The organism is Actinopolymorpha sp. B17G11 (genome assembly GCF_040196095.1).
Classification (GTDB): Bacteria; Actinomycetota; Actinomycetes; order Propionibacteriales; family Actinopolymorphaceae; genus Thermasporomyces.
On record NZ_JBEFTW010000001.1, the window covers coordinates 56988 to 172330 of the forward strand.

102 protein-coding genes and 2 pseudogenes (2 of these 104 cut by a window edge) are annotated in these 115343 nt (G+C 69.3%); 44 read left to right on the forward strand and 60 right to left on the reverse strand.

The features are described from left to right. The 3 genes from ABN028_RS00260 to ABN028_RS00270 form a co-directional block, all read left to right on the forward strand. A protein-coding gene (locus ABN028_RS00260; protein WP_349695146.1) for an alpha-amylase family protein crosses the window boundary here: on the forward strand, nucleotides 1-344 show its 3' end. The gene continues 1261 nt to the left of window position 1, outside the view; only the last 344 of its 1605 coding nucleotides appear in the window; the start codon falls outside the window, past its left edge; the stop codon is at nucleotides 342-344. Between the two features lie 547 nt (nucleotides 345-891). Continuing rightward, nucleotides 892-1092 carry a cold-shock protein gene (locus ABN028_RS00265; protein ID WP_349329684.1) on the forward strand — a complete coding sequence of 67 codons (201 nt, stop codon included), beginning with the start codon at nucleotides 892-894 and terminating at the stop codon, nucleotides 1090-1092. A 272-nt stretch (nucleotides 1093-1364) separates the two neighbouring features. Continuing rightward, a complete protein-coding gene (locus ABN028_RS00270) occupies nucleotides 1365-2099 on the forward strand; it encodes a hypothetical protein (protein ID WP_349695147.1) in 735 nt (244 codons plus the stop codon). Between the two features lie 158 nt (nucleotides 2100-2257). On the opposite strand, the gene ABN028_RS00275 is transcribed toward ABN028_RS00270, so the two are convergent. Beyond that, a complete protein-coding gene (locus ABN028_RS00275) occupies nucleotides 2258-2692 on the reverse strand; it encodes a nitroreductase family deazaflavin-dependent oxidoreductase (protein ID WP_349329682.1) in 435 nt (144 codons plus the stop codon). A gap of 254 nt (nucleotides 2693-2946) precedes the next feature. On the opposite strand from ABN028_RS00275, the gene groL reads away from it, so the two are divergent. Beyond that, nucleotides 2947-4581, forward strand: a complete 1635-nt coding sequence (groL, locus tag ABN028_RS00280; RefSeq protein WP_349329681.1) for a chaperonin GroEL — start codon at nucleotides 2947-2949, stop codon at nucleotides 4579-4581. Between the two features lie 71 nt (nucleotides 4582-4652). Then, nucleotides 4653-5930: a dipeptidase gene (locus tag ABN028_RS00285; RefSeq protein WP_349695148.1), complete on the forward strand. Its 1278-nt coding sequence runs from the start codon at nucleotides 4653-4655 to the stop codon at nucleotides 5928-5930. A 22-nt stretch (nucleotides 5931-5952) separates the two neighbouring features. On the opposite strand, the gene ABN028_RS00290 is transcribed toward ABN028_RS00285, so the two are convergent. The 7 genes from ABN028_RS00290 to ABN028_RS00320 all read right to left on the reverse strand — a co-directional run bounded on the left by ABN028_RS00290 (nucleotide 5953) and on the right by ABN028_RS00320 (nucleotide 9965). Next, on the reverse strand, nucleotides 5953-6369 hold the full coding sequence (locus ABN028_RS00290) for a VOC family protein (protein WP_349695149.1): 417 nt from the start codon (nucleotides 6367-6369) through the stop codon (nucleotides 5953-5955). Nucleotides 6370-6480: 111 nt separating this feature from the next. Continuing rightward, nucleotides 6481-7371, reverse strand: coding sequence for an amidohydrolase family protein (locus tag ABN028_RS00295; protein WP_349695150.1), 891 nt, complete (start codon nucleotides 7369-7371; stop codon nucleotides 6481-6483). A 13-nt stretch (nucleotides 7372-7384) separates the two neighbouring features. After that, on the reverse strand, nucleotides 7385-8149 hold the full coding sequence (locus ABN028_RS00300; RefSeq protein ID WP_349695151.1) for an RraA family protein: 765 nt from the start codon (nucleotides 8147-8149) through the stop codon (nucleotides 7385-7387). Between the two features lie 174 nt (nucleotides 8150-8323). Then, complete coding sequence (locus ABN028_RS00305; RefSeq protein WP_349695152.1) at nucleotides 8324-8809, reverse strand: helix-turn-helix transcriptional regulator; 486 nt, start codon at nucleotides 8807-8809, stop codon at nucleotides 8324-8326. Between the two features lie 52 nt (nucleotides 8810-8861). Continuing rightward, nucleotides 8862-9269 carry a type II toxin-antitoxin system VapC family toxin gene (locus ABN028_RS00310; RefSeq protein WP_349695153.1) on the reverse strand — a complete coding sequence of 136 codons (408 nt, stop codon included), beginning with the start codon at nucleotides 9267-9269 and terminating at the stop codon, nucleotides 8862-8864. Beyond that, nucleotides 9266-9520, reverse strand: a complete 255-nt coding sequence (locus tag ABN028_RS00315; protein ID WP_349329673.1) for a type II toxin-antitoxin system VapB family antitoxin — start codon at nucleotides 9518-9520, stop codon at nucleotides 9266-9268. Before ABN028_RS00315 ends, ABN028_RS00310 begins: the two co-directional genes overlap by 4 nt. A gap of 103 nt (nucleotides 9521-9623) precedes the next feature. Next, nucleotides 9624-9965, reverse strand: a complete 342-nt coding sequence (locus ABN028_RS00320; RefSeq protein ID WP_349329672.1) for a DUF8819 family protein — start codon at nucleotides 9963-9965, stop codon at nucleotides 9624-9626. 27 nt (nucleotides 9966-9992) lie between these two features. Between ABN028_RS00320 and ABN028_RS00325 the strand changes: the two genes are divergently transcribed. Next, nucleotides 9993-10778 (forward strand): copper homeostasis protein CutC, encoded by a 786-nt coding sequence (locus tag ABN028_RS00325; protein WP_349329671.1) that lies wholly within the window; start codon nucleotides 9993-9995, stop codon nucleotides 10776-10778. 31 nt (nucleotides 10779-10809) lie between these two features. Next, nucleotides 10810-11070: a DUF4031 domain-containing protein gene (locus ABN028_RS00330; protein ID WP_349695154.1), complete on the forward strand. Its 261-nt coding sequence runs from the start codon at nucleotides 10810-10812 to the stop codon at nucleotides 11068-11070. A 234-nt stretch (nucleotides 11071-11304) separates the two neighbouring features. On the opposite strand, the gene ABN028_RS00335 is transcribed toward ABN028_RS00330, so the two are convergent. Next, a complete protein-coding gene (locus tag ABN028_RS00335) occupies nucleotides 11305-12897 on the reverse strand; it encodes a beta-N-acetylhexosaminidase (protein WP_349695155.1) in 1593 nt (530 codons plus the stop codon). A gap of 159 nt (nucleotides 12898-13056) precedes the next feature. Here ABN028_RS00335 and ABN028_RS00340 point away from each other — a divergent pair, with 159 nt between their 5' ends. Beyond that, on the forward strand, nucleotides 13057-13398 hold the full coding sequence (locus tag ABN028_RS00340) for a hypothetical protein (protein ID WP_349329668.1): 342 nt from the start codon (nucleotides 13057-13059) through the stop codon (nucleotides 13396-13398). A 38-nt stretch (nucleotides 13399-13436) separates the two neighbouring features. On the opposite strand, the gene ABN028_RS00345 is transcribed toward ABN028_RS00340, so the two are convergent. From ABN028_RS00345 to ABN028_RS00355, 3 genes are read right to left on the reverse strand one after another with little or no spacing between them, the layout of a single operon-like run. Then, the gene (locus tag ABN028_RS00345; RefSeq protein WP_349329667.1) at nucleotides 13437-14066 is read right to left on the reverse strand and encodes an HD domain-containing protein; all 630 of its coding nucleotides are present in this window, start codon (nucleotides 14064-14066) and stop codon (nucleotides 13437-13439) included. A gap of 31 nt (nucleotides 14067-14097) precedes the next feature. Next, nucleotides 14098-14787 carry a maleylpyruvate isomerase N-terminal domain-containing protein gene (locus ABN028_RS00350; RefSeq protein ID WP_349695156.1) on the reverse strand — a complete coding sequence of 230 codons (690 nt, stop codon included), beginning with the start codon at nucleotides 14785-14787 and terminating at the stop codon, nucleotides 14098-14100. Between the two features lie 57 nt (nucleotides 14788-14844). Further along, the gene (locus tag ABN028_RS00355; RefSeq protein ID WP_349695157.1) at nucleotides 14845-16989 is read right to left on the reverse strand and encodes a HelD family protein; all 2145 of its coding nucleotides are present in this window, start codon (nucleotides 16987-16989) and stop codon (nucleotides 14845-14847) included. Between the two features lie 566 nt (nucleotides 16990-17555). On the opposite strand from ABN028_RS00355, the gene ABN028_RS00360 reads away from it, so the two are divergent. Further along, nucleotides 17556-19154, forward strand: a complete 1599-nt coding sequence (locus tag ABN028_RS00360) for a glycoside hydrolase domain-containing protein (protein ID WP_349695158.1) — start codon at nucleotides 17556-17558, stop codon at nucleotides 19152-19154. Nucleotides 19155-19243: 89 nt separating this feature from the next. Here the strand turns inward: ABN028_RS00360 and ABN028_RS00365 are convergent, their stop codons facing one another. The 4 genes from ABN028_RS00365 to ABN028_RS00380 form a co-directional block, all read right to left on the reverse strand. After that, nucleotides 19244-20899 carry a DNA repair helicase XPB gene (locus ABN028_RS00365; RefSeq protein ID WP_349694499.1) on the reverse strand — a complete coding sequence of 552 codons (1656 nt, stop codon included), beginning with the start codon at nucleotides 20897-20899 and terminating at the stop codon, nucleotides 19244-19246. A 326-nt stretch (nucleotides 20900-21225) separates the two neighbouring features. Continuing rightward, nucleotides 21226-21798, reverse strand: a complete 573-nt coding sequence (locus ABN028_RS00370; protein ID WP_349695159.1) for a CGNR zinc finger domain-containing protein — start codon at nucleotides 21796-21798, stop codon at nucleotides 21226-21228. 295 nt (nucleotides 21799-22093) lie between these two features. Further along, the gene (locus tag ABN028_RS00375) at nucleotides 22094-23110 is read right to left on the reverse strand and encodes a hydroxyacid dehydrogenase (RefSeq protein WP_349695160.1); all 1017 of its coding nucleotides are present in this window, start codon (nucleotides 23108-23110) and stop codon (nucleotides 22094-22096) included. A 192-nt stretch (nucleotides 23111-23302) separates the two neighbouring features. Continuing rightward, nucleotides 23303-24340, reverse strand: a complete 1038-nt coding sequence (locus ABN028_RS00380) for a LacI family DNA-binding transcriptional regulator (protein WP_349329660.1) — start codon at nucleotides 24338-24340, stop codon at nucleotides 23303-23305. Nucleotides 24341-24633: 293 nt separating this feature from the next. Here ABN028_RS00380 and ngcE point away from each other — a divergent pair, with 293 nt between their 5' ends. The 6 genes from ngcE (at nucleotide 24634) to ABN028_RS00410 (ending at nucleotide 31607) form a co-directional block, all read left to right on the forward strand. Further along, nucleotides 24634-26073 (forward strand): N-acetylglucosamine/diacetylchitobiose ABC transporter substrate-binding protein, encoded by a 1440-nt coding sequence (ngcE, locus tag ABN028_RS00385; protein WP_349695161.1) that lies wholly within the window; start codon nucleotides 24634-24636, stop codon nucleotides 26071-26073. A gap of 70 nt (nucleotides 26074-26143) precedes the next feature. Further along, nucleotides 26144-27049, forward strand: coding sequence for a carbohydrate ABC transporter permease (locus ABN028_RS00390; RefSeq protein ID WP_349695162.1), 906 nt, complete (start codon nucleotides 26144-26146; stop codon nucleotides 27047-27049). A 35-nt stretch (nucleotides 27050-27084) separates the two neighbouring features. Beyond that, nucleotides 27085-28029, forward strand: a complete 945-nt coding sequence (locus tag ABN028_RS00395) for a carbohydrate ABC transporter permease (RefSeq protein ID WP_349695163.1) — start codon at nucleotides 27085-27087, stop codon at nucleotides 28027-28029. Nucleotides 28030-28339: 310 nt separating this feature from the next. Further along, nucleotides 28340-29575, forward strand: coding sequence for a Gfo/Idh/MocA family protein (locus ABN028_RS00400; RefSeq protein WP_349329656.1), 1236 nt, complete (start codon nucleotides 28340-28342; stop codon nucleotides 29573-29575). Further along, on the forward strand, nucleotides 29572-30750 hold the full coding sequence (locus ABN028_RS00405; protein WP_349695164.1) for a dihydrodipicolinate synthase family protein: 1179 nt from the start codon (nucleotides 29572-29574) through the stop codon (nucleotides 30748-30750). Before ABN028_RS00400 ends, ABN028_RS00405 begins: the two co-directional genes overlap by 4 nt. After that, nucleotides 30747-31607, forward strand: coding sequence for a sugar phosphate isomerase/epimerase family protein (locus ABN028_RS00410; protein WP_349695165.1), 861 nt, complete (start codon nucleotides 30747-30749; stop codon nucleotides 31605-31607). Before ABN028_RS00405 ends, ABN028_RS00410 begins: the two co-directional genes overlap by 4 nt. A 23-nt stretch (nucleotides 31608-31630) precedes the next feature. Here ABN028_RS00410 and ABN028_RS00415 read toward each other — a convergent pair whose 3' ends face one another. From ABN028_RS00415 to ABN028_RS00430, 4 genes are read right to left on the reverse strand one after another with little or no spacing between them, the layout of a single operon-like run. Continuing rightward, nucleotides 31631-32467, reverse strand: a complete 837-nt coding sequence (locus ABN028_RS00415) for a class II fructose-bisphosphate aldolase (RefSeq protein WP_349329653.1) — start codon at nucleotides 32465-32467, stop codon at nucleotides 31631-31633. 37 nt (nucleotides 32468-32504) lie between these two features. Beyond that, nucleotides 32505-33653, reverse strand: a complete 1149-nt coding sequence (nagA, locus tag ABN028_RS00420; protein WP_349695166.1) for an N-acetylglucosamine-6-phosphate deacetylase — start codon at nucleotides 33651-33653, stop codon at nucleotides 32505-32507. Beyond that, nucleotides 33650-34636: an ROK family protein gene (locus tag ABN028_RS00425; RefSeq protein WP_349695167.1), complete on the reverse strand. Its 987-nt coding sequence runs from the start codon at nucleotides 34634-34636 to the stop codon at nucleotides 33650-33652. Before ABN028_RS00425 ends, nagA begins: the two co-directional genes overlap by 4 nt. After that, nucleotides 34633-35538, reverse strand: a complete 906-nt coding sequence (locus ABN028_RS00430; RefSeq protein ID WP_349329650.1) for an SIS domain-containing protein — start codon at nucleotides 35536-35538, stop codon at nucleotides 34633-34635. The genes ABN028_RS00425 and ABN028_RS00430 overlap by 4 nt, the downstream gene beginning before the upstream one ends. Nucleotides 35539-35915: 377 nt before the next feature. On the opposite strand from ABN028_RS00430, the gene ABN028_RS00435 reads away from it, so the two are divergent. Beyond that, the gene (locus tag ABN028_RS00435) at nucleotides 35916-36704 is read left to right on the forward strand and encodes a DeoR/GlpR family DNA-binding transcription regulator (protein WP_349329741.1); all 789 of its coding nucleotides are present in this window, start codon (nucleotides 35916-35918) and stop codon (nucleotides 36702-36704) included. A gap of 559 nt (nucleotides 36705-37263) precedes the next feature. Here ABN028_RS00435 and pdxH read toward each other — a convergent pair. Beyond that, nucleotides 37264-37932, reverse strand: coding sequence for a pyridoxamine 5'-phosphate oxidase (gene pdxH, locus ABN028_RS00440; RefSeq protein ID WP_349329649.1), 669 nt, complete (start codon nucleotides 37930-37932; stop codon nucleotides 37264-37266). A gap of 163 nt (nucleotides 37933-38095) precedes the next feature. Between pdxH and serC the strand changes: the two genes are divergently transcribed. Further along, the gene (gene serC / locus ABN028_RS00445; protein WP_349329648.1) at nucleotides 38096-39229 is read left to right on the forward strand and encodes a phosphoserine transaminase; all 1134 of its coding nucleotides are present in this window, start codon (nucleotides 38096-38098) and stop codon (nucleotides 39227-39229) included. A gap of 532 nt (nucleotides 39230-39761) precedes the next feature. On the opposite strand, the gene ABN028_RS00450 is transcribed toward serC, so the two are convergent. The 5 genes and pseudogenes from ABN028_RS00450 to ABN028_RS00470 form a co-directional block, all read right to left on the reverse strand. Next, entirely contained in the window at nucleotides 39762-40712 is a 951-nt protein-coding gene (locus ABN028_RS00450) for an anti-sigma factor RsbA family regulatory protein (RefSeq protein ID WP_349695168.1), read from the reverse strand. Further along, nucleotides 40712-41530 carry an MEDS domain-containing protein gene (locus ABN028_RS00455; protein ID WP_349695169.1) on the reverse strand — a complete coding sequence of 273 codons (819 nt, stop codon included), beginning with the start codon at nucleotides 41528-41530 and terminating at the stop codon, nucleotides 40712-40714. Before ABN028_RS00455 ends, ABN028_RS00450 begins: the two co-directional genes overlap by 1 nt. A 150-nt stretch (nucleotides 41531-41680) precedes the next feature. Beyond that, nucleotides 41681-44152, reverse strand: coding sequence for a YncE family protein (locus ABN028_RS00460; protein WP_349695170.1), 2472 nt, complete (start codon nucleotides 44150-44152; stop codon nucleotides 41681-41683). Continuing rightward, entirely contained in the window at nucleotides 44149-44325 is a 177-nt protein-coding gene (locus ABN028_RS00465; RefSeq protein WP_349329643.1) for a hypothetical protein, read from the reverse strand. The genes ABN028_RS00460 and ABN028_RS00465 overlap by 4 nt, the downstream gene beginning before the upstream one ends. 331 nt (nucleotides 44326-44656) lie before the next feature. Next, nucleotides 44657-44938: pseudogene (locus tag ABN028_RS00470) on the reverse strand (RNHCP domain-containing protein); the annotation flags it as partial. Nucleotides 44939-45559: 621 nt separating this feature from the next. Between ABN028_RS00470 and ABN028_RS00475 the strand changes: the two are divergent. The 3 genes from ABN028_RS00475 (at nucleotide 45560) to ABN028_RS00485 (ending at nucleotide 48181) form a co-directional block, all read left to right on the forward strand. Beyond that, entirely contained in the window at nucleotides 45560-46213 is a 654-nt protein-coding gene (locus ABN028_RS00475; protein WP_349694479.1) for a YesL family protein, read from the forward strand. A 35-nt stretch (nucleotides 46214-46248) separates the two neighbouring features. Further along, nucleotides 46249-47310 (forward strand): DMT family transporter, encoded by a 1062-nt coding sequence (locus tag ABN028_RS00480; protein WP_349695171.1) that lies wholly within the window; start codon nucleotides 46249-46251, stop codon nucleotides 47308-47310. Nucleotides 47311-47467: 157 nt separating this feature from the next. Beyond that, the gene (locus ABN028_RS00485) at nucleotides 47468-48181 is read left to right on the forward strand and encodes a 3-keto-5-aminohexanoate cleavage protein (RefSeq protein WP_349695172.1); all 714 of its coding nucleotides are present in this window, start codon (nucleotides 47468-47470) and stop codon (nucleotides 48179-48181) included. 144 nt (nucleotides 48182-48325) lie between these two features. On the opposite strand, the gene ABN028_RS00490 is transcribed toward ABN028_RS00485, so the two are convergent. Beyond that, nucleotides 48326-48613: a helix-turn-helix domain-containing protein gene (locus tag ABN028_RS00490; RefSeq protein ID WP_349695173.1), complete on the reverse strand. Its 288-nt coding sequence runs from the start codon at nucleotides 48611-48613 to the stop codon at nucleotides 48326-48328. Between the two features lie 105 nt (nucleotides 48614-48718). Here ABN028_RS00490 and map point away from each other — a divergent pair, with 105 nt between their 5' ends. Beyond that, a complete protein-coding gene (gene map, locus ABN028_RS00495) occupies nucleotides 48719-49507 on the forward strand; it encodes a type I methionyl aminopeptidase (RefSeq protein ID WP_349695174.1) in 789 nt (262 codons plus the stop codon). A gap of 15 nt (nucleotides 49508-49522) precedes the next feature. Here the strand turns inward: map and ABN028_RS00500 are convergent, their stop codons facing one another. From ABN028_RS00500 to ABN028_RS00525, 6 genes are all read right to left on the reverse strand, one after another. Next, entirely contained in the window at nucleotides 49523-51178 is a 1656-nt protein-coding gene (locus ABN028_RS00500; RefSeq protein WP_349695175.1) for a molybdopterin-dependent oxidoreductase, read from the reverse strand. Between the two features lie 237 nt (nucleotides 51179-51415). Further along, on the reverse strand, nucleotides 51416-52003 hold the full coding sequence (thpR, locus tag ABN028_RS00505; protein WP_349695176.1) for an RNA 2',3'-cyclic phosphodiesterase: 588 nt from the start codon (nucleotides 52001-52003) through the stop codon (nucleotides 51416-51418). Nucleotides 52004-52014: 11 nt separating this feature from the next. Continuing rightward, complete coding sequence (locus tag ABN028_RS00510; protein ID WP_349695177.1) at nucleotides 52015-52260, reverse strand: maleylpyruvate isomerase N-terminal domain-containing protein; 246 nt, start codon at nucleotides 52258-52260, stop codon at nucleotides 52015-52017. Further along, complete coding sequence (locus ABN028_RS00515; protein WP_349695462.1) at nucleotides 52194-53927, reverse strand: MFS transporter; 1734 nt, start codon at nucleotides 53925-53927, stop codon at nucleotides 52194-52196. Before ABN028_RS00515 ends, ABN028_RS00510 begins: the two co-directional genes overlap by 67 nt. 5 nt (nucleotides 53928-53932) lie before the next feature. Then, nucleotides 53933-54955 (reverse strand): MarR family winged helix-turn-helix transcriptional regulator, encoded by a 1023-nt coding sequence (locus ABN028_RS00520; protein WP_349695178.1) that lies wholly within the window; start codon nucleotides 54953-54955, stop codon nucleotides 53933-53935. A gap of 205 nt (nucleotides 54956-55160) precedes the next feature. Further along, nucleotides 55161-56645, reverse strand: coding sequence for an NCS2 family permease (locus ABN028_RS00525; protein ID WP_349695179.1), 1485 nt, complete (start codon nucleotides 56643-56645; stop codon nucleotides 55161-55163). Between the two features lie 223 nt (nucleotides 56646-56868). On the opposite strand from ABN028_RS00525, the gene ABN028_RS00530 reads away from it, so the two are divergent. Continuing rightward, a complete protein-coding gene (locus tag ABN028_RS00530; RefSeq protein WP_502877596.1) occupies nucleotides 56869-57201 on the forward strand; it encodes a DUF2530 domain-containing protein in 333 nt (110 codons plus the stop codon). Here ABN028_RS00530 and ABN028_RS00535 read toward each other — a convergent pair. Next, entirely contained in the window at nucleotides 57165-57968 is an 804-nt protein-coding gene (locus ABN028_RS00535) for a DUF3027 domain-containing protein (protein ID WP_349695180.1), read from the reverse strand. The two genes, ABN028_RS00530 and ABN028_RS00535, sit on opposite strands and share 37 nt — an antisense overlap. A gap of 177 nt (nucleotides 57969-58145) precedes the next feature. Between ABN028_RS00535 and ABN028_RS00540 the strand changes: the two genes are divergently transcribed. After that, nucleotides 58146-59927 carry an MFS transporter gene (locus ABN028_RS00540; protein WP_349329630.1) on the forward strand — a complete coding sequence of 594 codons (1782 nt, stop codon included), beginning with the start codon at nucleotides 58146-58148 and terminating at the stop codon, nucleotides 59925-59927. Nucleotides 59928-60040: 113 nt separating this feature from the next. Here the strand turns inward: ABN028_RS00540 and ABN028_RS00545 are convergent, their stop codons facing one another. Genes ABN028_RS00545 through ABN028_RS00555 form a run of 3 tightly spaced genes read right to left on the reverse strand, consistent with a single transcriptional unit; the run spans nucleotide 60041 to nucleotide 63839 of the window. Beyond that, nucleotides 60041-61117, reverse strand: coding sequence for a substrate-binding domain-containing protein (locus ABN028_RS00545; protein WP_349695181.1), 1077 nt, complete (start codon nucleotides 61115-61117; stop codon nucleotides 60041-60043). After that, nucleotides 61114-62277: an ABC transporter permease gene (locus ABN028_RS00550; RefSeq protein ID WP_349695182.1), complete on the reverse strand. Its 1164-nt coding sequence runs from the start codon at nucleotides 62275-62277 to the stop codon at nucleotides 61114-61116. Before ABN028_RS00550 ends, ABN028_RS00545 begins: the two co-directional genes overlap by 4 nt. Beyond that, nucleotides 62274-63839, reverse strand: a complete 1566-nt coding sequence (locus ABN028_RS00555) for a sugar ABC transporter ATP-binding protein (protein WP_349695183.1) — start codon at nucleotides 63837-63839, stop codon at nucleotides 62274-62276. Before ABN028_RS00555 ends, ABN028_RS00550 begins: the two co-directional genes overlap by 4 nt. 193 nt (nucleotides 63840-64032) lie before the next feature. Here ABN028_RS00555 and ABN028_RS00560 point away from each other — a divergent pair, with 193 nt between their 5' ends. Beyond that, on the forward strand, nucleotides 64033-67890 hold the full coding sequence (locus ABN028_RS00560) for a S8 family serine peptidase (protein WP_349695184.1): 3858 nt from the start codon (nucleotides 64033-64035) through the stop codon (nucleotides 67888-67890). Between the two features lie 70 nt (nucleotides 67891-67960). Here the strand turns inward: ABN028_RS00560 and ABN028_RS00565 are convergent, their stop codons facing one another. From ABN028_RS00565 to ABN028_RS00595, 7 genes are all read right to left on the reverse strand, one after another. Then, entirely contained in the window at nucleotides 67961-68833 is an 873-nt protein-coding gene (locus ABN028_RS00565; RefSeq protein ID WP_349695185.1) for a hypothetical protein, read from the reverse strand. Between the two features lie 284 nt (nucleotides 68834-69117). Then, nucleotides 69118-69501: a cold-shock protein gene (locus ABN028_RS00570; RefSeq protein ID WP_349329738.1), complete on the reverse strand. Its 384-nt coding sequence runs from the start codon at nucleotides 69499-69501 to the stop codon at nucleotides 69118-69120. Nucleotides 69502-69740: 239 nt separating this feature from the next. Next, nucleotides 69741-71183 (reverse strand): ATP-dependent sacrificial sulfur transferase LarE, encoded by a 1443-nt coding sequence (larE, locus tag ABN028_RS00575; protein WP_349695186.1) that lies wholly within the window; start codon nucleotides 71181-71183, stop codon nucleotides 69741-69743. A 186-nt stretch (nucleotides 71184-71369) separates the two neighbouring features. Beyond that, complete coding sequence (locus ABN028_RS00580; RefSeq protein WP_349329623.1) at nucleotides 71370-72116, reverse strand: META domain-containing protein; 747 nt, start codon at nucleotides 72114-72116, stop codon at nucleotides 71370-71372. A gap of 211 nt (nucleotides 72117-72327) precedes the next feature. After that, nucleotides 72328-72837: a type 1 glutamine amidotransferase domain-containing protein gene (locus ABN028_RS00585; protein WP_349695187.1), complete on the reverse strand. Its 510-nt coding sequence runs from the start codon at nucleotides 72835-72837 to the stop codon at nucleotides 72328-72330. Between the two features lie 84 nt (nucleotides 72838-72921). Next, the gene (locus ABN028_RS00590; RefSeq protein WP_349695188.1) at nucleotides 72922-73944 is read right to left on the reverse strand and encodes a lysylphosphatidylglycerol synthase transmembrane domain-containing protein; all 1023 of its coding nucleotides are present in this window, start codon (nucleotides 73942-73944) and stop codon (nucleotides 72922-72924) included. Between the two features lie 111 nt (nucleotides 73945-74055). Continuing rightward, the gene (locus ABN028_RS00595; RefSeq protein ID WP_349695189.1) at nucleotides 74056-74808 is read right to left on the reverse strand and encodes a DedA family protein; all 753 of its coding nucleotides are present in this window, start codon (nucleotides 74806-74808) and stop codon (nucleotides 74056-74058) included. Between the two features lie 265 nt (nucleotides 74809-75073). Here ABN028_RS00595 and ABN028_RS00600 point away from each other — a divergent pair, with 265 nt between their 5' ends. Beyond that, nucleotides 75074-77320: a helicase-associated domain-containing protein gene (locus ABN028_RS00600; RefSeq protein WP_349695190.1), complete on the forward strand. Its 2247-nt coding sequence runs from the start codon at nucleotides 75074-75076 to the stop codon at nucleotides 77318-77320. Between the two features lie 18 nt (nucleotides 77321-77338). Here ABN028_RS00600 and ABN028_RS00605 read toward each other — a convergent pair whose 3' ends face one another. Next, complete coding sequence (locus tag ABN028_RS00605; protein ID WP_349695191.1) at nucleotides 77339-77491, reverse strand: hypothetical protein; 153 nt, start codon at nucleotides 77489-77491, stop codon at nucleotides 77339-77341. Nucleotides 77492-77537: 46 nt separating this feature from the next. On the opposite strand from ABN028_RS00605, the gene ABN028_RS00610 reads away from it, so the two are divergent. Next, entirely contained in the window at nucleotides 77538-78356 is an 819-nt protein-coding gene (locus ABN028_RS00610) for a DUF3152 domain-containing protein (RefSeq protein WP_349695192.1), read from the forward strand. Nucleotides 78357-78401: 45 nt separating this feature from the next. Here ABN028_RS00610 and ABN028_RS00615 read toward each other — a convergent pair whose 3' ends face one another. From ABN028_RS00615 to ABN028_RS00635, 5 genes are all read right to left on the reverse strand, one after another. Next, nucleotides 78402-79220, reverse strand: coding sequence for an HAD-IIA family hydrolase (locus ABN028_RS00615; protein ID WP_349695193.1), 819 nt, complete (start codon nucleotides 79218-79220; stop codon nucleotides 78402-78404). Then, nucleotides 79220-80503: an ArsB/NhaD family transporter gene (locus ABN028_RS00620; RefSeq protein WP_349695194.1), complete on the reverse strand. Its 1284-nt coding sequence runs from the start codon at nucleotides 80501-80503 to the stop codon at nucleotides 79220-79222. The genes ABN028_RS00615 and ABN028_RS00620 overlap by 1 nt, the downstream gene beginning before the upstream one ends. Nucleotides 80504-80558: 55 nt before the next feature. Continuing rightward, nucleotides 80559-81005 (reverse strand): CBS domain-containing protein, encoded by a 447-nt coding sequence (locus tag ABN028_RS00625; protein ID WP_349329615.1) that lies wholly within the window; start codon nucleotides 81003-81005, stop codon nucleotides 80559-80561. A 64-nt stretch (nucleotides 81006-81069) separates the two neighbouring features. Further along, complete coding sequence (locus ABN028_RS00630; RefSeq protein ID WP_349695195.1) at nucleotides 81070-81897, reverse strand: phytanoyl-CoA dioxygenase family protein; 828 nt, start codon at nucleotides 81895-81897, stop codon at nucleotides 81070-81072. 171 nt (nucleotides 81898-82068) lie between these two features. Continuing rightward, nucleotides 82069-82524 (reverse strand): nitroreductase/quinone reductase family protein, encoded by a 456-nt coding sequence (locus ABN028_RS00635; RefSeq protein WP_349329613.1) that lies wholly within the window; start codon nucleotides 82522-82524, stop codon nucleotides 82069-82071. A gap of 138 nt (nucleotides 82525-82662) precedes the next feature. On the opposite strand from ABN028_RS00635, the gene ABN028_RS00640 reads away from it, so the two are divergent. The 4 genes from ABN028_RS00640 to ABN028_RS00655 all read left to right on the forward strand — a co-directional run bounded on the left by ABN028_RS00640 (nucleotide 82663) and on the right by ABN028_RS00655 (nucleotide 86155). Then, the gene (locus ABN028_RS00640) at nucleotides 82663-83382 is read left to right on the forward strand and encodes a TetR/AcrR family transcriptional regulator (RefSeq protein ID WP_349695196.1); all 720 of its coding nucleotides are present in this window, start codon (nucleotides 82663-82665) and stop codon (nucleotides 83380-83382) included. A gap of 232 nt (nucleotides 83383-83614) precedes the next feature. After that, the gene (locus tag ABN028_RS00645) at nucleotides 83615-84385 is read left to right on the forward strand and encodes a cupin domain-containing protein (RefSeq protein WP_349329611.1); all 771 of its coding nucleotides are present in this window, start codon (nucleotides 83615-83617) and stop codon (nucleotides 84383-84385) included. A gap of 236 nt (nucleotides 84386-84621) precedes the next feature. Beyond that, entirely contained in the window at nucleotides 84622-85344 is a 723-nt protein-coding gene (locus ABN028_RS00650) for an iron-dependent transcriptional repressor DtxR (RefSeq protein WP_349695197.1), read from the forward strand. A 13-nt stretch (nucleotides 85345-85357) separates the two neighbouring features. Further along, entirely contained in the window at nucleotides 85358-86155 is a 798-nt protein-coding gene (locus ABN028_RS00655) for a class I SAM-dependent methyltransferase (protein WP_349695198.1), read from the forward strand. 64 nt (nucleotides 86156-86219) lie between these two features. Here the strand turns inward: ABN028_RS00655 and ABN028_RS00660 are convergent, their stop codons facing one another. Together ABN028_RS00660 and ABN028_RS00665 are read right to left on the reverse strand one after the other, a co-directional pair. Next, nucleotides 86220-86738 carry a DUF6790 family protein gene (locus ABN028_RS00660; RefSeq protein WP_349695199.1) on the reverse strand — a complete coding sequence of 173 codons (519 nt, stop codon included), beginning with the start codon at nucleotides 86736-86738 and terminating at the stop codon, nucleotides 86220-86222. A gap of 77 nt (nucleotides 86739-86815) precedes the next feature. After that, entirely contained in the window at nucleotides 86816-87889 is a 1074-nt protein-coding gene (locus ABN028_RS00665) for a LacI family DNA-binding transcriptional regulator (protein ID WP_349329607.1), read from the reverse strand. 178 nt (nucleotides 87890-88067) lie between these two features. Here ABN028_RS00665 and ABN028_RS35230 point away from each other — a divergent pair. Continuing rightward, nucleotides 88068-88397, forward strand: a pseudogene (locus ABN028_RS35230) (glycoside hydrolase family 78 protein); the annotation flags it as partial. A gap of 9 nt (nucleotides 88398-88406) precedes the next feature. Continuing rightward, entirely contained in the window at nucleotides 88407-91337 is a 2931-nt protein-coding gene (locus ABN028_RS00670; protein WP_349695200.1) for a family 78 glycoside hydrolase catalytic domain, read from the forward strand. Here ABN028_RS00670 and ABN028_RS00675 read toward each other — a convergent pair. From ABN028_RS00675 to ABN028_RS00685, 3 genes are all read right to left on the reverse strand, one after another. Then, nucleotides 91302-92855 carry a sensor histidine kinase gene (locus ABN028_RS00675; RefSeq protein ID WP_349695201.1) on the reverse strand — a complete coding sequence of 518 codons (1554 nt, stop codon included), beginning with the start codon at nucleotides 92853-92855 and terminating at the stop codon, nucleotides 91302-91304. The two genes, ABN028_RS00670 and ABN028_RS00675, sit on opposite strands and share 36 nt — an antisense overlap. After that, nucleotides 92852-93577: a response regulator transcription factor gene (locus ABN028_RS00680; protein ID WP_349695202.1), complete on the reverse strand. Its 726-nt coding sequence runs from the start codon at nucleotides 93575-93577 to the stop codon at nucleotides 92852-92854. The genes ABN028_RS00675 and ABN028_RS00680 overlap by 4 nt, the downstream gene beginning before the upstream one ends. 67 nt (nucleotides 93578-93644) lie before the next feature. Next, entirely contained in the window at nucleotides 93645-94448 is an 804-nt protein-coding gene (locus tag ABN028_RS00685; protein WP_349695203.1) for a methylenetetrahydrofolate reductase, read from the reverse strand. Nucleotides 94449-94743: 295 nt separating this feature from the next. Here ABN028_RS00685 and ABN028_RS00690 point away from each other — a divergent pair, with 295 nt between their 5' ends. The 6 genes from ABN028_RS00690 (at nucleotide 94744) to ABN028_RS00715 (ending at nucleotide 100491) form a co-directional block, all read left to right on the forward strand. Continuing rightward, nucleotides 94744-95880 (forward strand): sugar ABC transporter substrate-binding protein, encoded by a 1137-nt coding sequence (locus tag ABN028_RS00690; protein WP_349695204.1) that lies wholly within the window; start codon nucleotides 94744-94746, stop codon nucleotides 95878-95880. Nucleotides 95881-95886: 6 nt separating this feature from the next. Then, on the forward strand, nucleotides 95887-96936 hold the full coding sequence (locus ABN028_RS00695) for an ABC transporter permease (RefSeq protein WP_349695205.1): 1050 nt from the start codon (nucleotides 95887-95889) through the stop codon (nucleotides 96934-96936). Beyond that, nucleotides 96936-97715: an ATP-binding cassette domain-containing protein gene (locus ABN028_RS00700; protein WP_349329597.1), complete on the forward strand. Its 780-nt coding sequence runs from the start codon at nucleotides 96936-96938 to the stop codon at nucleotides 97713-97715. The genes ABN028_RS00695 and ABN028_RS00700 overlap by 1 nt, the downstream gene beginning before the upstream one ends. A 271-nt stretch (nucleotides 97716-97986) precedes the next feature. Next, the gene (locus tag ABN028_RS00705; protein WP_349695206.1) at nucleotides 97987-98673 is read left to right on the forward strand and encodes a ThuA domain-containing protein; all 687 of its coding nucleotides are present in this window, start codon (nucleotides 97987-97989) and stop codon (nucleotides 98671-98673) included. Next, entirely contained in the window at nucleotides 98658-99758 is a 1101-nt protein-coding gene (locus tag ABN028_RS00710; RefSeq protein ID WP_349692438.1) for a Gfo/Idh/MocA family protein, read from the forward strand. Before ABN028_RS00705 ends, ABN028_RS00710 begins: the two co-directional genes overlap by 16 nt. 466 nt (nucleotides 99759-100224) lie before the next feature. Further along, nucleotides 100225-100491, forward strand: coding sequence for a LuxR C-terminal-related transcriptional regulator (locus ABN028_RS00715; protein ID WP_349695207.1), 267 nt, complete (start codon nucleotides 100225-100227; stop codon nucleotides 100489-100491). On the opposite strand, the gene ABN028_RS00720 is transcribed toward ABN028_RS00715, so the two are convergent. After that, a complete protein-coding gene (locus ABN028_RS00720) occupies nucleotides 100452-100583 on the reverse strand; it encodes a hypothetical protein (protein ID WP_349695470.1) in 132 nt (43 codons plus the stop codon). The two genes, ABN028_RS00715 and ABN028_RS00720, sit on opposite strands and share 40 nt — an antisense overlap. A 293-nt stretch (nucleotides 100584-100876) precedes the next feature. On the opposite strand from ABN028_RS00720, the gene ABN028_RS00725 reads away from it, so the two are divergent. Continuing rightward, complete coding sequence (locus tag ABN028_RS00725) at nucleotides 100877-102886, forward strand: aldo/keto reductase (RefSeq protein WP_349695208.1); 2010 nt, start codon at nucleotides 100877-100879, stop codon at nucleotides 102884-102886. Nucleotides 102887-102947: 61 nt separating this feature from the next. Here the strand turns inward: ABN028_RS00725 and ABN028_RS00730 are convergent, their stop codons facing one another. From ABN028_RS00730 to ABN028_RS00740, 3 genes are all read right to left on the reverse strand, one after another. Then, nucleotides 102948-104753 (reverse strand): hypothetical protein, encoded by a 1806-nt coding sequence (locus ABN028_RS00730; protein WP_349695209.1) that lies wholly within the window; start codon nucleotides 104751-104753, stop codon nucleotides 102948-102950. A 133-nt stretch (nucleotides 104754-104886) separates the two neighbouring features. After that, the gene (locus tag ABN028_RS00735) at nucleotides 104887-106731 is read right to left on the reverse strand and encodes a glycoside hydrolase family 2 protein (RefSeq protein ID WP_349695210.1); all 1845 of its coding nucleotides are present in this window, start codon (nucleotides 106729-106731) and stop codon (nucleotides 104887-104889) included. A gap of 275 nt (nucleotides 106732-107006) precedes the next feature. After that, on the reverse strand, nucleotides 107007-108284 hold the full coding sequence (locus tag ABN028_RS00740) for a Gfo/Idh/MocA family protein (RefSeq protein ID WP_349695211.1): 1278 nt from the start codon (nucleotides 108282-108284) through the stop codon (nucleotides 107007-107009). A gap of 289 nt (nucleotides 108285-108573) precedes the next feature. On the opposite strand from ABN028_RS00740, the gene ABN028_RS00745 reads away from it, so the two are divergent. The 5 genes from ABN028_RS00745 to ABN028_RS00765 all read left to right on the forward strand — a co-directional run bounded on the left by ABN028_RS00745 (nucleotide 108574) and on the right by ABN028_RS00765 (nucleotide 114948). Further along, entirely contained in the window at nucleotides 108574-108894 is a 321-nt protein-coding gene (locus ABN028_RS00745; protein ID WP_349329589.1) for an L-rhamnose mutarotase, read from the forward strand. A gap of 40 nt (nucleotides 108895-108934) precedes the next feature. Continuing rightward, nucleotides 108935-110116 (forward strand): L-rhamnose isomerase, encoded by a 1182-nt coding sequence (gene rhaI / locus ABN028_RS00750; RefSeq protein ID WP_349329588.1) that lies wholly within the window; start codon nucleotides 108935-108937, stop codon nucleotides 110114-110116. 1 nt (nucleotide 110117) lies between these two features. Next, nucleotides 110118-112214 (forward strand): bifunctional aldolase/short-chain dehydrogenase, encoded by a 2097-nt coding sequence (locus ABN028_RS00755; RefSeq protein WP_349695212.1) that lies wholly within the window; start codon nucleotides 110118-110120, stop codon nucleotides 112212-112214. 6 nt (nucleotides 112215-112220) lie between these two features. After that, complete coding sequence (locus ABN028_RS00760) at nucleotides 112221-113741, forward strand: rhamnulokinase (protein WP_349695213.1); 1521 nt, start codon at nucleotides 112221-112223, stop codon at nucleotides 113739-113741. Nucleotides 113742-113907: 166 nt separating this feature from the next. After that, nucleotides 113908-114948: a zinc-dependent alcohol dehydrogenase gene (locus ABN028_RS00765; RefSeq protein ID WP_349329585.1), complete on the forward strand. Its 1041-nt coding sequence runs from the start codon at nucleotides 113908-113910 to the stop codon at nucleotides 114946-114948. 11 nt (nucleotides 114949-114959) lie between these two features. On the opposite strand, the gene ABN028_RS00770 is transcribed toward ABN028_RS00765, so the two are convergent. Next, nucleotides 114960-115343: the end of an NAD(P)/FAD-dependent oxidoreductase gene (locus ABN028_RS00770; protein ID WP_349695214.1), read on the reverse strand. The gene runs 831 nt beyond the window's last position; the window shows 384 of its 1215 coding nt (coding positions 832-1215); its start codon lies off the right edge, out of view — the gene reads right to left on this strand; the stop codon is at nucleotides 114960-114962.

Sequence of the window (115343 nt, forward strand, 5' to 3'; positions counted from 1 at the left end):
CCTTGGCGTTCCGGCTCGCCCAGCACGAGAGGTTCTTCGTCGCCGACGCCGACTGCGTACCCTGCACACCGGACACGCCGTGGGACAGGAACCGCCAGTTCCTCGACCTGGTGGCACGTTCGGGCACGGCGTTGTTCGTGTCGGTCGACCCGGCGGCACGCACTCCGTCGGCCGACGCGGACCTGCGCTCCGCGGTGCGCCTGGCACTCGACGGTGGAACCCCGGGCGGCGTCGAACCGCTCGACTGGTTGCGGGCAACGGACCCCCGACGCTGGCGTACGAACGAGGGACTGCACGTCTACGACTGGACCGAGCCCTGGGGCGCCAACCTGTTGGCCACCTGAGGCGTGCCCGCCGGGGAGAGGCAGCGTCCTCGTACCGCGGCGCTGACCGCGGGTCTGTCCGGCGTGCGGTCGATGTCCTCCGAATCCGTGCACACACACGATTTCTGCTGTGCCGATGAACAGTTCGTCCCAGCGAGCGCATCGATGCAACCGCGACTGCGGAGCGCTACGAAACTGTCGATTCATTCACGATGCGTGGTCGCATCGTCCCGCTGCACAGTTCGGCTGCACACTTCGGCTGTCCGATCATCTGTCAAAGCCCTGTGTGTCATAGCTGTTTCGTCAGGCGGGAAACTCCCCGCTGTTCAAGGGCCTGGACCGGTCTCGGACTCAATGAGATCGACTTTCCATCTCCCCAATGGCCTGGGGGTTGGGCTATGGTCGGGCGTGGTCGGCATGATCGTGCGTAAGTCGCTCGACCGATTAGCGGTGGGAAACGGAAACGCGCGGATCGATCGCAACGCCTCCTCATGGGGACGGGTGCGGTATGGACGACCCAGGCCCGCGCCGGGCGGGTCTGCACCCGAACGGCCTTGAGGAGAAGGTCATGACGCAGGGCACCGTGAAGTGGTTCAACGCCGAGAAGGGCTATGGCTTCATCGCCGTAGACGGCGGGAATGACGTGTTCGTTCACTGGTCGAAGATCGAGATGGACGGTTACAAGTCACTCGCTGATGGCCAGTCGGTCGAGTTCGAAGCCGTCGAGGGTCCGAAAGGACTCGAGGCGCACGGAGTTCGACCCCTCTGAAACCGGCTCGAAACCGAGCCCTCGCGGCCCGGTCGCATAACCTGATTGGGGTCCGGACGGGCTAACCGTCCGGGCCTCAACTCTTCTTCGGGATTCCGCAACTTTTCGGCGGCTACCCGGTGAGCTGTCCGGCCCGGTGAGCTGTCCGGAAGTTTTCAGGGCTGTGGACAACCAAAGCCGGACGCCGCTTTCGCGCCCTACTCTTGCGAGCGTCACGTCGACTCCACTTTGGGCCTTGCAGGCTCCGGAGCCTTGAAGAGAAGGGCCTGACAATGGCCGATTCAGCCGAGGAACGGCTCGCCGAACTGCGCGGTGAGAAAGCCCCGAAGGAGCCGCCTGCCACCATGGCGCAGGGTGCCGCCAACGATCCGGCGATGCCCACGTCCCTGCCCGCCGAGCAGATCCCGCTCGACGCCCGGGCGGTGGTGGGCGGGCAGCAGCTCGGGTTCGGATGTCTTCTTGCCCTCGGCTTCATGCTCGTGTTCTTCATCGGACTGATCAGCATCCTCGTGCTGGTGTTCTCCGCGGTGGAGAGGGACATCGTCGCGGTCGTCGTAGGGCTGTTCTTCCTGGGCATGTCGGTGGGCGTGGCGGTGGCGCTGGCGAAGTGGATTCGGCGCTGCCGGACCTGGTTGCGGGGAACGGTGCTCGTGGCCCGGGGGCCGTTCGGCACAAGCAGGTGTGACCTGGCCACCTCTGCGGTGAGCGTCGACTCGGCGGCGGAGACCAGGACCGTGTCGACCCACGGCCCCCACGGCACGTCGTCCACGACGGTCAGGACCGGCCGCCGCATTCCCTTCCTCGTCCTTCGTGAGGTCACGACCGGAAAGGTCGTACGCCTGATGCTCCGCGGCAGAGGTGGCAGGCTGCTTCCTCCCGACCAGCTGCGCCTGGTGGCGGCCGCGATCTCGACTGGTCCGCGGCCACAGCCGTACGACCAGCAGGCCCAGCAGATCGCCGCCGGCCTGCGGGCGCTCGCCGACGACCCGTTCAGCGGCCACCTCTAGATGAGGGTTTTGTCTGGCAGTGCCGGGTCGGCACACGACATCCCGCATCCCGACTGGCGGGGTCTCGCCCCACCAAATCGCCCCGTATGCTCGGACGAAGACCGCAATGAACCGGCATCAGGCCGGTGTCAAGCCAGCCCGACTCCAATCGCTGAAGATCATGTCCGCTGCAGGATCACGACCGGAAAGTCACGGCCGCTCATCGATCGATACGTCTCGTAGTCCGGGAGCATCGACACCATCGTGGCCCACAGTGGCGGTTGCTCCTCGGCCGTCGCAAGGCGGGCGCAGGCGGTAAAGACTGGTTCCAAGCCGATCTGTATGCGTACCTCGGGATGCTCGAGCAGGTTGAGATACCACGCGGGGTACTCAGGAAGCCCACTGTTCGACGGCACCAGGAGATAGCGATCGCTGTCCTCGCCGTAGTACAAGACCGTACGCCGCCACTTGCCCGACCTGCGACCGCGAGTCGTCAACAGCAATGCCGGCAGGCCCAGCTGGTCTCCAGTACGCCCAGTGTCGAGGTAGTGGCGGGTGTGCTGAGCTACCCAGTCCACCGGGCTGTCCTGAGCCTCCTCCGCCTCGGACACCACGTTCCACCCCTCCCCAGCCGATCACCGCAAGCCATGAGCACCCGATGCTAGCTCCCGTGTTCGACCCCACCGGCAGGCCAGCCGCTTGCACTCTCCCCGGTCGAGTGCTAAACACGTGCTTAGCACTCGAAGGTCGCGAGTGACAATCCGCTGCAGGGCGGTTCGGCGAGGCCCCTGGCATGGTGAGGGGCCGTCCGTCGCGGGCGTCGGGCCGGCCACACGACATCCACCCGACTGGGGGAGGATCCAGCTAGATGCCCAAGATCATCGCGTTCAACGAGGACGCGCGACGCGGTCTCGAGCGGGGAATGAACTCGCTTGCCGATGCCGTCAAGGTGACCCTTGGTCCCAAGGGTCGCAACGTCGTCCTCGAGAAGAAGTGGGGCGCGCCGACGATCACCAACGACGGCGTCTCCATTGCCAAGGAGATCGAGCTCGAAGACCCGTGGGAGAAGATCGGGGCCGAGCTCGTCAAGGAAGTTGCCAAGAAGACCGATGACGTGGCCGGCGACGGCACGACCACCGCGACCGTCCTGGCGCAGGCGCTGGTCCGCGAGGGCCTGCGCAACGTCGCTGCCGGTGCCAACCCGATGGGCCTCAAGCGTGGTATCGAGGCAGCCGTCGAGCGGGTGACCGAGCAGCTCGCGCAGGCCGCGAAGGACGTCGAGACCAAGGAGCAGATCGCGTCCGTCGCGGCTGTTTCCGCCGGTGGCGACACCAGCGTCGGCGAGATCATCGCCGAGGCGATGGACAAGGTCGGCAAGGAAGGCGTCATCACCGTCGAGGAGAGCAACACCTTCGGCCTCGAGCTCGAGCTCACCGAGGGTATGCGCTTCGACAAGGGTTACATCTCGGCCTACTTCGCCACCGACATGGAGCGGATGGAGGCGACGCTGGACGACCCGTACGTCCTGATCGCCAACTCCAAGATCTCCGCCGTCAAGGACCTGCTCCCGGTCCTGGAGAAGGTCATGCAGTCGGGCAAGCCGCTGCTGATCATCGCCGAGGACGTCGAGGGCGAGGCCCTGGCCACGCTCGTCGTCAACAAGATGCGCGGCACGTTCAAGTCGGTTGCCGTCAAGGCACCCGGCTTCGGGGACCGGCGCAAGGCCATGCTCGGTGACATCGCCATCCTCACCGGTGGCCAGGTCATCTCCGAGGAGGTCGGTCTCAAGCTCGAGAACGCCAGCCTCGACCTGCTCGGCCGGGCCCGCAAGGTCACGGTCACCAAGGACGAGACGACCATCGTCGAGGGCGCAGGCGACTCCGACCAGATCGCCGGCCGGGTCAACCAGATCCGTGCCGAGATCGAGAACAGTGACTCCGACTACGACCGCGAGAAGCTGCAGGAGCGGCTGGCGAAGCTCGCCGGCGGCGTTGCGGTGATCAAGGTCGGCGCCGCCACCGAGGTGGAGCTGAAGGAGCGCAAGCACCGGATCGAGGACGCCGTTCGCGCGGCGAAGGCCTCGGTGGAGGAGGGCATCGTCGCCGGTGGCGGCGTGGCGCTCGTCCAGGCCGGAATCAAGGCGTTCGACAAGCTCGACCTCGAGGGTGACGAGCTCACCGGAGCCAACATCGTCAAGGTGGCGCTGGAGGCTCCGCTCAAGCAGATCGCGATCAACGCGGGCCTCGAAGGCGGTGTGGTCGCGGAGAAGGTGCGCGGCCTGCCTGCCGGTCACGGCCTGAACGCCGCGACCGGTGAGTACGTCGACATGCTCAAGGCCGGCGTCCCCGACCCGGCCAAGGTCGTTCGTTCCGCGCTGCAGAACGCTTCGTCCATCGCGGCCCTCTTCCTCACCACGGAAGCGGTCATCGCGGACAAGCCGGAGAAGGAGAAGGCACCGGCGGGCGGCGACCCGTCTGGTGGCATGGGTGGCATGGACTTCTGAGTCCCACGCCTACCCTTCGTACCGCACGACCAAGAAGGGGCGGTCCCGGAGCCATCCGGGACCGCCCCTTCGTGGCTGTCCAGCCGTCGCGGTGTGCGCTCGCGACGGTGCCGTACGGAATGATGGGCGGCATGGACACCAGCCTCGATCGGGCCAAGGCGTTGCTGGCCGCGAATCCGCTCGTGGACGGGCACAACGACCTTCCGATCGCGATGCGCCTGCATGCGGCGTACGACTTCGACCGGCTCGACATCGGCCAACTGGCTCCCGCGTTGCACACCGACATCCCACGGCTGCGCGAGGGCCGTGTCGGGGCGCAGTTCTGGTCGGTCTATGTGCCGAGCCGGCTTCAGGGCGACCGCGCGGTCTCGGCGACGCTCGAACAGATCGACGCGGTGTACGCGATGATCCACCGGTACGCCGACACGTTCGGGCTCGCGACCACCGCCGACGAGGTGGCGAAGGTCTTCGCGTCGGGCCGGATCGCCTCGCTGATGGGCATGGAGGGCGGGCATTCGATCGACTGTTCGCTCGGGACGCTCCGGGCGATGTACGCGCTCGGCGTGCGCTACCTGACCCTCACCCACAACGACAACGTGCCGTGGGCCGACGCAGCGACCGACGAGCCGAGCCAGGGCGGGCGCGGGCTCTCTCCCTTCGGCGAGGAGGTCGTCCGCGAGATGAACCGGCTCGGCATGCTCGTCGACCTCTCCCACGTCTCGGCAGACACGATGCGCGCGGCGCTCCGGGTGAGCGAGGCGCCGGTGATCTTCTCGCACTCGTCGACCCGCGCCGTCTGCGACGTCCCGCGCAACGTGCCCGACGACGTGCTCGCGGCGTTGCCCGGCAACGGCGGCGTGTGCATGGTGACGTTCGTGCCCGACTTCGTGGCGCCGGCCTGTGCGCAGTGGCGCGCCGAGGCCGCCGAGGCAGCCCGCGCACAAGGGGTGAATCCGCGCGACCTGCAGGCCTTCTTCCCCTTCGCGGACGAGTGGAAGAAGGCCCACCCCAAGCCGGATGCGACGCTGGCCGACGTGGTGGCGCACGTCGAGCACGCCCGCGAGGTCGCCGGCATCGACCACATCGGGGTCGGCGGCGACTACGACGGGACCGACACGTTGCCCCTCGGGTTGGAGGACGTGTCCGGCTATCCGCGCCTGTTCGCCGCGCTGCTCGACCGTGGTTGGTCCGAAGCGGACCTGGTGAAACTCGCCGGTGCCAACGCGCTCCGGGTGCTGCGCGATGCCGAGGAGGTCGCCGCCGACCTGCAGCAGCGCCGCGGCCCCTCCCTCGCGACCTACGCCGACCTCGACGGCGACGCGAACGCCGTGGCCGGACGGACGGTGTAGCCGCTCTGCGCCGCGCCAGGAGTCAGGTCGTCGTGCGCTGGGTGAGGCTGAACCAGTTGCCCGAGTCGTCGCGGAACAGCGCCTCGATGCCGTAGAACTGCTCCTCCGGCGGGCGGACGAACTCCACACCCTTGGCCGAGAGTTCCTCGTACTCCTTCTGCACGTCGTCGGTCTCGAGAACGCCGGCACCGAACGTGTTCGAGGTGATCAGTTCGCGGAGGACCTCGACCTTCTCGGCCGTCAGGTGCGGACCTTCCGTCAGCGGCATGAGAACGATCTCGAGGTCCGGCTGGCCCTTGGGCCCGACCGTGAGCCAGCGCATGTTGTCGCCGAACGCCGCGTCCGTGCGGACCTCGAAGCCGAGCTTGTCGACGTAGAAGTCGTACGCCGAGTCCTGGTCGAGAACGAAGATGCTGGCGTGCGAAAGTCGCTTGATCATGCTGGCTGGTCCCTTCGGAAACGCGGTGCCGTTCGTCCATCGACACTAGGCCGCCGCCAGGGCGGGTCGCATCTCCGATCTTGCGCGCCGCATCCCCGCCTCAGGCGAGCTTCACCTGGGAAGCCGGTACCAGCGGCGGGCGGTGCCCGCACGGACCTCGGCGAAATCATCCGGCGCAACGCCGGTGCCCAGCGCGGCGAGGAGATCCGCCATCGTCTCGGCGTACGTACGCCGCACCGTGATCACCGGCCAGTTGCTCGCCACCATCAGCCGCCGAGGGCCGAACTGTTCGAGGGCCCGGCCCACGTAGCGGCCCAACCGCTCCGGCTGCCAGGCCGGCCAGCGGGTGAGGACGTCGATCCCGACCGAGAGTTTGAGCGCGACGTTGGGGTGCGACGCGAGGCGCGCGATCCCGGACGCCCACGGCTCCCATCCGCCGGTGTCGAGCGGTGGCCGGGCGAGGTGGTCGGCGACGATCCGCAGGTCGGGCACGGCCTCCGCGATCGTGCACACATGGTCGACGTGGCCGGACGTGACCGGCACGATGTCCCAGGCGAGACCGCGACGGGCCAGCTCCCGCAGGACCTCGATGGTTCGAGGTTCGACCAGCCAGTCGGCCGGGTCCCGCCCGATCAGGTAGCGGATCCCGCGTACGACCGGATGGCCGGCGAGCTCGTCCAGGGTCTTCACGGCCGCTGCCGGATCCCGCAGGGGCAGCCAGCCGACCACCCCCAGGACGGTGGGCGTCTGGGCGGCGTACTCCAGCAGGTAACGGTTCTCCGCCGGCACGTCGAGTGACTCCACGAGGACCGTCCCGGCCACCCCGGTCCGCTCGAGTTCGACCGCGAGGTCCGCGGGCTCGAAGTCGCGGGCGAGGGTGGGCAGTCCGGTGTCGCGCCAGTGTTGATGGTGTTCGGGCGTACGCCAGAAATGGTGGTGCGCGTCGATGCTCCCCGCCGCGCTGGGCGGCGACTCCGGACTCGGCGCGTTTTCCGTCGTCATCGGCCCAGCCGGCTCAGGAGAGGCCGGCGTAGTAGGCCTCGACCGCCTCGACATCGGTGGTCGCGTCAGGCTTTCTTCCCAGCTTGTCGTAGATCTTCCGCCGGGCGTGCATGTCGGCAATCAGTACCGCGCGCGCATGGACCGCGACCTCCTCGGCGATCTCCACGGGTACGACGATCACGCCGTCGTCGTCCGCGCCCACGATGTCGCCCGGGCGGACCTGTACGCCGCCGCACGCGATCGTGGTCTGGACCTCGACGACCTCGATCCGACCCGGGATGATCGGCCGGCCACGCGCCGCCGCGCACACCGGCGTCTGCTGGAGGGCGATCTCGGCAGTGTCCCGGCAGTAGCCGTCGGTCACGATGCCCACGGCTCCGTTTGCCTGCGCGGAGAACGCGTTCGCCGAACCCCAGAAGCCCACCTCACGCGCGCCGCCGCCATCGGTGACGAGGACGTGGCCGGGCGCCAGACCCGAGGGCGAGGCGGGCGGACCCACCTCGTTGAACCAGACGCTGTGCGCGGCCACGATGTCCTCGGTGGAGTTGAGCTTCCACATGGGACGGTTCGCGGGTACGCAGCGGATGGTCGCCGCCTCGCCCCAGAACTTCATGCCGAGCCAGAGCGGACGGACGTCGCGGTCCATCAGGCCGATGTCGAAGTAGCCGACGCCGTCCATGGCGTCGCAGACGTCGACGACCCGGAGATGCTTGTAGAGCTTGGCGAGTTCGGACGCTTGAGTGTCGGCGGTCGGAGTGTCTGCTGTGCCCCTGGACATTGCGAATCCTTTCGGCGCGGCGGCGGTACTCCAGGTCCCTCAGCAGGTTAGGTCGGACCGCATATTGTCTACAAGAGTCAATAGTCGAAATACGCCGTCCTCATGGGGACAACGCATGGCGGCGCCCGGCATCTCGGTATCTCGGCGGTATCTCGGCGCCCGGTATCCCGGTGGTCAGGCGGCGTGAGTGCCGGTCCAACCGGCGGTGAAGCAGAGGGGTACGAACCGCGGGGTCTGCGGCGTCCAGAGCGCCCTGCCGTCGCGGAGGTCGCCGGGCGTACGCCGAGACGAGACGGGCGCCGGCACCGCGACCAGCATGGGGCGCACACCGTGGCGGTATGCGGACGGACTACGACCCACCAGCGCGGTGAAACGGCGCGAGAACGTCCCCGCGCTCTGGTAGCCCACCGCAAGGCAGACCTCCAGGACGCTCAGGTCCGTACCGGCGAGCAGGGCCTTCGCCCGGTCGACGCGTAGCCGGGTCACAAACTGGTGCGGCGTCTCGCCGAACGTCCGTGCGAAGCTGCGGTGGAAGTGGAAGGGCGACATGCAGGCGACCGCCGCCGCGTCCTCGAGCCGCACGCTGGTGAGCGCGGACGTACGAAGGAACTCCCGGGCCAGGTCGAGCCAGCCGGACCGGTCGCCGGGCCGTGCAGCCATGGCTGGACGCTAGCAGCAGAAAGGGACGCAGGGCCGGAGTCGACCGTGCCGGTCAGTCGCGATCACCTGCGAGCGCGTCCTTGACGTCGGTCTTGCTGAAGTCGTCACCGACGAAGAGCAGAGGCTCGTTCAGGTCTGTGGCAAGGGCGTAGGACATGCAGTCGCCGAAGTTCAGCCGGGCAGAGTTTCCGCGTCCCTTGCCGAAGTCGCGATACGCGGCCCGCGCGATCTGAGCCTGCCGCTCGGTGAGGGGCTCGATCCCGATGTCGAAGTCGGCGAGCAAGGTGTCCAACTGTCTGCTGGCAACCGGATCTCCCGAGCCGTCGATCACGATCGCCGCCTCGAGGTATCCAGCTACTGAAAGCCGTCGATGGGAGGCGCCCAGGATCGCACGGGCGCATTCCCGGGCGGCTGGTTCGTCCCGAAGGATGGCGACCAGCGCGGACGTCTCAATAATCAACGTGGCAAGCCCTTCTCGTCGTAGAGGAGCTCGCCATGGTCGACACTTCTCCAGTAGGGATCGAGACGTTCGCCGATCGCGCGGCCCATCGCCAGGAGGCGTTCGACCTCGGGTGAGTCCTCGCGCTGGCGGACGCGCGCGAGACGTTCGCGGAGTGCCTCGGTCACGGCTTGGGTCATGGATTCGCCAGTGGCCTCGGCCAGCTCGCGAGCCAGCCGGTGGGCTTCTTCGTTCTTGATGTTGAGACTCACGGGTGGCCGCTCCCCTTTCCCTCGGCCCAGGCGGCACCGTTCTACCTAGAACGAGGTAGCAGTCTACCATGCGGAGACCCGTCGAGATCGAACGGACCGATGATCACAGCTCGCCGAGGGGGGCGACGTCGATCCCGGAGCGCTCGCAGACCCAGTGCGGGTCGGGCCCCAGCTCGGGGTTGATCCGCAGCTCGTGCGGCGCCACCTCGTCGCACGCCTTGCACAGCGGCCACCGGCCTACCTCGTCGAGCAGTGCGTCCTGGATGTCCTGGGCGAGCTGGCCGGCAACGTAGTCGGCGCCCTCGGGCCACTCGGACACCCACCAGCGACGCTCGGACAGCGCCTGTTCCAGGATCGAAACCCCACGCGGGTCGGCGACGCCACGGGCTTCCAGATCATGGAGTACCCGGGCGCGGGCTTTGATCAGCGGGTCGTCGTCGGTCACACAGATGATCCTGGCAGGCTTTGCGCCATGACGGTTCGAGGAGCTGGCGACGACGCGGGGGCGGGTCGAGACACGAGGACGCGTCCCCTGCTCGAAGTCATCGCTCTCGGACCCGCCGACGCGGTGGCCGCCGAGGCAGGCGGAGCCGATCGGATCGAGGTGGTCGCGGCGATCGAAGCCGACGGACTCTCGCCCGAGCCTTCGCTGGTGGAGAAGATTCGCCGTCGTAGCTCGATTCCGATGCGGGTGATGCTGCGGTTGAGCGACGGCTTCACGACGACGCCCGCCGAGCTCGCGCGGTTGCGTAACCTCGTGACGGACTACACGCGTGCCGGGGCCGACGGATTCGTTCTCGGGTTCCTGACCCCCACGCTCGACGTCGACGTGGCCGCCACCATGGTGGTGGTCGACGAACTGGCCGGGAGGCCGTGGACCTTCCACCGGGCCGTCGACCATGCTCTTGACGTCGAGCAGGCCTGGCGGGCGATTCGCGAGCTCCCTGGGCTGACCGAGGTCCTCACGGCCGGATCGGCACGTGGCGCGGACCACGGCGTCGAGGACCTGATCTGGCTGGCCCGTGCGGATGTCTTCGCGGCTCGCCACCTCATGGCCGGCGGAGGGTTGCGCGCCGAGCATGTGCCGTGGCTGGCGCAGGCGGGCGTCCGGGCGTTCCATGTCGGAAGTGCCGTACGCCCGGACCGGTCGTGGAAGGCGTATGTCGATGCGGGCTACGTACGCGCCTGGCGCACCCTGGTGGACGACGAGGTGAGTCGGGCGGTCGACGTCTCGAACCCCGACTCGGGGACCGCGTGAGAGCGGACCGTCGTTCGGGCCGGGAGCGGGCGTGACGCTACTCATCGACCCGCCGGTCTGGCCCGCGCGGGGGCGGAGCTGGTCGCATCTGGTGAGTGACGTGTCGTTCGAGGAGCTGCACGAGTTCGCCCGGCGGATGGGCGTGCCGGAGCGGGGTTTCCACCGCGACCACTACGACATCCCCGAGGAACGCTACGACGAGATCGTGGCCGCGGGCGCGCACCCGGTCACGAGCCGCGAGCTGGTGGCCCGGATCGTGGCCGCGGGACTGCGCCGCCGCAAGCACCCCTGATCCGGTCGCTGTGTGAGGGACGCTTTGCTCCAACGGGGCGTGTGTGAGGGCGCCCTGAACGGCCCGCTCCACCGGCAAATGACCACGCTGAGCACGCCTGCGGTAGCCGGGACAGGTCTCGACACCCGTTCCAGGTTCCGAACGCATGGGCAGCGTGGTCATTTGCACGTCGCTCAGGCGGGATCGGCCCAGCTCAACGGACCGCATCCGCTGTGCAGCTCCAAGAGAGGTGCGTCAGTCGAGAGCGCGGTAGTTGACGCCCAGCGCGTCGAGCCGCTCGAGGTGTGGGCGAAGCCGCTCGGCGACGAAGACGTCGTACGCATCGATCTCGCCGGAGCCGTCCCGCCACACCGCCTCCGCGAACGCACACAGCCGGGGAAAGAGCATGTACTCCGCATGCTCGGTCGTCGGCACGTACTCCGTCCAGAGCTGGGCCTGGGCGCCCAACACGTGCGCGGCCGCCTCCGCGTCGAGCTCGCCGGGGATCGGCCGGTAGGCGTACACCTTCGCGAGGGGTATGTGGCCGCCGATCGCGAGCGGCTCGGCGTCGTGGTCCTCGCTCTGGTAGTAGTCGAAGTAGACGTGCTGGCACGGCGCCATCACGACGTCCAACCCGCCACGAGCCGCCTCGATGCCGCCGGCCTCGCTGCGCCATGACATGACGACCACATCGTCGGGCAGTCGCGCCGGGCCGCCCCCTTCGAGCACCTCGTCCCAACCGACGAACCGGCGCCCCTGGGCTGCCAGGTAGTCGGCCATCTGGCCGGTGAACCAGGCCTGCAACGCGTCCTCGGGGGTCCGGGTGTCGCCCCCAGGGTCGGCACTGTCGTCGGCGAGGCCCAGCTCGGCGATGCGTCGTTGCGCGGACTCGCTCGCCTTCCACTCCGTCTTCGGGCACTCGTCGCCGCCGCAGTGGACGTACGGACTGGGAAACAGTCGCAGCACCTCCGCGAGGACGTCGCGGCAGAAGTCCAGCGTCGAGTCCTCGAGGTTGATCACCTGCTCGCTGATGCCCCAGCGCTTCCACACCTCCGCCGGCTTGAAGCCGTTCCCCAGCTCCGGATAGGCGGCGATGGCGGCGAGCATGTGGCCGGGCATGTCGATCTCGGGGACGACGGTGATGAAGCGTTCCGCTGCGTACGCCACGATCTCGCGAACGTCCTCGGCGGTGTAGAAACCGCCGTGCGGTGTGCCGTCGAAGGTGTACTCGCTCTCCGGCCGGTGCGCGTGTCCGACGAGGGTCTCGGGACGCCACGCGCCGACCTCGGTGAGCCTGGGGTACTTCTCGACCGCGAGTCGCCAGCCCTGGTCCTCGGTGAGGTGCAGGTGCAGGACGTTGAGCTTGTGAAGGGCGAGCAGGTCGATCAGCTCGAGGACGAACGCCTTCGGCATGAAGTGCCGGGCGACGTCGAGCATGGTGCCGCGCCAGCCGAACCGCGGCCGGTCGGTGATGCTGACGGCGGGGACCTCCCACGTGCGGTCGACGCGGGACGACGAGAAGGCGTCGGCCGGCAGCAGCTGCCGCAGCGACTGGACGCCGTAGAACACGCCGGCCGCGTCGCCGCCGATGATCTCGATCCCGTCGGAGGTGACAGTGAGGGAGTACGCCTCGGGGCCGTGGCGCGCGGCGTCAACCGTCAGGGTGATTCCGGCTGCGGAGGCCGGGTCGCTCGGCGGGCCCCACGTGAATCCGGTGGCGGGTCCGAGAGCGCTGCGGAGCGCGTCCGCCGCCGGTCCCGACGCGTCGTCGGCCCGAAGGGTGGTGGCGTTGGTCAGGGCGTAGGCGCCGTCGCGGCGCTCGAGGTGCTGAGGCTGAGGCAGGATCACGGGCCGTCAGCCTAGTGCCCGAATCTGCGCACCAACAGCTCGTTCAGGTCAATTCTGAGCAACCGGGATCCCATGGGTGCTGATCCTCGACGCCTGGCCGATGATCACCCCGCCTAGCATGGTCGCCGGGGAGTGCGCCGTGGTGAACGGAGGGTCGCGATGCCGGCAGTGACACGGCGGGGCGGCCGGCGACGCGGGTGTCTCGCCCTTCTCGGGTTCATGATCGGTTTTCCGGTCACGATTGTCGCCTTGATCGGCCTCTACGTCGGCGTGGAGCAACGGCTGGCGGTCGACGATCCCGTCACCTGCGGCGACGATCCGATGCCTCGGGCGGGATACGTCTGTCTGAACGGTGGTGACACCTACGACAACATCGTCAAGGAGCGGCACGAGGACTACGAGCGAAGCCCGTACATGATCGCGATCTCGGCCGGCGTTGTCCTGGTCGCCGTCCCCCTTGCCGTGTGGTCCCTGCGCGTCCTCAGGTCCACCGACTTCTGAACGCCACTCCACGGCGGGCACCGTTCGTTCGCTGCCGCTCAGCTCCGGAGCAGGAGGAGCTCGGCGCGGAGGTTGTGACGGGCTCGCACCTCCCAGGTCGTACGCCCGAACGGCGTGTGGAACAGCTCGTCGTACGCCAGCAACCGCTCGAGCACCTCCGCCCGACCGCGCCGGAACGCCTCGTCATCGACGTGGGCGTACTCGGCCCGGACATCCGCGACGTACTCCGCGTACCGCTCCGGGCTCTCCGCCAACACGCCCAGGTCCGCGTCCGACAGGACGGCACCGTCGGCGTCGCCCGCGCCCGGGTCGTGGCTCGCGGTCAGCCGGACCAGCCGGGCCGCCGCCGCGACGCGGGACGAGGGCACACCGCCCACGGGCAGCAGGTCCTCGGCGAGGCGGGCAGACTGCTCCTCGTTGTCGGCCCGGTGCGGGTCGTAGATCGCGTCGTGGAACCACGCGGCCAGGCGGACGGCGTCGGCATCGTGGGCGTACGCGGCGAGCCGGTCGATCCGGTCCAGCACCTCCGCCAGATGGCGCAGGTCGTGGTAGCGCCGGTGCGGTTCGGCGTACCTCCCCACCAGCCCGCGCCCCACCTCCGGTGCGTCGGGCACCAGGACGGTCCACCGGGCGAGCAGCGCCTCTGCCGTCGGGTCGTGCTCGCTCATCACGTCATCCCTACCCGTGGGCGCGAACCGCTCACCCCACGAGGGGAAAACGGGTGGCGGTGGCGCCGAGCGCGCGGCGTTCGGAGGTGGTGAGCGGTGTGCGGCCGGTGCCCTTGAGCACCCAGGTCAGGTCGTCCCACGGCGGCCGTTGCGCGGTGTCGCCGAGGAGCTGGTCGAGGACGCGGACGGTGAGGTCCAACGCTCCTGGCCGAGGCTCGGGCTTGCCGGGAAGCTCCATCAGCAGGTCGAAATGGTGCACGGTCGCCTCGACCGCGAGCGTGCCCAGGAAGTCGGTCACCGTGAACGCACGACCCTGGCTGGCGACGACCTCCGAGCCGGGCAACGCCGAGGCGGTGGTGAGCACGGCGGCCGCGGTCTGCTGCCACTGGCCGGCCAGCTGCTGCGGGTCTGTGTAGGCAGCTGTCGCCACGCGGACGAACCGCGCGTGCGCCCCGGCCACTCTCTCGTCGCGGTGGGTGGACCAGTCGCGCCAGTACGTCACGTAGTCGGTGGTCGCTGCTTTCCTTGTCGGCGTACCGAACGCCACCAGGGCCCGCTGCGCGTCGAGCAGGAGATGGAAGAGCACATCGCCCACCGCCCAGCCGGCACAACGACTCGGGCGCACATAGTCGGTGTCCTCCAGTGAGCCGACCAGACGCGAGAGCTCGGAGTAGGCGTCGGTGAGCGCGGCCGTCGCGACGCGGTGATGCAGCTTGTCCATGGCGGCAACGCTAACGAGATCACGGGACCACCAGCGCGGCGGACCTGCGCGAAACGATCAGCCCGACAGTGGAGCGGGGAGCGGTTCGGCGTGGACGATCTGGAGGGAGGTGACCGCCCGGGTGAGGCAGACGTAGAGCCGGCGTAGGCCCGTCACCTCGTCGTGTTCGGCGGCGACGATCGCGGCTGGTTCGAGGACCACCACGTGGTCGAACTCGAGCCCCTTGACCAGCGACGCCGGTACGACGTCGAGGTGGGCGTCGACGTCGTCCGTGTCGCCCAGCACGGCGTAGGAGATGCCGGCGGCGTCGAGGGCGGAACGAACGGCAGGGATGCGGGCGTCAGGCACCACGAGGCCGACGGAGCCGGGCCGGTCGAGTGCCGTCCGCACGCCGTCGAGCGCGGCCGGCAGCACGTTCGCGGCCTGGTTGATGACGAGATCGCCGCGGGTACGCCGGACCGACGACGGTGGCGCAAGGGTCGGAGCGATGTGCGGAAGAAGCCGGGCGGCGAACTCGATCACCGACGCCGGCACTCGGAAGCCTTTCGTCAGTTCCTCGACGTGGGCGCCGGACTTGCCGAGATGGGTGAGCGCGTCGGTCCAGTCGCGGGTCGCCCACGGCGTCGTTGCCTGCGCGAGATCGCCCAGCACGGTCGCCGAGCCGGTGCTGCACCGCCGCCCGACCGCCCGCAGCTGCATCGGCGACAGGTCCTGCGCCTCGTCGAGGACGACGTGTCCCAGGCTCGGCGTGCGTTCGATCAGGTCGGTCGTCTCGTCGACGAGCACGGCGTCGGCGAGTGACCAACGGGCGGACCCGGCCGAGCGCGGCGGGGCCGGCCAGCGGAGGAGCACCTGCTCGGCCACGTCGAGCTGGCCGTCGGCGTGCTCGGCGAGGAAGTCCGGTTCCGCCAGCAGCCGGAACACCAGCTTGGCCGGGTCGACGGCCGGCCAGAGTTCGTCGGCGTACGCCTTGACCGGTCGGCTGCGGGCCACCGACGCCTGCACCCGATCGTCGGGCGAGTCGCCGTCGGCCTCCATGCGGAGGAGGATCGCGTGGGCCAGCCGTTGCGGCAGGATCGCGCGGCCGGCGCCGTAGCGGACACCACGGGCGCGGATGCCGGCGAGGATCTCGCTCACTTCGTACGCCGGAACGCGGAATCGGCGGGCGCCCCTCGGCACGACGAGGCCCTCGCTGGGTTCCTTCACATGGGACCACACGGCGCGGCGGAGGACCTCCGCCATCCGGGCGTCGCCCTTGAGGGTCGCGATGTCGGGCGGGTCGGTGCCGCGGATCTTCGTCCGGCCGACCAGCTCGGCCAGCGTGCTCTGCCGGGCGTCGATCTCGCCGAGGGCGGGCAGGACGTCGCCGATGTAGCGCAGGAACGAGTCGTTGGGCCCCACGACGAGGACGCCCTGCCGGCGCAGCTGGTCGCGGTGGGCGTAGAGCAGGAACGCGGCGCGGTGCAGGCCGACCGCCGTCTTGCCGGTGCCGGGTGCGCCCTGGACGCAGACCGTGCCGGAGAGGTCGGCCCGGACGATGTCGTCCTGCTCGGGCTGGATCGTCGCCACGATGTCGCGCATCGGGCCGACGCGGGGTCGTTCGATCTCGGCCTCGAGGATCCGGCTGCCGAGAGCCGTGCCGGCGCCATCGGCGACATCCGTGGCGGGCGGGTCGGTGAGGTGCTCGTCCTCGTACGCCGTCAACGAGCCGTGCGCGAACCCGAACCGCCGGCGCAGCTCGACCCCCAGTGGATCCCGGCGGGTGGCGCGGTAGAAGGGTCGCGACACGCTCGCGCGCCAGTCGACCACCATCGGGTCGCCGTCCTCGTCGCTCACGTGCCGGCGACCGATGTAGAAGCGCTCGGCCCGGCCGGCCGTCGGTTCCTCGTCCACGGGACGGGCGTCGACGCCGTAGTCGAGACGGCCGAAGAAGAGCGGCGTGTTCGGGTCGTCGGCAAGGGCCTTCGCCCGGTGATAGAGGGTCGCCTTGAGGTACTCGGTGGAGACGGCGTTGCCGCCCTGCGCCTCGAGAGACTCGGTGCGCTCTCGCATCTGGCGTAGCGCGGAGCGGGACTCGGCAAGGTGGCGGCGTTCGGCGGCGAGCGCGGGATCCGCGGACTCGTGGATGGGCGTGGGGTCGGAGGGTGGGCCGGCGGGTGCGACCGTCGTATCCGGTGGCTGGGTCGCCTCGTGCGTGGGCATGGCGGGTCTCCGCTTCGATGACGTCCGAGGGTGTCGGTGTCCGGGCGCGACGCGACGGCCCAGCCGGACCTAGGGGTGTCGGTCGACGGAGCCGAAAGGGGTGATGGGCGGAAAGGGCCAGATACGTTAACACGCCGTTCCGGAGTTCTCGACCGATTTATGTGGTGCCCGGCGAGAGCCCGTCGACACCTGTCGACAATCCGATCGACAGCCGTGATCAATCTTCCGGAACGGATGAGCATCCAGCCACGAGGTTGGTATTCCCGTTTGGACCAGAATTGCTCGATTCCGTGCGCCTGAATAGTGCCTGGCGAATTTATACGGGATGAGGAAATAACACACCTGTGCTTAGCGGAATGCCGGCCATGCGTAAAGGATGCCGAGGTGATGCTTGTGTGACGTTCGATGGCGTTCACCGCCGCTCTGCCTGGTGAGAAAGCGCGGTTGGTGACGCGATGGATTTCACAGGAGAGGCGCATCCAAACGTGTTCGGATCACGTGCCGGCCGCCGGCCGAAATGGCGGAGCCGAAGACTGTCAGTCGTTGTCGCGGGAAGTGCGTGTGCGATGGTCGCGTCACCGATATTCATGCTCGGGCCAGGGACAGCTGACGCTCTCCCCGCTGTTTCCGGTGAAGACCTGGGAGGCACCAAGGCGGTGACCTATCGCGGGCTCCGGCTCGACGTGCCGTCCAGCTGGGCCGTCCACGACCTGGAGGCCCGCCCGCGAACCTGCGTACGGTTCGACGTTCCGGCGCTCTATCTCGGCACTCCTGGTGCGGACCAGGACTGCCCACATCGCGCGGTCGGCCGGTCCGACGGGCTGCTCGTCGCGCCTGCCACGGGCGGCGAGCCCGACGGAACGCTGGCGGTCGGCGCCGCCCCGGCACCGACTGGCACCGCGCCCGCCGCGGGGAATGCACCGGCCGGTCCGGGCGCCGCATCAGTCGACACCACGCCGGCGTCGACCGCGAGCGAGGAGACCACCCACGCACTCGCGGGCACCGGGCTGGCCGTGACCGCGGCGTACGGCGAGAGCCCGGACGTGGTGACCGCGATCCTCGAGCGGGTCCAGTACACGGGGCCCGAACGGACGACACCCATCGGCGAGCCGGCGGACCTGTCGGCGACGTCCGGGCCCGCCGGGTCGTCACCGGAGCCGATGTTCTCCGACCCTTCCCGCACCGCGTCAGGCGGCAACACCCCGCGCCACCTCGGTCGCGGCTTCGACACCTGCACCGCACCCTCTCTCACGACCATGAGGGCCTGGCTGGCGTCGCCGTACCGCACGGTCGGCATCTACATCGGCGGCGTCAACCGGGCATGCCCGGACGGCAACCTGTCGGCCTCCTGGGTGCGGTCGAGTGCCCGGCTCGGGTGGCAGATGCTGCCCATCTACGTCGGGCGCCAGGCGCCGTGTGCCTTCCAGGACGACCTCGGCCCGATCAGGCCCACCAACGTCGCCCAGCAGGGCGCCACCGCCGCGGTGGACGCCACACGCCGGGCGCAACGGTTCGGGCTGTACGGCGGAAGCACGATCTACTTCGACCTGGAGGCCTACGACACCGGCAACACCGGTTGCCGCCGGACCGTCATGCAGTTCCTCCACGCCTGGACGACGCAGTTGCACGACAGCGGCTACCTGTCCGGTGTCTACTCCAGCGCGGCGTCGGGGATCCGGGACCTCTCCGATGCGTACGGGTCGTCGTCGTTCGCGCGTCCGGACGCCATCTGGACCGCGCGCTGGGACGGTCGGGCGTCGGTGTGGGGCGAGCCGCACGTCCCTGACAGCCAGTGGGGTACGCACCAGCGGCTCAAGCAGTACCGCGGCGAGCACAACGAGACCTGGGGTGGTCGCCGGCTCAACATCGACAGCAACATGGTCGACGGGCCGCTCGGCTCGGTGAAGTACCAGTACGCGGTCACGTCCCGGATCGGGTTGCGGGCACGGTCCGGCCCTGGGACCTCGTACCCGGCGGTCGGGCTGATCCGGACCGGTGGTCTGGCGTACATCACCTGCCAACAGGCCGGGAGCCAGGTGGGACCCAGCGCGGTGTGGAACCAGCTGGACTCCGGCGGTTGGGTGGCGGATGCGTACGTCCTCACGCCCGGGCGGCCCGGTTACAGCCAACCCATCCCGCGCTGCGCCGCTCCGGACCCTCGCTGACTGCTCGGCTTTGGATGAGGGCGCCCCTGCGCCAATAGATTCGCTGCAGGGGTCCCCTCATCCAACACGCCTCGACTACAGGCGCTGACCTAGCTCGGTAGGTCGCCCGACAGTACGTCGTCGGCGTCGATGATGCGGTATGCATAACCCTGCTCTGCGAGGAACCGCTGCCGGTGCGCCGCGAAGTCCTGGTCCACCGTGTCGCGTGACACGACCGCGTAGAACCGCGCCGCTCGCTTGTCGTGCTTGGGCCGCAGCAGCCGGCCGAGCCGCTGGGCCTCCTCCTGCCGCGATCCGAACGTCCCCGACACCTGGATCGCGACCGCCGCCTCCGGCAGGTCGACCGAGAAGTTCGCCACCTTGGACACGACGAGAAGCGAGATCTCGCCGGTACGGAAGGACTCGAACAGCCGCTGCCTCTCGCGTACCGTCGTCTCGCCCTTGATGATCGGCGCGTCCAGCCGGGCGGCGAGGTCGTCGAGCTGGTCGATGTACTGCCCGATGACCAGCGTGGGCTCACCCCGGTGCTGCGCGGCGAGGCGTTCGACGACCCGCGCCTTGGTGTCCGTCGTGGACGCGAGCCGGTAGCGCTCGTCGACCTCGGCCGTCGCGTAGGTGAGGCGTTCGGCGTCGGTGAGGGTGACGCGTACCTCCACGCAGTCGGCCGGCGCGATCCAGCCCTGCGACTCGATGTCCTTCCACGGAGCGTCGTACCGCTTGGGTCCGATGAGACTGAACACGTCGCCCTCGCGGCCGTCCTCGCGGACCAGCGTCGCCGTCAACCCGAGCCTGCGCCGGGCCTGCAGGTCGGCCGTCATCCGGAAGATGGGTGCGGGCAGCAGGTGAACCTCGTCGTAGACGATGAGCCCCCAGTCGCGGGCGCCGAAGAGTTCGAGATGGGTGTAGGCGCCCTTGCGGCGGGTCGTGACCACCTGGTACGTCGCGATGGTGACGGGCCGGATCTCCTTGCGGGAGCCGGAGTACTCGCCGATCTCGTCCTCGGTGAGGGTGGTACGGCGGACCAGCTCGTCCTTCCACTGCCGGGCGGCGACCGTGTTGGTGACGAGGATCAGCGTCGTCGCCTTCGCGTGCGCCATCGCGGCCGCTCCGACGAGCGTCTTGCCCGCGCCGCACGGGAGGACGACGACGCCGGAACCGCCGTGCCAGAACGCTTCGGCGGCGTGGGTTTGGTACGGACGGAGTGCCCATTCGTCCTCGGCCAGGTCGATGTCGTGCGCCTCGCCGTCGACGTAGCCGGCGAGGTCCTCGGCCGGCCAGCCGAGCTTGAGCAGGGCCTGCTTGACGTGCCCGCGCTCGGAGGGATGGACCGCCACCGTGTCGAGGTCGATCCGCTTGCCCAGCATGGGCTTGAGCTTCGCGCTGCGAAGGACCTCCTCGAGTACCGGCCGGTCGGTGGTGACGAGGACAAGGCCGTGGGTCGGATCGTTGTCGAGGCGCAGCCGACCGTAGCGCGCCATCGTGTCGGCGACGTCGACGAGGAGAGCGTGGGGTACGGCGTACCTGCTGAAGCGGAGCAGCGTGTCGACCACCTGCTCGGCGTCGTGGCCGGCGGCGCGGGCGTTCCAGAGGCCGAGGGGTGTGAGGCGGTAGGTGTGGACGTGTTCCGGGGCGCGCTCGAGCTCGGCGAATGGCGCGATCGCCTTGCGGGCGTCGTCGGCTGCGGGATGCCCCACCTCGAGCAGCAGGGTCTTGTCGGACTGGACGATGAGCGGGCCGTCGTTCACGCGATCTCCGGGATCTCGTCGGGAACCTCCAGTGTCCAACCCCGGGCAACCCCGGTGTTGTTCCGCCTCGCCAGTGGGGGCGGACGGCCGCGCTCCGCTCTGTCCGTGTTGCCTGTGTCCGTGTTGCCTGTGTCCGGTTGCCTGTGTCCGGGTTGGCTGTGTCCGGGTTGGCTGGGTCCAAACTCGCCCAGACCTGCGATCGAGGAGCGGATCGAAGAGCCCGGCCGGGACCCACCTGTGATCATGATCGTGATCAGGAACCGACACGGGGTCAGGTAAGGCGACGGGGCCATAGCCCCACATAGCCTTCATGATCACGATCATGATCACGGGCCAGCGGAGGCGTCTGGCCCTGCGGCGTCAGCTATGGAGCCGTCAGCTCCTGCGGCGGACCTGCGGCGGGCGCGGAACGCGGCGACGTTGGCGCGGGACGAGCAGCGTTCGGAGCAGTAGCGCCGCGACCGGTTGGGCGAGGTGTCGACGAAGACGTTCTGACAGCCCTTCGCCTGGCAGCGCCCGAACCGGTCCGCGCCCAGGTCGCAGACCACGACGGCCATCCCCATCAACCCCTCTGCCGCCAGCGTTTCGGCCACGGACGACTCCCGCTCGGCCACGTGCAGGTGCCAGCTCTGCGCGTCGTGACCGGAGACAAACGGCGAGACGGGGTGCCGGGCGAGAAGTTCGTTGAGTAGGCGTACGACGTCTTCCGGGTGGTTCGAGTCTGCTTCGAACGCGGGCCGGAGCTGGCGCTGGAGCCGGCGGAGAGCGCGGACGTCGGCGCCGGTCACCCGGTCGGCCAACCAGGGTCGTTCGCCGAGGTGGGCACGCAGGTCGTCCTCGTCGTCAAGCGGGGAATTGACGAGATCGGCCGCCTGCTCGGCGTAACGGAGAAAGTCCACTTGTGTACCTTACCGCCCAAACCCCGAAATGTAAGCAGCACAACTGCCCGATGCCTATTACATCTCACATCGGGTCCAAGCGGCGTAGTAGAGGAGGCGCACGCGCCGCACGCGCGGCAGGCCGAGACATCAGAGGCAGCTAAGACACCCGCGACAGCCAAGCCATCGGAGGCACCGGTGGACTGGAACTCGTGGGAACGCACCTGGGGCCTTCCGCAGGAGGCGCCACGTAGCCACTGATCGCGCAGCACGCATCAGCCCACGGCGGCAGGAGACCGCCGTGGGGCGGAGCCTTCTACGCGAGGATCGGCAGGCGTTCTGCGAGTACGGGAAAGGCGAAGCCCTCACCGCGGGCGTAGCGTTCCAACTCGTCGAGCGCCAATGCGCCCATCCGGTTGATCTCCCGGCCGAGCGACCCGGCGATGTGGGGTGTGAGTACGACGTTGGGCATCGCGAACAGCGGCGAGTCAGGCGGTAGCGGTTCCGGGTCGGTGACATCCAGCACGGCGTAGATCCGGCCGGTCGCGAGCTCAGCCGTGAGCGCCTCCGTGTCGACCAACCGGCCACGTGCGGTGTTGATGAGCGTCGCGCCCGAACGCATCATCGCCAGCCGTCGCGCGTCGAACATGGCCCGCGTCGCCGGGATGTCCGGCGCGTGGATGGTCACGACGTCGGAGCTGCGGACCAGTTCGTCCAGCCCGACCAGTCGGACGTCGAGCCGCTCGGCCGTGGCGACGTCGATCGTCGGGTCGGCGAGGAGCACGCGAATGTCGAAGGGACGGAGCAGCTCGAGCACCCGGCGTCCGACATGGGAGGCGCCGACGATGCCGACCGTCGTCCGGTAGTTGCCGAGGCCGGGATGGACCGCCGCCCAGTCCCGACGGGTCGCATCGGCCCGGTACGCCGCCTGGATCGGCAACGCCCGCTTGCCGGCCAGCAGGATCATGGCCAACGTGTACTCCGCCACGGGCACGGCGTTGGCGGAGACGGCGGACGACACCGCGATGCCCCGCTGCCAACAGGCGGGGGTGATCAGCGACTTGACCGATCCGGCGGAGTGGATGACCGCCTCGAGCGCGGGGGTCGCGGCCATGACGTCGGCGTCGAGCGGTGGGCATCCCCAGCAGGTGAGGAGCACCTCTGCGGTGCGGAGTGCCTCGCGGGCCTCGTCGGTCGTGAAGTCGTCGATGATCTGGTCGACGTCGACCTCGGCGAGGTCGCGGAGTCGCTCCCGGAGCCGGTCGTCGAACAGTCGCGGTGGGTGGGCGGGCGACATCGCGAGCACGACGGAGGGACGGCGGACGGCAGGCATGCCTCGCAGGGTAGCGGACAGGCCCTGCAAGCGCTTTCCCACCCTGATGAAGATGATCAACGGCGATGGAATCGGACATCACCGAGGCGATGCGCGACGTGGGTGAGGGTGCCCTTCATCCAATGGCACCTTGGATGAGTGCGCCCCTGTGGCGAACCTCTCGGCGCGGGGGCGCCCTCATCAAGAGCCAGATCAGGACGTACGCAGATCGCGGGTGCTCTCGCGAATGACGACCTCACCGCGTACGCGCACGAGCCGGTCCTTCGTCGGCGCCTCGAGCTCGAGGGCCAGCTCTCCCGCGCGTACTCCCATCTCTTCCAGCGGCAGCCGGACAGTCGTCAACGGCGGCACCAGATCACGCAGGGTCTCGATGTCGTCGAATCCGGCGATCGACAGGTCGCGTGGAACGTCGACCCCCAGCTCGCGGCACGCGGCCATGGCGCCCACCGCCATCACGTCGTTGACGCCGAAGACGCAGGTGATGTCGAGCCCCCGGGACAGGAGTTCCCGTCCGGCCTCGTAGCCGCCGTCGCGGGTGAAAGGCCCCTCGACCAGCGCCTCGGGCGCCAGCTCGATGCCCTTCTCGGCCAGGCCGGCCCGAAAGCCCGCGAGCCGGTCGCGGGCGGTGAGGATCGCCCGCGGCCCGGCGAGGACGCCGAACCGCCGGTGCCCGAGTTCTGCGAGCCGGACGGCCAGCTCCCTCGCGCCCGCGCGGTTCTCAGGGAGCACGGTGTCGGCCGGCAGCCGGTGCTGGCTGACGCAGGCGATCCGCCCGCCGGTACGCCGGAACGCGGTGACCTCCTTCGCCAGCCGATCAGTCTGCTCCTTGTCGGCCATCCGGGATCCCGCCAGGATCACCGCCCGGGCGCGCTGGGCACGCAGCATCGCGACGTACTGCACCTCACGGTTCGGGTTGCGGGAGGTCGTGCCGAGGGTGACGATCAGCCCACGCTCGTCGGCGACCCTCATGACGCCGGAGGCGATGGCGGAGAAGTACGGATCGGCGATGTCGTGGACGACGAGGCCCACGGTCGAGCTCGTGCCCCGAGCCACGGCCTGTGCGTGCAGGTTGGGGGTGTAACCGAGTTCGTCGGCAGCCTGGAGCACGACGGTACGCAGGTCCTCGTTGACCCGGCGGGTACTGCCGTTGAGGACCCGTGACGCCGTGGCGAGCGAGACTCCGGCACGCCGCGCGACGTCGCCGAGGGTGACGACGGTGGGAATGCTCATCAGGTTCTCCGCCCCGGCACTCGACGCGATGGGTTCTGAGCACCAGCATGCCGGATCGCGGGCAACGATGGACGCCGAGCCGCCTGATGGCCGCCGTTCGCCATGGCGCGTGCTTCGAAACGTTCGAATGAAAGTTACGACTCTGCGAACCACCGCCGTAAACCCTTGTTGCGGCGTGGTCCCGCCACTAGTGTGCTCGGCACTCCACGGTCGAACGGGGTCTGTGGAGCTTCCGGCGCGGACGCCACGCGCTCACACCTCGAAGCCGCCGGTATGGCTCACCAGGAGGCAGGATGACCCAGCACCGCAGGTACGCAGGGTTCGACCGTCGCGAGCTGCTTCGCCGCGCCGCGTTCCTCGCCGCAGCCGCTGGAGGCGGCACGGTGTTCGGCGCCTGCGCGACCGGCGGCGGTGGTGGCACGACCGGACCCACGAAGAAGCCGGGTGGCAAGGTCGACGCCAACAACCCGTTCGGTGTCGACCCCAAGGCACCTCTCGACGTCGTGATCTTCAAGGGTGGCTTCAGCGACGAGTACGCGAAGTACCACGAGGCGATGTACAAGAAGCGCTACCCCGAGTCCGAGGTCAAACACCTCGGCACCCAGGACATCACCCCGCAGCTGCAGCCGCGGTTTGTCAACGGCACCCCGCCCGACGTCTTCGACAACTCCGGCGCGCAGGACCTCGACACCGCCACCCTCGTCAACCAGGGCCAGCTGCTCGACATCACCCCGCTCCTCGACGCCCCCTCGTGGGACATCCCCGGCAAGAAGGTCGGCGAGACCCTCATCGAAGGCGCGCTCGACCCGCTGCTCTTCGAGGACAAGCCGTACGGAGTTCCGTACGCCCTCAACATCAACGGGCTCTGGCACGACGGCAAGCTGTTCGAGGAGAACGGCTGGGAGACGCCGGAGACCTGGGACGACCTGATGGCGCTCGGCGAGAAGACCAAGGCCGAGGGCATACCGCTGTGGACCTATCAGGGGCAGTACCCCGGCTACATGGTGTCGGTCTTCAACCCGATGGTGCAGAAGCACGGCGGCAACGAGGTGATGAAGAACATCGACAACCTCGAGGACGGTGCATGGCAGCAGGACGCGGTGGTGGCGGTCGCCGAGGCGTTCTTCGAGCTGAAGTCCAAGGGCTACATCATGCCGGGCACGGCTGGGCTCAGCCACATCCAGAGCCAGGCCGCGTGGGCGCAGCACAAGGCCGCGATCATTCCCTGCGGCTCATGGCTGAAGAGCGAGCTGGGCTCCCAGCTGCCGGGCGACTTCGAGATGACGATCGCGCCGACGCCGTCGCTGGACTCCAGCGACAAGCTGCCGTTCGACGCGGTGCCGTACAGCCCGGGTGAGAGCTTCCTGGTGCCGTCGAAGGCGAAGAACACCGCCGGCGGCCTGGAGTTCCTCCGCATCATGTTGTCGGCGGAGGGTGCGCAGAAGTTCGCCGAGCTGACCTACACCCTCACCATCGTCGACGGCGCGCACGACAGCCAGGACCTCGACAGCACGCTCGAGTCCTCGCTCGAACTCGTCAAGGCCGCCCAGGCAGTCGAACGCATCGAGCCGCCGAAGTACGGCACGTGGTATCGCCCGCTGCAGGAGGAGATCGAGGCCGCCATGGGCGTACTCCTCACCGGCAAGCTCGATGCCAGAGGATTCCTGGAGCGGGTGCAGAAGAAGGCCGACGCGGTGAAGAAGGACCCGAAGATCAAGAAGTTCACGCGCTGACGACACCGAGCGCGCCGAGAGCGCCGAGAGCGCCGAGAGCTGGAGCGACGCAACGATGCGAAAAGGTCGCGTGCCTTTCATCCTCGCCTTCCTCACGCCGCCCCTCGCCCTCTACGTGGTCTTCGTCCTGTCGCCGTTCGTGCAGGGCATCCAGATCTCGTTCACGAACTGGACCGGGTTCACACCGACGTTCGACTACATCGGCTTCGCGAACTACATCGCACTGCTGCAGGACGCCGCCTGGTGGCATGCGGTGGGCAACAACCTGAAGTTGCTCGTCGTCATCCCGATCGCGACCCTCGCACCCGCTCTGATCTTCGCGTCCCTGCTCACCCGCGGCGGCGGAGGCGGAACTCGGGAGGGTCTGTTCGGCGCGAAGATCTACCGCGTCGTCTACTTCTTCCCGCAGGTTCTGCCGGTCGTCATCGTGGCGATCATGTTCCAGTTCATCTACAGCACCGATGGCGGACTGCTGCAGAAGGCGCTGGAAGCCGTTCGAGTCAACATGCTGGACGTGATCCCCAACGGCCCGCTGGGCAACCCCGGTGTCATCCTGTGGGCCATCGCCTTCGTGGCGGTCTGGGCGTCCATCGGGTTCTACATGGTGTTGTTCATCGCGGGAATGCAGCAGATCCCGCGGGAACTCTTCGAGGCGGCGGCGATCGACGGCGCCGGCCGCGTCCGCCTCTTCACCCAGGTCACGCTTCCACTCCTGTGGGGGCACGTGCAGGTCGCACTCGTCTACATCTGCATCAACACCCTCGACATGTTCGCTCTGCTGTCGGTGCTTGCCCGCAACGGCCGGGTCGCCGACTACGGCGCGGACGTCATGGCCACCCAGCTCTACCGCACGGCGTTCGAGTTGAACTCGCAGTTCGGGTACGCCTCGGCGATGGCGACGATGCTGCTCGTCTTCTCGCTTCTCCTTGCGGTGTTGACGTTCCGGGTGACCAGGCGCGAACGCCTCGAGTACTGACCTGTCTTCCCCCAGCTCCAGGAAGGAGAGTCGCGATGGGCTTCATGCCTCCGGCAGCGCCGGGTACGACCCAGACCGGCGAGGTCGAGCAACGCCTGGCCCCGCCACCGGCACCGCGCCAGCGATTCACCGGCGCGGCGGTCCTGGGCGAGGCGATTCCGCAGATCTTCGTGATCAGCTGGGCCCTGATGGTCATCCTGCCGATGGTGTGGGTGCTGCTGTCGTCGTTCAAGAACAACCGGGAGATCTTCGCGAGCCCCTTCGCGCTGCCGCGTGAGTGGCAGTTCTCGACGTACGCCGACGCCTGGGCGACCGCCAACATCGGAACGTTCTTCATCAACACGATCATCGTCGTGTCGTGCGGTGTATTGCTGACGCTGCTGTTGTCGTCGATGGCCGCGTACGTCCTTGCCCGCTATGAGTTTCCAGGGAGCCGGCTGGTCTACTACCTCTTCCTGGTGGGCATGACGTTTCCGTTGTTCCTGGCGATCGTGCCGCTCGTGAAGGTCACCCAGAACCTCGGTCTCCAGCAGAGCTTTCTCGGCCTGATCATCGTGTACGTCGCGTTCTCGCTGCCGTTCTCGATCTTCTTCCTCACCGCGTTCTTCGCCTCGTTGCCGAAGGAACTGGCGGAGTCGGCGTTCATCGACGGTGCCGGGCATTTCCGGACGTTCTTCCAGATCATGCTCCCCATGGCGAAGCCGGGGCTGATCAGCATCGGGGTCTTCAACTTCCTCGGGCAGTGGAACCAGTACCTCCTGCCCCTGGTGCTGAACCCGTCCAAGGACGAGCAGAACAGCAACTTCCTCCTGACGCAGGGGCTTGCCGATCTCGCACTGCGTACCCGCTATGAATCAAGTGCCACGTCGGTGGCGGAGATGTTCGCCGGTCTGGTGATCGCCATGATCCCGGTCCTCGCGGTCTACATCGTCTTCCAGCGCCGGGTCGAGGAAGGCCTGACCGCCGGAGCCCTGAAGTAACGCCGGAGCCCTGAAGTAACGCCGGAGCCCTGAAGTAACGCCGGAGCCCTGAAGTAGCCCCGACCCGGGAGGTAGGACGGGTCGAGGCCCTGGCCTGCCCGCGCGCGCTCTGTCCCGTGATCATGATCGTGATCAGGAAGGATCTGTGTACGTATAGACCGCTTTTCCTTCATGATCATGGAAGCGGGGCAGCCGCCGATGTCCGAGGCTGGACTTGCCCGGAACTGTCGCTCTCAGCTACGCTGGAAAGCGTTTTCCCTGGGAGATTCCGGGGTTTCCTGCCGGGCACCTGGCGCAAGGAGTCGGCCCGATGGGAGCTGCGGGTTACGCGTTCCCCGCGGAGACGCGAGTTCGGAGTGTTCGCGGGGGTGGGGACCGGAGGGCGGAGGAACGCATGGCCGTACGCGAGATCGGCATCGTCATGAATGGCGTTACCGGCCGGATGGGCTACAACCAGCACCTGGTGCGGTCGATCCTGGCGATTCGCGCACAGGGCGGCGTGGTGATGGCCGATGGCACCCGGGTCGTCCCGGATCCCATCCTGGTCGGGCGTTCGGAGCAGAAGCTGCGTGACATCGCCGACCGGCACGACCTCACCCGCTGGACGACCGATCTCGACACCGCGCTCAGCGACTCGTCGGCGTTGATCTACTTCGACGCCCAGGCCACCCGGCTGCGCGAGAAGTCCGTTCTGGCGGCGATCGCGGCCGGCAAGCACATCTACTGTGAGAAGCCGATCGCGGACTCACTCCTCGGCTCCCTCGAACTCGCCCGCGCCGCCCGGGATGCCGGCGCCCGCAACGGTGTCGTGATGGACAAGGTGTTCCTTCCCGGTCTGCGCAAACTCCGCCGGCTCGTCGACAGCGGTTTCTTCGGCCGGATCCTCTCGATCCGCGGCGAGTTCGGCTACTGGGTGTTCGAGGGCGACTGGCAGCCGGCGCAGCGGCCGAGCTGGAACTACCGCGCCGAAGAGGGCGGCGGCATCACCCTCGACATGTTCTGCCACTGGAACTACGTCCTCGAAGACATCGCCGGCCCGGTCAAGGCGGTCACGGCCCGTTCGGTGACCCACATTCCCCGCCGTTGGGACGAGCAGGGCAAGCCGTACGACGGAACAGCCGACGATGCCGCCTACGCGATCTTCGAGCTGGAGGGCGGGGTCATCGCGCAGCTCAACTCGTCGTGGTGCGTACGTGTCTACCGCGACGAACTCGTGGAGTTCCAGGTCGACGGCACCGAGGGCAGCGCGGTCGCCGGGTTGCGCAACTGCCGGATCCAGCACCGTGCCACGACTCCGAAGGCGGTGTGGAACCCGGACCTGCCGGCCACGGAGCAGTTCCGGGACCAGTGGCAGATCGTTCCCGACAACGCCGAGTTCGACAACGGCTTCAAGTCCGAATGGGAACAGTTCCTCCGGCACTGCTTCGACGACACGCCGTTCGCCTATGACTTCCTGGCCGCCGCGCGCGGCGTGCAACTAGCCGAGCTCGGCCGCCGGTCCTCCGACGAGGGTCGCCGGATCGAGCTACCAGAGGTGGGCCTGTGACCTCGGCAGCCGCCGGAGCAGTGTCGGTCGCCCTGCCCCGGGCGGACGGATCGCTCGAGACCTATCGCCTCGCCGAGCCGCGTAACTGGCAGCGTCCGGAGCGTCCCTTCTCCAGCCGGATCGCGTACGCCGCCGCTCACGTCGTCGCTGATCCGCTGGCCGACAACGCACCCGGCGCGCCGGCCCGACTCGACTGGGAGGCGACGCTTGCGTACCGCCGGCACCTGTGGTCCTACGGTCTCGGCGTCGCGGACGCGATGGACACCGCCCAGCGGGGCATGGGTCTCACCTGGGACACCGCCGCCGAGCTGATCCGGCGCAGTGCCGGCGAGGCCACCGCCCAGGGCGGCCTGCTCGCGTGCGGCGTCGGAACCGACCAGCTGCCGTGGCCGGCACCTGCCGAGGTCAGCCTCGACACCGTGATCGGTGCGTACGAAGAACAACTCGCGGTGGTCGAGGGCGCCGGTGCCCAGCCGATCCTGATGGCCAGCCGGCACCTCGCGGCGACGGCGCGGGGCGTTGAGGACTACGCGAAGGTCTATGCACGACTGCTCGGCCAGACGACGACGCCGGCGATCCTGCACTGGCTGGGGCCGATGTTCGATCCGGCGCTCGAGGGTTACTGGGGCGCGGTCGACGTCGACGAGGCCACCGACGCGTTCGTCGCGATCGTGCGTGAGCACGCCGCCCGAATCGATGGTGTCAAGGTCTCCTTGCTGGATGAGAATCACGAAGTACGGCTGCGATCCGCGCTGCCCGGGGGCGTACATCTCTACACCGGCGACGACTTCAACTATCCGGCGTTGATCAGGTCCGGATCCGATGCCCTGTTGGGGATCTTCGACGCCATCGCGCCTGCCGCGGCCACGGCGCTGGCGGCTCTGGACCGCGGTGATGCCGAAGCCTATGACGAGGCGTTCGCGGGGACGGTGCCCCTGTCGCGGCACCTGTTCAGTGCGCCGACGTACTACTACAAGACCGGAATCTGCTTCCTGGCCTGGCTTTCCGGGCATCAGAGGGGGTTCTCGATGGTCGGCGGGATGCAGAGTGCGCGCAGCGTTCTCCATCTGGTGAAGGCGTTCCGGCTCGCGGACCAGGCCGGTCTGCTGCCGGATCCGGACCTGGCGTGCGTGCGGATGCGGGAGTTCCTCACGGTGCAGGGAGTCGGCTCGTGAGTGCCACGCCGACGCCGGCAGAACGCACCGCCGATCCGCGACTCGCGCGGCTCTCGCTCAACCAGAAGACCACGAACCGTTGGAGTGTGGCCGAAGCGGTCGACGGTTGCGTACGCGCCGGGATCCCGGCGATCGGCCTGTGGCGCGAGCCGGTGCAGGACACGGGGCTCGACCACGCCGCCAAGCTCGTTCGGGATGCCGGCCTGCGGGTGTCGTCGCTGTGCCGTGGCGGTTTCCTCACCGCCGCCGACCCGGTGGAACGTCAACGTGCTCTTGACGACAACCGGCAGGCGATCGACGAGGCGGCGACGCTCGGCGCACCGTGTGTGGTCCTGGTCGTCGGCGGGTTGCCGGAGGGCTCGCGGGACCTGCCGGGCGCCCGGGCGCGGGTGGCCGATGCCGTTGCGGAGTTGGCGCCGTACGCCGGTGAGCATGGCGTACGCCTGGCACTGGAGCCGCTGCATCCGATGTACTGCGCGGACCGTGCCGTGCTGTCGACGCTCGGACAGGCGCTCGACCTCGCCGAGAAGTTCCCGCTCGACCGGGTGGGCGTGGTCGTCGACACGTTCCACGTCTGGTGGGATCCGACCGTCTGGGCGCAGATCAGCCGGGCGCGGCTGCGGATCGCGTCGTTCCAGGTCTGCGACTTCAACCTGCCGATCCCGTCCGACGCGTTGCTGGCGCGCGGCATGATGGGCGACGGCGTGATCGAACACCGGCCGTTCCGGGTCGCGGTCGACGAGGCGGGCTACACCGGCGACATCGAGGTGGAGATCTTCAACGCCGACATCTGGGCGGCCGATCCCGATGAGGTGGTCGCGACGATGGTCCAGCGCTACATCGACCTCGTTCTCTGAGCGACCCGCGGTACCGGGCCCCCTCAGGTGGCTTTGAGGACGCCGAGCAGCCGGGTCACCTCGCGGGCGACGGCCGCGCGCCCGGGTGCGAGGTACTTCCGGGTGTCGACGACGCTCGGGTTCGCCGCGAGGTAGTCCCGTACCGCCGCCGTGAACGCCTGGTTCAGCGCCGTCGCGATGTTCACCTTCGTCATCCCGGCCTCGACGGCGTGGGTGAGGTCGGCCTCGGGTACCCCGGACGAGCCGTGGAGCACGAGCGGCACAGGTACGACCCGGCGGTGCGCGGTGATCAGGTCGAAGTCGAGTGAGGCGGTCTTCTCCAGCATCGCGTGGGACGTGCCGACGGCGATCGCCAGCGCGTCGACGCCCGTCGCCTCGACGTAGGCGGCGGCCTCGTCCGGATCGGTCCGGGCCCCGGGCGCGTGCACGCCGTCCTTGCCGCCGACCTCACCCAGCTCCGCCTCCACGAAGACCTCCCGCTCGTGGCAACGCGCCGTGACCTCGCGGGTTGCGGCCACATTGTCGTCGTAGGAAAGGACCGACGCGTCGAACATCACCGAACCGAAGCCCAGCGTCACCGCCTCCCGCACCAGCTCCGGATCGGTCGCGTGGTCGAGGTGGACGGCGACCGGGACGGAGGCCTCCCTGGCCACCGCGAGCGTCGCGAGGGCGAGGGGTTCGAGTCCGCGGTGGTACTTCACGGCGTTCTCGCTGATCTGCAGGATCACCGGAGCGCCCGCGTGTTCGGCGCCGGCGACGAGGGCCTCGGCGTGTTCGAGCTGGATGACGTTGAACGCACCGACGCCGCGGCCGGTCTCGGCGGCATTGCGGACGATCTCACCGGTGGGTGTCAGCGGCATGTGCGGCTTCTCCTTCGCAAAGTCCGTGCCAGGCTCTTCAGCGGGCAGCGCCCGGTTCGCCGGTCACCCAGCAACCGCGCCGCATCACGGCGACGACCGCGAGGTCCGCGTCGAGGACGACCAGATCCGCCAGCAGTCCCGCCTCGAGGGCGCCCCGGTCGGCGAGCCCGAACACTCGCGCCGGAGTCGTCGCCGCGACCCGCGCGGCCTGTTCCAGCGACAGCCCGACGTCGTGGACGGCGAAGCGGAACGCCCCGCCCATCGTCAGCGTGCTTCCCGCGATCGAGTCGCCGCCGGCCAAGCGTGCCACGCCCGCCTTGACCTCGACGGACTGCTCACCGAGGCCGTAAACGCCGTCGCCCATCCCGGCGGCCGACATCGCGTCGGTGACGAGAGACACCCGGTCGACGCCCGCGGACCGCACGGCGAGTCCGATGGCGGCCGGGTGCAGATGGATGCCGTCGGCGATGAGCTCGACCGTCACCCGGGAGTCCTCGAGCAGGGCGCCGACCGGCCCGGGCGTGCGGTGGTGCAGCGGTGGCATGCCGTTGAACAGGTGCGTACCGACCGTCGCCCCGCGGTCGACGGCCGCGAGGACGGTGGCGTAGTCGGCGTCGCTGTGTCCGACGGCGGCGACCGCGCCCGCGTCGACGATCTGGCGTACGGCATCGAGCCCGCCGGGGAGCTCCGGCGCCACCGTCACCATGGTCACGCCCCCGCGGCCTAGCCGCAGCAGGTGGGCGACCTCCTCGCGCGCGGGTGGACGGAGGACCGCCGGATTGTGCGCACCCCGGCGGGCGGTGCTGAGCCACGGCCCTTCGAGGTGGATGCCGGCGAGGAGGTCGTCGCTCACGAGGTCCGCCAGCGCGGCGACCTGGCGGTGAAGCTCGTCCGCGGTCGTGGAGATGAGACTCGCGAACGTCGTTGTCGTGCCGTGCGCGCGGTGGAAGCCGACGACCGTCGCCGTGTCCTCCGGGGTCGCCGAGAGGTACGACGCACCTCCGCCGCCGTGGACGTGGGTGTCGACGAAGCCGGGTACGACGATCCGGCCGGACAGGTCCAGGTCCACCGCCGTCGGCGCGACCCCGGAGCCCACTGACGTCAGACGGTCACCTGTCACCTCGAACCAACCGGGATCGAGGACACCGGCGGGAGTCACGACCCGCGCGTTGGCCAGCACCGTCACGGCGTCGCATCCTTTCCCACGTCTCCCACGTCTCCCACGTCTCCCGCGTCGCTGTCGGGACCTGCATTGTCCCCGGTGAGCCGCCAGGCGAGCAGCGCGGCTCCCAGGCACCCGGCCTGGTCCCCGAGCGCCGCCCGGGCGATCCGGGGCCGGCGCTGGAACGTCAACCGCTTGTCGAGTTGCGCCTCCAGCGGCGCGAGGAGAAGGTCCTCCGCCTCGGCGAGTCCGCCACCCACGACGACGACCTCCGGTCCCAGCAGGGTGACGGCCGTGTGCAGGACCGTGACAAGCGCCGACACCGCCTCGTCCCAGACCACGCGGGCCACCGGGTCTCCACTGCGTACGGCCGCTGCCACCCCGGCGGCGCCCGCCACCTCGACTCCGGCGCGGGCGGTGTACCGGCGGGCGACCGCCGCCGCGGAGGCCACCCGTTCCAGGCAGCCACGGCCGCCGCAGCCGCAGGGATCGCCGTCGGGTTCGACGACGATGTGCCCGATCTCGCCGGCATACCCACCCGCGACGATCGGTCGGCCGTCGACGATGCAGCTGGCGGCGATGCCCGTCCCGAGCGCGACGAAGAGGACGTCGCGCGAGCCGGCCCCGGCTCCGAGAACGCTCTCGGCGAGCCCACCGGCGCGTACGTCATGACCCAGTGCCACCGGCAACCCCAGGCGCTCCCGCAGCAACGTCGCCAGCGGGGCGTCACGCCAGCCGACGTTGGCCGCGACCACGGCGACACCGGCGGCTTCGTCGACGATCCCGGGAACGACGAGTCCGGCCGCGGACGGAGCCGCGAGCCCCGCTCCGTGGGCTTGCCCCGACAGTGTTTCGAACGCCGTACCGATCTGGTCGACGACCGCGTCCGGACCCGCTTCGACCGGCGTCGGAAACGACCGGCGGAACCGGACGGTACGCCGGGAGTCGACCAGCGCGCCCTTCATCGTCGTACCCCCGACGTCGAGGGCGACCACGCACCTGGTCACGAAATGCCGGCTCCGCTGGCAGGGGACAGGACGACGGAGAAGCTGAGGTTGCGAGGGCGGTCGGGGTCGAGCGACTTGGCGGCGCCGATCTCGACCGCGAGCCGCTGGATCCGGATCAGCTCGGCAACCGGGTCGCTCTGTGGTTCGGACACGACGAGCGCGCCGAGTTTGCGGATCTCCTCCACGAGGCCAGCCGGAGGAGCGCCGAGGAACCACACGACCGACGACGTGTCGGTGATGCTGATCGGCCCGTGCCGGTACTCCATGGCGGGGTAGGCCTCGGTCCACGACAGCGACGCCTCGCGCATCTTCAGCGCCGCCTCGTTGGCGAGGCCGATGGTCCAACCGGTGCCGAGGAAGGTGAACTGCCGGCGTTCGACGGCGCCGGCCGGGAGCGGGGCGGCGACGGTGGTCTCCGCGTCGGCGATCGCCCCCTCGAGGTCGATGCCGAGGTGCGCGCGCAGCAGGGTCAGCGCCGACGTCGCGAAGCGGGTCTGCACGACGGCGTGTTCCTCGGCGAAGTTCAGGACGACGGTCTCGTCGGCGAGATCCACCATCGGCGCCACTGGATCAGCGGTGAGGGCGACGGTGGGGACGTTCCCGCGGAGCCTCGTCAACTGGCTCAGGACCTCGGTCGTGGTGCCCGAGCGGGAGAGCGCGACCACCCGGTCGTAGCGGCGTCCCTGCGGGAACTCGGTGGCGGCGTACGCATCGGTCTCGCCGTGGCCGGCGGCCTCACGCAGGGCGGCGTACGACTGACCGATGAACAACGAGGTGCCGCACCCGAGAATCGCGACCCGCTCGCCGGGACGGGGGAGCATGGTCCCGGTTTTGTCGGCGAGCATGACGGCCTGTCGCCAGCAGTCGGGCTGGCTGGCGATCTCGTCAGTCACAAACGGCATGAGCACCCCAAAGCTCGAGTTTTTTGGCTCGCCCGAGCATAGGGCATCAGCTCGCTCGTTTGTGCATGTTAGGGACGATAAGCGATCAGTGTTGTGCAGATTTGTCGCGGAGTGTAGATGATCCCGCGTCGGTGACACTGTCAGTGGCGATCAACTGCCAGTATTTGCTGGACGAAAGAATCGACACGAGATTCGAAACGGGGGCCTGACGTGTCGACGCCTGGGCGCCGGGGATGTGCCGCTTCGTGGGGAAACCCACGCGTTTGTGTCGTGGTTCCGAAACTATCTGCAGCTTCCTGCGCGCCTCCGGGCGCGTCTACGCACCTTATGATCGGTTGCCCGGAAATACGCGCAGTTTCAGGCATGGGGCGGTGACCATGAACCGTTACGAACGGTTGAATGCGATTCTTGAACTGGTCGCCGAACGCAGCCAGATCGACGTCGAAACTCTCGCGGAGGAACTCGACGTCTCGACGGCGACCATTCGCCGCGACCTCGATCATCTGGCGCAGCAACAGTTCCTCACCCGCACCCGTGGCGGTGCGGTCGCGCACAGCGTCGCCTACGACCTGCCGCTGCGCTACAAGACCGCGCGCCTCGCCAGCGAGAAACAACGCATCGGCAAGGCCGCCGCAGACCTCGTGACCGCCGGGATGGTGATCGGGATCAACGGTGGTACGACCGCGACCGAGGTGGCCCGCGCCATCGCCACCCGCAGCGACCTGCGCTCGCCCAACGGCGGCCGCCGCGCCGTCACGATCGTCACCAACGCCGTCAACATCGCCAACGAGCTCACCGTCCGGCCGCACGTCAAGATCGTCGTGACCGGAGGAGTCGCCCGCCCGCAGTCCTACGAACTCGCCGGGCCACTCGCGACCCACATCCTCGAAGGCGTCAGCCTCGACATGGCGATCCTCGGCGCGGACGGGATCAGCCCGGAGCACGGCGCGAGCGCCCATCACGAGGGCGAGGCCATGATCAACCAGTTGATGGCGGCCCGCTCCCGCCAGGTCGTGGTCGTCGCCGACAGCTCCAAGATCGGTGCGCAGGCGTTCGCCAGGATCCGGCGTACGGAGGAGATCGATCTGCTGATCACCGACTTCGGCGGACCCGAGGAGTCGATCCGGCTGTTCGAGGAAGCCGGCGTCAAGGTGATGCGGGTCTGACGGAACGCCGGTCTGACGGATGCCGGTCTGACGGTCCTGCCAGGCTTGCCCCAAGACCGCGGCTGGCTCCTCGGTGACCGGCAACCCCGCTTGTGCGAATGTGACGCGGATGTGAACGGCACTCTTCGCACTTGTCACGTCCGCCGGACATGCCGCCAATGGTTCGGCCGACACAGGAATCCGCCGCAATACCTCGTTGTCAGATGGGCGGCTCCCGCGTACGGTCGGGCGTACACGGGAAAGGAGGTGGTCCAGCGCATGCATAGCTCTGGGACTCGTGAGGTGGCTGTCCGCTAGCCGCCGTTCCATTTGAGGACCGACTGCCGACTACCGGCGCGTCCCGATGGCACCGTGTTCATACCCGCACCCTGGTGGGCGGGTTCCCTTATGTCAGGGGACCCGGAACAACGAGTGCCGGACGGCGGCCGGCGAAACCAAGGCAGCCACCCGACCCGCGGGCGCTGGAACTAGTCCCCCCAGCACACAAAGCCCGCGGGTCGCCTCATGCCCGGATTCTTCTTACCCGCATGGGGTTCCGAGATCCGGTCGTACGCAGATCTCACGGGGCCAGGCGCTCGATCCGCCAGCCGCCGCCGGAACTCTCCCGCCGGTACCGCACCCGATCATGAAGCCGGCCCTGGCGTCCCTGCCAGAACTCGTAGGACTCGGGTCGGATGCGGTGGCCGCCCCAGAAGTCCGGCAGGGGGATCTCTGTTCCTTCCGGCCAGCGCGCCTCGAGGTTGGCGTACTCCCGGTCGAGGGTCGCCCGATCAGGGACCACGCTGGACTGCCGGCTCGCCCACGCTCCGAGCTGGCTGTCGCGCGGCCGGGACGCGAAGTAGCGGGCGGACTCGTCCCGGCTCACGATGCTGGTCGTACCGCTGACCCGGACCTGCCGCTGAATGGCGTGCCACGGGAAGACGAGCGCGGCGCGCGGGTTGGTCGTGAGGTCGGCGGCCTTGGCCGACTCGAGGTTGGTGTAGAAGGCGAAGCCGCGTTCGTCGAGACCCTTGAGCAGGACGGTCCGCGCGGACGGGATGCCGTCGGCGGTCGCGGTCGCGAGCACCATGGCGTTGGGTTCGGCGATGTCGGCTTCGACCGCGTCGGCGAGCCACTGCTGGAACTGCACGAGCGGGTCGGACGCCAGGTCGGCTTCGTTCAGTGGCCGGTCGGCGTACCGGCGGCGCATCGCGGCCAGTGGCGACTCACTGCCTGATCCCTGTTCCACGAGCCACGACCCTAGCGCGACCCGCCCAGGTGATCATGAAACGTCGCCGAGCGCCATGTCCGGACCCCTTGGTGATCAGGCACCGGACGGGGGCGGGGCACCTGGAGCGATGGAACCGCCTGAGACAATGAACGCTCGTTTCTTCCGTTCCGAGAGGTGGCTCGTGACCGACGCAGTTGATCGCATCGTGATCCCCGCTGACCTGAAGCCGGCTGATGGCCGGTTCGGCTCGGGACCGTCGAAGGTCCGTCCCGAGGCGGTGGACGCCCTGTCCGCGGCGGCGACCTCCCTGCTCGGCACGTCCCACCGCCAGGCACCGGTCAAGCAGCTCGTCCGCCGGATCCGCGAAGGGGTCGGCGCGCTGTTCGGGCTGCCCGACGGCTACGAGGTCGTGCTCGGCAACGGCGGGACGACCGCGTTCTGGGACATCGCGGCGCACAACCTGCTGCGCTCGCGAACCCAGCTGCTCTCCCATGGCGAGTTCGGGTCGAAGTTCGCGGCCGTGGTGTCGGGCGCACCGTTCCTCGACACCCCCACGATCGTCAGGACCGAGCCGGGGACACTGCCGACGCCCTACGCCGAAGAGGGTGTCGACGCGTACGCCTGGCCGCACAACGAGACGTCGACGGGCGTGATGTCACCCGTCCACCGGGTCGATGGCGCCGCCGATGACGCCTTGCTGCTCATCGACGCGACGTCGGGGGCGGGGGGCCTGCCGGTCGACATCGCCGCGACGGACGCGTACTACTTCGCGCCGCAGAAGTGCTTCGCCGCCGACGGCGGACTCTGGGTCGCCGTCCTGTCGCCGCGGGCGCTGGCCAGGGTCGACGAGATCGCCGCCTCCGGCCGCTACGTCCCGACGTTCCTGGACCTGCCGACGGCGATCGACAACTCCCGCAAGGACCAGACGTACAACACGCCTGCCGTGGCGACGCTGATCCTGTTCGCCGAGCAGCTGGACTGGTTGCTGGCGCTCGGCGGGCTGGAGGGCGCGGTCGATCGTACGTCCGACTCGTCGAGCCGGCTCTACACCTGGGCGGAGAAGTCGGAGTATGCGACGCCGTTCGTCGCCGACCCCGATGCCCGCTCGCTCGTGGTGGGGACCGTCGACTTCGAGGCGGCAGTCGACGCGGCGGCGATCGCGAAGGTCCTCCGCGCCAACGGCATCGTCGACGTCGAGCCCTACCGCAAGCTCGGCCGCAACCAGCTGCGGGTGGGGATGTTCCCGGCGGTGGACCCGGCCGATGTGGAGGCGTTGACGGTCTGCATCGACCACGTGGTCGAACGCCTCGGCTGAGCTCAACGGGCGGAGGCCTACCGGCTCAACCGGGCGCTCACCGAGTGAACGTCGGTGCTGGGGCAGGTGCTCCCCATGTGCCGCCCGCGCCGGCGTCGAGTTCGCCTCGGTGGTTGTCACCCAGGCGACGATCTGGTTGTCCGGCAACCTGGGCGGCGGCGGTCTCGGGTGTCCCGGCCACGAGGCCGGCAGTGACCACGACGATGGCGGCGGCAAGGGAGAAGCGGCGACGAGGGTGCCGGTTCGTGCTGATCCGCCGCGCCCGGCTCCGTCGATGCTTGGGGGACCCTGTCTGGTGGCGACGCATTGTTACCCTCCCCGCCCCCGGCAAGCGCCGGAATGCACACCACCGCGCAAGGCGAGAGGTGTTGCTGATGCCGATCTGTTCCCTATGTCAGGTATGACCAAGAGTAGTTAATCACGTACGAAACGTAAAACGATCGCCCGATCCCCCTCGGGGCTTTCCCCCGTCAGGAACCGCGTCGTCCGGCGACAACCGTGAACGCACCAGATCCGGGTCCTGCTGTCGCCTTCAGCGTGAGGTCAGGAGTCGGACGGTGAAGGCGTCGCCTGTCGGCGCGGTCTCGATGTGGTCGCACATCCGCCGGGCGAGCCACAGTCCGTGGCCGGGAGCCATCCGCCGGTCCTCGAGAGGCACATAGCCCGCGAGCGGATCGTCGAATCCGCCACCGTGGTCGACGACCGTGCTGAGGAGTTGGTCATGGGCGGCCCAGAGGCGCACCTCGACCGGTGGTCGGCCGTGCACGAGGGCGTTGCTCGCGACCTCGCTGAGGGCGTGGACGAAACCCTCGACCTGTCGCTCCGGGAACGTCGTACTCGCCAGGGCGGTCCCGTAGGCGACGCGGCGTAGCTCGGCCAGGTCGGTGAGGTCGTCCGTGGAGAAGCTGGGAGTGGTCTGTTCCAGCACATGTGGACCGATCGACGGCAGCTGCCGGAGGAACTCCGCTGGTTCGACGTAGTGCGGGTTGGCGGTGCGTTCCCGATCGGGCGTGACGACATGGGGATGGGTGAGCCTCGCGAGCTGGAGTACCCCTTCGGGTTGGCGTTCGATGTGGTAGAGGCACACGTTCCACAGCGGATAGTTCGCGAGTGCCAGGTTGGCGACCGCCTCCCAGGTGCTCCACCAGGCCCACTCCCTCGGTGTCGCGCCGAAGTTGATCTCGCCCATCAGCCGGATCCGCCGGGCACCGGACCGGAGTTCGCGGCGGAACACGGCCGCCGACTGGGCGATCGCCTCGGCTGGACGGCCGGCAGTGCCGACGCGGGGGACGACCTGGAGGCGTGGGTGGTCGCCGAGCGCCCCGGTCAGCAGCCTGTTGTGGTGCGTACGGCAGGCAAGGATGACGGACTCGTCGTGGTCAAGAGCCTCGGACAGGAAGGGCAACGCCACCGGCAGCAGTTCGTCGTCGGAGCTGTAGAAGAGGATGTCGTGGACATATCCTCCCGATCCTGGCTCCACCATCACGCCGCTCCGCTCAGCTCGAAATGTTCGATCTCGTCGATACCGAGCACGCGCAGGAACCACTCGGTGTCACCGGTCGGTGCCCTGAGCATGACCCGCCCGCCCGCGTCCCGAAAATCGGCGGTGCCCTCCACCAAGGCGCGGGCGGCCGCGACTCCCATGAAGTTCACCGAACTCAGGTTGACCACCAGGCGCTCTGATGCGCTGGCGGAAACGACCTTCAGCAGGAGTGTCAGCAACGTGTCGTTGGTGACGTCGAGTTCGCCGGCGACGACCATTCGGCCGGCATCCATCCCGGTGATCAGATGCGCTGTTCGGATCTCACCGGCGTGCAGTTTGACGGCAATCTCCAAGACGGACGCATCCAGAATGTTCGCGCGATATTGACACAACGCCGAGAACGGATAATGGCGACAATGATCGTCGAGCATCTTCTCGAGATCTGCTTGGGCGCCGTCGAGGACATCGCCGACCGGGGGAGAGTCGACGGATATTCGGGCGGCGCGATAACCCTCTGCCAATGCCTTTTCGATGATCTCCCGCGTTCGACCGGGACGACCGAGATCCTGCGGTGACTCAATGCTCAGCTGGCCGTCGTCGAGCGCGGCGGACACGTCGATCCCCTGCTCTGTCAGGGTTTCGGCGATGTCCGGCGGAAGGGACATCTCGACCTGGCCGTAGATGACCTTCTCGCCCTGGACGAGACCATGGCGGATCCAGGCGACCAGGAAGGTCTTCCGCTCTGGCTCTGTCCTGTGCAGGAGCAGGAGATGGCCATCCCAGCCGAGAGCGCCCTGCGGTTCGTCATCCAGCACCACGGCGACCACGCAAGTGGAAAGCGAGTGCCTGTTATTGCTCAGGCGACGTACTCACTCTACCCGCGGCGATCGTCAGGTGTTCCGAGTGAGTTGTACCCTCGCGGCTTTGTGCGGTCGGGGCGGGCTTGGTACCGGTGGCGCCCAAACGGGTCACTCGGCGGGATCGTCGTCGCGGAAGAGCCGCCTCGGCGTCGGTGGTTTCCGGTAGTCGTCTCGCCAACTCGGCCGGCGTGACGCCGCCTCGGCCGGATCCTCCCCCCACGGGGTATCGGGGCGCTGCGGTTCGGCCCAGGGAGGTGGGCCGGCGTCCGATGGCCCGTCGTCGCGGGGCCGTCCACCCTGCGGCGGTCCCTGCTCCCAGGGCAGGGCGCTGGACTGCCGCCACGGCAGGCTCGGCTCGGGCGCGGGATCCCAACCGGGAGGTGAGGCCTGAGAGCCGGGCTGTCCGGAGGGGGCCGGGCCGTTGTCCCAGCTCATGTCGTTGTCCGGCCGCGGCGGACTGTGCCAGCCACCGTCCTCCCACGCCGGGGGCGCGGGGATGCTGTCACGCGCGTATGCCGCAGTCGGCTGGTCGACGTAGGCCGGTTGCTGGTCCTGTTGGCCCGGGGACCCGTCCTGGTAGCGCGACGGGTCCTGAAAGGGCGAAGCGTCCTGGTAGCGCGATGGGTCCTGATAGGGCGAAGCGTCCTGGTATCCGGGGGAGTCGCTCTGGAACGGCGGCGGGTCCGCGTACGCCGGCGGCGTGTCCTGGTAACCCGGTGGCGGGTCGTTGTAGGCCGGTGACTGTCCGCCGTAGGGCGTCGGCGGGTCCGCGTAGGCCGGCGGTTGGTCCTGGTAGCCCGGGACCGGGGGCGAATCGGCGTAGGCGGGTTGGTCGCGGAAGCCGCCCGGCGGGTCGGAGTACGCGGGTGCGTTGTCGCCATGGGCCGGGGGTTCGCCGTAGGGAGGGCGATCGCCGTAGGCGGGGGGTTCGCTGTACGCCGGCACGTCGCGGTAGCCGGGAGGCTGGTCGTGGCGACCGGCGGGTTGGTCGGCGTATGCCGGTGGCGCGTCCTGGAAGCCGGGCGGCGGGTCGTTGTACGCCGGCGGCTGGTCGGAGTAGTCCGCGTACGCCGGCATGTCGCGAAAGCCGGGAGGCTGATCCGGATAGTCCTGCAGATCGTTGCCCTGCTGCCCTCCCGCGGACCAGGACGGGTCCGGCTCGGGACCGGCAACAGCGCCGGCAACGGCGCCAGCCCCCGCCTGGTCCGGCGGCCAGGGTGCCGCGGCCGGCGGACCGTCACCGTGATCGCCCCAGCGGCCGGGTCTGTCGTCAGGCGCCTCCCATGACGGGACCGGCTCCCGGTCGTCGTCGCGCCACGGCGGGCCGTCAGCCTCGTCGCGCCACGCGGGTGCGCGGTCGTCGTCGGGCCAGCGCCCGGGCACGCCGTCGTCCTCAGCCGCCCACGGTGCCTCCCGCGGGTCGTCGGCGTAGCGGAGCCGGTCCGCTCGAGCGACGTCGTCGAATTCGTCGAGGTCGTGGCTCACCGGGGCCTGGCGATCCCGCACGCCACCCGGGGCGACGGGCCGCCGCCGCGCACGCGGGAAAGCCACGATGCCGGCCAGGAGCGCGGCCCCGAGCACAAGTGCGGGGATCCACCACGGGATCCCTCCCAGCAAACCCTTCACACCGGACCCACTACCCGCCTCGGTGCCTTCGCCCGCACCTTCGTCGCCAGCATTTTCGCCGGCGGGGTCCTTGGTCGCCGTGGCGCTCGGCTTCGGGGGCGGCGGCGCCGTCGACGACACCGTGTAGACGGCCGATCCCGCGCCTTCGCTGCCGGCGAAGAACTGCTTTCCGTCGGGGCTGACCGCGATCGACTCGCCCTGCTTCTGCCGCGGGAGCCCGACCGTGCGGGTGACCTTGCCGCTGGGGAGTTCGATCACGTACGCCTTGTCGTACGTACGAAGGACCGCACCGGAGCCGTCCGGCAGAAAGGCACCGTCGGTCACCACCGGTGGCGCGTCGCCGACCTTGGTGAGGGTGCCGGTCTCGCCGGGGACGGGTTCTTCCGGCGCGGCGTAGATGCCGCCGCCGTCGGGTGACTTGGTGACGACGTAGATCTGTCCGGTCTCTGGATGGACGAGGATGGCCTCGGCGTCATGCGGACCGTCTTCGTAGGCGAAGGGGTACCTGCTCCACTGTTCGCTCGTGTCACCGAGCTCCTCCGGTTCGCGGAAGCGGTAGAGCGTGATGGTCTCCCGCGCGCTGTCGTTGTCGCCGATGTCCCCCACCCAGATGCGTCCCTCCGGCCCGGTGGAGATCGCCTCCCAGTCCTCGGGTGTCACCTCGCCGAGGGAGACCGTGGCGACGACGGCGCCGGAGCCGTCGAGGCCGAAGACCATCGCTTCGCCGCCGGAGTCGTTCATCGTGTAGAAGAGGTCGGGGTGCTTCGTACCGACCGTGAGGCCGCTCGACTCCGTGATCCGCTCATCGCCGATGGTGAACGCTTCCTTCGGTGCCGGCGGATCCTCGGCGAGTGCCGGAGTGCCGAGGAGTACCGACGCTCCGACCAGCCCCGCCACGAGGGCGGCAGCTGCCGTTGGACGATGTTGACGCTGGCCTGTCAGCTTCGAGATCACGACCGCAGCACCTCCGCGGGGTCGGGCTCCAGGGACCGCGCAAGCGCGGGTGACACCCCCCACGCGGAGCCGATGCGCCGGTGGTCGCTGACCATCTCGGCGGAGGCGTCCGCGCCGGTAGCGAACCCGCGGAGCAGGTTGCGCGGCATGTGCTCCGAATCGACGAACTCCATCACATCGACCCCGCAACCCACAAGCCGTGGCTTCGCTACGTGAAGACCCTCGGTGAGCACATCGGTCAGCTTCTCACGAAGAATGCGCTTTCGGGCGGGAGGGGACAGGCCGGAGGCGGCGACCGTCCCAGCATGCGGGTCCCGCGAAGCGGGATCTCCCGTCCTCGGGCGTCTCCTGCCGGCGTGGGATCGGCCGACGTTCCGGCTGCTGGCGGTCCACCGACAGCGCTGTCGGTGGCCCCCCGACCGCTACCGGGGGGCCACCGAGTGGGGATCGCCGCGTCCCGTGCATCTGGACGCCCAGCCGGTCGTCGCCCGGCTGGACCGCCGTCTAACCCGGTGGCAGGCGTACGACCGCGTCGATGTCGTCCGGCGCGACCGTGTCGAGAGCGAGGCGGTTGGTCCGCCGCTCCCCACAGACCACGCAGCGATGCACCAGCGCCCAGCCCTTGCCGCGTGGTCTGGTCAGCCCGACCGGCTCCATCGGGCCACCGCACCGACTGGCCCGGTCGCCCGGGTGGACGTCGACATGACACGACCACAGGCAGTACGGGCAGTGGTTGCGGAAGCTTCCGTTGGTGCAGGCGGGTACCGGAGCGGCGCAGAACAGGCAGGTGAACGCGGAGTTTCTGGACGCGCGCTGATTCGGCGTACCTGCCTCCTCGAGTCCGTCCCGCGAATGGCGGGGAGTGGATGACTCGAGGGCGCAGGGTTCCGTTCGTTCTCACCCTGGCGGCGGTGCGCGCCAGGGCTCCCGGGCTGGACCGGTCAGGGACCTGTTCACCGCCTCGCGCTTCCGCGAGCGGCGGTTACTTCCGGTTCCGGCGTCACCGTCGGCCGTTCTGGTCGACGGATCAGGACCACGACCGGGTTTGCCCCGCGGCGGACCGGGTGCTCGGTATCGCACCTGGCGGCTGGCCGCGGGGATTGTCAGCCAGGCGAGTTCCAGTTTCGAGTGCCCAACTGCCACCGGTCGGTGTGGGTCCGGTCGCACCGGCGTCGGCGTCGTCCCCTGTCAGGCGAGTGCGACGAGCGCGCGGACGTGCGAGTTTGTCATCAGGCGGATCACCCCCTTCGGTGCTTCCGTGGAGTTGCTCCCTCTGCCGGAACCGTAGAGGTCGGGTTCCGTCGAGCGCGTCCGGTTTTCGCCGTGGGACGGGCCCGTGGAGGAGGGCGGGCGGGAGATTACGCTGAGGTCCGTTCGACGGGGCTCCGCCGCACAGAAAGCTGGACGATGACCGCTCTGACCCGGGTCATGGACGCTGTTCTCGCGGTTGGCTTCGCAGGACTACTGTGGGTGCTCGCAAGCTTCCCGATCGTGACGCTCGGCCCGGCGACGGCGGGTCTCTGCAGCGTCATGAACGAATGGGACGAACACGGCCCGCCCCCGGTCTGGTCGACGTACTGGGGAGGATTCCGGCGGCACCTCCGGCAGAGCCTGTGGCTGGGTTTCCTCGCGACGGTGGTCGGCACGTTGCTGTCGATCGACCTGCTCTACGGCCTGCGCGCCGAGGACGCACCCTTGCGCGCCGTGGTGCTGGGTGCGGCGGTGCTCGGCATCCTGGCGCTTGGCGGCACGTTGGTCTTCGCGTTCCCCGTGATGGTCCGCTACCCCGCACCATGGCGCCGGGTCGTCCGCAACAGTGCGCTGTTCGCGGCCGCGTACCCCCTCTCGACTCTCCTCTGCATCGGTTCCGTCGTGCTCGGCGCTCTGGCCGTGACGGTCATACCCGCTCTGCTGCCGGTCGTGGCGGGAGTCTGCGGATGGCTCGTCACCCGGCTTGCCCGGCGGGTCTTCGACCGGTTCCTCGCCCGGCAGCAGGCTCGCGCCGAAGCAGTGGCTCCGGGACAACACGCTGGTACCCACGCACCTAGCGGTGAGGGGTGAAGGGACGCATCCCGCAGTCATCCGATGATGTGTCGGTGACCGACACGCGGAAGCCCTCGCTCGCCGGACTGGTTCCTGCCCACCCGCGCGAGGTCGCCTTCGGTATCGCCGCCGCGTTCGGCATGGGTGTCATCCTCGCCTGCCAGTCCCGGATCAACGGCGAGCTCGGGCAGCGGTTGGACGACGGCGTACTCGCCGCGTTGTGGTCGTTCGGCTCCGGCTGGGTCGTCCTGCTGATCCTGATGGCCCTGCTCCCGGGGGTCCGGCGCGGCGTGCGTCAGCTCCTGTCGACCGTCCGGCTACCGAGCCTCCGCGGCGACTCGGCGCTCGACCGCGACGCCGGTACTGCGTCGCGCCCCGCGTACCGGCTCCGGTGGTGGCAGTGCCTCGGCGGCGTCTGCGGTGCGTACCTCGTCGTCGTCCAGTCGACGACGGTCGGGCTCGTCGGTGTCGCGGTCTTCACGGTGGCCGTCGTGGCCGGGCAGGCCGCGACCAGCCTCGTCGTCGACCGGCTCGGCCTGGGTCCTGCGGGTCGTACTCTGGTGACCCGCAACCGGGTCCTCGGTGCTTCTCTCGCCCTGGGCGCTGTCGCCCTCGCGGTGTCGGACGAGGTGCGGACGCCCGCCCTGCTCCTCCTCGCCGTCGCGCCCGCGCTCGCCGGCGTCGGCACCGCCTGGCAGCAGGCCGTCAACGGCCGCGTCAGTGCAACCGCCACGGTCGACGGGAACGGCGTGACCGGCGCACTCGTCGCCGCCTTGATCAACTTCACGGTGGGTACGGCGGCACTGGGGATCGCGGCCGGGGTCGACATCATCCTGCGCGGGCTTCCGTCCGAATGGCCGGCCGCACCGCAGCTCTACCTCGGCGGACTGTGCGGGGTCGCGTTCATCACCGGGGCCGCCTTCATCGTGCGCTTCACGGGGGTGCTGCTCCTCGGCCTCGGAGCGGTCGCCGGGCAGTTGGTTGGCGCGCTCGTCCTCGACGGTCTGATTCCCGCAGGCGACGCACACCTCACCACCGTCACCCTCATCGGCACGTTGCTCACCCTCGTCGCCGTGATGATCGCCGCCCTACCGACCCGCTCCGTCCGCCCATGACGTGGGAGGGCGCTGTCGGCGCGCCTTCCACCACGTACGATCCGAAGGGATCATGGCCTTGCCGCAGCGGTGGCAGGCCTCCTGCCCGGCATGGATGGAACTGACGAGCGGTCACCGGGAGGTCAGGGCTCGTGAGTGACGGGGATCGGTGACGCTGGTGAAACGCCTCCTGGTCGCCGCGTTGAACGGCGGACGCAACGCCTACGTCGGTGTTCCGCAGGCGCCTGACGAGCTGGCGGCCGACGCCGCGAGCGTGGTCGCGGCCGGCGCGACCGAGGTGCACATCCACCCGCGCCGATCCAGCGGGTGCGAGTCGCTCGATCCGGACGACGTCGCCGCCGCGGTGGAGGCCGTCACGGCCGCGGTGCCGGGGATACCGGTGAGCGTCACGACGGGCGCCTGGATCGAGGCCGATCCCCGCCGCCGGTTGGCGCTGGTCTCCTACTGGCGGGTCTTTCCTACGTACGCCTCGGTCAATGCCCACGAGGACGGCGCCCTCGAGGTCGCGCAGCTGCTGAGGGAACGCGGGGTCGGCGTGGAGGTCGGCCTGATGACACCCACCGCCGCCGAGCTTTTCATCCGGAGTCCCCTGGCCAAGCTCGCGACCAGGGTGCTGATCGAGCCGGTCGACCGGCCGACCGACCTCGCGGTGGACGACGCGGGGAAGATCCTGCGGCTGCTCGACCGGTACAGCGTCGACCTGCCTCGAATCCTGCACGGCGACGGCGTGAACACGTGGCCGGTACTCCGCCGGGCCCGTCAGCTCGGACTCGGGATGCGGATCGGGTTCGAGGACACCCTCGACCTCCCCGACGGCTCGGCCGCTCCCCACAACGTGGCCCTGCTCCAGGCTGCGCTCGCCGTCCGCTGACCATCGATCTTCATGGCCCCGTCACGCCTCGTGCCGTCACGCCTCGTGCCGTCACGTCTCGTGCCGTCACGTCTCGTGCCGTCACGTCTCGTGCCGGCAGGCATCGTCACGCCCGGCAGGCACCGTCGCGCCCGGCAGGCATGGTCAGCTGGCGGCCCTGGTGTCGTCGGGAGCGGCGGCGATCTGCGTACCGTCCGCGACGTTCTGGCACAGGTCGGCGAGGGAGAGGCCGACCGCCTCGGCGAGCGCGACGACGGTGAAGAACGCGGGTGTGGGGACGCGGCCACGTTCGATCTTGCGGACGGTCTCGACCGACACACCGGCCAGCGCGGCGACCTCGACCATGCTCCGGTGGCCCCGGGCGGCGCGCAGGGCGGTGCCGAGGGCCAGGCCGCGCTGGCGGTCGATCGGCCCCAATGGTGGTCGTACCATGCCCGTGATACTAATACCGGTATAACTATTGGAGGAAATGTCCGCGGGTGAGGCCAGTCGGGAGATCCGGCGTCTCGCCGCGACACGAGTACGTACGAAACAGCGATGCCAAGGAGCACGACGACTGTGGTCGAGATCAAGACCGCGACCGAGATCGCGACGATGCGCGAGGCCGGCAGAGTGGTGGCCCGCGCCCTCGCCGCCTGCCGCGAGGCCGCGCAGGTGGGCACCTCCCTGCTCGAGCTCGATGAGGTGGCTCGCACTGTCCTCGAGGAGGCCGGTGCCCGGTCGTCATTCCTCAACTACCGGCCGCGGTTCGCGCCGACGCCGTTCCCTGGGGTGATCTGTGCGTCGGTCAACGATGTCGTGGTCCACGGCATCCCCGACAACTACCGCCTCCGCGACGGCGACCTGCTCAGCGTGGACTTTGGCGCCGAACTCGACGGCTTCCACGGCGATGCGGCGATCAGCCTCGTCGTCGGCACCGGCACGTCCGCCGACGAGACACTGATCGCGACCGCCCAGGAAGCCCTCGCCGCCGGCATCGCGGCCGCCCTCCCGGGCAACCGGCTCGGCGACATCGGCCATGCGATCGGCACGATCGGCCGCAGAGCGGGCTACGGGATGCCGCGCGACTTCGGGGGACACGGCATCGGCCGTCGCATGCACGAGGACCCGTCCGTGCCGAACGACGGAAAACCCGGACGTGGCTTCCGGCTCAACCCGGGGCTCGTGCTCGCGCTGGAGCCGATGTTCATGGCCGGGGGTCAGGACGAGTACCGGATCGGCCCCGACGGGTGGGCCCTGTCCACCATCGACGGTAGCCAGGCCGCACATGTCGAACACAGTGTCGCCATCACCGAGGACGGGCCGCTGGTGCTCACCGAGCTCTGACCCCGGTGGCCCACCTCAGCTGACGTCCACGTCGACCGTGTGCCAACCGGTCGCGCCGTCGGGCGCGGGCGGGGCGACCTGTGCGGTCTGCGTCTCGCCGGCCGCGTCCGTCGCGCGGACCTGCAGCCGATGCCGGCCAGGCGCGGCGTCCCAGGTCCAGGTCCACTGTCGCCAGGAGTCGTTCGTCGGCTCGCCCGCCAGCCGCGCCCGCTCCCAGCGGCCCTCGTCGACCCGGACCTCGACCTTCGAGATCCCGCGGTGCTGTGCCCACGCCACACCGGCGACGACGACGTCGCCCGCCTGGGCCGTGGCGCCAGGACGTGGCACGTCGATCCGTGAGGCCGTCTTGATCGGGGCCTGCGCGGACCAGCCACGGTCGGTCCAGTACGCACGGAACTCGTCGAACCGGGTCACCTCGATGTCGACGACCCACTTCGTCGCCGACACGAAGCCGTAGAGGCCGGGCACCACCATGCGTACCGGGAAGCCATGCTCGAACGGCAGCGCGGCGCCATTCATCGCGAACGCCAGCAGCGAGTCGCGGCCGTCGGTGAGTGCCTCCAGCGGTGTGCCGCAGGTCCAGCCGTCCTCCGAGGTCGACTTCACCGCGTCCGCGCGTGGACTGACGCCCACTTCGGCGAGGATGTCGGCCAGCGGTACGCCGGTCCACATGGCGTTGCCCGCCAGGTCGCCCCCGACCTCGTTGCTGACACAGGTCAGGGTGACGTACCTGTGCACGATCCGGCGCCGCAGGAGGTCGCGGAAGGTGAGGTCGAGCGGGCGGTCGACCATGCCGTGGATGCGCAGCCGCCAGTTCGCCGGCTCGATGACGGGAACGCTCAGGGCGGTGTCGATCCGGTAGAAGGTGTCGTTGGCCGTCTGCCACGGCGTGAGGCCGCTCACTCGCAGGTCGGCACCGGCTGGTGTCGTCGCTGGCGGGATCTTCGGCAGCGGCAGGGCCGTCCGCGCGTCCTCGGCAGCCACCCGGTTGCTGGCGACGCCGCCGACCCCGCGTCCGATGGCCGTGGCGGCCACTGATCCCAGGACGACGAGACCGCCGGTACGCAACAGATCGCGCCGAGCCTGGCGTGCGTACTCGGGTGTCTTCCCGCTTGCCGACGTCGTGACGGTGCCCTCAGCGGGTGCGCCCGTCGGAGGCGCTGTGGAGTCTGGCGGGGGTGAGGCTGCGCTGTCTGGTGGTGGGGCGGTGGTCGCCGGGGCGAAGCGGTTGGCTGTCCGGGCGTACACCTTCAACAACCAGCCCAGGACGGCGACCGCGACCAGTCCGGCGACGACGGACGGGATCAGCGTCGCTGGTGAGAACCCCGGCCGGGTCGCACTGGCCAGGATGCCCAGCAGTGCAAGGGCGCCGAGCAGCGCGACTCCCTTTGCCCGCGAGCGCGTGGCGAGGCTCCCTGCCCAGGCGGCCAGACCGGCGAGTACGGCGACGATGCCGGCGATCAGGACCGGCTTGTCCGCCGTGCCGAGAAGCTCGATGCCGAACTCCCGGACCGGCGTGGGGATCACGTCGATGAACGTCGCACCGACGGCGACCACAGGTGTGTCGGGGATGCCGAGGGCGCCGGAGGCCAACTCGGCGGCTGCGAGTCCGGCCATCGCCGCGAGGACGCCCGCGAGCGCGCCACGGGAGCGAGGTGTCGGCGTCTGCACGTCTGCATCATCGCTCGCGCGTCACAAGAAGCGGTACGCCTGGACGCCAGTCGTCACAGATCCGTCATGACCACGCGGCCGTTCTGCCCCTTTGCGGCCGGTGGGGTAGGTCAAGCGATGCTGGGAGCGTGAGGGTCTCATCGGTTGCTCAACGCCGCGATGACGACGATCACGATCAGCAGAACCAGCACCCCGGGAATGATGAGCCGCCGGTACTTGGGATGCACGCGAAGGAGGCTACTCCGCGGCCCCACCGGGCCGTCCGAGTGGCCATGCCCGCAGGGATTCGTACCGCGGTCGCTCTCCCGCGCCGACCTCGGGGTGGGAGCGGACGAGATCGATCCGGGTGGCCAGCCAGGGCGGACCCGCATAGGTCGACCACCATCGCACCTGGTCGCCGACGTCGATGGGCTCACGCAGCCTCGCCAGCGTGACGTGCGGGCGGAACCTGCCCTCCGCGACGTCGATGCCGGCGCGCCGCGCGGCCGCCGAGACCGACCCGGCGAGCTGTCGCAGGCGTTCGACGTCACCGTTGATGCCAGCCCACAGCACCCGTGCCTTTCGCACCGAGCCGAACGCGCCGCCCCCCTCGACCGCGAGGCGCATCGGTTCGTACCGAGCCGACGCGCGGGCGAGCCGACGCTCCAACTCCGGTAGGACGCCGGCATCGACCTCCCCCAGGAACGCGAGGGTCAGATGCCACTGGGCGCGGATCGTCCATCGCAGTCTCGTGTCCGCACCTGCCAGGGCACGGGCATGGTCCATGGCGACGCCGAGATCGTCGAGGACGGGCTCGGGCAGGACCACGGCGACGAACAGTCTCATGCCGACACTGCCTACGGGGTGGCCAGGGCGAGCCGCCTCCGCGAGGCCGCCACCGCCCCCTGATCCCCGGCGAGCGTGAGCACCTCGTCCACGCCATCGGTGGCGAGCACGGGGTCGGCCGGTGTGGCGACGTCATGAGCCGACTCCGCGTTGTACTCCACCTTGTGCGGGTAGCCGTCGGCCAGGTGGTTTACGACGTCTTCGACCGTCCAGGCCGGGCACGACGGAACCGGCGCGGCAAGTCCCTTGTCCGCCACGTCGAGGAGTCGTGTGGCGTCGGCTTCGAGTGCCGCGAGATAGCGGGCTGGTTGCATGTCGACACCTTCTCACCAGGCGTCGACACGTCGCCTGGTTTCGGGTCGTGGTCCCGGGTGCTGCCGTCCAGTCGCATCCGACCCTCGGCTGCGGCCGGTGGCTGGTGCGGGACCGGCCGGGGAGCCGACCGGACGACTGTGTCCCGGTCGGTCCCTTCGCGAGTCGGCGGGAGAGAGACCGACCAGGTGGTCGCCCCGGCATCTGCTGCCCGGACCTGCGCGGGGATCTCCGGCGTCGTGACGTTCGGTGTGGGAACGTCTGGCGCTGAGACGTCCGGGACCCCGGTCTCCGTTGACGCGGTCTCCGTTGACGCATCGGCGGCGTCCGGCGTAGGGATGCGTGCCGGCTCACTCGCCGACGGTCGCGCGGCAGTCACCACCTCGATGTACGGGCGGGGCCGCAGGTGCGGCCGGAGCTTCATCCGCTGCCAGCGGAGTACGACGTAGCCGGCGAGCAGTGTGCCGAGCAGGCTTGCGACCCCGCCACCGATCAGCGTCCACCGGGCACCCAGGACCTCACCGAGCCATCCGAGGACGGGTGACCCGAGCGGCTTGCTGCCGATGAAGACCATGCCGTAGAGCGCGAGCACCCGGCCCCGCATCTCCGGCGCCACGGTCAGCTGCATCATCGCGTTGGTCGCGGTGATCAGGGTGAGTTGGACGAAGCCGAGCAGGGGCATGGACACCGCGAAACTGGTGTACGTCGGAAGCAGGCCGGCGATGATCTCCATCGCTCCGAAGATCACCGCCGAGTAGATGACGAGCCGCATCCGCGGGCTTCCCCGCCGGGCAGCGCCCAGCGCTCCGATGACGGCGCCGATGGCCATCGCCGAGCCGAGGATGCCGTACTCGCCCGCACCCTTGCCGAAGGTCTCGGTCGCCATCAGGGCACTGGTCAGCTGGAAGTTGAGCCCGAAGCAGCCGACGAAGAAGACGACCGCGAGGACGAGAACGAGGTCCGGACGGTTTCGTACGTACCGCAGGCCGTCGACCAGCATCCCCGGCTTCCGGGGTACCGGTGTGGGACTGTGCAACTCGCCCGCCCGCATCTTGGCCAATGCGAAGATCGTCGCGCCGTAGCTGAGCGCGTTGAGCAGGATGACCCAGCCGGTACCGACGAACATGATCAGCAGACCGGCCATCGCCGGGCCGATGACCCGGGCGGCGTTGAACGATGCCGAGTTGAGCCCGACAGCGTTGGGCAGGTCGTCCTTGCCGACCATCTCGACCACGAACGCCTGGCGGGCCGGATGGTCGATCGCCCCCGCGACGCCGAAGAGGAACGACAGCAGGTAGACGTGCCAGACCTCGACGACGCCGGTGAGATCGAGGACGGCGAGTGCGGCAGCGGCGAGCGCCATGCCGAGCTGGGTGCACTGGAGCACCTTGCGTTTGGCGAACCGGTCGGCGATCAGTCCACCGAACGGGGCGAGGAGAAGGAACGGAAGGAACTGCAACCCGGTCGTGATGCCCAGGGCGACACCGCTGCCCGCGGTCAGCTGCAGGACGAGCCAGTCCTGAGCGACACGCTGCAGCCAAGTGCCGACGTTGGCGACGAGTGACCCTGCTGCGAAGTAGCGATAGTTGCGGTTCCGTAGTGAGCGGAACATCGCTCTCACGACGCAGCCAGCCTCTCCAAGATCGGCGCCGCCGAGCGCAGGATCTCTTTTTCTTCAGGGGGCAGTTCGTGTAACCGGCGGGCGAGCCACGCGTCGCGGCGTTTGCGGTCTTCGGCGAGGATGCGGCGTCCTTCGTCGGCCAGGCGTACGAGCACTTGACGGCGATCGGTGGGGTGCGGCTCGCGCACCACCAGTCCCAGCTCCTCGAGTGAGGTCACAGTGCGTGTCGTCGACGGGGGACGCACCTTCTCGAATCCGGCGATCTCGCCGATCGTCAACACACCATGACGATTCAGCGTCGCCATGACACCGAGCTGGTTGGCCGAGAGCTGGTGATCTGCCGCCCGCTGGTTGCGGAGGCGACGGGACAGCCGCATCACGGATATTCGGAGCGCACTTGCGAGGCCCGCCTCAGATCGGACGGGCATGGTTGATGACGGCATACCGTTAGCGTACCTCATTACCCTTGCTAACGACCAACGAACGTCATCTCCTCGCGCCTCCCCGTGATCATGATCGTGATCATGAAAGCTTGGCGTACGCATAGCCCCGTTTCGCTTCATGGTCCGGTTTGGCTTCACGAATTTCAGTGTCGGAGGCCGCCGACATGGTGGAACTGAGCGGGTCGTGGCACGGTCAGGCCCCGCGCAGTCGCCACTCGCCAGTAGCCGCCAGCCGCGCTCCCCTTGCCGCCCGCCGCGTCGCCCTTGCGGCACGGCGCACCGCACTTGCTGCCCGTCGCCCTTGCCGCACGGCGCGTCGTCGTGGCCACCCGCCGCTCTCGGCGCCCGCCGTCGTTGCCGTACCCCGTCCTCTCCGCGCGGACATCGCTGCGGGGTTGCGGGATCGTGGCGTCGCCGCACGGTCCAACCTCGAACCACGTTCGCCCCGCGTTGGCACTGCTCCGCGTTGGCACTGCTCCGCGTTGGCACTGCTCCGCGCTGGGACTGTCGCGCGCTGTTGGCGTTGCCGCACGGTGATACTCCGCACGGTGTCATTGGCGCGCGGACCAGCTTCATGATCACCAGATGGCGAGATCATCCAGCCAGAGATCATGAAGGGAAACCGGATCATGAAGCGAAACGGGGCTAGGCGTACGCCAAGCTTTCGTGATCACGATCATGATCACAGAGTGCGGCGCAGGCACGATCGGGGCTCGGAGGGCCTCGGCTCGGTCGACGGGTCGCCGTTCGTGCGGTGGACGATCCGGTGATCAGCGCTCGGTCAGGAAAGGCCGAGGAGCTGGCGGATCGGGTCGATCGCGAAGTACACCACGAACAACGCTGCCACGATCCACAGCAACGGATGGATGTCGCGGGCCTTCCCGCGCGCCGCGCGGAGGATGACGTACGTCACGAATCCGGCGCCGATTCCCACACTGATCGAATAGGTGAACGGCATCAACACGATGGTGAGGAATGCCGGAATGGCGATGTCCAACTGGTTCCAGGAGATCTCGGTGACCCGCACCATCATCAGGAACCCGACGACCACCAGCGCCGGCGTCGCCGCCTCGTAGGGGATGACCTCGACAAGAGGCGAGAGCACCGTGGCCAGCAGGAAGCACACGCCCGTGACGATGCTCGCGAGCCCGGTGCGGGCACCTTCGCCGACGCCGGCGGCGGACTCGATGTACGACGTGTTGGACGACACGCCGGCCGCACCGCCCGCCGCGGCGGCGATGGAGTCGACGGCGAGAATGCGCTGGCTCTGTGGCGGCGTGCCCTTGCTGTCCAGGAGCCCCGCCTCGGCGCCGATGGCCGTCATCGTGCCCATCGTGTCGAAGAAGTCGGCAAGCATCAGCGTGAAGACGAGCAGGAGTGCGGCGACGATCCCCACCCGCTCGAACGAACCCAGCAGGCTGAACGAACCCAGCAACGAGAAGTCCGGCACCTGGAACCAGGTCTCCGGCAGGCGCGGGACGTTCAGGCCCCAGCCCGTCGGGTTGGTCTCGTAACCCGGCCCGGCCGGACCGACCTTGGCGATTGCCTCGATCACGATGGCGAGGATGGTGGCGCCGATGATGCCGAAGAGGATCGCGCCCCTGACCTTCCGCATGACGAGCACCATGGTCGCGATCAGCCCGACGACGAAGACGAGCACCGGCCAGCCGTCGAGGAATCCGTCCACTCCGAACTGCACCGGCACCGGTGGGTTGGCGGTTCGGCGTACGAACCCGGCGTCGACGAAGCCGATCAGGGCGATGAAGAGACCGATGCCGACGCTGATGGCGGTCTTGAGCTCCCGGGGTACGGCGTTGAAGACGGCCTTGCGGAACCCGGTGAGGACGAGGACCAGGATGATCAGGCCCTCCAGGACGATGAGACCCATCGCGTCGGCCCAGGTCATCTGGCTCGCGATCCCGAACGCCACGAACGCGTTCAGGCCCAGCCCGGTGGCCAGCGCGAGTGGGTAGTTGGCCACGGCGCCCATGAGGATCGTGACGACGCCGGCGACCAGGGCGGTCGCCGCCGCGACCATCGCGATGTTCGGCTGGTCGCCACCGCCGAGGAACTGCCCGTCGGCGTCCTGCGCGGTGCCGATGATCAGGGGGTTGAGGGCGATGATGTACGCCATCGCGAAGAACGTCACGATCCCCCCGCGCACCTCGCGGCCCACCGTCGAACCGCGCGCGGAGATCTTGAAGTAGCCGTCGAGCATCCGGGTGCTGCGCCCCCGGGCCACGGTCCGCGTGTCCGAACCGACCATCGCGGGTTCCTTCCTCGAGTCTCGATGGGCGCCGGCGCCGCGCCATGCCCGGGCTGCGGGACTGCCCGCAGCGCCGGCCGCGCGCCCGGCGTGTCGGATCATGCCACGGATGACGGACAGGTTCACCGTCGCACCGTTTCTGGCGAACAGGACGGGCGCGAGAGTGGCGATGTCCTCCGGCAGGAGGACCGATGCCGGCAATGTGCGCGTTACGCTCGGAACCGTGAACCGGGACGTGGATCGCCAGGAACGGATGATCCGGAACGCCCGGCATCACCGCTCTCTGTTGGAGCAGGCCGACATCGAGCCGGTCGATGTCGACGGCGTCCGCGCGGTCATCGTGGGGACGGTTGCCTGGGCGGTGGGTCTGCTCGCCCTCCTGCCCTTCACCGACCGGCTACGGGAGGCGGGCGCCGACTGGTGGCTCTGGACCTGCCTCACCGGCGTGATCCTCGGTCTACTCGGCGTCGGCTACTGCGTCTACCGCAGGGCAAGGCTGCGGCGAGCCGGTGCCAACGGTCAGCCGCGGTCGAGATCGAGGTCGGTGTCGTCGTAGGTCAGCGTGTCGAGCACGTGCTCCGGACCTTCAGCCGTTGTCAGCGCGGCAGCAGCGGCCGGCGACACCGCCTCGGAGTGGGCGCCACACCCGTGGTCGAAGGCGACGACCTCGCCGTCGCTCGGTGAGAACTCGTTGGCGCAGACGCCGAACGCCTTGCCGAGCGGACCAGCGAGGCGTACGAGGAAGCCGCACGTCGCACACTGGGCTGGTGCGGCCTGCGCGATCGGGTTGCTCGGCCCGGGCGCACCTTCGTACCACCGTTCGGCCGCGTCGTCGCGACCCTCGAGGGAGAGGACACGGATCCGGCCCAACCCCAGCTCGTCGCTGATCCTCCGCAGTGCCTCTGCCTCCGGCGTCTCGTCGGCGCCGGTGTATCCAGGGGCGAGGCGTGGGTCGTCGGGCGCGGTCGGGAGCAGGTCACCGGGTCCGAGGTCGCCGGCTTCGATCCGTTCGGTCCAGGGCACCCAGGCGGGAGCCAGCACCGCGTCGGGCCCGGGAAGCAGGACAACCTCGTCGACGGTGACGGTCCGGCTGCGGGGTGCCCGCGTCACGGTCACCGCCCAGCGCCAGCCGATGTAGCCGGGGTTGCCGCATGCGAAGTAATGGGTGACGACCCGCTCGTCGTCGGCATCACAGCCGAGGTAGGCGCCGAGTGTCTCGGTGTCCGCCACTTCCGCTGCAGCTGCGCGCGCCTCGTCCACGGCTGCCGCACAGACGGCATCGGTGCGCGTCGGTCGGCTGGTGCGCCGCGTGGTTGCCCTCACAAGTGCCGATTCTCCCACGCGGGCGCCCGGCGTCGCGCCGGGCCCGCCGGCCGTCGCATGGCATGTCGTGCAGGTGTTTCGATCGGGCGTGGATGGCGTTGGCCCGGGCAGCATGGCGTTGGCCCGGGCAGCGGAGAGGGCGAGACGCCGGTACGCAGGCCCAGGCAGGATATGAGGGTGGAGCCTGACGACCGCCAGCGACGCCCAGGGGGCGATCCCGTCGGCGGCGACGCCCACCCGGGCCGCCCGCTCGGGCCGCCTGGGCGCAGGGCGGCGGCACGGCGGAATGCGGGCAGAGGTCCACTTCTGTCCGGCGGGTCGACTGCCAACGACCCGACGCGGCAGGTTGTCCACGCGGACGCGCCGACGGTACGCAGACCCCGACCCGGCAGAGGTGATCCCGACGCGCCCACCGAGCGGCGGTCAAGGCGGTCCGCGGCAGGAGGGTCGGATGCGCCCGCCCAGCGCCGGACGAGCCGGCTCTCGGCAGGCGATCCGGACGCGCCGACCGAGCGGCATCCTGGGAGCCGGGGCGATCCGGACGCGCCGACCGAGTACCGCGCCCGCGCCCGGCCAGACGACCCCACTGTCGTCCGGACGGCTGTCGGACCCACCGGCTGGTTCGCGCAGGCCGGCCACTCCGTCGCCACCGGCACCAGCGGCGTCGGCCGGGTGGTGTCCCGCGGCGCGAGCGCCGTCGTCGGTGGCGTACGCAGGGTGACCCACGCGCAGGGCATGGGCGAGTCCGGGCTCGCCAAGTTGATCGAGCTCAACTCCGTCCACGCCGGCGGCGACGCGGCCATGGCGATCGGCCTCGCCGGCACACTCTTCTTCGCCGTACCCGTCGGCGAGGCCAGGGGCCGGGTCGCGCTCTACCTCCTTGTCACGATGGCACCGTTCGTCCTGATCGCACCGCTGATCGGTCCGTTCCTCGACCGGTTCCGTCGCGGACGGCGCTGGGCGCTCGGGTCGACGATGGCGATCCGGGCGTTCTTCTGCTGGGTGATGGCCGGTGGGGTGGCGACGGGAGAGCTGTGGCTCTATCCCCTCGTCTTCGGCTGTCTGGTCGCCTCGAAGGCACACAATGTCAGCCGGGCGGCAGCCGTACCCCGCCTGCTGCCACCCGACGTCGCGTTGGTGACCGCCAACTCCCGGATCTCCCTCGGCGGCGCGATCTTCGCCGGGATCGCGGCCGCGGGTGCGGGCGGTCTTGCGTTCTTCGGGCCCGCGTGGCCGTTACGGCTGGCGTTCCTGATCTTCACCGTGGGCACGCTGATGGCGATCCTGCTGCCACCGCGGGTCGACTCGGCGGAGGGTGAGGGTCACCTGCGGTTCGCTGAGATCGGCCGGATGCTGCGCAGCCGTAGGGTCCCCACCGTCGTTGTCCTGGCGTTGCGGGCGAACGCCGCGTTCCGTGCGTTCACCGGCTTCTTGTTGATCTTCATGGCGTTCCTGCTCCGCGAGTTCCCGCTGGTGGGGTATCCGGTGACCCTGCAGGTGGCGGTGATCGCCGGTGCGGCGGGGGCGGGAAACCTCTGTGGCACGGCGCTGGGCGCGCTGGCGAGGGCGCGGCGGTCCGAGATCGTCATCCGCGTGCTGTTGGGGACCGCTGCGCTCGCGGCCTGCCTCACGGCGATCGTGTACGGACTGGCGACCGTCGCGGTCCTGGCGTTCGTGGCGGGCTTCGCCCAACAGGTGGGCAAGCTCTCACTCGACGCGTTGATCCAGAGCGAGGTGCCCGAACATGTGCGGACGAGCGTGTTCGCCCGGTCGGAGACGTTGCTCCAGCTGTCCTGGGTGATCGGCGGCGGCCTGGGAATCGTCCTTCCGCTCATTCCCGGGCTGGGGCTGGGGTTGTGTGCGTTCGGGCTCGCTGTCGGTCTGGTCGTGGCGTGGGGTCCGGCATCCAAGCGGGAACCTGAACGGGTGCCGCAGCCCGCCGAACCACCCGCCCGCTGATCACCGCCGGACCCTTCCCCGCCCGAGTTGCTGGAGGTTGGTCGGCATAGAAGCCGACCAACCTCCAACAACTCGCGGGCCGGCTGGACATGCCGGTCAGGTACGGAACCCGGTCAGGAACGGAAGCCGAGCTCGAGGTAGTCGTCGACGTTCTCCTTGGTGATGGTCGCCGACGCCAGGGTGATCATCTTCGGGATCTCGTTCTCCACCAGGTCACTCATGCCCTTGCCCTGGGCGACCAGCCGGGCCAGTGACACCGCCGACGACGCCATCGAGGGGTTGTAGGTCACGGTGCACTTGACCACGGTGTCGTCGGCCTTGATGCGTTCCATCATGTCGGTGGAGCCGGCGCCACCGACCATGAAGAACTCGTCACGGTTGGCCTGGTCGATCGCCGCGAGGACACCGATGCCCTGGTCGTCGTCGTGGTTCCAGATGGCGTCGATCTTCGGTGCCGCCTGGAGGAGGTTGGACGTGACGCGCTGGCCGCCCGGGACGGTGAAGTCGGCAGCGACGCGGTTCTTCACCTCGAGGCCGGCCTTGGCGAGCGCGTCCTTGAAGCCCTGGCTGCGCTCCTGGGTGAGCGGCAGGGAGTCGATGCCGGCGATCTCGGCGATGACGGGGTTGGACGTGCCGTCGGCCTCGAGGCGTTCGACGATGAAGTTGGCGGCGGCGACGCCCATGCCGTAGTTGTCGCCACCGATCCAGCAGCGGTACGACAGCGGAGTGTCGAAGATCCGGTCGAGGTTGATGACCGGGATGCCCGCGTCCGTGGCCTTCTGCGCGACCGCGGTGAGCTGCTTGCCGTCGTTGGGGAGGATGACGAGCGCGTCGACCTTCTTGTTGATCAGCGTCTCGACGGCGGCGATCTGCTTCGCGATGTCGTTGGTGGCCTCCACCTTCTCCAGCGTCACCTCGGAGTAGGACTTGGCCTGGCTGTCGGCGTTGGCGGTGATGGCCGCGATCCAGCCGTGGTCGGCGGCGGGTGCGGAGAAGCCGATCGTCACCGGCTTGCCGGGCTCGTCAGCGGCGGGCTTGGGGGCCGACTCGGCCCGGTTGTCGGTGCCGACGTCCTGCGGCTCGTTCGACGTGCATCCGGCGACCACCGCACCGCCGGCGACGACCGCCGCGCCGAGGAAGAGCTGTCGGCGGCCGAGGTCGGACCGGTCGGGATCCTGCTGTCGGTTCATGACCATCTCCTGTGGGTGGGGAGCACTGAGGACGGACGGACGCCTGGCCGGTCAGGGGACCAGGAACCCCGGCGTACGACCTGGGTCAGCGCGGCGCCGACGATGATCGCGCCCTTGGCGATGTTCTGGATCTCGGTCGGCAGGTTGTTGTGGATGAAGAGGTTGGTGATCACGGTGAAGACGAGGACGCCGAGCAGCGAGCCGATGATCGTGCCCCGCCCACCGGTCAGCAGGGTGCCGCCGATGATCGCGGCGGCGATGGCGTCGAGCTCGTAGAGGTTCCCGTGGGTGCTGGAGCCGGCCGTCGTCTGCGAGACGATCATGATGGCCGCGATGCCGCAGCAGAAGCCGGACAGGGCGTAGAGCAGGACGGTGTGCCGGCGGACGTCGATGCCGGCAAGCCGCGAGGCCTCGGGGTTGCCGCCGATCGCGACCGTGCGCCGGCCGAATGTCGTGCGCTCGAGCAGCAGCCATCCGGCGGCCACGACGACCGCCAGGATGATCACCAGGACGGGGATCCCCACCACGTCCGAGCGGGCGATGTCGTTGACGAACTCGACCCGGCTCACCTGCGTCTGCTTCGACGACAGCTGCTCGGCGAGACCCCGCGCGCTCGCCATCATCGCGAGGGTCATGATGAACGGCACGATTCGGCCGTACGCGATCAGCAGGCCGTTGACGATTCCCGTGCCCGTGCCGACGAGCAGCGCGCACATGATCATGACGCCGGGGCCGTAGGACTGGGTGGCGAGGGTCGTGCACCACACCGAGGCGAGCGCCATGATCGCGCCCACGGACAGGTCGATCCCGCCGCCGATGATGACGAACGTCATGCCGACCGTGACGACGCCGATCACCGAGGCGTTGGTGAGGATCGTGTTGATGTTGGACTGGGTGCCGAACGTCTCGGGCGACGTGATCATGCCGACGATCGCGAGGACGACGAGGACGACGACGAGACCTGCGTGCCGCACGAGCGTCCCCATGGCGAGCCCGCCCACGGTGCCCGCGGTGGCCGCGCCGGTCGCTGCGGCCGCCGCCTCCACCCGCGACTGCTCGCTGGTGGGTGGCGCGGTCACGGACGGCGTGCTTCCACCGGGTTCGCGCGTGGTGCCCGCGTCCGTGCCTGCGCCTGTTCCTGTGCCGGTCTGGTCGCTCACACCGCTCCTCCTCCTCCTCCGATCGCGGTGCCGCTGGTGGCGACTCGGCCCTCCATGAGGGTGTCGAGCACCTGGTGCTCGTCGAGGTCGGCCGCCCGGCCCTCGTGCACGATGCCGCCGTCCTTGAGCAGCAGGACCCGGTCGGCGAGGCCGAGCACCTCCGGCACTTCGCTGGAGACCAGGAGTACGCCTACGCCGTCGGCCGCCAGCCTGCGGATCAGTGCGTACAGCTCGGCCCGCGCGCCGACGTCGACCCCACGGGTCGGTTCGTCGAGCAGCAGCAACCGGCTGCCGCCGAGGAGCCAGCGGCCGACGACCGTCTTCTGCTGGTTGCCGCCGGAGAGGGTACGCATCGGACGGCGTACGTCGTCCGGCCGTACGTCGAGCGAGCGCGTCACCCGGGTCGCCTCCGCGTGCTCGCGGCCGCGGCGGAGCAGCCCGAACGTCGAGAACCGGCGCAGCGTCGCCAGCGTGACGTTGTGGGAGACCGGCTGGTCGAGGATGAGCGCCTGGCTCTTGCGTTCCTCCGGAGCGAGGCCGAGCCCGACGCGCACGGCGGCGCCGACGGACCCCCTCCGCAGCGGCCTGCCGTCGACGAGGACACGGCCCGCGTCGGGGCGTCGTCGGCCGTAGACCGTCTCGAGCAGCTCGGACCGGCCGGCGCCCACGAGGCCGGCGATGCCGACGACCTCGCCGGCACGCACGCTGAACGTCACGTCGCGGAACTCGCCGCGCCGGGTCAGCCCTTCGACCCGCAGCAGTTCTGCGCCGAAGTCACGGCTCGTCGCCGGGGGAAACACGTACTCCACCTGGCGGCCGGTCATCAGCCGGACGAGATCGGGGGTCGGCGTGGTGCGGGCGGGAAGGTTGCGGGCGACCGTTCGGCCGTCCTTGAGCACGGTGATCCGGTCGCCGATCTCGCGGATCTCCTCCAGCCGGTGGGAGATGTAGACCACCGCGACGCCGTCGGCGGACAGGTCGCGGATCACCCGGAACAGGTTGGTGGTCTCGTCGCCCGCGAGTACCGCGGACGGCTCGTCCATGATGAGCAGCCGGGCGTCGTGGGAGAGCGCCCGGGCGATCGAGACGATCTGCTTGCCGGCCGACGACAGGGTGCCGACTTCCTGCGTGGGCGGGATCTCGGCGTGGCCGAGGCGAGCCAGTAGCTCGGTGGTGTGCCGCCGCATCGCCTGCCGGTGGGGTACGCCGAACGTGCGGGGTTCGTGGCCGAGGTAGACGTTCTCCGCGACGGACAGGCCGTCTACGAGGTCGAGTTCCTGGTAGATCGCGGCGACACCGCGTTTCATCGCCGCCTGCGGAGTCGGAAGGGTGAGGTGGTCGCCCCGCCACTCGATCTCACCGGCGTCCGGCTGGTGTGCGCCGGAGAGGACCTTGATGAGGGTGGACTTGCCGGCACCGTTCTGGCCGAGCAGGCAGTGCACCTCGCCGGCCTGGACCTCGAGGTCGACGCCGTCGAGTGCGCGTACGCCGGGGAACGCCTTGACGATGCCGGTGAGCCGCAGCAACGGATGCGTCGTCCCCCCGTTCGTGGTCCCGCTCACCGTCTCGTCCCACCTCCCGTCTGGGAAACGCTTCCCCGCACCTTAGTGCTCCTGCGGGCCGGAGGCGTAGCCGTGATCGATGACAGGAGAGCGGCGAAAGTTGCGGGCCGGCGGTGACGCGTATCAGTCATGGCGCGAACCTGCCGCGTCGCGATCGTTCTGCGTGGTCGGTGGTTCTGTGAGGGTGACGGTCATGAACGCTGTGGTTCGCCGTACGCCCATCAACCGTCGTGCCGGACTCCGGTTCGGCACCGCTGTCGCGGCAGCCGCGACAGCGGTGGCGCTGCTCTGTTCCATGACGGTGGCGAGCGCGACACCCGCACCCGGTGATCGGGGGCCAGGTGTGGTCGCGGGCGGGAACGCCGCTCTCGTCGGTTCCGCCGCCACTCCGGACGCGACCACGGTGACGCTGGTGACCGGTGACCGCCTTGTCGTGCGTACGGACGAAGCTGGTCGCCACTCGGCCGTCGTCTCGTCGCCGGATCCCGACCCGGCCGGCTATCTCACCCGGCAGGTGGGTGACGAGCTGTACGTCGTGCCAGCCTCGGCCGCGCCCCTGCTCGCGGACGGCACCCTCGACGAGCGGCTGTTCAACGTCACGGGCCTGGTCGAGCAGGGATACGACGACGCGCACAGCGACGGTATCCCGCTCATCGCGACCGCTGCAGACCCGCGCTCCGGCGGAGACGTGCCCGCGCCGGCAGGCTCCCGTCGTACCCGCCCGCTGCCGTCCATCGCCGCATCCGCCCTCGTCGTCGACAAGGAGGACTCACGGCGGTTCTGGCGGGACTTCGCAGACCCGCGCGACCGCTCGGCGCGAAGCATCAACCGGCTCTGGCTCGACGCGAAGGTGCAGCCCACGCTGGACCGGAGCGTGCACCAGATCGGCGCGACCGAAGCATGGTCGGCGGGGTTCGACGGCACCGGAACGAAGGTCGCGGTGCTCGACAGCGGCTACGACCCGAACCACCCGGACCTCGCCGGGCGGATCGCCGCCACGGCCAACTTCACCGACCGGCCGGACGCCTTCGACGAGGACGGGCACGGCACGCACGTGGCGTCGATCGTCGGCGGCAACGGCTCGGCGTCAGCGGGCGTACGCAAGGGCGTCGCACCGGGAGCGGAGCTGCTCGTCGGGCGGGTGCTCGGCTGGGCCGGCGGCCAGGAGTCCTGGGTCATCGCCGGCATGGAATGGGCGGTCGGCCAGGGCGCGGACGTGGTGAACATGAGCCTCGGTTCGAGCGCACCGGCCGACTGCACCGACCCGGTGGCGGCGGCGGCGAAGCGACTGACCGAACAGACCACGACGTTGTTCGTCATCGCGGCCGGCAACACCGGCGTGCGCGAAGGGGTGACGTCGCCCGGCTGTGTGCCCGGTGCGCTGACCGTCGGCGCGGTCGACCGCGACGGGGAGACGGCGAACTTCTCCGCCCGCGGGCCGGTCCTTGGCAACCACGCGCCGAAACCCGACCTCGCCGCACCGGGTGTCGCCATCATGGCCGCCGCGCTCGACAGCCGTGGCGACAACCACTACACGCCGATGTCGGGGACGTCGATGGCCGCGCCGCACGTCGCCGGTGCCGCCGCGATCCTCGCGCAGCGGCGTCCCGACCTCACGGCCCAGCATCGCAAGGCGTTGCTGGTGTCGGCGGCCGCACCGAACGCCAAGGACGACATCGACGCCCAGGGCGCGGGAGTCGTCGACGTGCCGCGAGCGTTGCGCCAGACCGTGCTGGGTCCGGGGCCGACGAGTCTCGCGTCGTTCACCTGGCCGCACACCGGCAGCGATCCCGTCACGACGTCCTTGTCGTTCACCAACATCGGCGACCGACCAGTGACGCTTGACCTGTCCCTCGAGGTCGCCGGGCAGGACGGAGGTCCAGCCCCGCGCGGCATGGTCGAACTCGGCGCGCGCACGCTCACCGTGCCGGCGCGCGGGAGCGCCGCTGTGCCGGTGACCCTCGACCCACGCACACGGGTCGACGACGCGGCGTACGGCGAGTTCGGCGGACGGTTGGTCGGCCGGGCCTCCGACGGCACCGTTGTGACGACACCGGTCGGCTTCTGGGTCGAACCGGAGACGGTCGACCTCACCGTCAGGACCCTTGACCGGCAGGGAAACCGCGCCACCGGGACCGGGTTCCTCGACGTCCTCAACGTCGACGCGCCAGGAGGGTGGCGGGTCTATCCCGACGGCAAGGACGACACGTTCCGCGTCCGCGCAGGTACGTACTCCATCGCCGCGCTCATCACCACCCGCGACCCCGGCACGGCGGCCACGGGGCTGGTCGCCTCGGCGACCTACGCCGGCCGTCCCGAGATCACCGTCGACCGTGACACGACCCTGGTCCTGGACGCGCGCGAGGGGCGGGGGCTCGAGGTCGACGGCGACCGGCCGCTGGAGCTGCGCGGCGGCGCGATGCTGTACGGCCGGTGGGCCAGCGACTGGGTGGTCTCCGGCGGCTATCTGGCGAACGCCTCGGTGGAGGACCTCTTCGCCGTCCCCGACTCACACCAGGTCGGCAAGGGCCATTTCGAGTTGGGAACGTACCTGCGGATGTACGCACCCGACGTACGCATGCGCATCGCCGGCCGCGGTGGAGCGCGGATCGATCCGGCGCCCATGGCCTGGGGTGAGCTGCTGGACGGCGAGGCGACGGCAGAGGTCGTCGACGTGGGCGACGGTACGCCGGAGGCGCTCGAAGCCGCCGGCGTGCGCGACAAGGTGGCCCTCATCCACCTGCCGACGCCGACGGCGACGCGGATCAGCACCCTCCTGCGGGACGCGGCGGCCGCCGGCGCGCGGGCGGTGCTCGTCGGGCGTGACTCACCGGGGCGTTGGCGCTGGACCGCGCGGCCGAGCTTCGTGAACGGCGTGAGGGTTCCGGCGGCTCCCGGGCTGACCCTCACGCCCGAAGACGAGCAGCTGCTGCGGGAGCGCCTCGCCGCGGCCGACGGCCCGGTGCGGCTGTCGTGGTCGGCGGTCGCCGACAGCCCGTACGTCTACAACCTGGCGTACTTCGACAAGGACCGGATCGGCTCCGACCGGACGCACACGGTGTACGCCAGTGACCTCGGTCGCGTCCACGAGACGTGGTACGCACCGGGCGACCGGTCGCTCGGCTATGCCGACCTGCCGATCGCGCACCGGCCGTGGACCGGGGGCGCGGTGGCCTACGTCGGCGACGTCAACCAGGTACGCACGCCGCAGGAGCGCGACGTCTACTACACCCCCGGTGACACCGGCTGGGAGCAGATCGTCACGGCCAACGTCATCTGGGGTGCGGTGGTCTACGACCGGGTACGCACCTTCACCCGCGGGGACTCCCTGCGGACAACGTGGTTCAAACACCCGATGCAGACTGGTGTCCGCGTGGCCGACGACGGGACCCACCTGCACGTCGCCGAGCGGCAGGGCAACCTGGTGGGCTTCGAGTTCCCGCACTGGCAGGACGCCGACCCGGACCACATGGGGCCGCGGGCCGGTTTCGGCGACACCGGAGGACTGAAGCTCCACCGCAACGGCGTCCTGGTCGGGCAGTCGTCGTTCGGGGCGTTCGGGCAGGCGGCGGTCGAGGAACCGGCGGCGGACTACCGGCTGGAGGTCACGACCGCACGGCCGTTCGCGGGGTCGAGCTCCTATCCGGACTGGCGACTGTCGCTGCGGACCGAGACGACGTTCACGTTCCGGTCGGGCCGGCCGCCGGGTGAGGACACGGTGGCGCTGCCGATCCTGCTGCCGGACTACGACGTGCCGCTCGACGCGTACAACCGGGCCCCCGCGACGGCGGACTTCCCGGTGCGGCTGACGTTCGAAGGACAGGCGGACTACGACCCGGGCGCGGTGGGTGAGGTGTCGGCGTGGGCGTCCTACGACGACGGCGAGACGTGGTCCGCCGCACCGGTCACGGTGGGCGAAGGGTCCGCGTGGGTGGCGCACGTCGACAACCGGCCGGGCGCCGGCGGGTACGTGACGCTGAAGGTCGCCGCCACCGACAGCCACGGCAACGGCGTCGAGCAGGTGGTCGAGCGGGCGTACGCGGTGAAGTGAGCGGGCCATCCGCCCACGGGTGTCGAGCAGATCGTGGAGCCTGGCGTATGCCGCCAGGTGAGGGACGCGCTCAGGTGCCGGGAGGGGTGAACCAACCGCCGCCGGCCGGGAAGAGGTACCGGTCGGCGACGAAGTTGAGCACCCGCCGGGCCTGCCGGAAACTCTCCGCGACCTCGGCGATGACCTCCAGGCGCACCGTCCGCAGCGGCGCGAGCTGAGACGCCTGGCGGTACCAGCGGGCACCCAGATGCTCGAAGAGGTCGATCGCCGGAGCCGCGGCGAGCGCGTCGCGGTCCTCGCGGGCGATGCCGGCCGCGCGCAGCAGGCGGGCCGCGTCGATCGGGCCCAGGGCGTGCCTGGTCGTGTAGTCGGGGAACACGCCGGCGAGGAACAGCACCACGTCACCGAGTCGGCGGTAGGCGCCCGGCCGTTCGGCGGGAGGCACCGTGTCGACGAGGCCGGCGAGGCGAACGGGGTCGAGTTCGCTGTAGCGACGGGAACGCAGACCGCGGGCGGTACGCACGACATACCGCCCGCTGGCCACCCGGGCGAACGAGGCCAGCAGTTCGGCGAAGAACAGCCGCCGCGCCAGGGGTTCGAGAAAGCTGGCCAGCTCCGGGCCGTCGAAGACGGGGACGCGTTCGCGGGCTCCCGTGCGTTCGGTGAGGTAGCTCGTGTGGGACAGGTCCGCGGCCGACCGGTGCACCGCGGTCGTGAACGCCAGGAACGGCGACACCCCGACGAGCCAGCGGTCGTGAGGTTCCTGCGTACGACCGAAGACGGCATCGAAGACCTCCGGCCGGTCGAAGAGGCCGGGAATCGCCGCGGGTTCGTGCCGCAGCTCGGCAGCGGTGAGTGTCGGCGCGGCCGCCTCGGCCAACAGCTCGAGGTCGGCGTCGGTCAGGTTGTCTGCGTACAGCTCACCGATGTGTCCACTGGCCACGCTCTCAACGGTACGCCGAAGCCGGGTGGCGGACACCGCCGTTCGCGCCGGCAAATGACCACGCTGGGCATGCCTGTGGAATGTTGGCCAGGTGTCGACGCCTCGCCGGTGACCACACGCCTGGCTGACCAGGCGGGCAACAGGTGGCGCCACGCGCGGGAACACGCGAAGGAGCCCCCCGCGGGAACACGCGAAGGGGCCACGCGTGGGAACCGGCGAAGGGGCCGCGCGTGGACAGCGAGCCGCCCGCGCCGAGGACCGGCGAACAGCAAGGGAGCGGCGGCTCAGAGCTCCAGCTCGTTGGCGAGCGCCCGGAGGACGGTCGACACCTGCTTGGCCGTCCGGCCGTCGGGGTGCCGGTCACGCCGGTAGGTCCCCTCGAGGCCGTCGAGCAGCCGGATGAGGTCTTCGACGATGACCACCATCTCGTCCGGCGACTTCCGCATCGCCTTGGAGACGCTGGGCGGTGGCTCGAGCAGGCGTACGGACAACGCCTGGTCACCCTTGCGGCCCGCGACGATGCCGAACTCGACCCGCTGCCCCGCCTTGAGTGAGGTCAGGCCGCTGGGCAGGGCGGAGGCCCGGACGTAGACATCCCCTCCGTCGTCTTTGGTGAGGAAGCCAAAGCCCTTGTCCGCGTCGTACCACTTCACCTTGCCTGCCGGCACATCGACCTCGCTCGGATGCACTGTCTGGGATGGGAGAGCAGCGGAACCGGGCGACCCGCGCTCTCATGACACGTCTTCTCATGACTGGGCCCCCGCAGGACGGGGGCCGCTCCAAGGGTAGACGTCTGGACGTCTGGCCTCTACCTCTTAGTACGCCTCACGCCACCTACGTGCCGGCTTCGGCCCGGACCGCGGGCCGCGCGTCGCGTGGCGGCCGCCACGCAGACCCAGGATCAGGATCAGCGGAAGCGGGACGGTTCGGGCAGCAGATCGTTCATGGAGCCGGACCGGAAGCCCTTCGGGTCGACCTCCGCTGTCTCGAACCCGGCCGCCAGCACCGCCTCGTGTGCCTCCTGCAGCGCCTCGACCGCCTCGACGAGATCGGCGTCGACCTCGATCCGCGCAGTGTCGCCGACGTCGCGGACCCGGAGGTTGCGGACGGGTACGCCGGTCTCGGCGAGGACCGCCCGAAGGGCGACCTCGGCCTGTTCGACGCGGGCGAGGCGGGCCGGGGTGATCGAGAGCCCGTACGCGATCCGGCTCGACAGGCAGGCCGCGGCCGGTTTGTCCCAGGTGGGCAGGCCCCAGCGGCGGGACGCCTCGCGGACCTGCTCCTTGGTGAGGCCGGCGTCCCTGAGCGGGGTGACCGCACCGCGCTCGGCCGCCGCGCGGATGCCTGGGCGGAACCCGGCGCGGGCGTCGTCGGCGTTCGTGCCGGTCGCGACGTGGGCGATGTCGAGCTCGGCCGCGATGGGCGTGACGACCTCGAGCAGTTCGGCCTTGCAGAAGTAGCACCGGTCTCCGTCGTTGGCGCGGTAACCCTCCCGGGCCATCTCGTCCGTACGCGGAGTGAGATGGCGGACCCCGAGCGAGTCGGCGAACTCGCGCGCCGGCGCGAGCTCGGCGTCGGGCAGGGACGGCGAGACGGCGGTGGCGGCGGCCACGTTGTCCGAGCCCAGTGCGCGGACGGCCGCCGCGAGCAGGAACGCCGAGTCCGCGCCGCCGGAGAACGCGACGACGAGCGAACCCAGGGCGGTCAGCTGCGTCTCGAGTGCGGCCAGCCGGGTGGTGAGCATGTGTTCGTCGAGCCAGTACGGAAAGTCGGCAAGATCGGTGAGTACGACGTCAGCGCCGGCGGCCCGCAGCTCCTCCGCCGAGAGCGGCCCGGTCGGGACGCCCAGCGCCAGGGCCCCCGCCGTCCGCGCGCCGAGCATGTCACCGTGGTGGTCACCGACATAGATCGTGGCGTTGTGCGCCCGCAGGACCGTGCCCTTCTCCTCCGCCCAGACGTCGCCCGCGATCTCGTCGACCTCGAGCCCGAGGTGTTCGAGGTGCAGGCGGGAGTGTGGCTCGTTCTTGGCGGTGACGACCAGCACCTTGCCGCCGTGCCGGCGTACGGCCTTGATCGCCTCGGCCGCACCCGGCAGCAGCGCGGCGGCCTCGACGGCCAGGTCGGGATAGAGCTCGCGGTAGAGCGCGACGGCCGCCGGCACCTGGGCGGGCGGGAACCACTGTGCCGCCTCGTGGTCCAGCGGTGGCCCGAGCCGGGTCACGACGGTGGCGCTGTCGACGTGGACGCCGGTACGCGCGGAGACCGCGTCCCAGACCGCGGCGATGCCGGGACGGGAGTCGATGAGGGTCATATCCAGGTCGAAACCGACGACTAACGCATCTGGGGCCACGGCATCGACCCTACGTTGCGTGGCAATGTGCCCGTCCCGGTCGGGGTCCGGGACGGGCGTCGAGGTGCGACGAGGTGCGAGTTGGAGGGCGGGACCAGCGTCCTCGACCTTGGGGCCGGGAGCAGGTCCTGGACGCGATGGTCGGCGCACACTGTCCGTAGCGGCGGCTGCCGTGAGGGCTACGACTCAGCGGTCCTTGGCGGTGGCGGCCGAGTAGACGAGGGTCTTGCCGTCCGGATGCCGCAGCCGCAGCTGGTCCGCGTCGATCGTGAACTGGACGTCGCCCTTCAGCACGTCGAGGACCGTCCGCTCGACCTCGCCCGCAGCGCCCGGGCAGGCGATCAGGGTGCCCTGCAACGACCCGAACGCGATGGTCGAACCGGAGACGGTCGCCTCGCCACCGAAACCGTTGCAACCGCTGAAGCCCCTGACCTCTCCGCCCTTGGTGAAGGTGAGGTCCGGCGTCTTGTCCAGCTTCGGCACCGACGACGCCACCTCCCCGTCGATGATCGTCGTGAGCTTCCAGCGGGTGCCGGTCAGCGGGCGGTCGGGTTGGGCGACCTTGCGGTCGAGGAGGACGATTCTCGACTCGCCCGAGGTGAGGATCAGCCGGTCGCCGTCGACGCGCCATTCCGGGCTGGTGTCGAAGAGCTTCGCCAGCCATTCGTCCTGCTCGTGCCGGGCGGGATCGCAGCCCATCTCGGTCGTCGCGAGGCCGCCGCCCACGTCGAGCCGGCTGTCGTCGAGGCTGACCTCACCGGACATGGAGTTGCAGCCGGCGTTGGCGAGCAACCGGCCGTCGTCGGTGAACTGCAGGCTGATCCGGGTGCCGTCGACGAGTGCGCGGGGGGCACCGGAGTCCGTGACCTCGGTCGAGAGGTACGTACGTCCGCGTAGCTGGTCCTCCGCCTCGGATCCGGCGCCTGGGTCCACTGTTGTCACCCCTCCGCCGCAGCCACCGGTGCCAGCGGCAGCCAGGAGAAGGGCCAGGCATCCGAGCAGTCTGCGAGATCTCATAGCCATTCAGACGGTTCGCCGTCGCCGGAGGTTGCCCGGCGCGGCAGGCGCGGCGGGCGCGGTGTGCGGGATCCCGGCGCCGCTGGGATTCCGGCCCACACCGGCCCCGCCGCGGTCTGCGGTGGGTCTACGAGCCGAGCTGTCGGAGGAGGGTGGCGCAGAACGCCGGCAGGTCGGCGGGCGTACGGGACGTGATGAGGTTGCCGTCCTCCACGACTTCCTTGTCGACCCACTCGGCACCGGCGTTGACCAGGTCTGTCCTGATGGAGTGGTACGAGGTCACCGTCTTGCCGCGCACGATGTCCGCCTCGGCGAGTACCCAGCCGGCGTGGCAGATCGCCGCGACCGGCTTGCCGTGTTCGTACGCCTGGCGGGTCAGGCCGACCAGCTTCGCGTCCGTACGCACCTTGTCCGGTGAGTAGCCACCCGGCACGACGACGGCATCGAAGTCATCCGCCCGCGCGTCGTCGGATCCGAGCTCGACCGTGACCTTCGTCCCTTTCTTGCCGGTGACTTCCTTGCCCTTCTCCCTGCCGACGACGACGGCCTCGTGTCCCGCCTTGCGTACCTCGTCGTACGGGACCTGGAACTCGGAGTCCTCGAAGATCTCGTCGACCACAAATGCGACCTTTGCCATGGTTCTCCCCGCTTTCGCTTCTCGAGGTCGGGGCCAGTCGGTCGGACTACCCGACAGCTCCAGCCTTACACGCTCGCGGGCTCCCTACAGCTGCCCGCGGCTGCGGAGCAGGCCGAGGCTCACCAGGCCCGCCGGAAGCAGCAGCCACAGCGTCACCAGCCGGAACAACGCCACCGCCGGCAACGCCACGGTGAGCGGGGTGCCGGTCGCCGTCAACGCGGCGACGAGCGCCGCGTCGACCGAGCCGAGTCCACCAGGCACCGGGACGATGTTGCCCGCCGTACTTCCGAGCAGGAGAACGCCCGCCGCCGTCAGCAACGCCAGCGACCCACCGAACGCATGCACGGACGACCACAGCGCGAGGATGAGCCCGCCCGAGACGCAGACCGCGCCGGCGACGCTCACGACCGCCCGCCGCGGCTCGCCCGCCATCGCCCGCAGCGACCGGGACAGCTCACCCAGCAGCATCCGGACCCGAGCCTCCGCCAGGGGAGACCTGCGTACGACGAGGACGACGGCACCTGCGGCCACCGCTGTCCCGGCCACCGCGGCGAGCGCGATCCACAGGCCGTCGGCGCTCAACAGTTCGGCCTCGGCACCGGCCGCGATGGCAACGGGCGGGAGCAACAACAGCGCCAGCAGCAGTTGTACGGACTGCGCGACCGACACGGCGCCGAGCGAGGCCGTCCCACTCACGCCGGCCCGCCGGAGGTACTGCACGTTGACGGCGGCGGCACCCACCGCTGCCGGCGACACGATGCGCAGCAGCGACCCGGCGACCTGTGCGGCGAACGTCGGCCAGAACCGCAACCGGGTCGGGCTCGCGCCGGAGAGGTTCCATGCGTTGCCGGCGAGCGTGAGCCCCATGCCGGCGACGGCGAGCAGCGCCCAGCCGAGGTGCAGGTTCGCGCGCCACAGCCCGGGGTCGAAGGCGTTCCGGTTCTCGTACGCGAGCCAGCCGACAAGGCCGACCACGGCGGCGAGGACGAGTACATGGCGGCCACGCCACGACAGCCGGAAGTCACGGTCGCGACGTGCCCCACGCCCGTCGCGACGTGCGACCTCCGCTGTGGTTCTCGATCCGCGCCCGGTGCGGTTCTTCGCCACGGGCGGAGTCGATGCGTGTCGGGAGCGGGGATTCGCCAGAGCAGGCGCATGGGTGGTCCCGGCAGACGTTTCCGGCCGAGCCGTCACCTCAGGAGCCAGGCTCATCAGTTGTCACCTCCCGCGATCGCACGCGTCCACCATTCCGACCGGTTCACCTGACGCGACCGGTTCACCTGACGCGACCGGTTCACCTGACCCCGCCAACGCAGCTGACCCGACCGGCGCGACCGGCGCCGACCGCCGACGCAAGGCGGTCTTGACAGCCTTCCCACACTTGAGGGCGATCAAGACGCCGACAACGAGGAGCACGCCGTAGCCGAACAGACCGAGCGAGCCGTTCACCCGCGCGAGCTGGCTGCCCGCCAACGCGCCGGCACCGGCGTACACGAGCGACCAGATGACCGCCGCGGCACCGCACCAGCGCAGGAACCGTCCGATCGGATAGCCGAGCGTTCCCGCGACGACCGGCAGCATCGCGTGGACCACCGGCGTGAACCTGGCGGTCACGATCGCGCGTCCACCCCAACGGTCCAGCGCGCGGCCGGTACGGATCCAGCGGCGTTCGCCGAGGCGCTGGCCGAGCCGGCTGTGCCGGAGACGCGTCCCGTAGCGGCGGCCCAACGCGTAGCCGGTCGCCTCCCCCACGAGGGCACCGGCGATGCCGGCGACGACCACCGCCACGAACTCGCCGGGCGTCGTCACGGTGGCGCCGGCGACGAGGAGTACGACGTCCCCGGGAACCAGCAGCCCGACGAACAGCGACGTCTCGAGCGAGACCGCCAGGACGGTGAGCGCGACGAGCACGCCAGGATGCAGTGCGGTCACCATGGCATGGAGATCGGCGAGGGTCCCCGTCACCGACATGCGTACCCCCAGAATTCTCCTGCGAACGGCATGGATCCACCGTGCCGTCCGGGACCCTCCACGCACATCGGGGAAGGGCCCGCGCCCACCCTGGCAAGCCCCTCAGGGTCGGCCAGGGTCGTCGTGCGGTCGGGCTCGGCCCCGGTCACCTGTCAGAGGTATGTCGCCATAGATGACGAGATACCTTCGACAAGTCCGCAGGCACCCGGCGCTTGGCCTGGAGCTCTACGGTGGAGTGGGCTCTACCGTGGAAGGGATGGCCAGAATGGCTGCCGAGCCGGTCACGCTCGCAGAAGCTCTCCGCACCCTCGCTGACGACGCGCTGGTGCGGTTGTTCCGCGCCCGACCGGATCTCGTCACCCCGTTGCCGTCGGACATCGTGGCGCTCGCGGCCAGGGCGACGACCAGGAGTTCGCTGGCACGGGCGCTGGACCGTCTCGACCGGCGCGAGCTCGCGGTCGTGGAGGCCGTGGTGGTCGCCGCGCCACAGGTCTCCCGGGCCGCCCTTCGGACACTTCTCGACCTCCCGAACGAACAACTGGACGCGACCCTGGCCCGGCTGCGTTCCCTTGCCCTCGTCTGGGGCCCCGACGACGCGTTGGACGTGGCCGCCGTCGTCCCCGATCTGCTCGGCCCGCACCCCGCCGGCCTCGGACCGCCGGCGGACGACCCGCGCCACGCCGACAGCGCACACCTGGCCGCACTTCTCGACGAGGCCGGCGCGGAGGCGCGATCCGTCGCCGAACGCCTGGCCGCCGGGCCACCCATCGGGCTGGTGTCCGACGCCAACCGGACCGTCACGGTCGAGTCCGCCCGCAGCCCGGTCGAGCAGCTCCTCGCCCGCGGCCTCCTCGTCGCCCGCGACGCCCGGTCCGTGACGCTGCCCCGGGAGGTCGGCCTCCACCGCCGCGGCGGCCGGCTTCTCCCGGCCGGCGAGCTCGATCCGCCCGCGCTGGCGGGGACCGCCCGCGACCAGGCGCTCGTCGACCGGACCGCCGCCGGTACCACGCTGGACGTCGTACGCCTGGTCGAGCAGCTCCTCGACGCGTGGGGTGCCGAGCCTCCGACGATCCTGCGCGCGGGCGGTGTGGGCGTACGCGACCTGCGCCGTACCGCCTCGGGTCTCGACGTCGACGAGCCCACCGCGGCACTGGTGATCGAGACTGCGTTCGCCGCCGGACTCGTCGCCGTCGGCGACGACGACGGCTGGCTTCCCACCCCCGCCTACGACACCTGGCTCGCGCTTGAACCCGCCGACCGCTGGGCCAGGATCGCGGGCGCCTGGCTGTACTCGACCCGGGTGCCGGGGCTCGTCGGGAGCCGCGACGACCGCGACAAGCTCCTGCCGGCGTTGGCACCGGACGTCGAACGCAGCGTCGCCCCGGACGTCCGCCAGCTGGTACTCCAGGTTCTCGCGGAGGCGCCGGCGAACACCGCGCCGGACGCCGAGGCGGTCGCGGCCCGGGCGCAGTGGTTGCGGCCCCGGCGGATGACCGCGTTCGTCCGCCAGCTCCTCGACTGGACCCTCACCGAGGCCGCCGTCCTGGGCGTCACCGGCCTCGGTGCCCTCGCCGCCCACGGTGCTGCCCTGCGTGAGAGCGAGAAGGCCGCCGCCGCAACGCTCCTACCGCTGCTCCCCGAACCCGTCGACCACGTACTCCTGCAGGCCGACCTCACCGCCGTCGCCCCCGGCCCGCTGCGGCCCGAGCTGGCCCGCGCCCTGGCGAGCATGGCCGATGCCGAGTCCCACGGAGGTGCCACCGTCTACCGGTTCAGTGCGGAGTCGGTCCGTCGCGCCCTCGACGGGGGTCGGACGGCGGCGGAGCTGCACGACCTGGTGTCCCGCCACTCGGCCACGCCGGTGCCGCAGCCGCTGTCGTACCTCATCGACGACATAGCCCGCCGGCACGGCCACCTCCGGGCGGGCACCGCGACGGCGTACCTCCGCTGCGACGACCCGGCCGCGCTCGACGCGCTGCTGGCCGACCGCCGGACCACACCCCTCGGCCTGCGCCGGATCGCACCGACCGTGGTCATCGGCCGGCAGCCGGTGAAGGTGATCGTCGACGAGCTGCGGGCCCTTGGGTATTCGCCGGTCGCCGAAACCCCGGAGGGCGCGCTGGTGCTCACCGGTACGCGGGCCGGGAGGACCGCCGAGGCGCCGGCACGGGCGGGCACGACAGGTCCGCGAGAACCCGAACCGGACGTGCTGATGGCCGCCGTACGCGCCGTCCGGGCCGGCGATCGGGCCCGGGCCAGCCGGCCCGCCGGGGCCGCAGTGGGGCAACTCCGGCGTACCGCCTCGGCCGAAGCTGTCGAGGTTCTTCGGGCCGCTCTGGCGGGTGGATGGTCGGTCTGGATGGGGTACGTAGACCAGCAGGGGGGTGCCCGCGACCGCATCGTTGACCCGGTTCGGATCGACGGGGGCTGGCTCACGGCGTATGACCATGCGGCGGGAGAGGCACGGACTTTCGCCCTGCATCGGATCACTGGCGCCGCGCCGGTCGACTAACGGGTCTTTCGGGTCCCGCTAGGGTGACTCCCGGGGTGAGGGGGATCGACCAGGGGAGGGCTCGCCACCGATGTTCGCCCGCAGGAAGGTACGCCGCACGACGTCAGCCAGGACGAAGACGTCCGGGACGAAAAGGCCGAGGACCACGAAACGCCGTACCCAGACACTCACCGACCACCAACTCCAAACCCGCCGCCGCAGGATCCGGCGTGCGAGTGTGGCTCTGATCTCGACGTTCATTCTCGGATTCGGACTTCTCGCCGACTGGTACGGGCTGTGGCTGCCTACCGAGGCCCTGGTCGGAGTACCGACCGCCATGGACCGGAAGGTCGAGCAGGGTCCTGACGTCACCGCGCCGGCCGACGACGCGCCGGTGTCGAGGAACAAGGATCGGGGGCCGTTCCCGGTATCGACCAGTCCTGCCGCCCCGAGCACCGCCACGCCGCCGTCGGCTTCGTCCACGCCAAGGGCACGGCCGCCGAAGGCGGTGACCATCGTCACCAAGGGCTCCGGGGACTTCGGCGTCGCGGCCGGAGGTACCGGACGGACCGGTTCTGGCCCGCTGATCAAGTACCAGGTCGATGTCGAGAGGGACCTTCCGTACCCTCCCGCCGAGATCGCGACGACCGTCGACAAGATCCTCGGCGACCCGCGCAGCTGGGCGGCCGCCGGATGGGCGACCTTCCAGCGCGTCGACAGCGGTCCGGTCGACCTGCACATCCTGCTGGCGACGCCCGCGACGGTGGACCGGCTCTGCGCGCCGCTGCAGACCAACGGCGAACTGTCCTGCCGCACCGGGGACCGGGTCGTGATCAACGCGAAGCGCTGGGCGTTCGGTGCGGAGGCGTTCGGCAAGGACGTGGTGAACTACCGCAACTACGTCGTCAACCACGAGGTCGGACACCGACTGAGCAAGGGGCACGTGGACTGCGCGGGGGCCGGGCAACCGGCGCCGGTCATGATGCAGCAGACCAAGGGTGTCGGCAGCTGCAAGGCCAACCCGTGGCCCCTCGGCTCCGAACTCGCCCGCGACTGACACCGCACACCGACCACCAAGCACCGATCACGTGCGGCGGTCACGTCATCGAGGGCCCAAGGCGAGCGCGGGGAGGTCGGCGAGCGACGGGAGTACGTAGGTCGGCGGCGGTTCGGCGCTCCCGGCCGCCGCCTCGTCGGTGACACCGGTCAGCACCAGCGCGGTGTCGAGTCCGCCCCGGTGACCCAGCTCGACGTCGGTCTCCAGCCGGTCGCCGACGACGAGTACCTGGTCGGCGGCGAGCCCGAGGCAGTCGAGCGCCGCGGCCAGCATCAGCGGTGACGGCTTGCCCATCACCGCCTCCACCTCGCGACGGGTGCTGGTCTCGAGTGCCGCGATGATGCCGCCGGCGTCAGGTACCTCACCGCCGTCCACCGGGCACGTCCGGTCCGGGTTGGTCGCGACGAACCGCGCACCCGCCCGCAGCGCCCGGAACGCCTCCAGCCACGTCTCGTACCGGAAGGTCCGATCGAACGACGCCACCACCAGCTCCACCTCGCCACCCCGCTCGACGACCTTCGCCCCGGCGGCGCGAAGCTCGTCGCGCAGGCTGGTCTCGCCGAGGAGCAGGACCCGCGCGCCCGGCATCTGCGTACGCAGCCAGGACGCCATCACCCCACCCGAGGTGACGACGGACTCGCGTCCGGTCGGGACGCCGAGCCCGGTCAGGCGTTCGGCGTAGGACTCGGCGGTACGCAACGGATTGTTGGACACGAACGCCACCCGTACGCCTGCCGCGCGGAGGGCGTTCAACGCGTCGACCGCACCGGGCAACGGCCGCCCGGACAGGTAGACGGTGCCGTCGAGGTCGCAGATGATCCCGGCGTAGCCGGCAGCGCGCCGACCGTCCTGGTGGACGCTCATCACAGATACCTCAACCAGAGATAGGGCAGGGCGAGTACGACGGTCACAGCGGCCACCACCGAACCGTACTTCGTGAACTCCCAGAAGCTGATGGGGTACCCGTTGCGCCGGGCGATCCCGATGACGACCACGTTGGCGCTCGCGCCGACCGCGGTCGCGTTGCCGCCGAGGTCGGCGCCGAGCGCGAGCGCCCACCACAGCACGGTCTGCCCGGCGAGCGGACCGTCAGGCGCGACCAGCTGCGCCACCACGGGGCTCATCGTCGCGACGTACGGAATGTTGTCGACGAGGGCGGACAGCACCGCCGACCCGAACAGCACCACGACGACGGCGAGTCCGGCCTCCCCGCGTACCGTTCCCGCCAGCCAGTGCGCCATCGCGTCGATGACGCCGACCTTCACCAGCGCTCCCACCATGACGAACAACCCCATGAAGAAGACGAGCGTCTCCCACTCCACCTCCTCCAGGTAGGACCCGGCGCTGAGCCTGCTCACCACGACCAGCACGCCCGCCCCCAGCAGCGCCACGATGGACGGCTCGACGTGCAGGGTCGAGTGGAGGACGAATCCCGCGAGCACGGCCGCCAGGACGATCAGGCTGCGCCGCAGCAGGCGTACGTCATTGATCGCTTCCCGCTCGTCCAGATCCATCACCTCGGCCACCTGACGCGGATCGGCCTCGAACTCACGCCGGAACAACACCCGGCACAGCACGACGAACACGACGAGGAGCACCACGATGAGCGGCGCGAGGTGGACGAGGAAGTCGTTGAACGTCAGGCCGCTCCGGCTGGCGATGATGATGTTGGGTGGATCGCCGATGAGGGTGGCGGTGCCGCCGATGTTGGAGGCGAGCACCTCGGCGATGAGGTAGGGCTCTGGGCGTACGCCTATGCGTTGGCAGACGAGCAGGGTCACCGGAGCGATCAGCAGCACCGTCGTGACGTTGTCGAGGAACGCCGAGGCGACTGCGGTGAGCAGGCACAGCAGCACCATCACCCGGAACGGGTCGCCGTGCGCCCGCTTCGCCGCCCAGATGGCCAGGAACTCGAAGATGCCGGTCTGCCGGAGTACGCCGACGATGATCATCATGCCGAGCAGCAGGAAGATGACGTTCCAGTCGATGCCGGTGTCCTCGGAGTAGAACACGTCGTGGGCGCCGACCACGCCGAACGCCAGCACGATGCCCGCGCCACCGAGAGCGGCCGCGAGGCGGGGGATACGTTCGGTGGCGATGAAGACGTACGCCGCCACGAAGACCGCGAGCGCGATCCACAGACTCACGAGGGGACCCGCCTCGGCGGCTCGGCCAGGATGCGGCTCCGCCCTTCGTACCTCCTCATGAGGCGTGGAGGGCCAGCGACAGCAGCCGGGACGCCGTGACGACGCCGAGCACGTGGTCGTCGTCGACGATCGCCACCAGCGGACAGCGCAGGCGCGCCATCAGGGCGGCCAGCTCGAGCACGGTGTCGTCACCGTGGAGGATCGGGAGTTCGGGCAGTCGCTCCGGCAACATGTCACCGACGGTGAGCGGGCTGAGCTGGTTGACGATGCTGTCCGCGGCTTTCTCGCCGAGGACCCGCGCCAATGACGGGTCGTCCTGGATGTACTTCGGGACGACGAACCGCACCACCTGTGAGGCCGGCAGGACCGCGATCGGCCGACCGTCCGGGGTGGTGACGAGCAGGCCGGGCAACCTGTGGTGGCCCAGGAGCTGGGCGGCCTCGAGGGCGTCGGCGTCGCTGGTGACGGATGGGTACTCCTCAACGAGGTCGCGCGCGAGCATGGTCAGACGCTATCGCGACCCGCGGCTCGGCGGGATCGTCCAGCACGGTCGGGTTCGCGGGCGGTCATTTACCGGTCCGCCGGTAGAGAACCGGGTTCATCTCGGTGTCAGGAACCTCGCCAGGTCGCGCACCCGGGAACCACGCTTCGAGGTCGATCTCCTGGTTCCGGTTGGTCGGTTCGCTGATGATCATGTCGGCGTCGATGTAGATGACCGTCATGACCCGGCGTGGGATCTGCGTGGTGTTCGGGCCCGCGTGGTGGAACGTCCAGCCGGAGTGGAAGCTGGCGTCTCCGAGCGCGAACGCCTCCTCCACGAACGGGAACCCCTGCTCGGCAACCGCACGGCCGATCGCGGCCTCCGACTCGTCACTGATCGCCAGCTCCCGTCCGTAGGAGAAGTGGTGGCTCCGGGCGGCGAACGCGAGCGGTCCCATCTCGAGCGGCGTCTCCTGTAGCGGCAGCCAGAACGTGCAGCAACGGTCGGTGGAGAGCGGCCAGTAGTACTGGTCCGCGTGCCAGGGCGTGAGGCCGCCGCCGGCTTCCTTGTAGAGCGCCTGGTCGTGGTAGAGACGTACGCCGTCGACGCCCAGCAGGTCCGCCGCGATCTGGGCGAACCGCCGCGCAAATACCAGCTCCCGCACCGCCGCACTCTCCCGCCACAGGTTGGTGACCTGCAGGAACGCCTTCTTGTACGTCGACCGCTCCGCGAGCGGCAGGTGCATCGTGTTGAGCTCGATCACCTTCGCGGTGACCTCTGGCTCGTACGCCTCGACCAGTCCCCGGCTCGCCACGCCGGAGAGCTTGACGAACCCCTGCTCGTCGTAGGCCTTGACGTCGGCCGGATCCACTGCGTACGGCGTGTCCAAGGTGAGCTGCGGTGTGCCCGTCATCGTCGGCTCCCTTCGTCGGCGCGTCGCCACACATGGTGGCATCGCCGGCTCACGATGTCGCGCGCCCGTGTAGCGCCGCGGCCCGTCCTGCCCCGCCAACCCGCCCCTTCCCCGTGATCATGATCGTGATCATGAAGATTTTGCGGCGTACACGCGACTTTCCCTTCATGATCATGGAACGGACAGGCGGAAGGCGGGAAAGCCCGGAGCTGCCTCGCGGAGGTCCTCATCGGGTGAGTTCTTGTCGAGGTTGTCGAAGAACATCCCGACCTCCCAGCCGAACCGTTTCAGGTAGGCCCGCAGGATCGGGATCTTCTCGCCGTCCGGTAGCTCCTCGGCGCGGACCGGGGTGACCCGCCGGCCGAGGACGAGCTCACCCGAACCGGCTGCGCGGAGATTGCGTACCCACTGGGTGTGCCCGCGCGGCGCGACGAGGTACCTCACACCGTCCACCTCGAGCAGATTGACCAGCGTCGTACGCCATTCGCCAGAGGTCCGGCCACGGACGCGGAGAAGCCGTGAGCCGAACAGGCTGACGCCGTGGCCGGTCAGCCAGCGCGCCGCCCGGTGGACGGAGTTGCCTCCCGGCTTGGGAGCGAGATAGCGGAAGGTCGGCTGGTCACTCATGGGTGCGGCCCTTCAGTCCAGAGGAAAGTGTGAGCAGTGCTCTCGAATGAGGTCAGTGTTCACGCACGCTGAAAGGCTGTCAAGAGCAGTGCTCTCGATTGTGGTCAGCGCTCTCAAAGATGTGGCAGGATGTTCGGCATGCCGAAGGTTCGAACCGCGAGGGAACGCGCCCGGTCCGAGCTGACCCGCGAGATCAAGGACGAAGCGCGCCGTCAGCTCGCGACACACGGCGCCGAAGCCCTCTCGCTCCGAGCGGTCGCCCGGGAGCTCGGCATCGTCTCCTCGGCGCTCTACCGTTATTTCCCCAGCCGTGACGACCTGCTGACCGCGCTGATCATCGATGCGTACGACGCCATCGGTCAGCAGGTCGAGGACGCGGACGCGCGGCGGAGGCGAGGCGACTTCCTCGGCCGGTGGCGCGCCTGTTGCCACGCCGTCCGCGACTGGGGGCTTGCCCATCCTCGGGAGTACGCACTGATCTACGGCTCGCCGATCGTCGGCTATCAGGCACCGCGTGACACCGTGGACTCGGCCGCTCGGGTGCCACGCGTCCTGCTCGCGGTCGTCCGCGACTGCGCCGAGGCTGATGCGCTCGAACCGCCGTCCGGGCTGCCGCGGGCCGCGGCGAGACAGGTCGACCAGCTGGTCACCGCGGTCGAGGACCTGCAGCTTCGCGGGGTCCCACCGGCAGCGCTTGGCGCCGTCCTGACGGCATGGACCCAGCTCTACGGGATGGTGAGCTTCGAGCTCTTCGGGCACCTCGAGGGGCTGTTCGACGACAAGCGGGCGCTGTTCGAGCACTCGACGGGGCAGCTGGCCCAGCTCATCGGCCTCCGCCCGCGCTCGCGGCGCGGCTGACGAGCCATCCCGGCAATGGAAGAGGCGCCAGTGTGTGCGCCCTGCACCCGCCATGTGCCCGCCAGCCATGCGCGCCTTGCGCGCCTGGCCGGCCGCAGGACTAAGCTGCCGACATGGGACGAGGATCTCGAGCGAAAGTTCGCTGGAACAAGGACCGCGCCAGGCGCAAGCGTCTCCGCGACAAGCGCAAGGCCGAGGAGAAGGGCGTGGCGCGCAAGGGAGCCGCGTAGGTATGACCATCGAGTCCTCCCCGCACCGCCCCGTGGACACCCCCACGTCCGCTGTCCTCGGTCACTTCCCCGGCGGCACCGCCGTCTCGCGCGTACGCATCTACGACTGGCCCACCCTCGACGGCCTGCGCGGTGGGTCCCCACACATCCACCTCGTGTGCACGGAGGGATACATCGTCGCGGCCGGGGTGGGCCGGTTGCAGACGCTCGGTCCTGACGGATATCTCGAGGTTCCCCTCCAGGTCGGCGACGTCGTGTGGTTCACGCCAGGCGTCATCCACCGCGCCGTCAACGACGGCGGACTCGAGGTCCTGGTCGTGATGCAGAACGCCGGACTGCCCGAGGCCGGCGACGCCGTGCTCACCCTGCCGCCGGAGATCCTCGCTGATCCCGAGCGCTACGCCGCCGCCACGGCGCTCGCCGCGCCCGACCGACTCGACGATGCTGACGGGCACGCCGCTCGCCGCCGCCGCGACCTCGCCGTCGAAGGGTTCCTCGCCCTCCGCGAACGCGTCGCCGACGAGGGCCCGGACGCGCTCACCGAGTTCCACGATGCCGCGCACCAACTGGTCCGCCCCCGGCTGGACGCGTGGGAGCGGCGGTGGAGCGACGGCCCACTCGCCGCCGCCCACGAGACCGGCCGCCAACTCGCCGGACTCCGGGGAAGCGATGCCTCCCATCTGCGGGCGGGGGGAGTCCACGCGAAGTCGGCACCCACTGAACGCTGGGGGATGTGCGGCCGGCTGTCGACGTACGATCCACTCGCGCGATAACGTCCAGCTTCGCCCGTTTCGGTCATGACCGGCATCGGTCGCTGCCGCGTATTCTTTTGGCAGGGTCGGCGAGCCGGTCGGGCTGGCCAGTAGGATCCGCCTCCCCGCGGATCCCCCGGACGCCTGGGCCTCGTCGCGACGAGACCAACCCCCGGCGTACGCACACGTGACGGGAGCGAGCAGACCGCGAGAGACGGACCGGACGCGCGGGGACCGACGCAGAGGAGACAGCCGCCGTGAGCCACAGCGAGCTCATCGACACCACCGAGATGTATCTCAAGACCATCTTCGAGCTCGAGGAGGAGGGCATCGTCCCTCTTCGTGCCCGGATCGCTGAGCGGCTCCACCAGTCCGGCCCCACCGTCAGCCAGACCGTGGCCCGGATGGAGCGCGACGGCCTGGTCACGGTCGAGGGTGACCGGCACCTCGAGCTCTCGCCGAAGGGTCGGCAGATGGCCACCCGGGTGATGCGCAAGCACCGGCTCGCCGAACGCCTCCTGGTCGACGTGATCGGGCTCGACTGGGAACTTGCCCACATCGAGGCGTGCCGGTGGGAGCATGTCATCTCCGAGGAGGTCGAACGCCGCCTGGTGGAGATCCTGGGCCAGCCGTTGATCTCCCCGTACGGCAACCCGATCCCCGGACTCGACGAGCTCGGCGGCAAGGGGCCGGTCGAGGATTTCCTCGACGGTGTCGAGCGGCTCAACCGCGTGGTCGAGAGCCTGCGCGGGACCGACGAGGAGGCCAAGGTCCTCATCCGTCGGATCGGCGAGCCCGTCCAGGTGGTACCGGAGCCGATGGAGGTCCTGCACCGGGCGCGGGCACTTCCCGGCAATGTCGTGATCGTGGCGCCGACACCGGCGGGCGCCCTGCTCACCGCCGTCGACGCAACAGAAGGCGGCGGTACCGCGGAGATCTCCGACGATCTCGCCAGCCACATCTTCGTCAAGCGAATCTGAGCCGGCATCGCAGGTGACAGCGGACTGGCCGGGTTATCTCGACGAGTTTCACCAACGCTACGCGGGCTACACCGAACAGGTTCTCAAGAGGTGCACCGCGGGTCGACTCACGCCGTACGCCTGGATCATCCGTCCAGTCGCCGGCCGGGGTCGGCAGGTGCTCGACCTGGCCTGCGGGAGCGGGGCCGTGACGGCCGCCCTCGACGCCGAGTCCGGGCGCGAGGACGTGGGCACCTCGGGGCCGCGGGTGGTGGGTGTCGACCGGTCGATGGCGGAGTTGGCGCTCGCGCACCAACGGCACGGAGCCCGGGTCGTGTGCGCCGACGCCACCGCCCTTCCGTTCGCCCCTGAAAGTTTCGACGCGGCCGTGTGTTCGATGGGCCTGATGGTGGTGCAGCCGCTCGCGGCGACTCTCACCGAATGTGCACGGGTGCTCCGGCCTGGCGGGATGCTCGCGGCGACTGTGGCGTCGGCGGTCCCGTTGCGGCCCAGCGACCTCGTGATCCTCGGCCCGTTGACGGCGCGGCTGCGGACGCCTCCGCAGTTTCCGGGTGGGGGCGAGCTCGCGGGCATCACCGACGGGTTGGCCGAGGCCGGGTTCGACCTGATGGAGGACGCCCGCGAGCGCTTCGTCTTCCGTGTACACGGTCGCCGCGACGCCGAGTTGCTGTTCCGCGCCCTCTACCTTCCGGACGTCCCTGACGAACGCCGGAATGCTGCCTTGCAGTGGCTTGCCGACCGGGGGAGGAATCGGCCGGACGGGGTGGAGGTCGCCATTCCGATCAGGCGGGTCATCGCACTGCGCCGCTGACCCATCGCACCTCCGGGAGATATCTCGTACGGACGGTTTCTCCCGCGGCCGGGACGACAATGTGTCAGGTGGTCTCAGCGGTGGCACGAGGACGTACGCCCGGACCGGCGGGAAGCGCACGGTAGGCGATGAGCAGGATGACCGCGACGAGCGGTTGGAGAATGTCACTCGGTATCGCGCCGATGTTCGACGGAGCGGTGTTGTCGTGCGCCATCCACTCCATGATGTGGCCGATGGCGTCGCCCCAGTACAGAATCGCGATGGCGACGACCGCAGCGGTCAACCATGAGTCCCGTTTCCAGATGCACATGACGCCGAGCACACCCACCGTGATGTCGGCCCACCCGACTTCCCACTGGAACATGCTCTGGCGATAACCGATACTCGTCGCGATCTGGTCCGATGTCGGCCCGATATGGCTGATACCTCCAACAATTGCCCAGACCCCGCCGCCGACGACGAACCACAGCAGCCACAGCTCGACCATCCGCCGCCTGGTACGGGGTGCGGGGTCGCGGTCGAGAAGGGTGTGGAGCAGGGCGCCGCCCACCAGTGTCGCCAGGGTGAATGTGAAGAACCACATGCGCCCAAGGCTATGGTCGAGCTTCAGGCAATTCTTTCGTTCTCCCGCGTGAGTACACAGAATGGCAGAGCCATCATCTATCCCATGGGTACGAGCTGGTGGGGGCCGCTGGATTCGCGCACGATGAGTTCGGGTTGGAAAAGGATCTGCTCATGTTGATGGCCGCGAGAATGCGCTTCGGCGAGCAGGAGTTCAGCGGCGGCGCGACCGAGTTGATAGCGCGGCTGTCGGATCGAGGTCAGCGGGGTGGTGAGAACGGCGGCGAATTCGACGTCGTCATAACCGACCACCGCCATCTCGTCTGGAACTTTCACCCCACCACGGCGCAACCCGCGCATGACGCCAAGAGCGGCCAGGTCGTTGACGCAGACGATGGCCGTGACGGGATCGGCCAGCTGCAGCAGGCGTTCGAGGGCTTCCTCACCACCGTCGGCGTTGAGCGAGTTGACCGTCACCTCGACGAGTGAGCGGGCGACGGGGAGTCTGGCCGCACGCAGTGCCTTGCGTACTCCCTTGCGGCGGTCGGCGCACTGCCGGATCTTCGTCGGGCCGTTGACGAAACCGATCCTGCGGTGCCCCAGCGCGACCAGGTGGGCTGCCGCCAGCTCACCGCCCCGGACATCGTCGACCGCGACCGAGCACATCGTCTCGGCCGGACCCGGACGGTCGAGGAGCACGATGGCGGTGCCGCGCGCGCGAGGTTGGTCGAGCCAGCCGAGGTCTTCCTCCGCAGGGCTCACCAGGACGCCCTGAACGCCTTGCTCTTCGAGCAGGCGGAGGTATCGACGCTCCTTGTCGACGCGTTCGTCGGAGCTGGCGAGGATGAGGATGAAGTCGTCCTCGGCGAGCCGGTCCTCGATTCCCCGCGCGACGTCGGTGAAGAACGGGTTGGAGATGTCGAGCACGATCGCGCCGATCGTCCGACTCGTCCCTGCCCGCAGCTGGCGAGCGGAGCCGTTGCGAACGAAGCCGAGCGTGGTGATGGCCGCCTCGACCTTGGATCTGGTTTCCGGAGCCACCAGGGAGGGCTTGTTGAGCACGTTGGAGACGGTTCCCACCGAGACGCCCGCCAGTTCGGCGACATCCCTGATGCTCCGCCTGCGACCCGCCGCCCGGGCAAGGCGACCGGCAGTCTGGATGGTTGCCGCCACGGTGCACCTCCGGACAAGGACGAATGGGCTCGCGAATGAGACGGATGGGAGAGGCGGTCAGTTTCGTGGGAGAGGGCGGTCAGGATATGCCTCTTGACACCTCTCTTGCGCTGACCATAGCGTCACGGCTGACTTTTTGAAAGGTTTCACTTCCGGCATGCGATGGGCGGGTTGCGCCATGGAAGAAACCACTGAGGCTCTTCGACCCTTTGACCTCCGTACCGAACGTGTACCCGCTCCGCTCGGACTCGACGAACCGTCGCCGCTATTGGCCTGGAAGCTGGCCGGTTCCGGTCGAGGGCGTACGCAGACGGCCTACCGGATCAGGGTTGTCGCGGTCGATGACGACGCTCCCGTATGGGATTCGGGCACGGTGAGTTCTGGACAGAGTCACGACATTTCCTATGTGGGACAATGGTTACGGCCACGTTCCCGATATGCCTGGTCCGTTCAGGTAACCGACGAGTCCGGCAACGTATCGGCATGGAGTGAGCCGGCTGAATTCGAGACAGCCCTTTTGTCTGCGGCCGACTGGTCCGAGAGTGTGCCGGCGGAATGGATCGGGTCGGGCGACGACATCCGCACTGCCGACAAACCGTCTCTTGATTCCCTCGGACCACATCGAGACATCGAACGCGTCTGGCTCTCCGGTGCCGGCGACCGTGCGCACTCCCGGGCGTACTTCCGGGCGCCCGTCGACATTCCCCAAGGCGCCCGCGTCACACGGGCCCGGTTGCTCGCCGACGCGGGTGCTGCGACGGTCTTGGCCTACCTCAACGGTGCGGTCATCGCTGTCGACGGAACGTCCGACCAGGCGACGGCCGCGACACGCCCGGGTCGGAACACCCTGGCGTTCGAGGTCGATGCGTCCGATGCCGCGACGGTCGGCGCACCGGACGGCGCACCGGGCGATACCTCGGGCGAGGGTACGGGCGCGACGCCGGCGGGACTGGCCGCGACGTTCCAGGTCGAGATGGACGACCAACCCACGGTCGCTGTGGTGAGCGAGGGAACATGGCGGTCCAGCGGCACAGCCGAGGAAGGCTGGCAGGACGCGGACTTCGACGACTCCTCCTGGATGCTGGCCGAGGAGATCGGTGCCCACGGGACCGCCCCGCACGGCCGCTCATCGCTGACGCACCGCCCGAGTCCCCATCTGCGCAAGGAGTTCTCACTCGCGGCGCCCGTCGCCAGGGCGCGGCTCTACGCGACCTCCCTCGGCATCTACGAGGCGCGCATCAACGGCACGAGAGTCGGCGATCATCGGCTGGCGCCTGGCTGGACCGACTACGAACGCAGGGTTCCGTACCAGACCTACGACGTCACCCCGTTGGTGACCGAGGGTGCCAACGTCGTGGCCGCGGTTCTGGCGGACGGATGGTACGCGGGAAACATCGGGTGGTTCGGGCCGTACACCTATGGACGCCAGCGGCTGTTCCGGGCCCGGCTGGAGATCGACCACGCCGACGGGACCCGGACCGTGGTCACGACCGACGACTCGTGGCGGTTGGGTGAGGGCACGATCCGGTACGCCGACCTGCAGAACGGCGAGGTCGTCGACGCGCGGGCGGACCAGCCCGGTTGGGACTCGCCCGGCTTCGACGACTCCGCGTGGGCGCAAGCCCACGTCGACAGCCCGGCGCACGGTCCCCTGGAAGCGCAGATCGCCCCACCGATGCGGATCCAGCGGGAGTTCACGCCGAAGAGCATCGAGGAACGTCGACCCGGCCGCTATGTCATCGACTTCGGCCAGAACGTCGTCGGATGGGTACGCCTGAGGGTGCGCGGCGGGCAGGGTACTCGGCTGCTGCTGCGACACGCGGAGGTCCTCGACCATAGGGGAGAGCTCTATGTCGAGGCACTGCGCGGAGCGCGGGCGACCGACGAGTACATCCTTCGCGGCGACCCGGACGGTGAGATCTTCGAACCCCGCTTCACGGTTCACGGTTTCCGCTTCGCCGAGATCGTCGGGTATCCCGGTGAGCTGCAGGCCGCCGATGTCACCGCGCGGGTGGTCTACGCCGACATGGAACAGGCGGGCGACCTGCAGTGCTCCGACGCGCGGCTGAACCAACTGCAACGCAACATCGTGTGGGGCCAGCGGGGCAACTTCCTCACCGTGCCGACGGACTGCCCGCAGCGGGACGAACGCCTGGGCTGGACCGGCGACGCTCAGGTCTTCGCCTCGACTGCGGCGTTCAACTACGACGTACGCACGTTCTTCCGCAAGTGGCTCCGCGACCTGCGAGACGCGCAGCAGCCGGACGGAGGCGTGCCCCACGTCGCGCCCGACATCCTGACCAGGAACAACTTCGGCGGAGGCGGATGGTCCACGACCGGCGCGGCCGGGTGGGGTGATGCGATCGCCATCGTGCCGTGGGAAGTCCTTCGGGCCTACGACGATCGCCGCCTCGTCGCCGAGAGCCTCGATGCTGTCAACGCCTGGTTGCGCTACCTCGAGGAGCACAGCACCGACCTCATCCGCCCCGACGAGGGGTTCGCCGACTGGCTCGCGCCGGTGCACACGCCGAGGGACCTGGTGGCGACGGCGTTCTTCGCCTATGCGGCCAAGGTCGCGGCCGGGCTCGCCGCGGCACTCGACCGGCCCGACGACGCCGCCCGGTACGAGGGGCTGTACGCGAAGGTCCGGACCGCCTTCCGCGACCGTTACGTACGCGGTGGTGGCAAGGTCGCGTCGGGCACTCAAACGTCGTACGTACTGGCGCTGCACTTCGGTCTGCTCGAACCCGCCGAGGAGCCGGCGGCGGCCGCCCGACTGGTCGACGAGATCGCCAGCCGCAACTCGCACCTCGCCACCGGGTTCCTTGGCACGCCGTACCTTCTTCCGGTCCTTGCCCGGTTCGGCTACGAGGACGTCGCCTTCACGTTGCTCACCCAGGACACCTATCCGTCCTGGCTCTATCCCGTCGTCCACGGTGACGCGACGACCATGTGGGAACGCTGGGACTCCTGGAGCGACTCGCGCGGCTTCCAGGATCCCGGCATGACGTCGTTCAACCACTACGCCTACGGCGCGGTCGGCGAGTGGATGTACCAGACGTTGGGCGCGATCGCGCCGGGCTCTCCGGGCTACGGTCACGTGGTGGTGCGGCCGAGGCCGGGCGGTGGGGTCACGTGGGCACAGGCCAGCCTGGAGACGGTGCATGGCCGGGTTTCGACGTACTGGCGGGTCCTCGACGATGCCTTCGCCGTCGACGTGACGATCCCACCGAACGCCACCGCCGAGGTGTGGTTGCCGACCAGCGACCCAGCGACCGTCACCGAGAGCGGGCGGGCGCTCGTCGACGTGCCGGAGATCGCGTCGGCGGATGTGTCGGATGCGCCCGACGTGCCAGATGCACCCGATGTACCGGGTCGGCAACGTGACAACGAATCCGTGATCAGGATCGGATCAGGCTCCTACGCCTTCCAGGTTCGCCTCCGCTAGGTGCGGTGCGGCCCGCTGGGGATCGGCCGGGAGGACTACCCGGAACCGCGCGCCGTGGCCGGGAGCGGTGTGCAGCTCCACCCGGCCGTGGTGTGCCGCGACGATGGCCGCGGTGATGGCGAGGCCGAGGCCAGACCCGTTCTGGCCGCGCGAGCGCGCGGAGTCGCCGCGGTAGAGCCGGTCGAAGACGTACGGCGCCTCGTCCGGCGGGATGCCCGGCCCGTCGTCGTGGACCTCGAAGATCGCGACAGGTACGCCGCCCGGCAGCGCCTCTCCCGCTGCTGCCGCCGGCACCTCCACCCGCGCCGCCGCATCCGACAAGGACCCGGACGGACCGGTGCCCACGAACATCCGGATCGGTGTTCCGGCTGGTGTGTGTTGAACGGCGTTCGTCACGAGGTTGGTCACCACCTGCCGGAGCCGGTGCTCGTCACCGACGATCCGCACCGTCTCCACGGCACCGTCAAGGCGGACTTGACGGTCCGGATCACGCACCCGCACATCGTGAACGGCGTCCCTGGCGAGCACGCACAGGTCGAGCCCTGCCAGGTCGAGCGGACGTTCGCGGTCGAGCCGGGCGAGGAGCAGGAGGTCCTCGACGAGGGTGCCCATCCGGATCGCCTCGGCCTCCATCCGTCGCATCAGCTCGGCGACGTCGGTGTGCTCGGGCATACCGCCCCGGCGGTAGAGCTCGGCGAACCCACGGATAGAGGTCAGGGGAGTACGCAGCTCGTGGGACGCGTCGGCGACGAACCGGCGTAGCCGGCTCTCCGACTCCTCACGCTGCGCCAGTGCCGCGGAAAGCCGTTCCACCATGGTGTTGAGGGCGTACGCCAGCCGCCCGGTCTCGGTACGCGGATCGGCGCCCGTCACCCGGCGGTCCAGGTCGCCTGCGGCGATGGCGGTCGCGGTCTTCTCCATCCGGTTCAGGGAGGACAGGCCGACACGTACCACGGCGGCGGCCGCCACACCGAGCAGGACGAGGACGATCGCGCCGGCCGCGAGCTCGATCCGGATCAGACGTTCGACCGGGACGTGGACCACGGCCAGCGACCGGGCGACGGCGACGGCGCCGCCGGACCGGACAGGAACGGCACGCACCCGCCAGGAACCGTCCGCCGCCAGGTCGGGCACGGTGAACGGTTCGCCAGCACGTCGTTCCACCGCCGACTGGTCGAGAACCGGCAGCGCCGGCCCGCCGGACGCACCCGGCGGCTGCCCGACGCTGGTGAGAGGACGTCCGTCAGGACGCAGGTAGGTCACCCGGTAGTCGGTCGGCAGGACACGCTGGCCGAGTCGAAACGCCGCGATCCGGCGGAGTGGGGGAAGGTCGGCCCGCCACTGCGGCGTCAGCTCGGCGAGCTGGTTGTCGACCCGGTTGGTGAGTGACTGGCGTAGGAGCGCGACGCTTGCGCCGCCCACGACGGTGAGCCCCAGGGCCGTGACGACGACGACGGCGACGACGAGGCGGAGGCGCAAACTCCACGGCCGACCCCCGGGCCGCCGTCGGGCGTTCAACGGGTGGTGGCTCCGCGCGGCATGCGCAACGTGTAGCCGACGCCCCTGATCGTGTGGATCAACGGCGGGTCGTGCACATCGATCTTGCGTCGGAGGTAACTGATGTAGGACTCCACGATCCGGCTGTCGCCGCCGAACTGGTAATTCCACACCCGGTCGAGAATCTGTGACTTGCTGACCACCTTCTCGGAATTGATCAGCAGGTAACGCAGCAGGTTGAACTCGGTCGGAGAAAGCCGCACCAGTTCGCCGCTGCGGCGTACCTCATGAGCGCTTTCGTCGAGTTCGATGTCGGCATAAGTCAGCATGGTGGAGTCCTGCGGGTCAGCCATCTCGGTCGTACGACGCAAGATGGCGCGAAGCCGTAGCACCAGTTCGTCGAGACTGAACGGCTTGGTGACATAGTCGTCACCTCCGGCCGTGAGTCCGGCGATCCGGTCCTCGACAGCGTCGCGGGCGGTCAGGAACAGCACCGGAAGCCGGTCGTTGTCAGCGCGGAGCTTCCGAGCGAGATCGAACCCGTCGTAGTCGGGCAAGGTGACGTCGAGGACGACGATGTGGGGATGCACATCGACGACGCGTTCGAGGGCGGTCGACCCGCGGTCGGCGGTATGGACCTCGAATCCGGAGAACCTCAGGGCAGCCGACAGCAGCTCGAGAATGTTGGGCTCGTCGTCGACCACGAGGACTCTGGGCGAGCCGTCCTGACAGTTACCGGACACGCCGGAAGCCTTGCGCGCGTTCCTGAGAGCGAGCTGTGATTTCGCCAAGGAGCCGGAAAGAATCGCCTCAGCCGCGCGGCGACCTCGCCCAGCCGCGCGCATCGAGACCCTCGGCGACCTGCCGGAAACGCACACCGCTGACCAGATGTACGCCGTCGAACCCGCCGGACTCGCGGATCTGGTCGACCTGCTCGCAGGCCAGCTCGACGCCCACGCGCCTGTCCCGGCGGAGACGTTCGATCAGAGCGTCGGGGATATCGATGTCCGGAATCGCGCCGCGGAGGCGGGTGGCCATGGCATCGCTGGCGAGGACCAGGACACCGGCGTAGACCGGCCCGTCGTAGGACTGTGCCTCCCGCCACCGCAACACCTCCGGCACCGAGAACGACACCTGCGTGAGGACGAAGTCGGCGGCGCACTTCCATCTCGGGAGCGGCCGGCCCGGTTGCGCGGCAACGCCGACCTCGAACGGCGGTATGCCGTCGAATGCGGGCTCGTCGCGGATCCGGCGTACCTCCTCGATCATCGCGCGCACGGTGAGGTCGCTCGTGCGGTTGCCCGACGTCGGCTTGTCGCCGTAGACGAAGACCATGCGCCGAACGCCGTACGCAGCCGCCGTCAGCAGGTCACGGCGGAAGCCGAGCAGGTTGCGGTCGCGGGAGTTCAGGCAGGCGATCCCCGGCACGCCGACCCGCTCGATCTCGTGCGCGACCGCGATGCTCGAAACCGTTGCCCGCCCGATGTGGTTGTCCGGTGCGAGGAATGCGTCAGCATGCCGCGACAGGACCGCTATCTGCGTACGCACATGAGCGAGGTCGGGCCGGGTCGGCGGCTCGACCTCACAGACCAGCTGGAAATGGTGTGGCGACATGACCGGCAGCTTAGCCAGGTCAGTGGACCTGTCAGCGAACTTTGTCGGCGGCCTCTGACAAGGCCGCAGGCCGCGAAAGTGTCGGGCATTGACATCGTTCCTGGCGGCGCTCTACCGTCCAGGCAAGGTTCAGCGTCCCAAATGTCCGAAAACTTTCAGACCAGCAACACCGTCCGGGGGCGGACGAGGGCACGAGCTCTGAGCACCGTCGTGGGCACAGCGGTGACCACGAACCATCGCCGGCCTGGCCGCCCATTCGTCGTTGTCGCGAAGGTGCCCGGCGAGGAGCCCGCTCATGAGCACGAAGAAGGTAGACCCCCGCGTCGAGGAAGCGGTCGACACGCTCGACCTGCCGTCGGCCACGCGTCGTCGGCTCCTCACCGGCGGCGGACTGGTCAGCGCGTCGCTCGCCGCATCGGCGCTCATCGCGGCGTGCGGCCCGGACAACGGGAGTCAGGCCGGTGCCGCCGGAGTCGGCGACTTCCCGGCGACTCCGAAGTGGAAGTTCGTCTTCGTCAACCACGTGACGACCAACCCGTTCTTCGTTCCCACGCAGTACGGCGCAGCCGACGCGTGCGCCCTGTTGGGTTGCGACTACCAGTGGACGGGCTCGAAGACGTCCGTGGTCGGCGAGATGGTCAACGCCACCAACGCCGCCATCTCCGCGAAGGCAGACGGGATCGCGGTCTCGGTGGTCGACGTCAACGCTTTCGCCGGGCCGGTCGACAAGGCCCTCGACGCCAGTATTCCCGTGGTGTCCTACAACGCCGACGGATCAGCTGAGGACCCTGGCACCAACCGCCTGGCCTACATCGGTCAGGACCTGTTCACCTCAGGCGTACAGCTCGGGGAGCGGATCGCCGAGCTCGTGTCCGAGGGCGACGTCGTCGGGTTCATCGCGACGCCTGGGCAGCTCAACATCCAGCCTCGCATCGACGGTGCCAAGCAGGCGATCGACCAAGCGGGCAAGGGAATCACGTTCGACCAGGTGGCGAGCGGCGCCGAACTCCCGCAGGAGCTGAGCACGATCGACGCCTATGCGCAGGGTCATCCCGACCTCAAGGGAATGTTCGCCGTCGACGCCGGGTCGACCGAGGCGGTCGGCAAGGTGATGGCGAAGTACAAGCTCAAGGACAAGGGTGTAGCTGCCGGCGGGTTCGACCTCGTCCCTGGCACCCTGAACGCGATCGAGGCCGGTGACCTCGACTTCACCATCGACCAACAGCCTTACCTGCAAGGCTTCCTGCCGGTGCTCTCGCTCTATCTCTACAAACTCTCCGGTGGACTTGTCGCGCCACCGGAGACCAACACCGGCCTGCTGTTCGTCACCAAGGACAACGTGAAGCCCTACCTCACCACCAAGACGAGGTTCGAGGGATCCGACACCAAGCAGCAACTCATCAAGCGGTCCGGCCCGATCGCCCACGGGTGAGCAGCGGTGACGCAGACATCGGCAGAACCATCCGGTACGCCTGAACCGGCCGCCGCCTCCGGCCCGGCTGGGACGGGTCGACAATCGACGCCGCTGCGTTCGGTCGGCGAAGCGTTCCTGCGGTGGCGTGAGGCGAGCATCATCGCGGTCGCCATCGTCCTCGTGGTGTATTTCCAGGCGACGACCGGAATATTCCTCACCGAGGACAACCTGATCAACGTGTCGCAGTACGTCGCCGCGACGGCGATCATCGCGGTCGGTCAGGTGCTGCTGCTGGTCAGCGGTGAGATCGACCTCTCGGTGGGTCACGTCTACACGCTCGCGCCGTTCCTCATGCACTACGCGGTCGACTTCTACTCCATACCTGTCATCCCGGCCATCATCCTTGCGCTGTTGCTCTCCGGCTGCGTCGGCCTCGTCAACGGCCTCATCACCGTCAAGCTCCGCGTTCCGTCGTTCGTCACCACGCTGGGCATGCTGTTCATCATCAGTGGGATCACGTTGACGACGTCGCACGCCTATCCGGTGCCGATTCCGGAGGCGGCAACCGGCGTGCAGCCCTGGCTCGGTGCGGCCGGCTGGTCGGAGATCACCTGGGCGGTGCTCATCGTCGCGTTCTTCCACGTCGTACTCACCCGCACCCGTTGGGGTCTGCACACCGTGGCGGTCGGCGGCAACCTGCTCGGCGCCCGTGAAGCGGGGATCAAGGTGGGGCGGGTCAAGATCGGCAACTTCATGATCTGCAGCACCCTGGGCGGGTTCGCCGGCATCATCGAGGCGTTCCGGATCGACTCGATCGACCCGACCGCCGGTGGGGAGACCATCATGTTCGCCGCGGTCGCGGCCGCCGTCATCGGCGGGACCGCGCTCGCCGGCGGATCGGGGACCATCATCGGCGCGCTGCTGGGGGCGATCGTGCTCGGCGTCCTCCGCGACGGATTCAACCTGATCGGGATCGACGCCTACACCTTCGACCTGATCATCGGAGCGGCGATCCTGATCGCGATGATCTCCAACGTCTATCTCGCCGGATTACGAAGGGCAGGGCGGACCTGATGGCCGAGGAGATCCTGCGCGTCGAGCACGTCTCGAAGCGGTTCGGGGCCATCACCGCACTGCGCGACATCAACCTCAGGCTGGCCAAGGGTGAGGTGCTCGGCATCATCGGCGACAACGGTGCCGGCAAGTCGACGCTGATCAAGATTCTCTGTGGTTTTCACCCGCCGGACACAGGGCGCATTCTCCTCGACGGCAACGAGGTCGTCCTCAAGTCGGTGGACCACGCGCGCTCGATCGGGATCGACACCGTCTATCAGGATCTCGCCCTGGTCAACGAGCTCACCGTCTACCACAACATGTTCCTCAACCGCGAGCTCGTCCGCTGGCGGTTGCTCCGAAACCGCGCCATGCGGAAGCAAGCCAAGAAGCACCTGGACGACATGGGGGTCGCCATCGCCTCGGTCGACGTGGAGGTCGCCAAACTCTCCGGCGGACAGCGGCAGGCGATCGCGGTGGCGAGGTCGGTCTATTCCGACGCCCGCATCCTGCTGCTCGACGAACCGCTGGCCGCGATGGGTGCCAAGGAAGGCGCACTGATCCTCGATCTCGTCCGGGCGCTTCGGAGCCGGGGTGACGTGGCGATCATCATCATCGCCCACAACTACGCGCAGGTCCTCGACGTCTGTGATCGGGTGAACCTCCTCGAGCACGGAACGATCTCCTTCGACAAGCCCGCGTCCGAGACCTCGGTGCAGGAACTCACCGATCTCGTGGTGGCCGAGTACCGGAACTCCAGGACGGCCACCTTCGCGGATGTGAACGACGATCAACCGTGAGCGCGGCCCGAGACCAGGGCCGGCGCGGCCCCGCTCCCGCCCCCCAGGCAGCGCCGGGTGGCCCGGCCGGCCGGGGGCCAGCGGCCGACGTTCTCACATGCCGGACGCTGCGGGGGCCGCCGTTGCCGGCGGCACCACCGCGTCCTACGGTCATCGATGACTCTGGCTTCGCACAAGGGCGTGGGTTCGCGCACGAGTCTCAACGTTGGTACGGCATCCCGGGCCGATCGCTCCGGAGCCGAGTTAGCTCACCAGGGAGGACGTGACGTCCGTGACCACTGCCACAGCTCCGGAGGCCGGCGGAAAGCGCCGTGCACTGGTCGTACGGGGAGGCTGGGACGGCCATGTCCCGGTCGAGTCCACCGACCGCTTCATTCCGTACCTTGAAAAGAACGACTTTGACGTTGAGATCTCAGACACCCTCGACTCCTATCTCGACGCCGACCTGCTCGAGTCGGCCGACCTCATCCTGCAGATCTGGACGATGGGCGAGATCACGAAGGAGCAGCGCGAAGGGCTCGACAAGGCGATCCGGTCCGGCACCGGCTTTGCCGGGTGGCACGGCGGCATCGCCGACGCGTTCCGCGCGGACCTCGAATACAACTTCATCGTCGGCGGGCAGTTCATCTGCCACCCGCACGGCTTCGTCGACTACGACGTCGAGGTCGTGCCCGAGAAGGCCGACCACCCGATCGTCCAGGGCATCGACCGGTTCTCGGTGCACACGGAGCAGTACTACATCCATGCCGACCCCAGCAACAACGTGCTGGCGACAACGACGTTCCCGGCCCATGACAACTACCCCTGGATCGAGGGCGTCACGATGCCGGCGATCTGGACCCGCACGTGGGGCCAGGGCCGGGTCTTCGTGTGTACGGTCGGTCACAAGCTGGACGACCTCGACACCCCCGAGGTCCGCACGATCATCGAGAGAGGACTGCTATGGGCGAGCCGCTGAAGGTGGGCGTCGTCGGGACCGGAACGATCAGCAGGACGTACTTCGAACACCTGGGCAAGCTGCCCGGCACCGAGGTCGTGGCCGCGGCCGACCTCGACCTTGCCCGTGCGAAGGCGACCGGGGAGAAGTACGGCGTCCGTGCGATGTCCCCTGACGAGCTCTACGACGACGCCGAGGTCGAGGCGGTCCTCAACCTCACGATCCCCGCCGCGCACGCGTCGGTCACGTTGGCAGCGATCGCTGCCGGAAAGCACGTCTACGGCGAGAAGCCGCTGGCTGTGACCCGGCAGGAGGCCCGGCCGCTGCTCGGGGCCGCCGAGAAGGCGGGCCTGAGAATCGGCTGCGCCCCTGACACCGTGCTGGGCACCGGCACCCAGACGGCGCGGGTGCTGCTCGACCGGGGCGACGTCGGCGTACCGGCTGCGGCGTCGGCCTTCTTCGTGAGCCCTGGACCCGAGCCGTGGCACCCCGACCCGGAGTTCTACTACAAGCCCGGTGGCGGCCCCCTGCTCGACATGGGTCCGTACTACCTCAGTGCCCTGGTGACGCTGCTCGGCCCGGTACGCCGGGTCAACGGTCGGGTCAGCCGGGCCAAGCAGGAGCGCACCGTGGGGAGCGGCCCGAAGGAGGGCACGTCCTTCGGGGTCGACGTCGACACGCACGTGACCGGGGTCATCGAGCACGAGTCCGGTGTCCTCACCACCATCGTCACAAGCTTCGACGTCTGGGGCGCCAAGCTGCCGCGGATCGAGATCTACGGAAGCGAGGGGACGTTGTCGGTGCCCGACCCCAACACCTTCGGCGGCGACGTCGAGGTGCGCGCGGCGGGCGGCCGGGACTGGACCGTCGCACCAGTGGCCGGCGGTTACGCGGAGTCCGGACGTGGCTACGGCCTGGCCGACATGGCCCGTGCCATCCAGCAGGGCGGCGCCCATCGCGCGAGTGGTGAGCTGGCGTTCCACGTGCTGGACATCATGGAGGCGCTGCTCGAGTCCGGTGCCCAGGGCGGGACACCGGTCGACGTAGAGAGCACGGTCGCCCGGCCCGCGGCGGTGCCGCTCGACGCAACTCCTGACCTGGCCTGAGCTTGGCGGTGTGACCTGGGCCGTCTCGGTGCGTACGTTCGTGGGATCGATCCCACGGAGGGCGCACCGAGGCGGCCCGAAACGTTGGTGAAACGAGGGGTAGTAGTGCCCCGAGGGGCGGGTTCCCGGCTGCCTGACGCGTCGCCTGTGTGCCCCGCCGACGGCATCTTCCGGCGTTGAGGTGCCCAATTTCTATACGCAGAGTGGTTGAGGATTACTATCCGCTATTGGTTTGCGGGTGTTGGCTGCGTTCGATACAGATCCGATTGCGAACGGTGCGCGGCCGACCGTTGACTAGGCGGTGTTAATCCCCGTACCTTAGGTGCACATTGAAACGACTCAGGCCGCTTCTTTTTACACGGGGTTAACGCGAAGGGTTACGGGGTCAACGCGAAGGCGGATGGGCATGTCAGATCTCAGCCATGGCGTAGTGAGGGCACTCCGACCGGCCGGCGTCGCAGAACCGATGTACAGCACGCCAGCCCCCAACATAACAAGTCACAGTGCGGTCAACCATGTCACCACCACGAGTGACCTGCGGCGCCGCGTGACTGACGACGAAATCAGGCTCCTGGCTCTGCTGGCCGATGGGCTTCCCGTGGAAGCTATTGCGCGTCGGTTAGCGCTTTCCGATCGTACGGTGCGTCGGCGTTCCCGAGCACTGTGTGACCGGTTGGGTGCTCGGGCACCTATTCAGGTCGTCGCATGGGCAGCAAGGAACGGGTTGATCTGATCCGATCCTGCTGAGTGCTCGATGCTCGGCACGCCGGTGCTCAACGATGCGCGCCGGCCCACCAACTCTTCTTCGGTGTTGAACGGGAACATTGCGGTTCCCGTTCAACACCGGGTATTTCTGAGCGCATTTCTTTGCGCCTTTCCGGCCGCCGGCCGGAATTCTTTTGTCGCCGCCAGGTGTCGCCGCCGCGGTTATTTTCCTGATCACGTGTCGCGCATGAGCGTGACGAGTGCGGCGTGGGTGGCGGTCGACTCCGCCGGCCTGGGCCAGCCCTTTCGATCGCATCCTTGCCAGGTTGGTATCGCGTCCGGATTCGGCCAAGGAGGCGGCCGAAGCCGGCTCGGTTACCGGTGTCGGCATGCCGCCTGGGAGGCTTGGGTCCATGGGACAAGACACTGAAGGTGCCGGCCACAAGCTCCGCTGGGGAATTCTCGGACCTGGGAACATCGCCCAGCGTTTCGCAGCAGATCTTCCGGCGTCGAAGACCGGCGTTCTCGTCGCGGTAGGCGGTCGCAATGCCGACAAGGCACAGGCGTTCGCGGCCAAGCATGGCGCAGACCGGGCATATGGAAGTTTCGATGAACTGTTGGCCGACGATGGTGTCGATGCCGTTTACATCTCAACCCCGCACCCACTCCACGCCGAGTGGGCGATCAAGACCGCGGAAGCCGGCAAGCATGTGTTGTGTGAGAAGCCACTGACGGTCAACCGCGCCGAGACGATGGCGGTGATCGAGGCGGCACGCGCGAACGACGTCTTCTTGATGGAGGCGTTCATGTATCGCTGCGTTCCGCAGACGCAGCGGCTTGTGCAGCTCGTGCGTGACGGCGCGATCGGTGACGTTCTCCAGATCGAGGCCTCATTCGCCTTTCGTTCGTCTCCCTCGCCTGGCAGCCGGCTGTGGGAGGCCGAGCTGGCCGGCGGTGGAATCCTCGATGTGGGTGGATATCCGGTCTCCATGGCGCGGCTTCTCGCGGGCGCCGCGGCGGGCAGGTCGTTCGCCGATCCGGAGTCCGTCACCGCGGGCGGTGTGGTCGGTGAGACCGGCGTGGACGAGTGGGCCACCGCGACCCTGCAGTTCTCAGGAGGCATTTCCGCGCACGTCACCACGGGCATCCGGCAAGGGGCGGACAACGTTGTCCGGGTCACCGGCAGCGCTGGCTATCTCCTCGTTCCGAATCCCTGGTTGCCGGGGCGCGACGGCAGCAGTTCGGGCATCTCGGTCTACCGGTTGGGGGCGGACGTCGAAGAGATCGAGGTCGAGCCGACTCCGTTGTACGCAGCGGAGGCGGACACCGTGGCCGCTCACGTCGCCGACCGGCAGGCACCGGCCATGAGCTGGGACGACTCGCTCGGACAGGCGGCGACGCTGGACAAGTGGCGACAGGAGATCGGACTCACCTACCCCGGTGAGCGCCTCGATGCCTCGATCCCCACGGTGCACCGGCGTCCACTCGCCAGGCGGAGCGACCACGTCATGCGCTACGCGGAGATCCCGGGCGTGGGCAAGCCCGCCTCCCGGCTGGTGATGGGCGTCGACAACCAGACCAACCTGCCGCACGCGACGGTGATGTTCGACGACTTCGTTGAGCGCGGCGGTACGACGTTCGACACGGCGTACATCTACGGCGGTGGGATGTGCGAACGCGTGCTGGGGCAGTGGATCCGCAACCGCGGTGTCCGTTCCGACGTGGTGGTGATCGGCAAGGGTGCCCACACGCCGCACTGTGATCCGGAGTCGATCACCCGGCAGCTGCACGAGAGTCTCGAGCGGTTGCAGACCGACTACCTCGACATCTATTTCATGCACCGCGACAATCCGGAGTACCCCGTCAAGGAATTCGTCGACGTGATGGACGAACACCTGCGGGCCGGGCGGATCAGGGCGTACGGCGGGTCGAACTGGAGCACGGCAAGGGTCGCCGAGGCGAACGCGTACGCGGAGTCGGCTGGGAAGGCCTCCTTTGTCGCGATGAGCAACAACTTCTCGCTGGCGCGGGCAATCGACGTGCCGTGGGCGGGATGCGTGTCGGCCTCCGACGACGAGTCTCGGCAGTGGCTGGAGAAGAACCAGTTGGCCCTGATGCCCTGGTCGAGCCAGGCGCAGGGATTCTTCACCGGGCGGGCGGATCCTGCGGACCGGTCCAATCCCGACCTGGTGCGCTGCTGGTACAGCGACGACAACTTCGAACGCCTGGCACGGGCGCGCGAACTGGCCGAACGACGCAATGTCGCGCCGACGGCCATCGCGTTGGCATACGTTCTGCACCAGGAGTTCCCGACGTTCCCATTGATCGGGCCGCGGGCGCTCGCGGAGACCCGCAGTTCCTTCGACGCACTCCGGGTGGAGCTGACGCCGGACGAGGTGCGGTGGCTGGACCTCCGGGACTGACCTCCGCCGAGCTGGATGAGGAGCCCTTTCGCGCGAACTTCGGCGTGAAGGGGCTCCTCAGTCAGCCGACGACGCTGATCCGGTAGCTGATCCGATCAGCAGGCTCGTCGAGATCGAGGCGGACGAGTCCGCAGAGGCCGCGCCGGTTCTCGAATCCGAACGGAAGATGGATCATCGCCTCGATCTGGGCATCGACCGTCACCGCGACCGTCTCATCGCCGTAGGTCAGGTGGATGCCGTCGGAGCGCTGTTCGACCGTGGTGTGGACACCGGTGCCGGGATCGCGCAGGTAGGGAACGAGAAGTGTCCGGTGATCGATGGTGCCCGGCGTCGCCTCGACGACCGAGACACCGCCGGGGGCCGCGAGCACGGTGAGCTCGTAGGCGAACGCGGGTTGGTCTTCCGCCTCCGGTGCCGTGGCGCGCAACCGGACGCCGCGGGTGGTCGGACCGGGCGTTAGGGAGGCGAGTGGCTCGTCGAGGGTTAACGTCCGTTGGGCCATGATGTCGAGGCCGGTACGCCCGGGTGTCGGGCGTCGAGCCATGCCCAGGTTGACGAAGGTCCCCGTCTCCGGATGCTTGACGCTGGAGGCGAACTGCAGGAAACGGCCCGGTCCGACGGTGAGGTCGGTGATGCCGTACCCGTCGTAGGCCGGTGCGGGATCGGCGTTGACCGCCACACTGTACGGACCGGAGTGGGCGACGCCTCGGTAGGTCGGCGTGTGTTCGACGCGGACGGCGGGCGGACGATCGGCGGTGACAGGAGCGGTGTCGGTGAACCCGTGCAGCAGCGCGGCGGCGAGGAATGCCAAGGCCAGGTTGCCGTAGTGGGCGTCGGCGGTGTAGCCCTCGTAGCCGATCCGGTAGCCGGCTGGAAGAAGGTTCTCGACCGGGCTGAACGGGCCGTCAGCGCGCTGCCAACGCCGCATTGACGCGAACGCGCGACGGGCGCCGTCGGCGGCGGCTACAGTGCGCGCCGTGTTGCTGGTCAGTGCGGGATCGCTTGTGTTGCTGGTGTTCGCCGGCTGGCCGCCGACGTCGGGGCCGAGGCCGGAGAAGTAGCGTTCGGCGAGGGTGAAGAAGGCGATCTGGGCACCGACCGTCCAGGTCTGGCCCGCGCTCCGGTGCGCGGATGCCAGGGACCCGTCGGACATCTGGACCGCCCGGCTGCGATCGAGCCCTGTGACCATGAGCCGTTCCAGGTCCCCGCGAAAGCGACCGTCGTAGCCCTCCGCCAGCAGATCCGCAACGTGGTAGCGCGTGAACAGATCGTAGGAGTTGGGCTTGCCCGGCTCGAAGTAGAACCCGTCCTCCGGACGGAGCAGGTCGTCGAGGAACACACCGAGCCAGGTGTCGACATCGCTGATCGTGTACGGAGAAAGGCCTTCGCGGATCCGGATCCACTCTCCGGACAACCACACCGACGCCCAGTTCGACGGCGGGCGACTGCGGAAGGACGCCTCGATGTCGACGGCCTTGATGCGCTCGGCGAACTCGGTGGTCCGGTCCGCACCAGCCGCCGCGAGGATGCGGTAGGTCTTGAGAATCGGTGGCCAGGTGAAATCGCGGTGGTTGGATCGGCGGACGGCTCCCGTGGCACGGGAGAAGCCGGCCGCCGAAGGTGTCAAGGACGGGTTGCCGGTGTGCGTGAGTGCCGCGTCGAGACCGCGAACGGCGTGGTCGAGGTGGAACTCCCGGCGTTCGGCCGGGCCGAGGACGGACAGGGCGGCGTGACAGAACATGTGATACGCCGTGCCGTACTGCGTCGGCTCGTCGAACACCGGGTCGTGCAGCTCTCCGGAGCCTTGCAGGTAAGGAAGATAGCTCTCGACACCGGTCGCCAACAGGTCCAACGGACGGACGTTCATGACGGTGATGACTCCCACCTGCTCCGTGGTTCCAGCCCTGGTCGTCTCGTTGCTGCGCTGGCGGTTGCTGTGCTGGTTGTTGCTGTGCCGATTGTTTCTGCCCTGCGTCCGCGCCGGTGCCGTGCCCGGTTGCTCAGCCGTCGTCCTTCTCGATCGCCGCTGTGCGCGTCTGTGCTGCCCGGATGCGTTCGAGGTCGAACTTCTCCCGACGGTCGAACAGATAGACGCCGTTCTGCTCCTGGTAGACATCGGTCAGCTGGGTGTAGCAGTAGCCGAACATGTTCGGGTCGTCCAGGAGCACGGCGACCAACCCCTCGAAACGGGAGTAGAACTCCTCCAGAGTCCGTGGCCGTTCGCCGTATCCCCAGGAGTCCTCGTCCGGCCCCGCGTCGGGGTTCCACCAGATTCCGCCGAACTCGCTGCAGAAATAGGGTTGTCCGGCGTACGAGATCGACCATGGCCGGTCGGCGCCACCGGCATTGGTGTAGGGCTGGTCCTCCGCCAGACCTGCCATGGCCTTGCCGAACTTCGCCGGATCCTGTTCGTAGTTGTGGGAGTCGTAGACATCGGTCTCGCGGACGCGGTGGGAGTAGCCGGAGGCGTCCAGGACCGGCCGGGACTGGTCTGCGCCCTTGGTGGCAAGGAACATCCCGCGTGTGACGTCGTCCAGCACCGTCACCTTGTCGTGCAACCACTGCCGGGTTTCGTTGAGCGGGCACCAGCCGACGATCGACGGGTGAGAGTAGTCACGCTCGACGGCCTCGAGCCACTGGGTGATGTAGGTGGCACCGGGTTGTTGGTTGTCGCCTTCTCTGCCGGCGTTGGCGCCCCAGTCGCCGAACTCTCCCCAGCAGAGGTACCCGAGCCGGTCGGCGTGGTAGAGGAAGCGTTCCTCGAAGACCTTCTGGTGAAGGCGTGCGCCGTTGAAGCCGGCGGCTTTGGACAGTTCGATGTCGGCGACCAGCGCGGCGTCGCTCGGCGCGGTGAGGATGCCGTCCGGGTAGTAGCCCTGGTCGAGAACCAGTCGCTGGAACACCGGATGGCCGTTGAGCAGGATCGCCTTGCCGTCAATGGTCACCGAGCGAAGGCCGGCGTAGGTCGCCGCGGCGTCGACGATGGTGTCGTCCTCGTCGACGAGTTCGAGGGCGATGTCGTAGAGGAACGGGTCGTCGAGTGACCATGTCCGCTGCCGGGACTCCGGAATTCGCAGAGTCAGGCGTACGCCGAAGTCGAGGTCGGCACGGATGCGCTCGGTGGTGATCTCACCCGTGTCGTCTGACAAGCGGGCCTTGACGGCGAGGCCGCGACGGGATCCGCCGGTGACCGGGACGTCGAGATGGAACGCCCCGCCGGCGAGGTCGGGAGTGATCCGAGGGCGGCCGAGGTGGGACTGTGGAACCGGTTCCAGCCAGACCGTCTGCCAGATGCCGGTGGTCCGGGTGTAGAGGCAGCTGTAGTTGCCGTAGCGGTCGGACTGTTTGCCGCGCGGGAGCGGCCCGTCCTTGGGGTCGCGGGCCCGAACGACGAGGGTGATCTCCTGCCCTGCGACCTGGCCGAGATCGGCTGTGAACGGAGTCCAGCCGCCCCGATGGCGGGCCACCTCGACGCCGTCCGCCCAGACGGTCGTGTCGTAGTCGACGGCCTGGAAGTGCAGGAGGACCGTGCGGCCGGCCCAGCTGTCGGGGACCTGGATCGTCCGGCGGTACCAGACGGCGTGGAGGAAGTCGACGTCACCGATTCCCGACAGCTCGGACTCCGGGCAGAACGGCACGGTGATCTCGGACCCGAGATCCCGCTCCGCGAGCCGGCGTTCGAGCCCGGTGTCGCCCCGGTCGATCTCGAACTGCCAAGGTCCGTTGAGGTTCAGCCAGTCCGGGCGTACGAACTGTGGACGGGGGTACTCGGGACGGGGGCAGTCGCCGGAGTGCGACGGTTGGGCGGCGTCGTCCGTGGTGGCCCGCGGGGCTTCGTCTGGCACGGCAGCTCCTCAAGGTGCGGGAGGCAAGCTCCTACATCGATGTAAAAGCCGATCCTCTCAGACCGCCACAAGTGGTTCTAACCCCGGATTCACCTCAACGGTGCCTACTGTCCGGGGATGGACGCGCCCCGGCGAAGGCCGAGCTCTCATGATCATGAAAGAAGATCGGGCGATAGGCCCCAAAAACCTACCTGATCACGATCATGATCACCGGGCGTCGGCGGGAAGACGGGGGCGGGGCTGGGGGCTGGGGGCTGGGGGCTGGGGCTCGAGGGTCAGTTGGGGACGGGTTCGACGGTGCGGGCATGGCGGGCGCGTTCGGCGGCGAAGACCGCGAGGTGAGTCTCGAGCGACTCGAGTGCGCCGGAGCTGATGAACGACGAGTCACCCGTGGCGAGGGCCTGCGTGAAGGCCTCCATCAGACCCGCGTCGCCGCCGCCGTGTCCCGACCCCGCGTCGGAGCCCAGCGACTCGACCGACAGTTCCTCGGTCTCGTCGGTCAGGAAGTCGAACACCCGGATCTTCTCGCCGTCACCGTCGATGCTGCCCCGCGTACCGAAGATCTGCGTACGTCGATGTCCCGGTGCACTGAACCCGGTCATGGTGAAGGTTCCCGTGACTCCGCCGGCAAACTCGAGCGCCACCACCTGGTGGTCCACGACGTCGTTGTCGCAGGCGTAGACACAACGTCCGTAGGGGCCGTCGCGAAGAGCCTGGGTAACGCCCGCTTCGGTCAGGTCGCTGGTGACGACGTGGATCGGCCAGCCGGTGTGGCCACGCTCGATCATGCCGAGATAGATCCGCTTCGCCGAGTAGGCGCAGGCGGACTCGACCGCGCAGTCGAGGCACCGGTCGGCCGCGCCGACGGGCCGATGCTCCGGCGTGAAGTGCGAGAGTGTCCCGAAACTCGACACCCGTTCGATCGGCCGTCCGATGACGTGGCGCAGCCAGTCGATGTCGTGGCATGACTTCGCCAGCAGCATCGAGGACGACTGGTCCTCCCGGCGCCAGTTCCCACGGACGTAGGAATGGGCCTGATGCCAGTAGCCCACCGGTTCGAGGTGCTGGACGCTGGTGATGGCACCGATACGGCCGGAATCCACCACCTGCTTGAGAAGTCTGGTGTACGGCGTGTAGCGCAGGACGTGGCAGACCCCGAACTCCACCCCGGCGGAGCGCACGGCCTGGACGAGGGTGCGACAGCCCTCCTCGTCAGGGGCCATCGGCTTCTCCACGAGCAGGTGGTAGCCCTGGTTGGCGAGGGCGACGGCGGGTTCGACGTGCTCGGCGTCCTGGGTCGCGACGATGGCGGCATCGGCCATCTTGTCGGCGGCGATGAGGTCCTGCCAGGACGAGTACGTGTGCTCCGGCGGGATGCCGTGGCGTTCTGCGAGCGCCGCGCGGTGGTGGTCGCGTGGTTCGGCGACGGCGACGACACGGGCCCGGTCTGGATGAGCGGCCGCCCAGTTGGCATACACCGAGCCGCGGTTGCCAGCGCCGAGAATGGCGAAGGTGACCGGGCGTCCGATCGGGATGCGTGGTTGTACGTTCACCAGCTGCTCCAACCTTGTACCGACCCGGCCGTGTCCACACCTGGTCGCGCGGGATTCGTCGACGTCAGGACACGATGGTGCCAGGTGGGTGGCGCCGAACCGGAGGGTACGCCGGCACTGTCACACCCCCGCCCGGCGCTGCCGGATCTGGTCTGTCCTCTCCGGGACCCTGCTGTTGACCCTCCCAGTGGCGCTCCCTACCATTCGTGAAACGATTCAGACCGTGCGGTTGGGCAGTGCTGGGAGGGGTGGGCAGCCGCCCGTCGACCTGGAAGAGGGGAGCAGGCTCGTGCAGCGCGTGTGTTTCCTTCTGCGAGTCAAGCGCGACCGACTCGACGAGTACCGCGAGCGGCATCGGCATGTCTGGCCCGAGATGCAGGACGCCCTGCGCGAGACCGGGTGGCGCAACTACTCGCTCTTCCTCACCGATGACGGCCTCCTGGTCGGATATCTGGAGACCGAGGACTTCGAGGCGGCCCGTGCGGGTATGGCGGAGCGCGACGTGAACCGTCGCTGGCAGGCGGAAATGGCCGAGTTCTTCGAGGACCTTGATTCGGGAAGCGCCGACACGGACATGCGCTCGCTCGACGAGGTCTTCCACCTCGACTGAGCTTCTGACGGACGGTGTTTCTCCTAAGAGAGGCGAGGCAATGACGACGAACGCCAGTGTCATGGTCGACAGTGTCAAGGCCGCTCTGCGTGCCCAACACATCGAGACACCGTCGTGGGCCTACGGGAACTCGGGGACGCGGTTCAAGGTGTTCGCTCAGGAGGGCGTGCCGCGAAACGCCTACGAAAAGGTCGATGACGCCGCTCTCGTGCACACCCTGACCGGCGTCGCTCCCAGTGTCGCCCTGCACATCCCGTGGGACCGGGTGGATGACTACGCCGATCTCGCCAAGCACGCCAAAGATATGGGAATCGCGCTGGGGGCGATCAACCCGAACGTCTTCCAGGAGGACGACTACAAGCTCGGCAGCGTGTGCCACCCCGATCCGGCCGTACGTAGGAAGGCCGTCGACCACCTGCTGGAGTGCGTCGACATCATGGACGCGACGGGATCGTCCATCCTCAGCCTGTGGTTCGCCGACGGGCTCAACTATCCCGGCCAGGACTCTCTCCGTGCGCGTCAAGATCGCCTTGCGCAGGCATTGGGCTCGGCTTATGACCGGCTCGGCGACAGTCAGCGGATGCTGGTGGAGTACAAGTTCTTCGAGCCGGCGTTCTATGCGACGGACCTTCCCGACTGGGGAACGTCATATGCCCACTGCGTCACCCTCGGCGACAAGGCGCAGGTGTTGGTGGACACCGGGCACCACGCACCGGGCACCAACATCGAGTTCATCGTGGCGTTCCTGCTCCGCCAGGGCAAGCTCGGCGGGTTCCACTTCAACTCGAGGTTCTACGCCGACGACGACCTCATGGTCGGGGCGGCGGATCCGTTCCAACTGTTCCGCATCATGCACGAGATCGTTCAGGCGGGTGCGCTGGACGCGTCCGCCAACGTCGCCTTCATGCTCGACCAGTGCCACAACCTCGAGCCCAAGGTCCCGGCGATGATCCGTTCGGTCATGAACGTCCAGGAAGCGACCGCCAAGGCGCTGCTGGTGGACTCCGCCGCGCTGGCCGAAGCCCAGGCGAACGGCGACGTGCTCGGTGCCAACGCGGTCGTCATGGACGCCTACAACACCGATGTGCGACCGCTCCTGCGTGAGGTACGTGAGGAGATGGGCATCGACCCGGACCCGATCGCGGCCTACCGCGGGTCCGGGCACGCCGAACGCGTCAAGATCGAACGCAAGGACGGCCAGGCCGCCGGCTGGGGTGCCTGAGGTGCCTGACGTGCCGGACGTACCTTCGGCGGCGGGGTCCGCCACGCGTCCCGGTGGGTCCGCCACGCATCCCGACGTCGCGCGACTGCTCGATCGCAGCCACCGACTCGGCGCGGACCCGCGCAACACCAACTACGCGGGCGGAAACGCGTCGTGCAAGGCGACGGCCACCGATCCGGTGACGAACGCCGATGTCGAGCTGCTGTGGGTCAAGGGTTCGGGAGGCGACCTCGGAACCGTGACGGAGAAGGGTCTCGCGGTCCTGCGGCTCGACCGGCTGCGGGCCCTGACCGAGGTCTACGAAGGGGTCGAACGCGAGGACGACATGGTGGCGGCGTTCGACTTCTGCCTGCACGGCAAGGGCGGGGCGGCACCATCGATCGACACCGCGATGCACGGGCTCGTCGACGCCGCGCACGTCGACCATCTCCACCCTGACGCCGGTATCGCCTTCGCGGCGGCCGCTGACGGTGAGGCGCTGATCAAGGAGTGCTTCGGCTCCCGGGTCGTGTGGGTGCCGTGGCGGCGCCCAGGATTTCAACTGGGCCTGGACATCGCGAAGATCAAGGCCGCGCATCCGGAAGCTATCGGGGTGATCCTGGGCGGTCATGGCATCACGGCGTGGGGTGCCACCTCCGAGGCGTGCGAGGCCAACTCGCTGGAGATCATCCAAGCCTGTCAACGCTACCTTGACGAGCACGGGCGCCCTGACCCGTTCGGGCCGGTCGTCGCCGGCTACGAACCGCTTCCCGAAGGTGAACGCAGGGCGCGGGCGGCGGCGCTCCTTCCGTTCGTCCGCGGCCTCGCCTCCACCGACCGTCCGCAGCTCGGCCACTACACCGACTCTGACGCCGTGCTTGACTTCCTCGCCCGCAAGGAACATCCGCGCCTCGCCGCCCTTGGCACGTCGTGCCCGGACCATTTCCTGCGGACGAAGGTCCGCCCGCTGGTGCTCGACCTCCCGCCTTCTGCGCCGCTGGAAGACGTGACCGCTCGCCTGAGGGAGTTGCACGCCGCCTACCGCGAGGACTACCGCGCCTACTACGAGCGGTACGCCGACTCCGCCACACCGGCCATGCGCGGCGCCGATCCGGCGATCGTCCTCGTTCCTGGCGTCGGCATGTTCAGCTTCGGCAAGGACAAGCAGACCGCGCGGGTGGCCGGCGAGTTCTACGTCAACGCGATCAACGTCATGCGGGGCGCCGAGGCGATCTCGACCTACCAGCCGATCGAGGAACGCGAGAAGTTCCGGATCGAGTACTGGATCCTCGAAGAGGCCAAGCTGGCGAGGATGCCCAAGCCCAAACCGCTCGCGACGCGGGTGGCGTTCGTCACCGGCGGCGGCTCGGGCATCGGCAAGGCCATCGCCGAACGGCTCGCTGCCGAAGGCGCGTGCGTCGTCGTCGCCGACATGAACGCCGAGACGGCGGCGGCGGTCGCCGAAGGCATCGGCGGCGCGGACGTCGCGGCATCGGTGACGGTCGACGTCACCGACGAGAACCAGGTGCAAGCTGCCCTTGACAGTGCGGTCCTCGCCTTCGGCGGGATCGATCTCGTCGTCAACAACGCCGGCCTGTCGATCTCGAAGTCCTTGCTGGAAACGACGACTGCCGACTGGGACCTGCAGCACGACGTGATGGCGCGCGGGTCGTTCCTGGTGGCGAGGGCCGCCGCCGCTCTCCTGATCGACCAGGACATGGGCGGCGACATCGTCTACATCTCCAGCAAGAACGGCGTCTTCGCCGGACCCAACAATGTCGCCTACGGCGCCGCGAAGGCCGATCAGGCACACCAGGTGCGGCTGCTGGCCGCCGAGTTGGGAGAGCACGGCATCCGGGTCAACGGCATCAACCCTGATGGCGTCGTCCGTGGCTCCGGCATCTTCGCCTCCGGCTGGGGTGCCCAGCGGGCGGCCGTCTACGGCGTACCGGAGGAGAAGCTCGGCGAGTACTACGCCCAGCGCACCCTGCTGAAACGGGAGGTCCTGCCCGAGCACGTCGCGGCGGCGGTCGTCGCTCTGGTGGCGGGTGATCTCTCGCGCACGACCGGTCTGCACGTCCCGGTCGACAGTGGCGTCGCCGCTGCCTTCCTGCGGTGAGTTCGGATGGACAGCCCGACGACGAACGCCCCGCAGGCCTCACCGACCGCTCAAGCCAGGCAGAAGACGCTGACCGCCGCGGCCGTCGACCTCGGCGCGTCGAGTGGGCGGGTGCTGCTCGGACACGTCGGCCAGGACACGTTGACGGCGAAGGTCGTCCACCGGTTCGCGAACGAGCCGATCGAGGCGGCCGGCCGGCTGTCCTGGGACCTGGACGCCTTGTGGGACGGCATCCTGGCTGGGATCCGAGCCGCCACAGAGACGGCCGCGGCCCTTCCTGACGCGTCGCGGCTGGAGTCGGTCGGCATCGACTCGTGGGGCGTCGACTACGGTCTGCTCGACGAGTCGGGCGCACTGATCGCGCCGCCGGCGCACTACCGGGACGGGCGCACCGCGGGCGTGATGGAACGCGTCCGGGCGCAGCTCGGCGACGCCGAGATCTACGCGAGGACCGGCCTGCAGTTCATGGCGTTCAACACCGCCTACCAGCTGCTCGCGGAACAACCGGACGACCTTGCCCGGGCGGCGGCGATGCTGATGATCCCCGACCTGCTGTGCCACCGCCTCACCGGCACGATCGGGGCGGAACGCACGAACGCCTCCACCACCCAGCTGTACGACGTCACAAGGTCGGGCTGGTCCGACGACCTCATCGCCAAGCTGGACCTGCCACGGCGGATCTTCCCGCCCTTGCGCGAACCGGGCGAGCCTGTCGGCACACTGCTGCCGCACGTGCGTTCGGCACTGGGTGTCAACGACGGGTTGCGGGTGACGGCGGTCGCGTCGCACGACACCGCCTCCGCGGTCGCAGCGGTGCCGGCCGAGGGTGAGCATTTCGCGTACATCTCGTGCGGCACCTGGTCTCTGGTCGGGGTGGAGCTACCCGCGCCCGTCCTGTCCGCGGACAGTCTCGCCGCCAACTTCACCAACGAGGTGGGCGTCGACGGCACCGTGCGGTACCTGCGAAACGTGATGGGGCTGTGGCTGTTGCAGGAAAGCCTGCGCCACTGGCAGGAGTCGGGTGAGCAGGTGAGTCTCGAGGGTCTGCTCGCGGCCGCCGAGACCGAGCCGCCACTGCGCAGCGTCGTCGACGCCGAGTCCGAGGAGTTCCTCGCTCCGGGTGACATGCCCGGACGCATCCGCGCGTACTGCCGGCGGACGAACCAACCGGAGCCGACCACCCCCGCGGCGCTCACGCGGTGTGTCATCGACAGCCTCGCGCTCGCGCACGCGCGCAACGTGGGACTGGCCGAGCGACTCTCCGGCGCCCAGGTCGACGTCGTCCACATCGTCGGCGGCGGCGCCCTCAACACCCTCCTCTGCCAGCTCACCGCCGACGCCTGTGGGCGGCCCGTGGTGGCCGGCCCGGTCGAGGCGACCGCGTTGGGGAACCTGCTCGTCCAGGCACGCGCGTACGGCGTCATCCCCGATCGCGTGGCCGGACGCGCGCTCGTCCGGCAGACCCAGCAGCTGCGCCGCCACGATCCCCGTGACACTGACCGCTGGCGGGCCCACCTGGGCGACTGACACGACGCGCCGCCCGGCGCGTGGAGGCGTACGTCCTGGACGTCGCCGAACCGACCGGAACCGGACGGACGGTTGCCGCAGGTCGGTCCGCCGGCTGACCGCCCTTTCATGAGCCGGCGCGCCGATGGGTATGGTGCCGGCGACGTCGAACCGCGGGAGGGTCCTCGTGCGCGCACTTGTCTTTCGTGGCCCCTGGGAGATCGCGGTCGAGGAGCGGCCGGATCCTGTCGCGGGCCCCGGTGAGGTGGTCGTGGGCGTCGTCTCCACCGGAATCTGTGGGTCCGACGTGCACGGTTTCACCGGGGAGAACGGCCGTCGCTTTCCCGGACAGGTCATGGGGCACGAGACCGTCGGCCGAATCGCCGCGGTCGGGCCGGACGTGGCCGCGCCGCCGGTGGGGACGCTGGTGACCGTCCACCCCGTGCTCGCGTGCGGCACCTGTGCCGCCTGCCGCGCGGGGCTGGACTACCGCTGCCCCGTCAAGCGCATCATCGGCGTGGATCCGGCGTACAGCTCGGCGTTCGCCGAACTCATGGCGGTCCCGGCCGGCAACGCCGTGCCCCTCCCCGAGGACATGCCGGCCGAGTACGGCGCCCTGGTCGAACCGCTCGCGGTCGGTCAGCATGCCGTCGTCCGTGGCGGATGCGGGCCGGGCGACCGGGTGCTCGTCGTCGGCGGCGGGCCCATCGGGCAGGCGTGCGCGCTGGCCGCCCGGCGGCTTGGTGCCGGCGGACTTGTCGTCTCCGAGCCGCACGCCGGTCGCCGTTCGCTGCTCGCCGACGTGGGTGTGGCGACCATCGACCCGGCTGCTGGTGACTCGCTCGCCGACGATGCCGCGGCCGCGCTCGGCGGCCCACCGAGCCTGGTCGTGGACGCGGTGGGGTCGTCGCGTTCCCTCACCGACGCCTTGACCGTATGTGCGCCGGGCGAGCGGGTGGTGCTGGTCGGCATGCACGAGCCGCAGGTGAGCATTCCCGCGTACGACGTGAGTATCGAGGAACGCACCCTCATCGGCAGCTACTGCTACACGGCCGACCACTTCCGCGAAACGGCTGCCTGGGTGGCGACGGCGCCGCCGGAGCTGGCCCGGCTGGTCGAGGGCCGGGTGGGCCTGGCGGAGGCGCCGACCGCGTTCGAGGCACTGGCGAGGGGAACCGACGGCGCGAGCAAGGTGCTGGTCTTCCCCGGTGACCCGTCGTCGTCGTAGCCCCGATGCCCCTACGACGCCGCCGCGTAGCTCCTGAGGTCGAAGCTGTCCACGACGTCGGCCGGGCGGAGTGACCGGCCGGCCGCCAGCAGACGGCGAGCAGCCATGTGGTCAGGCACGCGGTTGACCGACTCGACGGCGACCAACCGCTCCCCACGGAAGCAGAACACCGAGAAGGCGCCTTCCGTGGGATCGCCGCGTACGACCGCATTGTCGTAACCGTCCGAGATGCCGGCGATCTGGAGTCTGGCGTCGAACTGCTCACTCCAGAACCACGGCAGTGACGTGTAGGGCTCGGCGGTACCTGTGAGACGGGCGGCCAGGCACCTGGCGTGGTCGACGGCGTTCTGCACCGACTCCAGGCGGACATGGCGGCCGGTGTGCCTGCTGGGATA

Excerpts from the sequence above, each read along its gene's own strand:
- ABN028_RS00560 (WP_349695184.1), top strand. The coding sequence starts at position 64,033 with ATGAACGCTGTGGTTCGCCGTACGCCCATCAACCGTCGTGCCGGACTC.
- ABN028_RS00450 (WP_349695168.1), bottom strand. The coding sequence starts at position 40,712 with ATGGTGGAGCCAGGATCGGGAGGATATGTCCACGACATCCTCTTCTAC.
- ABN028_RS00730 (WP_349695209.1), bottom strand. The coding sequence starts at position 104,753 with ATGAACGTCCGTCCGTTGGACCTGTTGGCGACCGGTGTCGAGAGCTAT.
- ABN028_RS00615 (WP_349695193.1), bottom strand. The coding sequence starts at position 79,220 with ATGAGCGTCCACCAGGACGGTCGGCGCGCTGCCGGCTACGCCGGGATC.
- ABN028_RS00660 (WP_349695199.1), bottom strand. The coding sequence starts at position 86,738 with ATGTGGTTCTTCACATTCACCCTGGCGACACTGGTGGGCGGCGCCCTG.
- ABN028_RS00585 (WP_349695187.1), bottom strand. The coding sequence starts at position 72,837 with ATGGCAAAGGTCGCATTTGTGGTCGACGAGATCTTCGAGGACTCCGAG.
- ngcE (WP_349695161.1), top strand. The coding sequence starts at position 24,634 with ATGACCCAGCACCGCAGGTACGCAGGGTTCGACCGTCGCGAGCTGCTT.
- ABN028_RS00290 (WP_349695149.1), bottom strand. The coding sequence starts at position 6,369 with ATGATCAAGCGACTTTCGCACGCCAGCATCTTCGTTCTCGACCAGGAC.
- thpR (WP_349695176.1), bottom strand. The coding sequence starts at position 52,003 with ATGAGACTGTTCGTCGCCGTGGTCCTGCCCGAGCCCGTCCTCGACGAT.
- ABN028_RS00435 (WP_349329741.1), top strand. The coding sequence starts at position 35,916 with ATGAACCGTTACGAACGGTTGAATGCGATTCTTGAACTGGTCGCCGAA.
- ABN028_RS00430 (WP_349329650.1), bottom strand. The coding sequence starts at position 35,538 with ATGCCGTTTGTGACTGACGAGATCGCCAGCCAGCCCGACTGCTGGCGA.
- ABN028_RS00640 (WP_349695196.1), top strand. The coding sequence starts at position 82,663 with ATGCCGAAGGTTCGAACCGCGAGGGAACGCGCCCGGTCCGAGCTGACC.
- ABN028_RS00690 (WP_349695204.1), top strand. The coding sequence starts at position 94,744 with ATGAGCACGAAGAAGGTAGACCCCCGCGTCGAGGAAGCGGTCGACACG.
- ABN028_RS00305 (WP_349695152.1), bottom strand. The coding sequence starts at position 8,809 with ATGGCTGCACGGCCCGGCGACCGGTCCGGCTGGCTCGACCTGGCCCGG.
- ABN028_RS00415 (WP_349329653.1), bottom strand. The coding sequence starts at position 32,467 with ATGCCGCTGACACCCACCGGTGAGATCGTCCGCAATGCCGCCGAGACC.
- ABN028_RS00685 (WP_349695203.1), bottom strand. The coding sequence starts at position 94,448 with ATGTCGCCACACCATTTCCAGCTGGTCTGTGAGGTCGAGCCGCCGACC.
- rhaI (WP_349329588.1), top strand. The coding sequence starts at position 108,935 with ATGACGACGAACGCCAGTGTCATGGTCGACAGTGTCAAGGCCGCTCTG.
- ABN028_RS00525 (WP_349695179.1), bottom strand. The coding sequence starts at position 56,645 with ATGGTCGGTTCGGACACGCGGACCGTGGCCCGGGGGCGCAGCACCCGG.
- ABN028_RS00700 (WP_349329597.1), top strand. The coding sequence starts at position 96,936 with ATGGCCGAGGAGATCCTGCGCGTCGAGCACGTCTCGAAGCGGTTCGGG.
- ABN028_RS00270 (WP_349695147.1), top strand. The coding sequence starts at position 1,365 with ATGGCCGATTCAGCCGAGGAACGGCTCGCCGAACTGCGCGGTGAGAAA.
- ABN028_RS00595 (WP_349695189.1), bottom strand. The coding sequence starts at position 74,808 with ATGTCGGTGACGGGGACCCTCGCCGATCTCCATGCCATGGTGACCGCA.
- ABN028_RS00635 (WP_349329613.1), bottom strand. The coding sequence starts at position 82,524 with ATGAGTGACCAGCCGACCTTCCGCTATCTCGCTCCCAAGCCGGGAGGC.
- ABN028_RS00520 (WP_349695178.1), bottom strand. The coding sequence starts at position 54,955 with ATGAAGCTGGTCCGCGCGCCAATGACACCGTGCGGAGTATCACCGTGC.
- ABN028_RS00340 (WP_349329668.1), top strand. The coding sequence starts at position 13,057 with ATGCCGGCAGTGACACGGCGGGGCGGCCGGCGACGCGGGTGTCTCGCC.
- ABN028_RS00545 (WP_349695181.1), bottom strand. The coding sequence starts at position 61,117 with ATGAACCGACAGCAGGATCCCGACCGGTCCGACCTCGGCCGCCGACAG.
- ABN028_RS00345 (WP_349329667.1), bottom strand. The coding sequence starts at position 14,066 with ATGAGCGAGCACGACCCGACGGCAGAGGCGCTGCTCGCCCGGTGGACC.
- ABN028_RS00630 (WP_349695195.1), bottom strand. The coding sequence starts at position 81,897 with ATGACGGGCACACCGCAGCTCACCTTGGACACGCCGTACGCAGTGGAT.
- ABN028_RS00465 (WP_349329643.1), bottom strand. The coding sequence starts at position 44,325 with ATGGAGTTCGTCGATTCGGAGCACATGCCGCGCAACCTGCTCCGCGGG.
- ABN028_RS00720 (WP_349695470.1), bottom strand. The coding sequence starts at position 100,583 with ATGTTCCCGTTCAACACCGAAGAAGAGTTGGTGGGCCGGCGCGCATCG.
- ABN028_RS00355 (WP_349695157.1), bottom strand. The coding sequence starts at position 16,989 with ATGCCCACGCACGAGGCGACCCAGCCACCGGATACGACGGTCGCACCC.
- ABN028_RS00295 (WP_349695150.1), bottom strand. The coding sequence starts at position 7,371 with ATGACGACGGAAAACGCGCCGAGTCCGGAGTCGCCGCCCAGCGCGGCG.
- ABN028_RS00710 (WP_349692438.1), top strand. The coding sequence starts at position 98,658 with ATGGGCGAGCCGCTGAAGGTGGGCGTCGTCGGGACCGGAACGATCAGC.
- ABN028_RS00350 (WP_349695156.1), bottom strand. The coding sequence starts at position 14,787 with ATGGACAAGCTGCATCACCGCGTCGCGACGGCCGCGCTCACCGACGCC.
- ABN028_RS00400 (WP_349329656.1), top strand. The coding sequence starts at position 28,340 with ATGGGAGCTGCGGGTTACGCGTTCCCCGCGGAGACGCGAGTTCGGAGT.
- ABN028_RS00760 (WP_349695213.1), top strand. The coding sequence starts at position 112,221 with ATGGACAGCCCGACGACGAACGCCCCGCAGGCCTCACCGACCGCTCAA.
- ABN028_RS00725 (WP_349695208.1), top strand. The coding sequence starts at position 100,877 with ATGGGACAAGACACTGAAGGTGCCGGCCACAAGCTCCGCTGGGGAATT.
- ABN028_RS00395 (WP_349695163.1), top strand. The coding sequence starts at position 27,085 with ATGGGCTTCATGCCTCCGGCAGCGCCGGGTACGACCCAGACCGGCGAG.
- ABN028_RS00475 (WP_349694479.1), top strand. The coding sequence starts at position 45,560 with ATGACCGCTCTGACCCGGGTCATGGACGCTGTTCTCGCGGTTGGCTTC.
- ABN028_RS00375 (WP_349695160.1), bottom strand. The coding sequence starts at position 23,110 with ATGCCTGCCGTCCGCCGTCCCTCCGTCGTGCTCGCGATGTCGCCCGCC.
- ABN028_RS00515 (WP_349695462.1), bottom strand. The coding sequence starts at position 53,927 with ATGTTCCGCTCACTACGGAACCGCAACTATCGCTACTTCGCAGCAGGG.
- ABN028_RS00645 (WP_349329611.1), top strand. The coding sequence starts at position 83,615 with ATGACCATCGAGTCCTCCCCGCACCGCCCCGTGGACACCCCCACGTCC.
- ABN028_RS00600 (WP_349695190.1), top strand. The coding sequence starts at position 75,074 with ATGGCTGCCGAGCCGGTCACGCTCGCAGAAGCTCTCCGCACCCTCGCT.
- ABN028_RS00380 (WP_349329660.1), bottom strand. The coding sequence starts at position 24,340 with ATGAGCATTCCCACCGTCGTCACCCTCGGCGACGTCGCGCGGCGTGCC.
- ABN028_RS00300 (WP_349695151.1), bottom strand. The coding sequence starts at position 8,149 with ATGTCCAGGGGCACAGCAGACACTCCGACCGCCGACACTCAAGCGTCC.
- ABN028_RS00325 (WP_349329671.1), top strand. The coding sequence starts at position 9,993 with ATGACGGTTCGAGGAGCTGGCGACGACGCGGGGGCGGGTCGAGACACG.
- ABN028_RS00360 (WP_349695158.1), top strand. The coding sequence starts at position 17,556 with ATGGTCGCGTCACCGATATTCATGCTCGGGCCAGGGACAGCTGACGCT.
- groL (WP_349329681.1), top strand. The coding sequence starts at position 2,947 with ATGCCCAAGATCATCGCGTTCAACGAGGACGCGCGACGCGGTCTCGAG.
- map (WP_349695174.1), top strand. The coding sequence starts at position 48,719 with ATGCCAAGGAGCACGACGACTGTGGTCGAGATCAAGACCGCGACCGAG.
- ABN028_RS00625 (WP_349329615.1), bottom strand. The coding sequence starts at position 81,005 with ATGCTCGCGCGCGACCTCGTTGAGGAGTACCCATCCGTCACCAGCGAC.
- ABN028_RS00490 (WP_349695173.1), bottom strand. The coding sequence starts at position 48,613 with ATGGTACGACCACCATTGGGGCCGATCGACCGCCAGCGCGGCCTGGCC.
- ABN028_RS00715 (WP_349695207.1), top strand. The coding sequence starts at position 100,225 with ATGTACAGCACGCCAGCCCCCAACATAACAAGTCACAGTGCGGTCAAC.
- ABN028_RS00265 (WP_349329684.1), top strand. The coding sequence starts at position 892 with ATGACGCAGGGCACCGTGAAGTGGTTCAACGCCGAGAAGGGCTATGGC.